This window comes from Streptomyces sp. TP-A0356, assembly GCF_001417775.1.
Lineage (GTDB): Bacteria > Actinomycetota > Actinomycetes > Streptomycetales > Streptomycetaceae > Streptomyces.
This window is the reverse complement of sequence record NZ_BBZJ01000012.1, coordinates 458660-574002: the sequence shown is the minus strand read 5'-3', so window position 1 is coordinate 574002 and position 115343 is coordinate 458660. Positions and strand designations below refer to the sequence as shown.

The 115343-nt window shown below is 71.5% G+C and carries 99 protein-coding genes, 1 tRNA gene and 3 pseudogenes (1 of these 103 cut by a window edge); 65 read left to right on the top strand and 38 right to left on the bottom strand.

The genetic code is table 11. The features are described 5' to 3' along the window. Positions 1–749, bottom strand: the 5' portion of a protein-coding gene (locus tag ASC56_RS02545; protein WP_055489443.1) for an MOSC domain-containing protein. The gene continues 79 nt to the left of window position 1, outside the view; the window shows 749 of its 828 coding nt (coding positions 1–749); the start codon lies at positions 747–749; the stop codon falls past the left edge of the window. A gap of 48 nt (positions 750–797) precedes the next feature. After that, positions 798–1259 carry a DUF6643 family protein gene (locus ASC56_RS02540; protein ID WP_055489442.1) on the bottom strand — a complete coding sequence of 154 codons (462 nt, stop codon included), beginning with the start codon at positions 1257–1259 and terminating at the stop codon, positions 798–800. Between the two features lie 291 nt (positions 1260–1550). Here ASC56_RS02540 and ASC56_RS02535 point away from each other — a divergent pair, with 291 nt between their 5' ends. Beyond that, positions 1551–2942, top strand: coding sequence for a TerD family protein (locus tag ASC56_RS02535; protein ID WP_055489652.1), 1392 nt, complete (start codon positions 1551–1553; stop codon positions 2940–2942). 28 nt (positions 2943–2970) lie between these two features. Here the strand turns inward: ASC56_RS02535 and ASC56_RS02530 are convergent, their stop codons facing one another. Next, a complete protein-coding gene (locus tag ASC56_RS02530; RefSeq protein ID WP_055489441.1) occupies positions 2971–4146 on the bottom strand; it encodes a glycosyltransferase in 1176 nt (391 codons plus the stop codon). Between the two features lie 58 nt (positions 4147–4204). On the opposite strand from ASC56_RS02530, the gene ASC56_RS02525 reads away from it, so the two are divergent. Next, entirely contained in the window at positions 4205–4990 is a 786-nt protein-coding gene (locus ASC56_RS02525) for a glutamate racemase (protein ID WP_055489440.1), read from the top strand. A gap of 373 nt (positions 4991–5363) precedes the next feature. Next, positions 5364–5912, top strand: coding sequence for a hypothetical protein (locus ASC56_RS02520; RefSeq protein WP_055489439.1), 549 nt, complete (start codon positions 5364–5366; stop codon positions 5910–5912). 99 nt (positions 5913–6011) lie between these two features. Here the strand turns inward: ASC56_RS02520 and ASC56_RS02515 are convergent, their stop codons facing one another. Continuing rightward, complete coding sequence (locus tag ASC56_RS02515; RefSeq protein ID WP_055489438.1) at positions 6012–7136, bottom strand: O-antigen ligase; 1125 nt, start codon at positions 7134–7136, stop codon at positions 6012–6014. A gap of 197 nt (positions 7137–7333) precedes the next feature. Here ASC56_RS02515 and lnt point away from each other — a divergent pair, with 197 nt between their 5' ends. The 4 genes from lnt to ASC56_RS02495 all read left to right on the top strand — a co-directional run bounded on the left by lnt (position 7334) and on the right by ASC56_RS02495 (position 12336). Next, positions 7334–8995, top strand: a complete 1662-nt coding sequence (lnt, locus tag ASC56_RS02510) for an apolipoprotein N-acyltransferase (protein WP_055489437.1) — start codon at positions 7334–7336, stop codon at positions 8993–8995. A gap of 9 nt (positions 8996–9004) precedes the next feature. After that, positions 9005–9484, top strand: coding sequence for an NUDIX domain-containing protein (locus ASC56_RS02505; protein WP_055489436.1), 480 nt, complete (start codon positions 9005–9007; stop codon positions 9482–9484). A 54-nt stretch (positions 9485–9538) separates the two neighbouring features. After that, positions 9539–10342 carry a 3-hydroxybutyrate dehydrogenase gene (locus ASC56_RS02500; protein WP_055489435.1) on the top strand — a complete coding sequence of 268 codons (804 nt, stop codon included), beginning with the start codon at positions 9539–9541 and terminating at the stop codon, positions 10340–10342. Between the two features lie 68 nt (positions 10343–10410). Next, positions 10411–12336: a GAF domain-containing protein gene (locus ASC56_RS02495; protein WP_055489434.1), complete on the top strand. Its 1926-nt coding sequence runs from the start codon at positions 10411–10413 to the stop codon at positions 12334–12336. A gap of 116 nt (positions 12337–12452) precedes the next feature. Here the strand turns inward: ASC56_RS02495 and ASC56_RS02490 are convergent, their stop codons facing one another. Continuing rightward, complete coding sequence (locus ASC56_RS02490; RefSeq protein WP_055489433.1) at positions 12453–13841, bottom strand: MFS transporter; 1389 nt, start codon at positions 13839–13841, stop codon at positions 12453–12455. A gap of 365 nt (positions 13842–14206) precedes the next feature. Here ASC56_RS02490 and ASC56_RS02485 point away from each other — a divergent pair, with 365 nt between their 5' ends. Further along, positions 14207–14902: a hypothetical protein gene (locus tag ASC56_RS02485; RefSeq protein WP_267887601.1), complete on the top strand. Its 696-nt coding sequence runs from the start codon at positions 14207–14209 to the stop codon at positions 14900–14902. 86 nt (positions 14903–14988) lie between these two features. Here the strand turns inward: ASC56_RS02485 and ASC56_RS02480 are convergent, their stop codons facing one another. The 6 genes from ASC56_RS02480 to acs all read right to left on the bottom strand — a co-directional run bounded on the left by ASC56_RS02480 (position 14989) and on the right by acs (position 20722). Further along, positions 14989–15255 carry a hypothetical protein gene (locus ASC56_RS02480; RefSeq protein ID WP_055489431.1) on the bottom strand — a complete coding sequence of 89 codons (267 nt, stop codon included), beginning with the start codon at positions 15253–15255 and terminating at the stop codon, positions 14989–14991. Positions 15256–15328: 73 nt separating this feature from the next. Continuing rightward, a complete protein-coding gene (fabG, locus tag ASC56_RS02475; RefSeq protein ID WP_055489430.1) occupies positions 15329–16159 on the bottom strand; it encodes a 3-oxoacyl-ACP reductase FabG in 831 nt (276 codons plus the stop codon). Next, positions 16156–17220 (bottom strand): alpha/beta fold hydrolase, encoded by a 1065-nt coding sequence (locus ASC56_RS02470; RefSeq protein WP_055489429.1) that lies wholly within the window; start codon positions 17218–17220, stop codon positions 16156–16158. Before ASC56_RS02470 ends, fabG begins: the two co-directional genes overlap by 4 nt. Then, positions 17217–17564 carry a hypothetical protein gene (locus ASC56_RS02465; RefSeq protein WP_055489428.1) on the bottom strand — a complete coding sequence of 116 codons (348 nt, stop codon included), beginning with the start codon at positions 17562–17564 and terminating at the stop codon, positions 17217–17219. Before ASC56_RS02465 ends, ASC56_RS02470 begins: the two co-directional genes overlap by 4 nt. Further along, positions 17564–18769, bottom strand: a complete 1206-nt coding sequence (gene bktB / locus ASC56_RS02460; protein ID WP_055489427.1) for a beta-ketothiolase BktB — start codon at positions 18767–18769, stop codon at positions 17564–17566. Before bktB ends, ASC56_RS02465 begins: the two co-directional genes overlap by 1 nt. 27 nt (positions 18770–18796) lie before the next feature. Next, complete coding sequence (acs, locus tag ASC56_RS02455) at positions 18797–20722, bottom strand: acetate--CoA ligase (RefSeq protein WP_371330028.1); 1926 nt, start codon at positions 20720–20722, stop codon at positions 18797–18799. 287 nt (positions 20723–21009) lie between these two features. Between acs and ASC56_RS02450 the strand changes: the two genes are divergently transcribed. The 5 genes from ASC56_RS02450 (at position 21010) to ASC56_RS02430 (ending at position 25739) form a co-directional block, all read left to right on the top strand. Next, positions 21010–22083 (top strand): sensor histidine kinase, encoded by a 1074-nt coding sequence (locus ASC56_RS02450; protein ID WP_063784906.1) that lies wholly within the window; start codon positions 21010–21012, stop codon positions 22081–22083. Further along, on the top strand, positions 22080–22856 hold the full coding sequence (locus tag ASC56_RS02445; protein WP_055489425.1) for a LytTR family DNA-binding domain-containing protein: 777 nt from the start codon (positions 22080–22082) through the stop codon (positions 22854–22856). The genes ASC56_RS02450 and ASC56_RS02445 overlap by 4 nt, the downstream gene beginning before the upstream one ends. Further along, a complete protein-coding gene (locus ASC56_RS02440; protein ID WP_055489424.1) occupies positions 22853–23200 on the top strand; it encodes a hypothetical protein in 348 nt (115 codons plus the stop codon). Before ASC56_RS02445 ends, ASC56_RS02440 begins: the two co-directional genes overlap by 4 nt. Next, positions 23197–24879 (top strand): cation acetate symporter, encoded by a 1683-nt coding sequence (locus ASC56_RS02435; RefSeq protein ID WP_055489423.1) that lies wholly within the window; start codon positions 23197–23199, stop codon positions 24877–24879. The genes ASC56_RS02440 and ASC56_RS02435 overlap by 4 nt, the downstream gene beginning before the upstream one ends. A gap of 191 nt (positions 24880–25070) precedes the next feature. Further along, on the top strand, positions 25071–25739 hold the full coding sequence (locus tag ASC56_RS02430) for an adenylate kinase (protein WP_055489422.1): 669 nt from the start codon (positions 25071–25073) through the stop codon (positions 25737–25739). 106 nt (positions 25740–25845) lie between these two features. On the opposite strand, the gene ASC56_RS43030 is transcribed toward ASC56_RS02430, so the two are convergent. Further along, positions 25846–26790 (bottom strand): LysR family transcriptional regulator, encoded by a 945-nt coding sequence (locus ASC56_RS43030; RefSeq protein ID WP_079102229.1) that lies wholly within the window; start codon positions 26788–26790, stop codon positions 25846–25848. Between the two features lie 139 nt (positions 26791–26929). Here ASC56_RS43030 and ASC56_RS02425 point away from each other — a divergent pair, with 139 nt between their 5' ends. The 8 genes from ASC56_RS02425 to ASC56_RS02390 all read left to right on the top strand — a co-directional run bounded on the left by ASC56_RS02425 (position 26930) and on the right by ASC56_RS02390 (position 36482). Continuing rightward, on the top strand, positions 26930–28078 hold the full coding sequence (locus ASC56_RS02425) for an FAD-binding oxidoreductase (protein ID WP_055489421.1): 1149 nt from the start codon (positions 26930–26932) through the stop codon (positions 28076–28078). Between the two features lie 28 nt (positions 28079–28106). Beyond that, on the top strand, positions 28107–28421 hold the full coding sequence (locus ASC56_RS02420; RefSeq protein ID WP_055489420.1) for a (2Fe-2S)-binding protein: 315 nt from the start codon (positions 28107–28109) through the stop codon (positions 28419–28421). After that, positions 28402–29844, top strand: a complete 1443-nt coding sequence (locus tag ASC56_RS02415; RefSeq protein WP_055489419.1) for an NAD(P)/FAD-dependent oxidoreductase — start codon at positions 28402–28404, stop codon at positions 29842–29844. The genes ASC56_RS02420 and ASC56_RS02415 overlap by 20 nt, the downstream gene beginning before the upstream one ends. Before the next feature lie 71 nt (positions 29845–29915). Next, complete coding sequence (locus ASC56_RS02410; RefSeq protein ID WP_055489418.1) at positions 29916–30824, top strand: dihydrodipicolinate synthase family protein; 909 nt, start codon at positions 29916–29918, stop codon at positions 30822–30824. Between the two features lie 32 nt (positions 30825–30856). After that, positions 30857–31861: a proline racemase family protein gene (locus ASC56_RS02405; protein ID WP_055489417.1), complete on the top strand. Its 1005-nt coding sequence runs from the start codon at positions 30857–30859 to the stop codon at positions 31859–31861. Positions 31862–31981: 120 nt separating this feature from the next. Further along, the gene (locus ASC56_RS02400; protein ID WP_055489416.1) at positions 31982–32677 is read left to right on the top strand and encodes a GntR family transcriptional regulator; all 696 of its coding nucleotides are present in this window, start codon (positions 31982–31984) and stop codon (positions 32675–32677) included. A gap of 115 nt (positions 32678–32792) precedes the next feature. After that, a complete protein-coding gene (locus tag ASC56_RS02395) occupies positions 32793–34019 on the top strand; it encodes a glycoside hydrolase family 88 protein (protein ID WP_107309169.1) in 1227 nt (408 codons plus the stop codon). Positions 34020–34526: 507 nt separating this feature from the next. Further along, complete coding sequence (locus ASC56_RS02390) at positions 34527–36482, top strand: bifunctional UDP-sugar hydrolase/5'-nucleotidase (protein WP_055489414.1); 1956 nt, start codon at positions 34527–34529, stop codon at positions 36480–36482. A gap of 209 nt (positions 36483–36691) precedes the next feature. Here the strand turns inward: ASC56_RS02390 and ASC56_RS02385 are convergent, their stop codons facing one another. Then, positions 36692–39232 (bottom strand): discoidin domain-containing protein, encoded by a 2541-nt coding sequence (locus ASC56_RS02385; protein WP_055489413.1) that lies wholly within the window; start codon positions 39230–39232, stop codon positions 36692–36694. Between the two features lie 439 nt (positions 39233–39671). On the opposite strand from ASC56_RS02385, the gene ASC56_RS02380 reads away from it, so the two are divergent. The 7 genes and pseudogenes from ASC56_RS02380 (at position 39672) to ASC56_RS02350 (ending at position 48543) form a co-directional block, all read left to right on the top strand. Beyond that, the gene (locus ASC56_RS02380) at positions 39672–40784 is read left to right on the top strand and encodes a DUF1996 domain-containing protein (RefSeq protein ID WP_055489412.1); all 1113 of its coding nucleotides are present in this window, start codon (positions 39672–39674) and stop codon (positions 40782–40784) included. A 77-nt stretch (positions 40785–40861) separates the two neighbouring features. After that, on the top strand, positions 40862–42613 hold the full coding sequence (locus ASC56_RS02375; RefSeq protein WP_055489411.1) for a discoidin domain-containing protein: 1752 nt from the start codon (positions 40862–40864) through the stop codon (positions 42611–42613). Positions 42614–42792: 179 nt separating this feature from the next. After that, a complete protein-coding gene (locus tag ASC56_RS02370) occupies positions 42793–43833 on the top strand; it encodes a LacI family DNA-binding transcriptional regulator (protein WP_055489410.1) in 1041 nt (346 codons plus the stop codon). 203 nt (positions 43834–44036) lie between these two features. Beyond that, entirely contained in the window at positions 44037–44996 is a 960-nt protein-coding gene (locus ASC56_RS02365) for a LysR family transcriptional regulator (protein WP_055489409.1), read from the top strand. A 281-nt stretch (positions 44997–45277) separates the two neighbouring features. Continuing rightward, on the top strand, positions 45278–47137 hold the full coding sequence (locus ASC56_RS02360; RefSeq protein WP_234376817.1) for a collagenase: 1860 nt from the start codon (positions 45278–45280) through the stop codon (positions 47135–47137). Positions 47138–47469: 332 nt separating this feature from the next. Beyond that, positions 47470–47820, top strand: a pseudogene (locus tag ASC56_RS02355) (cupin domain-containing protein); the annotation flags it as partial. A 237-nt stretch (positions 47821–48057) separates the two neighbouring features. Continuing rightward, positions 48058–48543, top strand: a complete 486-nt coding sequence (locus ASC56_RS02350) for a MarR family winged helix-turn-helix transcriptional regulator (protein WP_055489407.1) — start codon at positions 48058–48060, stop codon at positions 48541–48543. 151 nt (positions 48544–48694) lie between these two features. Here ASC56_RS02350 and ASC56_RS02345 read toward each other — a convergent pair whose 3' ends face one another. Then, positions 48695–49345 carry an FMN-dependent NADH-azoreductase gene (locus ASC56_RS02345; RefSeq protein WP_055489406.1) on the bottom strand — a complete coding sequence of 217 codons (651 nt, stop codon included), beginning with the start codon at positions 49343–49345 and terminating at the stop codon, positions 48695–48697. 150 nt (positions 49346–49495) lie between these two features. On the opposite strand from ASC56_RS02345, the gene ASC56_RS02340 reads away from it, so the two are divergent. From ASC56_RS02340 to ASC56_RS02325, 4 genes are all read left to right on the top strand, one after another. After that, positions 49496–50164 carry a nitroreductase gene (locus ASC56_RS02340; protein ID WP_055489405.1) on the top strand — a complete coding sequence of 223 codons (669 nt, stop codon included), beginning with the start codon at positions 49496–49498 and terminating at the stop codon, positions 50162–50164. 97 nt (positions 50165–50261) lie between these two features. Beyond that, the gene (locus ASC56_RS02335; protein ID WP_055489404.1) at positions 50262–50990 is read left to right on the top strand and encodes an SDR family oxidoreductase; all 729 of its coding nucleotides are present in this window, start codon (positions 50262–50264) and stop codon (positions 50988–50990) included. Between the two features lie 162 nt (positions 50991–51152). After that, positions 51153–51818, top strand: a complete 666-nt coding sequence (locus ASC56_RS02330; protein ID WP_055489649.1) for a nitroreductase — start codon at positions 51153–51155, stop codon at positions 51816–51818. 1098 nt (positions 51819–52916) lie between these two features. Next, positions 52917–54107 (top strand): acyltransferase, encoded by a 1191-nt coding sequence (locus ASC56_RS02325; RefSeq protein ID WP_079102227.1) that lies wholly within the window; start codon positions 52917–52919, stop codon positions 54105–54107. 206 nt (positions 54108–54313) lie between these two features. Here the strand turns inward: ASC56_RS02325 and ASC56_RS02320 are convergent, their stop codons facing one another. After that, a complete protein-coding gene (locus ASC56_RS02320) occupies positions 54314–55111 on the bottom strand; it encodes an alpha/beta fold hydrolase (RefSeq protein WP_055489648.1) in 798 nt (265 codons plus the stop codon). Positions 55112–55433: 322 nt separating this feature from the next. Between ASC56_RS02320 and ASC56_RS02315 the strand changes: the two genes are divergently transcribed. Continuing rightward, positions 55434–56579: an aromatic acid exporter family protein gene (locus ASC56_RS02315; protein WP_371330022.1), complete on the top strand. Its 1146-nt coding sequence runs from the start codon at positions 55434–55436 to the stop codon at positions 56577–56579. A 187-nt stretch (positions 56580–56766) separates the two neighbouring features. On the opposite strand, the gene ASC56_RS02310 is transcribed toward ASC56_RS02315, so the two are convergent. The 3 genes from ASC56_RS02310 to ASC56_RS02300 form a co-directional block, all read right to left on the bottom strand. Continuing rightward, the gene (locus ASC56_RS02310; RefSeq protein WP_055489402.1) at positions 56767–57972 is read right to left on the bottom strand and encodes a cysteine desulfurase-like protein; all 1206 of its coding nucleotides are present in this window, start codon (positions 57970–57972) and stop codon (positions 56767–56769) included. Positions 57973–58182: 210 nt separating this feature from the next. Next, complete coding sequence (locus tag ASC56_RS02305) at positions 58183–60477, bottom strand: FUSC family protein (protein ID WP_107309156.1); 2295 nt, start codon at positions 60475–60477, stop codon at positions 58183–58185. 618 nt (positions 60478–61095) lie between these two features. Continuing rightward, positions 61096–62544, bottom strand: a complete 1449-nt coding sequence (locus ASC56_RS02300; RefSeq protein WP_055489401.1) for a glyceraldehyde-3-phosphate dehydrogenase — start codon at positions 62542–62544, stop codon at positions 61096–61098. Positions 62545–62823: 279 nt separating this feature from the next. Here ASC56_RS02300 and ASC56_RS02295 point away from each other — a divergent pair, with 279 nt between their 5' ends. Together ASC56_RS02295 and ASC56_RS02290 are read left to right on the top strand one after the other, a co-directional pair. Then, complete coding sequence (locus tag ASC56_RS02295; protein ID WP_055489400.1) at positions 62824–63702, top strand: polysaccharide deacetylase family protein; 879 nt, start codon at positions 62824–62826, stop codon at positions 63700–63702. Between the two features lie 504 nt (positions 63703–64206). Then, entirely contained in the window at positions 64207–64656 is a 450-nt protein-coding gene (locus ASC56_RS02290) for a DUF6098 family protein (RefSeq protein WP_055489399.1), read from the top strand. A gap of 54 nt (positions 64657–64710) precedes the next feature. On the opposite strand, the gene ASC56_RS02285 is transcribed toward ASC56_RS02290, so the two are convergent. Next, positions 64711–65385, bottom strand: a complete 675-nt coding sequence (locus ASC56_RS02285) for a dienelactone hydrolase family protein (RefSeq protein ID WP_055489646.1) — start codon at positions 65383–65385, stop codon at positions 64711–64713. Between the two features lie 234 nt (positions 65386–65619). Here ASC56_RS02285 and selA point away from each other — a divergent pair, with 234 nt between their 5' ends. Together selA and ASC56_RS02275 are read left to right on the top strand one after the other, a co-directional pair. Further along, complete coding sequence (gene selA / locus ASC56_RS02280; RefSeq protein WP_055489398.1) at positions 65620–67002, top strand: L-seryl-tRNA(Sec) selenium transferase; 1383 nt, start codon at positions 65620–65622, stop codon at positions 67000–67002. Positions 67003–67005: 3 nt separating this feature from the next. Further along, a pseudogene (locus tag ASC56_RS02275) lies at positions 67006–68754 on the top strand (SelB C-terminal domain-containing protein); the annotation flags it as partial. 35 nt (positions 68755–68789) lie between these two features. Here the strand turns inward: ASC56_RS02275 and ASC56_RS40465 are convergent. Further along, positions 68790–68882, bottom strand: a tRNA-Sec gene (locus ASC56_RS40465). Positions 68883–68989: 107 nt separating this feature from the next. Between ASC56_RS40465 and selD the strand changes: the two genes are divergently transcribed. After that, the gene (gene selD / locus ASC56_RS02270) at positions 68990–70015 is read left to right on the top strand and encodes a selenide, water dikinase SelD (protein WP_055489396.1); all 1026 of its coding nucleotides are present in this window, start codon (positions 68990–68992) and stop codon (positions 70013–70015) included. A 93-nt stretch (positions 70016–70108) separates the two neighbouring features. Here selD and ASC56_RS02265 read toward each other — a convergent pair whose 3' ends face one another. The 4 genes from ASC56_RS02265 to ASC56_RS02255 all read right to left on the bottom strand — a co-directional run bounded on the left by ASC56_RS02265 (position 70109) and on the right by ASC56_RS02255 (position 72738). Continuing rightward, complete coding sequence (locus ASC56_RS02265) at positions 70109–70963, bottom strand: phosphate/phosphite/phosphonate ABC transporter substrate-binding protein (RefSeq protein WP_055489395.1); 855 nt, start codon at positions 70961–70963, stop codon at positions 70109–70111. Continuing rightward, on the bottom strand, positions 70960–71118 hold the full coding sequence (locus ASC56_RS40460; RefSeq protein WP_159039584.1) for a hypothetical protein: 159 nt from the start codon (positions 71116–71118) through the stop codon (positions 70960–70962). The genes ASC56_RS02265 and ASC56_RS40460 overlap by 4 nt, the downstream gene beginning before the upstream one ends. A 205-nt stretch (positions 71119–71323) precedes the next feature. After that, positions 71324–71689, bottom strand: coding sequence for an ANTAR domain-containing protein (locus ASC56_RS02260; protein ID WP_055489394.1), 366 nt, complete (start codon positions 71687–71689; stop codon positions 71324–71326). 110 nt (positions 71690–71799) lie between these two features. Beyond that, the gene (locus ASC56_RS02255; protein ID WP_055489393.1) at positions 71800–72738 is read right to left on the bottom strand and encodes a Ku protein; all 939 of its coding nucleotides are present in this window, start codon (positions 72736–72738) and stop codon (positions 71800–71802) included. A gap of 299 nt (positions 72739–73037) precedes the next feature. On the opposite strand from ASC56_RS02255, the gene ASC56_RS02250 reads away from it, so the two are divergent. From ASC56_RS02250 to pqqB, 6 genes are all read left to right on the top strand, one after another. Next, positions 73038–74240 carry an EfeM/EfeO family lipoprotein gene (locus ASC56_RS02250; protein ID WP_055489392.1) on the top strand — a complete coding sequence of 401 codons (1203 nt, stop codon included), beginning with the start codon at positions 73038–73040 and terminating at the stop codon, positions 74238–74240. After that, positions 74237–75475: an iron uptake transporter deferrochelatase/peroxidase subunit gene (gene efeB, locus ASC56_RS02245; RefSeq protein WP_055489391.1), complete on the top strand. Its 1239-nt coding sequence runs from the start codon at positions 74237–74239 to the stop codon at positions 75473–75475. The genes ASC56_RS02250 and efeB overlap by 4 nt, the downstream gene beginning before the upstream one ends. Before the next feature lie 169 nt (positions 75476–75644). After that, positions 75645–77489 (top strand): phospholipase C, encoded by a 1845-nt coding sequence (locus ASC56_RS02240; RefSeq protein ID WP_055489390.1) that lies wholly within the window; start codon positions 75645–75647, stop codon positions 77487–77489. A 232-nt stretch (positions 77490–77721) separates the two neighbouring features. Next, complete coding sequence (locus ASC56_RS02235) at positions 77722–78129, top strand: SseB family protein (RefSeq protein ID WP_055489389.1); 408 nt, start codon at positions 77722–77724, stop codon at positions 78127–78129. 102 nt (positions 78130–78231) lie between these two features. Beyond that, entirely contained in the window at positions 78232–79344 is a 1113-nt protein-coding gene (locus ASC56_RS02230) for a hypothetical protein (protein WP_055489388.1), read from the top strand. Between the two features lie 64 nt (positions 79345–79408). Beyond that, positions 79409–80293, top strand: coding sequence for a pyrroloquinoline quinone biosynthesis protein PqqB (gene pqqB, locus ASC56_RS02225; RefSeq protein ID WP_055489387.1), 885 nt, complete (start codon positions 79409–79411; stop codon positions 80291–80293). A gap of 4 nt (positions 80294–80297) precedes the next feature. Here pqqB and ASC56_RS02220 read toward each other — a convergent pair whose 3' ends face one another. Both ASC56_RS02220 and ASC56_RS02215 read right to left on the bottom strand, forming a co-directional pair. Further along, entirely contained in the window at positions 80298–80702 is a 405-nt protein-coding gene (locus ASC56_RS02220) for a MarR family winged helix-turn-helix transcriptional regulator (protein WP_055489386.1), read from the bottom strand. Positions 80703–80763: 61 nt separating this feature from the next. Beyond that, positions 80764–81108, bottom strand: a complete 345-nt coding sequence (locus ASC56_RS02215; protein ID WP_055489385.1) for a VOC family protein — start codon at positions 81106–81108, stop codon at positions 80764–80766. A gap of 378 nt (positions 81109–81486) precedes the next feature. Here ASC56_RS02215 and ASC56_RS02210 point away from each other — a divergent pair, with 378 nt between their 5' ends. From ASC56_RS02210 to ASC56_RS41545, 13 genes and pseudogenes are all read left to right on the top strand, one after another. After that, positions 81487–81774, top strand: coding sequence for an ArsR family transcriptional regulator (locus ASC56_RS02210; protein WP_055489384.1), 288 nt, complete (start codon positions 81487–81489; stop codon positions 81772–81774). A 66-nt stretch (positions 81775–81840) separates the two neighbouring features. Beyond that, the gene (locus tag ASC56_RS02205) at positions 81841–82809 is read left to right on the top strand and encodes an SMP-30/gluconolactonase/LRE family protein (RefSeq protein WP_055489383.1); all 969 of its coding nucleotides are present in this window, start codon (positions 81841–81843) and stop codon (positions 82807–82809) included. Between the two features lie 177 nt (positions 82810–82986). Continuing rightward, positions 82987–83463 carry a fluoride efflux transporter CrcB gene (gene crcB / locus ASC56_RS02200; protein WP_055489382.1) on the top strand — a complete coding sequence of 159 codons (477 nt, stop codon included), beginning with the start codon at positions 82987–82989 and terminating at the stop codon, positions 83461–83463. A 35-nt stretch (positions 83464–83498) separates the two neighbouring features. Next, positions 83499–83867, top strand: coding sequence for a DUF190 domain-containing protein (locus ASC56_RS02195; protein WP_055489645.1), 369 nt, complete (start codon positions 83499–83501; stop codon positions 83865–83867). A 9-nt stretch (positions 83868–83876) separates the two neighbouring features. Further along, positions 83877–84254: a fluoride efflux transporter CrcB gene (gene crcB / locus ASC56_RS02190; protein WP_055489381.1), complete on the top strand. Its 378-nt coding sequence runs from the start codon at positions 83877–83879 to the stop codon at positions 84252–84254. An 84-nt stretch (positions 84255–84338) separates the two neighbouring features. After that, complete coding sequence (locus ASC56_RS02185) at positions 84339–85172, top strand: undecaprenyl-diphosphate phosphatase (protein ID WP_055489380.1); 834 nt, start codon at positions 84339–84341, stop codon at positions 85170–85172. A 201-nt stretch (positions 85173–85373) separates the two neighbouring features. Then, entirely contained in the window at positions 85374–86051 is a 678-nt protein-coding gene (locus ASC56_RS02180; protein WP_055489379.1) for a FadR/GntR family transcriptional regulator, read from the top strand. Then, complete coding sequence (locus tag ASC56_RS02175) at positions 86048–87505, top strand: amino acid permease (protein WP_055489378.1); 1458 nt, start codon at positions 86048–86050, stop codon at positions 87503–87505. Before ASC56_RS02180 ends, ASC56_RS02175 begins: the two co-directional genes overlap by 4 nt. A gap of 11 nt (positions 87506–87516) precedes the next feature. Then, positions 87517–88530, top strand: a complete 1014-nt coding sequence (locus ASC56_RS02170; RefSeq protein WP_079102269.1) for an asparaginase — start codon at positions 87517–87519, stop codon at positions 88528–88530. Between the two features lie 37 nt (positions 88531–88567). Next, positions 88568–89980 carry an aspartate ammonia-lyase gene (gene aspA, locus ASC56_RS02165; protein ID WP_055489376.1) on the top strand — a complete coding sequence of 471 codons (1413 nt, stop codon included), beginning with the start codon at positions 88568–88570 and terminating at the stop codon, positions 89978–89980. Between the two features lie 144 nt (positions 89981–90124). After that, on the top strand, positions 90125–91057 hold the full coding sequence (locus ASC56_RS02160; protein ID WP_055489375.1) for a glutaminase: 933 nt from the start codon (positions 90125–90127) through the stop codon (positions 91055–91057). 208 nt (positions 91058–91265) lie between these two features. Further along, the gene (gene mptB / locus ASC56_RS02155) at positions 91266–92654 is read left to right on the top strand and encodes a polyprenol phosphomannose-dependent alpha 1,6 mannosyltransferase MptB (protein ID WP_055489374.1); all 1389 of its coding nucleotides are present in this window, start codon (positions 91266–91268) and stop codon (positions 92652–92654) included. A 137-nt stretch (positions 92655–92791) separates the two neighbouring features. Beyond that, positions 92792–93487 (top strand): annotated as a pseudogene (locus ASC56_RS41545) (glycosyltransferase family 87 protein); the annotation flags it as partial. 272 nt (positions 93488–93759) lie between these two features. On the opposite strand, the gene ASC56_RS37475 reads toward ASC56_RS41545, so the two are convergent. Beyond that, positions 93760–94926 carry a D-alanyl-D-alanine carboxypeptidase family protein gene (locus tag ASC56_RS37475; RefSeq protein ID WP_107309153.1) on the bottom strand — a complete coding sequence of 389 codons (1167 nt, stop codon included), beginning with the start codon at positions 94924–94926 and terminating at the stop codon, positions 93760–93762. A 105-nt stretch (positions 94927–95031) separates the two neighbouring features. Continuing rightward, positions 95032–96171 carry a transcription termination factor Rho gene (gene rho / locus ASC56_RS02145; protein WP_055489372.1) on the bottom strand — a complete coding sequence of 380 codons (1140 nt, stop codon included), beginning with the start codon at positions 96169–96171 and terminating at the stop codon, positions 95032–95034. A 372-nt stretch (positions 96172–96543) separates the two neighbouring features. Between rho and ASC56_RS02140 the strand changes: the two genes are divergently transcribed. After that, positions 96544–97788 (top strand): cytochrome P450, encoded by a 1245-nt coding sequence (locus ASC56_RS02140; protein WP_055489371.1) that lies wholly within the window; start codon positions 96544–96546, stop codon positions 97786–97788. A 160-nt stretch (positions 97789–97948) separates the two neighbouring features. Here the strand turns inward: ASC56_RS02140 and ASC56_RS02135 are convergent, their stop codons facing one another. Beyond that, positions 97949–99091: a chitinase gene (locus tag ASC56_RS02135; protein WP_107309152.1), complete on the bottom strand. Its 1143-nt coding sequence runs from the start codon at positions 99089–99091 to the stop codon at positions 97949–97951. A 355-nt stretch (positions 99092–99446) separates the two neighbouring features. Between ASC56_RS02135 and ASC56_RS02130 the strand changes: the two genes are divergently transcribed. After that, positions 99447–100199 carry a class I SAM-dependent methyltransferase gene (locus ASC56_RS02130; protein WP_055489370.1) on the top strand — a complete coding sequence of 251 codons (753 nt, stop codon included), beginning with the start codon at positions 99447–99449 and terminating at the stop codon, positions 100197–100199. Positions 100200–100250: 51 nt separating this feature from the next. Here ASC56_RS02130 and ASC56_RS02125 read toward each other — a convergent pair whose 3' ends face one another. The 7 genes from ASC56_RS02125 to ASC56_RS02095 all read right to left on the bottom strand — a co-directional run bounded on the left by ASC56_RS02125 (position 100251) and on the right by ASC56_RS02095 (position 106483). Beyond that, positions 100251–101105 carry an alpha/beta fold hydrolase gene (locus ASC56_RS02125; RefSeq protein WP_055489369.1) on the bottom strand — a complete coding sequence of 285 codons (855 nt, stop codon included), beginning with the start codon at positions 101103–101105 and terminating at the stop codon, positions 100251–100253. Between the two features lie 149 nt (positions 101106–101254). Further along, on the bottom strand, positions 101255–102421 hold the full coding sequence (locus ASC56_RS02120; RefSeq protein WP_055489368.1) for a serine hydrolase domain-containing protein: 1167 nt from the start codon (positions 102419–102421) through the stop codon (positions 101255–101257). Positions 102422–102547: 126 nt separating this feature from the next. Beyond that, a complete protein-coding gene (locus ASC56_RS02115; RefSeq protein ID WP_055489367.1) occupies positions 102548–102952 on the bottom strand; it encodes a nuclear transport factor 2 family protein in 405 nt (134 codons plus the stop codon). 8 nt (positions 102953–102960) lie between these two features. Then, positions 102961–103926, bottom strand: coding sequence for an acetylxylan esterase (locus ASC56_RS02110; RefSeq protein WP_055489366.1), 966 nt, complete (start codon positions 103924–103926; stop codon positions 102961–102963). A gap of 100 nt (positions 103927–104026) precedes the next feature. After that, positions 104027–104611, bottom strand: coding sequence for a hypothetical protein (locus tag ASC56_RS02105; protein WP_055489365.1), 585 nt, complete (start codon positions 104609–104611; stop codon positions 104027–104029). Between the two features lie 392 nt (positions 104612–105003). Further along, positions 105004–105693, bottom strand: coding sequence for a ferredoxin reductase (locus ASC56_RS02100; RefSeq protein WP_234376832.1), 690 nt, complete (start codon positions 105691–105693; stop codon positions 105004–105006). A gap of 184 nt (positions 105694–105877) precedes the next feature. After that, a complete protein-coding gene (locus ASC56_RS02095; RefSeq protein WP_055489364.1) occupies positions 105878–106483 on the bottom strand; it encodes a sulfite oxidase-like oxidoreductase in 606 nt (201 codons plus the stop codon). Positions 106484–106732: 249 nt separating this feature from the next. On the opposite strand from ASC56_RS02095, the gene ASC56_RS02090 reads away from it, so the two are divergent. Both ASC56_RS02090 and ASC56_RS02085 read left to right on the top strand, forming a co-directional pair. Beyond that, positions 106733–107659 carry an NADP-dependent oxidoreductase gene (locus ASC56_RS02090; RefSeq protein ID WP_055489363.1) on the top strand — a complete coding sequence of 309 codons (927 nt, stop codon included), beginning with the start codon at positions 106733–106735 and terminating at the stop codon, positions 107657–107659. After that, a complete protein-coding gene (locus tag ASC56_RS02085; RefSeq protein WP_055489362.1) occupies positions 107656–108372 on the top strand; it encodes a GNAT family N-acetyltransferase in 717 nt (238 codons plus the stop codon). Before ASC56_RS02090 ends, ASC56_RS02085 begins: the two co-directional genes overlap by 4 nt. Before the next feature lie 114 nt (positions 108373–108486). Here the strand turns inward: ASC56_RS02085 and ASC56_RS02080 are convergent, their stop codons facing one another. Beyond that, complete coding sequence (locus tag ASC56_RS02080) at positions 108487–109002, bottom strand: MarR family winged helix-turn-helix transcriptional regulator (protein WP_055489361.1); 516 nt, start codon at positions 109000–109002, stop codon at positions 108487–108489. A gap of 155 nt (positions 109003–109157) precedes the next feature. Here ASC56_RS02080 and ASC56_RS02075 point away from each other — a divergent pair, with 155 nt between their 5' ends. The 4 genes from ASC56_RS02075 (at position 109158) to ASC56_RS02060 (ending at position 114129) form a co-directional block, all read left to right on the top strand. Beyond that, positions 109158–110195 carry a hypothetical protein gene (locus tag ASC56_RS02075; RefSeq protein ID WP_055489642.1) on the top strand — a complete coding sequence of 346 codons (1038 nt, stop codon included), beginning with the start codon at positions 109158–109160 and terminating at the stop codon, positions 110193–110195. A 177-nt stretch (positions 110196–110372) separates the two neighbouring features. Continuing rightward, entirely contained in the window at positions 110373–111218 is an 846-nt protein-coding gene (locus ASC56_RS02070) for a putative protein N(5)-glutamine methyltransferase (RefSeq protein ID WP_055489360.1), read from the top strand. A gap of 315 nt (positions 111219–111533) precedes the next feature. After that, the gene (locus ASC56_RS02065) at positions 111534–113549 is read left to right on the top strand and encodes an FAD-dependent oxidoreductase (RefSeq protein ID WP_055489359.1); all 2016 of its coding nucleotides are present in this window, start codon (positions 111534–111536) and stop codon (positions 113547–113549) included. Between the two features lie 31 nt (positions 113550–113580). Beyond that, entirely contained in the window at positions 113581–114129 is a 549-nt protein-coding gene (locus ASC56_RS02060) for a PadR family transcriptional regulator (protein ID WP_055489358.1), read from the top strand. Here ASC56_RS02060 and ASC56_RS02055 read toward each other — a convergent pair. Beyond that, a complete protein-coding gene (locus ASC56_RS02055; RefSeq protein ID WP_234376814.1) occupies positions 114126–115097 on the bottom strand; it encodes a fibronectin type III domain-containing protein in 972 nt (323 codons plus the stop codon). The two genes, ASC56_RS02060 and ASC56_RS02055, sit on opposite strands and share 4 nt — an antisense overlap. Positions 115098–115343 lie beyond the last annotated feature (246 nt).

The window sequence follows — 115343 nt, the reverse complement described above, 5'->3', positions numbered from 1 at the left end:
CTGTCGCCGAAGCGCCGGTGGCGGCCGAGGGTGCGCAGCGGTTCCCTGCCGCGCTCGGCGGTGGCCTGGTCCGTGGTGGTCACGACGCAGCGGCCGCACGGCTTGGCGACCCGGAACACGACCTCGCCGATGGCGATCCGCTTCCAGCTGTCCTCGGCCCAGGACGCCGTGCCAGCCACGACGACGTTCGGCCGGAAGCGGTTCATGGGCAGCGGGCCCTCGCCGGGGTGGTCACCCTGGGCGATCAGGAAGTTGAGGGCATCGAGGGAGGCGAGCGTGGTGAGGAGCAGCGGATAGCCGTCGGCCAGGCTGACCGTCTCGCCCGGGCGACCGTACGGCGGGTCGTCGATGGGGCGGCGGGTGGCGGGGTCGTCGAGGTGGACCAGGGTCACGCCCTCACCGAGATAGGTGCTGAACCATGCGCTCGCCTCGGGACCGGCGGGGACGGTCTCGATCTTCTCTCCCGCCCACTTCGCGGTCCTCGTGCCGGGCCCTTCGGGCACGGCGACGTCCAGCGGGTCGAGGCCGGATGCCGACACGCGGATGCCGCCGCCGGGCAGGAGCTCGGCGGCGGCCAGTGCCAAGCGCGGCTGCTCGCGTTGGGTGACGACCTTGCCCGCATCGTCGATCAGTGCCCAGCGCCGGTCCCCGGCCATCCCCCATGGCTCCACCACGGCCACCTGGGGCGCCTGGCCCCGTAGTGCCTTGACCGGGTGGACGTGAATCGAGTGCAGCGCTGGTGTCGGCATGAGGCCATCGTGCCATCGGACACCGATGGCCTCACACCGTGATGCGGATCAGTATCCGCGGTACTGCTGCCCGTTGTTGTACGGGTCCTGGTACGGCGCCTGGGGCGGCCGGGGCGCCGCGGGGCGCATCGCCTCGTAGCCCGTGCCCGTGGCCATCGGGCGCGGCTGCTGCATGTGCTGCGTGTGCTGCATCTGCTGGGGTCCGGGGTAGCCGCGCGGACCCGCCTGCTGCGGGATGTACGCGGTCGGAGCCTGCTGCAGCGGCGCGGGCTGCGGGGTATGCGGGTAGCCGTAGGCCGGAGCCTGGTGGGAGGGGCCGGCCGGCAGCGCGGGAAGCGCCGACGGCAGTGCCGGCAGGTTGCTGCCCGGCGTCTCGTAAGCGGAGGGGACCCGGATCGGGGCGATCTGAGGGGTACCCCGCTCGGCGACGAGCGAGTCGTAGATCGGGGTGTCCGGGAAGGGCGACGCGGAGTAGTAACCGCCGCCATAGGTGGAGCGGGGGGAGGTCATGGCACATAAGTTAAGCCCACGATGTGCTGGTTGGGGAGACCGATAAGAGGGTTGTTTTCCGTGTCCGGGGTGACGGGGGATCCCCAATGCGAGCGAACTTGGCAAAAAGGGGCAGCGGACCGGGTTTGGATCGTGTAAAGGCCGAGTTCCCAGGGGGTTACCGGGAGTTGAGCAGGAGTCTTCCGGCGCGGGTCATGGGAGTTCACACTCCCTGGGATTAGGTTGGCGGGAACGGATGCAACGGACTGCCAGGCCTCGGTCCTGGCGCGGCGACACGTGATGGGGGCGGGCATGTCTATGCCGAAAGGATCGAATCTTCAGGTGCCGGCGACGGCGCTGCGCGTCGAATTGGGCTGGCGTTCCGGGCCCGGCGCACCCGACGCGGACGCCTCGGCGCTGCTCCTGGTCTCCGGCAGGGTCCGTAACGACGGCGACTTCGTCTTCTACAACCAGCCCACCCACTCCTCCGGCGCGGTGCGTCACGAGGGCAAGCGGGACATGGGCGGCCAGGTGACCGACACGCTCTTCGTGGACCTCGCGCGCGTGGAGGCCGCGATCGAGACGGTGGTGCTCGCCGCCTCCGCCGACGGCGGAACGTTTGGGCAGGTGCCCGGGTTGTACATCCGTGTACTCGACGCTCAGCAGGGCACGGAGGTGGCACGTTTCGACCCCGCCGCGACCGTCGAGACCGCGTTCGTGCTCGGGGAGTTCTACCGCCGCCAGGGCGGCTGGAAGTTCCGCGCCGTGGGACAGGGCTACAGCAGCGGACTCGAGGGGCTGGCGACGGACTACGGCATCACGGTGGACGAGCCGCAGCACATCACGCCGCCTCCTTCGCCCACCGCCCGCATCGACTGGCCGCACGCCCCGGCCGGCCCGCCGGTCACCGCCTCCGCGCCGCCCGCGCCTCCGGTCACGATGCCCCCGCCGCCCGCGCCGCCCGTCACCCTGCCCCCGTCGCCGGTGACCGCAGCGCCTCCCACCGGCCCGTACGGCGCGCCGCCGTCCCCGCTCCCCGCTGCACCGACGGCGCCCCCCGCCCCGGTCCGGCTCAGCAAGGTCACGCTCACCAAGCAGGCGCCCTCGGTCTCGTTGGCCAAGCAGGGCGGTACCTCCGGTGTCATGCGCGTGAACCTCAACTGGCAGGTGCGCAAACAATTCTCCGGTTGGGGCGGCAAGCGCGGCCGGGCGGTGGCCATGCACGCCGACCTCGACCTGGACCTGTGCGCCCTGTACGAGCTGTCGGACGGGAGCAAAGGGGTGGTCCAGGCGCTCGGCAACGCCTTCGGCTCACTCTTCCAGCCCCCGTTCATCCACCTCGACGGCGACGACCGCACCGGTGCCGTGGAGACCGGTGAGAACCTCACCGTCAACCTCGACCACAAGCAGAGCTTCCGGCGCATCCTCATCTTCGTGACCATCTACGAAGGCGCCCGATCCTTCGCCGACCTGCACGCCACCGTCACGCTTCAGCCGCAGCACGGCGCGCCCGTGGAGTTCTTCCTGGACGAGTGCACCGTTCCCTCGACCGTGTGCGCGCTCGCCCTCATCACCAACACCGGCGGCGACCTGGTCGTTCAGCGCGAGGCCCGCTATCTGGTCCCGGAGCGAGGCATCAGCCCGCAGCGCACGATCGACTACGCGTACGGATGGGGCATGAACTGGACCCCCGGCAGGAAGTGACCGCCCCATCGCCGTGCGACCGGCCCGCTCACTGCTCGTCCAGCGCCGTGTCGGGGCGCGCGTAGGTGCGGCCCTTCCAGGCCGCACCGCGCCCCCGGTAGTGCTGCACCGCCGAATCGACCGTCATGAGGAGATACAGGATCGCGGTGACCGGCAGCAGCGGCGCGAGCCACGGCGGCTGCCGGTAGTAGCGCAGCATCGGGACGTACGTGGCCGTCATCACCAGCTTCGCGAGCCCGCCGCACACCAGCGCCAGGGTGTCGCCGGTGACAAGCCCGGCGACCAGCGCCACGCTCGGCACGAGGTACACGAGGGTGAGTCCGAGCACCGTACCGACGAGCAGCAGCGGACTGTGACGGAGCTGGGCGTACGCACTGCGCGAGACCATCCGCCACAGATCGTGCAGCCGCGGATACGGGCGCACGCTGTCCACGCGGTCGGCGAGCCCCAGCCAGATGGCGCCGCCGCAGTTCTTGACGGCACGCGCGAGCGCCACATCGTCGATGACGGCCTGCCTGATGGCGTCGGGGACCCGGGCGCGCTCGGCGGCGTCGGCGCGCAGCAGCACGCAGCCACCCGCGGCGGCCGCTGTCCGCGATGTCCTCGTCGAGACCCACCGGAAGGGATACAGCTGCGAGAAGAAGTACACGAAGGCGGGTACGACCAGCCGCTCCCAGGCGCTCTCCACGCGCAGCCGGGCCATCTGCGAGACGAGGGCGAAGCCGCCGGTCTCCGCCGCCGCGACCAACTCCCGCAGGCTGTCGCGCGCGTGGGCGATGTCGGCGTCCGTCAGGAGCAGATACTCCGGTGCACGCGCGTGTGCCAGAGCCATCCCGTGCCGTACGGCCCACAGTTTGCCGGTCCAGCCGGCGGGGGGCTCGCCGGGGGAGTCGACGGTGAGTGGCAGCCCGCCGTGCCGCTGGGCCAGCTCATGGGCGAGCTGCCCGGTGCCGTCCGTACTCCCGTCGTCGATCAGGAAGATCTCGGCGTGTCCGGGGTAGTCCTGCGCGAGCAACGACGGAAGGCTGTGCGCGAGTACCGCGGCCTCGTCCCGCGCCGGCACGACCACACAGACGGAGGGCCAGGCGTCGGGCTCCCCGCGCGGTGGCAGCCGCAGATCCGTACGCCAGAAGAAGCCCTGGCCGAGCAACAACCACAACCAGGCGGCCAGTGACGCGACGGCGATCCACGCAAGGGCACTCACCCGTCGCAGTCTGCCCCACCGAGGAGGTCGGTTGGGGCCCATCGTCTATGGTTGCCGGGTGAAGATCGCGCTCATGGACTCCGGAATCGGACTGCTGCCCGCCGCCGCCGCGGTACGGCGTCTGCGGCCTGACGCAGATCTCGTACTCTCCCTGGACCCGGACGGGATGCCCTGGGGCCCACGCACCACCGAGGACCTCACCCGGCGTGCCCTGGCCGTCGCCGAGGCCGCCGCCGCCCAGGGACCCGAGGCGCTGATCGTCGGCTGCAACACGGCCTCCGTGCACGCCCTGCCCGCCCTGCGTGCGCTCCTCGAACCCGGTGTGCCGGTCATCGGCACGGTTCCGGCGATCAAGCCGGCCGCGGCGGGCGGCGGTCCGGTCGCGATCTGGGCGACCCCCGCCACCACCGGCAGCCCCTATCAGCGGGGCCTGATCCGGGAGTTCGCGGACGGGGTGGAGGTCACCGAGGTGCCGTGCCCCGGCCTCGCCGACGCCGTGGAGAAGGCGGACGAGACGGCGATCGACGCCGCCATCGCGGCCGCCGCGGCGCGCACTCCGGCCGAAGTGACGACCCTCGTCCTGGGCTGCACCCACTACGAGCTCGTCGCCGAGCGCATCCGCGCCGCCGTCCAGCAGCCCGGCCGGGCGCCGCTCGTCCTGCACGGTTCCGCCGGCGCGGTGGCCGCGCAGGCGCTGCGCCGGATCGGAGCGAGCCCGGCGCCGGAGGCTCCCGCCACCGCCGGGGTGACGGTCCTGCTCAGCGGACGCGAGGCGGCGCTGCCGACCGCGGCGCTGGCGTACGCGGAGGGCAGGCTGCTGCAGGCGGTCGGTCAGACGCGGTAGGGGAGGCGGGGGGCGGCGAGTCGGCGGGCTGAAGGGGTCAACGGTTGTTGGTCAACGCGTGTTGGCCAACGGGTGTCGGTCAACGGGTGTCGGTCAACGGTTGTTGGTCAACGGGTGTCGATCAATGGTTGTAGGTGACGAGCATTGGTCTACAGGTGTTGGTCAACGGTTGTCGGTCAACCAGCGTTGGTCAACCGGCGTTGGCCAACAAGTGTTGGTCAACGACGGTGGTCAACAGCTGTTGGCCCACGCTCACCCGCCCCGCGCCCCCAGCGTCACACCCCCGATGCCGCACCCTCCACCCTCTTCGCCTCCACCCGTCGACTCCCCGCATCTCCGTACCCGTGCTGCGGAACATGGGTACTCTCAAGGCATGAGGGACCACCTCCACGGCGACAAGACGGCGCCGCACCCCGAGGTCTGGACGGGGCGCGCGACGAACCGGGCCCAGTGGCTGGCCGCGCTCATAGGCGCCGCCTGCATGGCGCTGGGGATCGAACTGGCCGTGGACTCCGCATGGACGTCCGGCATCGTCCCCCTGGTGATGTCCGTCGTGGGCTGCATCGCGGCGGGCCTGCTGGTCCTCTTCGGCACACTCGCGTTCGTGCATGTCGCCGTGAAGGTCGACAAGGACTGCCTCGAGGTACGCTGCGGCCACATCGGTCTGCCGCGCCGCCGTATCCCTCTCACACACGTCGCCGGCGCCGAATTCGTCCCCCGGGTCACCCCGCGACAGTGGGGCGGCTGGGGTTACCGCTGGCGGCCCGAGAAGGGCACCGCCGTCGTCGTACGACGTGGCGAGGGCGTCGCCCTGCGCCTCTGGGACGGTCACACCTTCACGTTCACCGTGGACAACGCGGAGACGGCGGTACGGGTCATCCGTAACCGGTTGCACCCCAGCCTTCCCGGCGCCACGCACTGACCGCTCGGGATCACACCTCCCGCTTCTTCCTCTGCTCGCTGTACAGAGCTCCCTATACATACAGCCTTATACATGCAGCCTTCTCCCTGTACATAGCGCTCACGGTTGCGGCGGCCCGCCCCACTCGGACTCCCGCCCGGGCCTCCCTTCGCCGTTCAGGGGATGCGCGGTCGCGATTCCGGCCAGTAGCCCCGCTCCCGCCGTCACGGTCGTGAAGCTCAGGGCGTTGCCGACCGACGCGATCACCGCGAGCACCGTCAACGCGGCGCCCGCCGTGAGCGCGATCGGCGTGGCGCGCCATGTGCGCCACAGTGCGTACAGGAGCCAGCAGAAGACCGCCGCGAGCAGAGCCACGCCGATCAGCCCCTGCTCGGAGGCCTGCTGCAGTGGTGCGGAGTGGGGCTTGCCGTCGGGCAGGAGCGACTGGGTTGCCGTTGGGCTCAGCTCGCCGAAACGCCCGGGGCCCGCGCCGAGTGCCGGTTCCTGGCGGGCCAGCGCGAGCGCGTCGTGCCAGAGCAGGGCCCGGTGCCGGCCCAGTTGGCCCTCCAGAAAGGTGTCGAGGCCGCCCGGCAGTACGTTCGCCGAGATCGCCCAGGTCGCTCCCGTCACCACGGTCGCCACGAGCGCGAGCGCGGCCAGCGCGGGGGCGCGGCGTCTGGTGCGGCCGACGGCGAGGGAGCACAGCAGTACGCCGGTGGATGCCACGAGACCTGTCGTCGAGCCGAGCGCCGCCGCGACCACCGCGATGCCCGCGGCCAAGACCCGCAGCGCGAGGCGTGGCGCGGAAGCGCGGGCCGCCCATGCGCCGCAGCATGCCGCCCCCGAGGACAGCGTCAGCAGTGCGGCGACGGCGCCGGTGTGCCCCAGCGGCGCGAGAGACTGCGAGCCCGCCGTGGCGTGCGGGGCAGCGACCGCGAGCCCGAGGCAGGTGACGGCGCCCGCGGCAGGTGCGGCGACCGGCAGGAGCGCCCCGAAGATGCGCCCCGACGCGAAGCCGGCCGTGACCGCGAGCACCGCGAGAAGGACGCCCTCGGGTCTGCCGCCCCGTGCGGCGGCCGTGATCAGCGCCCAGGCCGCGCACGCCCCGAGCAACAGGGCGCCGGTCGCATCCGAAACGTTTCGTCTCTCGTCTTCCGTGTCCGCGGCCCCGGCCGCGGACCGCGTCCCCGTGGACCCCACCCCGTCGCCCCCCTGTGACGGGCCCCCGCCCGTCGCGGGCCGCATCCGGCCGCACGTCGGAGGCTCGGGCACACGGTAACGGGTGATGCGCCGGTTTGTGGACGAGTTGCGCAGGAACGACACGACAGAAGGAACGACACGACAGAAGGGTGGAACAAGGCGGTGGAAGAGCGGGCACAACGCCTCAGGTGCGAAGCGGCCCGAGCTGTCCGCGGTTTCGTCACGCGCCGTAGACTCCCCGGGTGACCGTCACCGCAACTTCCGTGGGCGAGCCGGAACAGCTCGAACCCCTGGCCGCACCCGCGCCTCGTGGTGCCCACCGGGTGCGGCGCCTCGTTCCGGCCGCCGCCGCGTCGCTCTCCGGAGTGCTGCTCTACGTCAGTTTCCCGCCCCGGACCCTGTGGTGGCTGGCCCTGCCGGCCTTCGCCGTCCTCGGCTGGACCCTGCGCGGCCGCAGCTGGAAGGGCGGACTGGGCCTCGGCTATCTGTTCGGGCTCGGCTTCCTGCTGCCGCTGCTCGTGTGGACCGGTGTGGAGGTCGGCTCCGGCCCGTGGCTCGCGCTCGTCGCGGTGGAGGCGATCTTCGTCGCGCTCGTCGGCGCGGGGATCGCACTGGTCTCCCGGCTGCCCGGCTGGCCGGTGTGGGCGGCGGCCCTGTGGATCGCGGGAGAGGCGGCACGCGCACGTGCGCCCTTCGACGGCTTCCCCTGGGGGAAGATCGCCTTCGGACAGGCGGACGGTGTCTTCCTGCCGCTGGCCGCGGTGGGCGGTACCCCGGTGCTCGGCTTCGCTGTGGTGCTGTGCGGCTTCGGGCTGTACGAGATCATGCGCCTCGCCGTCGAGGGGCGCCGCACCGGGGGCGTGCTCCGGCGCGGAGCGGCCGTCGTGGCGGCGCTGAGCGTCGTCGTTCCGGTGCTGGGCGCCGTCGCCGCGCGCTCCCTGGTCAGCGACAAGGCCGAGAACGGCACCGCGACCGTCGCCCTCGTCCAGGGCAACGTGCCGCGCTCCGGACTCGCGTTCAACGCCCAGCGGCGTGCCGTTCTCGACTACCACGCGCGCGAGACCGAACGCCTGGCCGCGAAGGTCAAGGCGGGCAAGGTCCCGCGGCCCGACCTCGTGCTGTGGCCCGAGAACTCCTCCGACATCGACCCCTTCGCCAACGCCGACGCGGCCACCGTGATCCAGCGAGCCGCCAAGGCGATCGGCGTGCCCGTCTCGGTCGGCGGTGTCGTGGAGCGCGGCGGCAAGCTCTACAACGAGCAGATCCTGTGGGACCCGAACAAGGGCCCCGTCGACACGTACGACAAGCGGCAGGTGCAGCCGTTCGGCGAGTACCTCCCGCTGCGCTCGCTGCTCGGTGCCATCAACGCGAACTGGACGTCGATGGTGCGCCAGGACTTCAGCCGGGGACAGAAGCCGGGCGTGTTCACCATGGCGGACGCCAAGGTCGGGCTCGTCACGTGCTACGAGGCCGCCTTCGACTGGACGGTGCGCACCACCGTCACCGACGGAGCCCAGCTGATCTCGGTGCCCAGCAACAACGCCACGTTCGACCGCAGCGAGATGACCTACCAGCAGCTGGCCATGTCCCGCATCCGCGCGGTGGAACACAGCCGCACCGTCACCGTGCCGGTGACCAGCGGCGTCAGCGCCATCATCATGCCGGACGGGAAGATCACCCAGCGGACCGGGATGTTCGTGGCCGACTCACTGGTCCAGAAGGTTCCACTGCGCTCCTCCGAGACCCCCGCCACACGGCTCGGCACCCTGCCCGAGACGGTCCTCGTGCTCGTCGCGATCGGCGGACTGGGCTGGGCGCTGGCATCGGCGGCGCGCGGTCGCCGCGACCGGGGTGCCGGTGACGTCGCCCTCGAAGAGCCAGAGGTGACGGAACCGGCCCGTTAGGGTCGCTCCATGGCTATTCCCGAATTCATCCGGACCCTCAGGGCCTCGGCCGGTCATCAGATGCTCTGGCTCCCCGGGGTCACCGCCATCGTCTTCGACGACGACGGCAGAGTGCTGTTGGGGCGCCGTACCGACACACGCAAGTGGTCGGTGATCGGCGGGATACCGGAACCTGGTGAGCAGCCTGCGGCCTGTGCCGTGCGCGAGGTGTACGAGGAGACGGCCGTGCGGTGCGTGCCCGAGCGGGTCGTCCTCGTGCAGGCCCTGGACCCCGTGACATACGCGAACGGCGACAACTGCCAGTTCATGGACATCACCTTCCGCTGCCGCGCCGTCGGCGGAGAGGCGCGGGTCAACGACGACGAGTCGTTGGAGGTCGGCTGGTTCACGGTGGACGCGCTGCCGGAGCTGAACGAGTTCGGGGTGCTTCGGATCAAGCAGGCGCTCTCGGATGCACCCACATGGTTCGACCCCACCTATCCGCTGTGAAGTATGGGCGGTGAACACATGGGGTGGTGCCTGGGGACTGCCTAGAGTCGAGATATGACCGCGCCCCACCACCCCCTTCCGGCCCCCCACGCCCTCTCCCTCGACCTGGGCGGACGCACCGCCCTCGTCACCGGTGCCGCCGGCGGTATCGGCCGCGCGTGCGCGCTGCGGCTGGCCGCCGCCGGGGCCAAGGTGAGAGCGGTCGACCGGGACGCCGCCGGACTCGATGCCCTGGCCGGCGCGGCTCACGGCCTCGCGGGCAGCGTCGAGCCGCACGTCCTCGATCTCACCGACCTGGACGCGGCCGAACTCGCCGCCGTCGGAACCGACGTCCTCGTCAACAACGCCGGGCTCCAACTCGTGCGTCCGCTGGAGGAGTTCCCGCCCGATGTCTTCCACACCGTGCTGACGGTCATGCTGGAGGCGCCGTTCCGGCTCATCCGCGGGGCGCTGCCGCACATGTACGGACAGGGCTGGGGGCGCATCGTCAACGTGTCGTCGGTCCACGGCCTGCGCGCATCCGCGTACAAGTCGGCATATGTCGCTGCCAAGCACGGTCTGGAAGGGCTCTCGAAGACCGCCGCCCTGGAAGGCGCGCCGCACGGGGTCACGTCGAACTGTGTGAACCCGGCGTACGTGCGTACGCCCCTCGTCGAGAAGCAAATCGCGGACCAGGCAAGGGCGCACGGCATCCCCGAGGAGCGCGTGCTGTCCGAAGTACTGCTGCAGGACAGCGCCGTCAAGCGACTGATCGAACCGGAGGAGGTCGCCGAGGCGGTGGCCTATCTGTGCAGCCCGGGGGCATCGTTCATCACCGGTACGTCGCTGGTCCTCGACGGCGGCTGGACGGCGCACTGAGCGGGGCCATGCCACAAGTTGTCCACAGGGCCGACGGCCCCGGCCCGGCGGTGGGCCATCCTGGGGGCATGTCTCGCGATCACGTACAGTCCGCGGAGCGCCTCGGCACCGGTGCCGAGGCGCCGTTCCTGGAGCTCCTGGCCCGGGGCGCGTCGGCCGACGCGTACGAGCAGCCGGTGCTGCTCGCCCGCGCCGAGGGCCTGCCGCCGGAGCGCGTCGCAGCGCTTGAGCAGGCCAAGCGGCTCGCGCTGCGCGTGCGCGCGGAGATGGAGGGCAGACGCCGCCGTGAGGCGGAGCTGTCCGCGCTCTTCGAGACCGCCCACGACCTCGCCGGGCTGCGCGACCTCGACGCCCTCCTGCAGGCGATCGTCCAGCGCGCCCGGTCGCTGCTGAGCACCGACGTCGCGTATCTGACGCTCAACGACGAGGCCGCGGGCGACACCTACATGAGGGTCACCGAGGGCTCGGTCGCCGCCCGCTTCCAGCAGCTGCGGCTCGGCATGGGCGAGGGGCTCGGCGGACTCGTCGCCCAGACCGCCCGCCCCTACGTGACGCCCGACTACTTCGGGGACGACCGCTTCCAGCACACGCGGACGATCGACTCGGGCGTGCTGGACGAGGGGCTCGTGGCGATCCTCGGTGTCCCCCTGATGATCGGCGCGCAGGTCATCGGGGTGCTGTTCGCCGCAGACCGCCGTTCCCGGGTCTTCGAGCGCGAGGAGATCGCGCTCCTCGGCTCCTTCGCCGCGCTGGCCGCCGCGGCCATCGACACCGCGAACCTGCTCACCGAGACGCGTTCGGCCCTGGACCGGCTCGCCCGGGCCAATGAGATCATCCGCGACCGCAGCGCGGTCATCGAGCGCGCGTCGGACGTCCATGACCGGCTCGCCGAACTCGTCCTGCGCGGTGGCGGCGTTCACGACGTGGCCGCTGCGGTCTCCCAGGTTCTGCACGGCACGGTCGAGTTCAGGGAGGCGGACACGGCTCCGGCCGCGGCCCTGGAGGCGTCCCGCGCCGAGGGCCACGCCGTACGGCACGGGGACGACTGGATCGCGGCGGTGGCGGCCGGCGGTGAACTGCTCGGTGCGCTGGTGCTGCGCGGCCATCCGGGGCTCGACCCCGTCGACCAGCGCACGCTGGAGCGCGCCGCGATGGTCACCTCCCTGCTGCTGCTCGCCCGCCGCTCGGCCGCGGAAGCCGAACAGCGCGTCCGTGGAGAGCTGTTGGACGATCTCCTCGACGCCCGGGACCGCGACCCACGGGTGCTGCGCGAGCGCGCCGCCCGGCTGCGGGCCGACCTCGACGCCACCCATGTGGTGCTCGCCGCCCGCCTCGACGTCGAGGCGGCCGACGCCGACGAGGAAGCGGCCGCACGCCGCCGGCTGTGGTCCGCCGCGTCCCATCTCGCGGCCACCCGGCACGCACTCGCCGCCGCCCGCGACGGCGGTACGGTCCTGTTGTTGCCCCTCGCCCCGGGCGACACCGCGACCGACCTCGCCCGCCGTACTGCCCGGCAGCTGGGCACCGCCGTGCACGAGAGGGTGACCGTCGGCGCCTCCGCGCCCGTCGAGCGCCTCGCCGACCGCCCGGAGGTGGTGGCGGCCGCCTACGCGGAGGCACAGCGCTGCCTCGACGCCCTGCGCCTGTTGGGCCGCGCCGGGGACGGGGCCGCCGCCGAGGACTTCGGTTTCCTGGGGCTGCTGCTCGCCGGGGACCGGGACATCGCCGGCTATGTCGAGCGCACGATCGGCCAGGTCGTCGCCTACGACGACCGGCGCGGCACCGACCTCGTACGCACCCTCGACGCGTACTTCACCTGCGGGATGAGCCCGGCACGCACCAAGGACGAACTGCACGTCCATGTGAACACCGTGGCGCAGCGCCTGGAGCGAGTGGGCCGACTCCTCGGCGACGACTGGCAGAGCCCGGCCCGCGCCCTGGAGATCCAACTGGCGCTGCGTCTGCACCGGTTGTCGTCGATACCCAGAGGCTGACCGTCCGTACGGCGCGGGCCGCGGCAGGCGCACCGGCACAAGGGTGCCCGACCACGACGACAGACGTGCGTCGGCCCCGCACGCAGAGTCGCGGGGCCGATTCGGGGGACCGGGGCTCAGGCGGTACGCGCGTCGGCCGCCCGTGTCCCCGCGGGCTCCGTGTCGGCCGAGGCGTCGACCTGGGCCAGGTCGCGGTCGCGGGTCTCCTTCGCGACGCCCACCGCGATCAGGGTCAGGACGGCCGCTGCGATCACGTACAGGGCGATCGGCGTGGAGCTGCCATAGTCGGACAGCAGGGCGGTCGCGATCAGCGGCGCGGGCGCGCCGGCCGCCACGGAGGCGAACTGGGCGCCGATGGACGCCCCCGAGTAGCGCATGCGGGTCGCGAACATCTCGGAGAAGAAGGCGGCCTGGGGTGCGTACATCGCCCCGTGCAGCACCAGACCGATGGTCACCGCGAGGACGAGATCGCCGAAGCCGCCCGTGTCGATGAGCCAGAAGAACGGGAACATCCACAGGCCGACTCCGGCCGCGCCCAGCAGATAGACGGGTCGGCGGCCGATCCGGTCGGAGAGCGCGCCCCAGGCCGGGATGACGGCGAAGTGCACGGCTGAGGCGATGAGGACGGCGTTGAGGGCCGTCTGCTTGGAGACACCGGCCGACGTGGTGGCGTAGACGAGGATGAAGGCGGTGATCACGTAGTAGCTGATGTTCTCCGCCATGCGCGCGCCCATGGCGATCAGCACGTCCCGCCAGTGGTGACGCAGGACGGACACCAGCGGCAGCTTCTCCGCGTCACCGCCCTTGGTGGCCCTACGGGCCTCGGCCTGCGCCAACGCCTGCTGGAACACAGGCGATTCATCGACAGACAGACGAATCCACAAGCCGACGATCACCAGTACTCCGGACAGGAGGAAGGGAATGCGCCACCCCCAGGAGCCGAACGCGGCGTCCGAGAGCACGGCGGTCAGCAGCGACAGCACACCCGTGGCGAGGAGTTGCCCGGCCGGTGCGCCGGTCTGCGGCCAGGAGGCCCAGAAGCCGCGCCGCCGCGCATCCCCGTGCTCCGACACGAGCAGCACGGCGCCGCCCCACTCGCCGCCGAGCGCGAAGCCCTGCACCAGACGCAGCGTGGTGAGCAGGACCGGTGCGGCGGTACCGACCGTCGTGTGCGTGGGCAGCAGCCCGATCGCGAAGGTCGCCCCGCCCATCAGCAGCAGACTCAGCACCAGCAGCTTCTTGCGCCCGAGCCGGTCGCCGTAGTGCCCGAAGACCAGGGCACCGAGCGGACGGGCGGCGAACCCGACCGCGTAGGTGAGGAACGACAGGAGCGTGCCGACCAGCGGGTCGGAGCCCGGGAAGAACAGCTTGTTGAAGACGAGCGCGGCGGCGGATCCGTAGAGGAAGAAGTCGTACCACTCGATGGTGGTGCCGATGAGGCTGGCGGCGACGATGCGCTTGAGGTTGCCGGGTGTTGGGGGAGCGGATGCTGCTGCGGAGGCCATGTGCGCCACTTCCTCGGGTGCGGTGGGGACGGGTGGGTGTCGGCACACCGTAGGAACATGCAGGTCAGGCGCACATGTGGCGGGGCAACATAGTTCGGGGGTCGGCTATGCGCGCGGCCACCATGCCGACTCACGGAAGGGCGGTTCAGGGCCTCGCAGGTGGTCGAAACGACTGGCATCCGGGACCCGTAGTTCGGGGTGAATTGACGGTGCGGTGCTGGATCACGTGCTGGTTTTGTGCTGACCAAATAGCCCACGTCATCACCCGTCTTCACCTCTCCCGTGCTGACTTGGTGCTGACTACGCTCCGTTGAACTCCGACATCTGGGGTTGAACGACCCGGAGGGGTGACCGGGCCGAGAGGCATGGCTTCGCCACTCAGCCTCTGTGGACACGGGCAAGGGCGCTGCGGCCATGCGCCGACCGCCGTCCATCGCGCGATGGCCGCGGCGATGGACACGGCCGTCGAGCGCATCGCCGCCTTCCAGCGCGCCGCCCGTGAGAACGGCGCCACCGACCGGCCGTGCTGGCCGGTGATCGTGCTGCGCACCCCCAAGGGCTGGACCGGCCCGGCGAAGGTCCACTGTGCCCGCGGTGCCGGTATCTGGGAGTGGGCCGGCACCGAGGACGGCACGCGTGAACCGGACGTGGTGCTCGGCTGCGCGGGCGACGTTCCCATGACCAGCGAGGAACACCCGCACGGCATGAGCGACTTCGAGTTCGACGGACTGTTCACCGCCGACAAGCCGGTGATCTTCGCCTACCACGGGTACCCGTGGCTGATCCACCGCCTCGCCTACCGGCGCACCGGCCACCGCAACCTGCACGTACGCGGCTACAAGGAGATCGGCACCACGACCACGCCGTTCGACATGGTGGTGCGCAACGACCTGGACCGCTACCGGCTGGTCATGGACGTCATCGACCGCGTTCCTGGACTGGCGGTACGTGCGGCTGCCGTACGCCAGCGCATGGAGGACACCCGGCAGCGCCACCATCTGTCGATCCGCGAGCACGGGATGGACCTGCCGGAAGTGGCGGACTGGACCTGGGACGGCTGAACGCCGTACGAAGGGCGGAGGCCTTCGGCACAAGCGGAAGCCGGTGGCCTGCACGGCGGCGGCCACCGGCTGGGGAGTGCCCCGGCTCAGCCCAGGAGCTGACGGAGCACGCCGAGTGCGACGGCGTTGAGCTCCTTCGTGAGGCCGGTCTGAGTGCGCACGGTGTCTGCGGCCCACTCGGCACCGGCCTGCGAGGTCTGCTCCTGGGCGCGGACCGCGGCGACCACCGACTTCTCACAGGCGTCGACGACGGCGATGCCGGTCTGCTTGACGGCGTGACGGCACCTGTCCTGGATGTCTGCCAGGTCGCGTACGGCCGCGTCGAAGCCGGCGCCGTACTCTTCTGCTCTCATGCCTTGCATGAATACCTCCTGTGGGTGGTGGATGGCCCTTCTCTCGCGGGGGCGCGGGAAGGGAGTCGACAGTTCACATGTCGAGGCCTCCGTTGACGCCCCAGACCTGCCCGGTGATGTAGGCGGAGGCGTCGTCGGTCAGGAAGCGCACGAGCCGGGCCACTTCCTCGGGGCGGCCGAGCCGGCCCAGCGGGACCTGGCCGACGATGCGGTCGAGCACCTTGGCCGGGATGTGCTCCAGCATGTCGGTGGCGATGAAGCCGGGGGTGACGGCGTTGACGGTGATGCCGGGCCCGTAGGGGTCCTGGTGGCCGGACTTGGCCAGCTGGAAGGCGGCCTCGCGGGCGAGGGTCTTGGTGAGGCCGAAGAGGCCGGACTTGGTGGCCGCGTAGTTGGCCTGGCCGATGTTGCCGGTCTCGCCGATCACCGAGGAGATCATCACGATCCGGCCCGACCCCTGCTCGACCATGCGGCCGAGCGCCGCCTGCGCGAGATAGAAGGGACCGGAGAGGTTGACGTCCAGCACCTGCTGCCAGTCGTCGTCGGTCATGCGGGCCACCGTGCGGTCGATGGTGATGCCGGCGTTGTTCACCAGGATGTCGATACGGCCGTGGCGTTCGACGACGTCGGCGACCAGGCGGCGGCATTCGTCCGCGGAGCTGACGTCCGACTGATGGGCGGTGACCCGCTCGTTCTCCGTTCCGAACTCGGTGCGGCACTCGTCGAGGAAGTCGCTCGCGCGGCGGGCGTTGCCGGCGTAGGCGGCGGCGACCGTGGCGCCGGCGCCGGCCAGGCTGCGGCTGATGGCGGCACCGATGCCGCGGGTGCCGCCGGTGACGAGTGCGACCCGGCCCTGAACGCTTTGGCCGGCGGTGGTGGTGGCGAAGGGGGCGGTGATGGTCACGAGGTGCTCCTTGCGGGGGTGGGGGTCGAGCGGACGGTGAGCCAGTCGGCGATGTCGGGCCAGATCCGGTCCCGGGCCTTGGAGCCGGCCATGAGGCCGATATGTCCGCCCGGGCGGTCGAAGTGGGTGACGTCGGTGGAGCCGACGCGGTCGAGGAAGGGCACGGTGCCCGCGCGCGGGGCGATGTGGTCGTCGGCCGCGGTCACCACGAGGACGGCGGCGTCGATTCTCGCGGGGTCGACCCGGCGGCCGCGCAGCCGGAGTGTGCCTGCGGCGAAGCGGTTGTCCTGGTACAGCCAGGTGATCCACTCCCGGTAGGCGCGTGCCGGGAACGGCGGATTGTCGGCCACCCAGCGTGCCATCGACTGGAACGCCTCCCGGTCGACGGTGCCCTGCTCCACCTGGTCCCACAGCCTGCGGTAGGTGGTCACGTAGTTGCCCACCGGCTTGAGCATCTTGTTCGCCCAGTCGATGGCGTGGCCGGGGATGACCCGCAGGTCCGCGAGTGTGGTCACGTCGTAGGTGTCGGCCGTGACCCAACACCGATACACGCTGCCCTCGGTGTCGTAGGGCATGGTGAGCAGGACGGTGTTGACGACCGGGCCGCCCGGGTGCAGTGCCGCGTACATCGCGGTGAACGCCGCGCCCATGCACCAGCCGACCAGGGACACCCCGTCGCTGCCGGAGCTGCGCAGCACCCGGCGTACGGCCCAGTGCAACTGGTCGCAGACGTAGTGCTCCAGGCCCCGGTCGGCGTCCTCCTCGTCCGGGACGCCCCAGTCGAGCAGGTAGACGTCGAACCCCTCGGCGAGCAGGAACTCCACGAAGGAGTTCCCCGGCCTGAGGTCGAACACGTCCGGCCGGTTGATCAGCGCGAACACCAGCAGTACCGGGACGGGGTGGCGGCGCCGGTCGCTGCGGTAGCGGTAGAGCGTGGTCGTGCGGTGGGTCCACACGACGTCGCGGGGGGTGGCCGCGACGTTCGCCTGGTCCGCGGTGAGGATCAGGTTGACTGCCTCGGCCAGCATCCTGGCCGGACGCAGGGGGTGAACGGTGGTCATGGTCCCGCCTCCTCATCGGCCGACCGGTCCGGGAGCTGGTCGCGCAGGTCCTCGACCTCTTGGAGTACGCGTTCCAGCTTGTCCTCGGTGCGGGCGAGTTGGTGGCCCAGCCGGGTCATGTCCGCCCGGCCCGCCAGGCGCATGTTGCGTAGCATCAGGTCGCAGGTCTCGCCGCTGATGCGGGTGAGGGCGGCGAAGTTGCCCGCGGTCAGGCCCAGCAGTTCGGCGAAGGCGCTGCCCGAGACGAGCTGCTCGGTGGCCTCGGCGGCCTGCTGCTCCATGGCCTCGTACCAGTCGCGGAACGGCTTCCGGGTCCAGTCGCCGAACGGGCTGTGGGCGGCCATCACTGGTCTCCTCCTTCACGTTCGAACAGGGCGGCGATGCCCTGGCCGCCGCCGATGCACATGGACACCACGGCGTAGTGGCCGCCGATGCGGCGCAGTTCGTGCAGGGCCTTGACGGTGAGGACGGCACCGGTGGCGCCGACCGGATGGCCGAGGCCGATGCCGCTGCCGTTGGGGTTGGTGCGCTCGGGCGGCAGGCCGAGTTCGCGGGTCACGGCCAGGGCCTGGGCGGCGAACGCCTCGTTGACCTCGTAGACGTCGATGTCGTCGACCTTCAGGCCGGTGTCCTCCAGCAGGCGGCTGATCGCGGGGGACGGTCCGATGCCCATGTAGGCCGGCTCGACTCCGACATGGCGGTAGGCCACGAGGCGGGCCAGCGGCTCCAGGCCGTGCTCGGCGGCGACGCCCGCGTCGGCGAGGACGACGGCCGCGGCCGCGTCGTTGATGCCGGAGGAGTTGCCGGCGGTGACGGTGCCGTCGGGCTTGAAGGCGGGGCGCAGCTCGGCGAGGTCGGCCTCGGTGATGCCGGGGCGGGTGTGCTCGTCGGTGGTGACCCGGACCTTGCCCTTGCGGGTGGGGACCTCGACCGGGACGATCTGGTCGGCGAAGCGGCCCTCGGCCGTCGCGGCGGCGGCCCGGTGGTGGCTGGTGAGCGCCAGCTGGTCCTGGTCCTCGCGGGAGACCTCCCAGCGCTCGGCGACGTTCTCGGCGGTGATGCCCATGTGGACGCCGTCGAAGGGGTCGGTGAGCGCCGCGACCATGGCGTCGAGCATCCGGCCGTCCCCCATCCTGGCGCCCCAGCGGGCCTGTGGGAGCCAGTAGGGGCCGCGGCTCATCGCCTCGGCGCCGCCGCCCACCGCGACCTGGCAGTCGCCCAGTGCGATGCCCTGGGCGGCCGAGACGAGAGCCTGCAGGCCGCTGCCGCACAGCCGGTTGACGTTCATCGCCGGGACCGACACCGGCAGTCCGGCCTGTACGGCGGCCACCCGCGCCAGGTACAGGTCGCGCGGTTCGGTGGGTATGACGTGGCCGAAGACCACCTGTCCGGTGTCCTCGGGGGTGAGGCCGCTGCGCTGCAGCGCCTCGCGGGTGACCAGGGCGGCCAGGTCGGCCGGGGGGACGTCGGCGAGCGCGCCGCCGAACCTTCCGACGGGGGTGCGGACCCCGCTCAGGGCGACGATGCCGCGCTTGCTGTGCTTCTGCATGGGGATGCCAGTTCTCGAGTAGGGCGGTCAGTGGATGGGGTGGGTCACGGCGGCGGTGAGGGCGGCCATCACGTCCGGTTCGCCGAGCGTCGTCACATCGCCGGTCTCCTGGCCGGTGAGGAGATCGCGCAGCAGGCGGCGCATGATCTTCCCGGAGCGCGTCTTGGGCAGGTCGGCGGCCCAGACGATCCTCTTGGGGCGGGCCAGCTTGCCGATGCGGACCGCGATGTGCCGGCGCAGCTCGGTCTCCAGTGCCGCGTCGCCCGGGCGGCCGCCGGCCGGCGTCACGAAAGCCACCACGGCCTGGCCGGTCAGCTCGTCCGGGATCGCGACCACGGCCACGTCGGCGACGGCGGGATGGGCGGCGACGGCCGACTCCACCTCGGCGGTGGAGAGCCGGTGGCCGGAGACGTTGATCACGTCGTCGGTGCGGCCGAGGATCCAGAAGCAGCCGTCCTCGTCCAGCCGGGCGGCGTCGCCCACCAGATAGGTGTCCTTGCCGAAGCGGGAGAAGTAGGTGACGAGATACCGCTCGTCGTCCCCGTACAGGGTGCGGAGCATGCTGGGCCACGGCTCGGTGAGGGCCAGGAGCCCGGTCCCGCCGGTGACCGGGGTGCCATCGGCGTCGAGGAGTTCGGCGGACACGCCTGGAAGCGGCCGCGTAGCCGATCCCGGTTTGGTGCCGGTGGCCCCCGGCAGCGGGGCGATCATGATGCTGCCGGTCTCGGTCTGCCACCAGGTGTCCACGACCGGGCAGCGGCCGCCGCCGATCACCCGGTGGTACCAGTGCCAGGCCGTCGGATCGATGGGCTCGCCGCAGCTGCCCAGCAGCCGTAGCGACGATAGGTCGTAGCGGCCCGGCAGCTCCTCGCCCCAGCTCATGGCGGCCCGGATGGCGGTGGGAGCCGTGTACAGCTGGGTGACGCCGTAGCGCTCCACCAGCTCCCACCAGACGCCTTTGTGGGGGTGGTCGGGCGCGCCCTCGAAGAGCACCGAGGTGACGCCGTTGAGCAGCGGGCCGTAGACCAGGTAGCTGTGGCCGGTGATCCAGCCGATGTCGGCGGTGCAGAACCAGACGTCCCGTTCCGGGGCCAGGTCGAAGACGACCCGGTGGGTGTAGGAGACACCGGTCAGGTAGCCGCCGGTGGTGTGGACGACGCCCTTGGGCGCGGCGGTGGATCCCGACGAGTAGAGGATGAACAGCGGGTGCTCGGCTGGCAGCGGCACGGCGGGGCACTCCGGATCGGCCGCGGCACACAGGCCGGCGTACCAGCTGTCACGGCCGGGCCGCATGGGGCACGGCGCCTCGGCGGCGCCGACCACCACGACATGTTCCAGGTCCGGCAGGGTCTCCAGGACCTCCTCCAGGGCCTGCTTCACCGCGGTAACACGGCCCTTGCGGCGGGCGCCGTCGACGGTGACCAGGGCCTTGGCTCCGCAGGCCGCCATCCGTTCGCCGACCGCCTGCGGGGCGAAGCCGCCGAAGACGACGTTGTGGAGGGCGCCGATCCGGGCGCAGGCGAGCATCGCCACGATGGCCTCGGGGATCATCGGCAGGTGGATGCCGACCACATCGCCGGCGGTCACGCCGAGTCCCTTGAGCGCGTTCGCGAACCGCTGCACCTCCTCGAGCAGCGCCGCGTACGTGATCGTCCGGGTCTCGCCCTCCTCGCCGTGCCAGTGGTAGGCGACACGGTCGCCGCGCCCGGCGGCCACATGGCGGTCGAGGCAATTGGCGGAGGCATTGAGCGTGCCGTCGGTGAACCAGCGGTAGAAGGGTGACTCGGTGTCGTCCAGCACGGTGGTGAACGGCTTGTCCCAGGACAGGCGGCGGCCCTGTTCCGCCCAGAAGCCGAGCCGGTCGGCGGCGGCCTGGGCGTAGAGGGCCTCGGTGTCCATCTGAGGACGTGGTGGGAAGGTGGCCGGCGCGGGGAGGGTTCCGGCTGTCGTCAGCCGGTCGCTCTGCGGAAGCGGGTACGGATGCGGAGTGCGGTCCGTCACGGTGTTGCTCCTCTTTCCGTGGGGGTGGTCGCGGCTCCGCCGGTTCGGTCCTCTGCGGTCCTCGGTCCTCTGCGGTCCCGGGCGGAATGCCTGGTTCCGACCCTGCGCCTGCCGTCGCCACGCTGGAAGGGCCCTACGACGGGCCGCGCTCCGGACGCGACGAGCGGTCCCCGCGGCGCGACGAACGGCCGCCCGGCCGGTGCACGGCACGGCGGACCCCGGGGTCGTACGGTGAGTACGTGATCGGTGTCCACTCGCCTGGGATCAGGCATCGGCGTCATCCGCTCAGAGCTGGCGGCGCCGACGTGGCCGCGGTGCTGCGGTCGGCCTGTGAGATGGTCTCCGAGCTCGCCGAGGGTCTGACGCCTCAGGCCGCCGACCGCGTCGCACGCCGGGCCCGCAAGCTGCTAAACGCCGACGGGGTCGTCCTGTGCGACCTGTCCGGCCCGCTCGGTACCGCCGGGAAGGTGCACGAGGACGTGCGCGAGCTCGCGGAGTGGGCTCTCGCCGGAGGCCGCCCGGTGCGGGGCGGCAGCGCCGTCGCCGCGCCGCTGCTCACCGGTGCGGAGCCCATGGGGGCGCTGGTGGTGGCCGGTGACGAGGTCGTGGCCGAGCAGGTGGAGGCGCTCGCGGACTGGCTCGGCGAGGCCTTGGAGCGGGCCGTCCTGGGCCTGGCCCGAGAAGAACTCGCCCTGGCCGAGCTCCGCCGGCTGCGCGCCCAGATCTCGCCGCACTTCCTGTACAACGCGCTCTCCGCCATCACGTCCTTGGTGCGTTCCGACCCGGAGCGAGCCCGGGACCTGCTCGTGCAGTTTTCCGAATTGGCCCGCTACGCCTTCTCCGGGCGTGGGCAGTTCACCACCGTCGCCGAGGAGTTCCGCGCAATCGAGGTGTACCTGCAGCTCGAACGGGCCCGCTTCGGCTCCCGGCTGTCCACCTCGGTACGGGTCGCGCCCGAAGTCCTCCCGGTGACGCTGCCATTCCTCACCCTTCAGCCGCTGGTGGAGAACGCGATCCGGCACGGCATCGAGCCGCGGCCGGGGGGCGGGACGGTGACCGTCGCCGGCGCCGCCGTAGGCCCCGACTGCACCATCACCGTCGAGGACGACGGCGCGGGCATGGATCCGGAGCTGGCGGAAGCGGTGCTGTCCGGTCGAGGCGAGCGCTCCGGAATCGGCCTCGCCAACGTCGACCAGCGGCTTCGTACCCTGTACGGCCCGGAATACGGGCTGGTCGTGGAGACCGCGCCCGGCGCCGGCACTCGCGTTGCTTTCCGGGTGCCGCTGTCCTCTCCGGGGATGGCGACGAGATGACGCGGGACCTGTCCGTACTGGTCGTGGAAGACGAGCCACTCAGCCTCGACGAACTGGTGCACCTGCTGCGCGGCGCCCCCGGTGTGGGAGAGGTGGCCGCGGCCCCCGACGCGATGGCCGCGCTCAAGCTGCTGCGGCACCGGGAGTTCGACGCGGCCTTCCTCGATATCGGCATGCCCGGCCTGGACGGCATGGAACTGGCCGCGGTGCTTTCCCGGCTGGCGCGGCCACCGGCCGTCGTCTTCGTCACCGCCTCACAGCAGCACGCGGTCGACGCCTTCGGGATCGGAGCCGCGGACTACCTCCTCAAGCCCGCCTCCGCCGGACGGGTACGGCAGGCGCTCGACCGGGTCCGGCAGGCTCGCGCCGCCCCCGTCCTCCCTGCCACAGAACCACCCGAACCGACCGGCGAGCTGGCCGTGCTCGAAGTGGAGTCGCAGGGGCGCACCCGCTACGTGCGACGGGAGCAGGTCCGTTTCGTGGAGGCGCACGGAGACCATGTGCGACTGGACACCCGGGACGGGCGGTTCCTGGTCCGCATGCCACTGTCCACACTCGAACACAGCTGGGCCCCGGCCGGCTTCCTGCGGGTGCACCGGGGCTACCTGCTTGCCTTGCGTGCCGTCGAGGACCTGCGGACCGATGCCGTGGGCCAGCTGGTCGCGCACACGGCCGGCGGTGACGTCCCGGTCAGCCGCCGCCACGCGCGACAGCTGAAGGAACAGCTGTTCGCCGCGGCCCGGGAAGGCCGGATCGGCGGGGTGCGGCGATGAGCCGACCGCGCCGCGTGGCGGTGGTGAGCCCCCAGACCCGGCTGGCCCTGGCCAGACGCTCGGCGGCTGGCCGGCACCTGGTCCTGCCGCCCGATTTCGACGCACACGCCGCCCGACGCGCATATCTGCGGCAGCGCCGACTCGCCGCTCTCACAGTGCTGGCACTGGCCATCCTGTTGCTGGCCCTGCCGCTCCTGATCGCCACTGTGCCGCAGCTGGGCATGGTCCGGCTCGCCGGCATCCCGCTGTCCTGGCTGCTGGTTGGCGTGTTCCTCTATCCGCTGCTGCTGCTCGCCGCGCTGATCCTGCTACGCCGTGCCGAGCGTGCGGAGCGGACGCGATGACCATCGCCCTGATCTCCCTGGTGGCGCTGGCCGCGTTGGGGATCGGGATGTTCAGCGTGCGGGTGGTACGCAGCACGGGCGACTTCCTGGTCGCGGCCCGCAGTGTGTCCCCGGCGCTGAACGGAGCCGCCATCGCGGGCGAGTACCTCTCCCTTGCCTCGTTCCTGGGCGTCGCAGGCCTGGTGCTGGAGAGCGGTGTCGGCGTGCTCTGGTTTCCGGTGGGCTTCACCGCCGGTTTCCTGGTGCTGCTCGTCGCGGTCGCGGCGCCGCTGCGGCGCTCCGGTGCCTACACCGTGCCCGACTTCGTGGAGAACCGGCTCGCATCGCCGCTCGCCCGGCGCTTGGCGGGGATGGCCGTGTTGCTCATCGGCTGGACCTATCTGGTGCCGCAGTTCCAGGGCGCGGGCCGCATCCTGGCCCGCTTCGGCGGTGTCCCGTACCCGCTGGCCGTAGTCCTCGCTGGGACCGTCGTGGCCGTGACCGTGGCGCTCGGCGGCATGCGCTCGGCGACCTACGTCCAGGCCTTCCAGTACGCCGTGAAGCTGTTGTTCCTGGCGGTACCCGCACTGGCACTGATCATCGCGGTCGGGTCCGCGGGGCGGTCCGCGGCCGTCCACCCGGAGCGGGGCACCCACTTCGCGCAGGCCACCACCGTCGAGTTCCATGCGCCTGCGGTCCTTGAGGTACGTGCCCCGGTCAGGGTCACCGTCGACGGCCGGCCGTCGACCTGGGCACCGGGACGCCACGCCGTCGCGGACGCCACACGTGTGCGCTTCCCCCGAGGGGCCACGGTTCCCGAGGTGCGCGGCGGCGCTGAACTGGGTGGCGCGGACTGGCGCACGCCCCTCCTCCACCTGCCCGGTGGCGCACATGCCCTGTTCCAGACATGGTCGCTGCTGGTGGCCACGGTCCTGGGGACGGCGGGCCTGCCGCACATCCTCGTACGACTGCACACCAGCCCGGACGGCGCGGCTGCCCGCCGTGCGGTGGTGGTCACCCTGGCCCTGCTCGGCCTCTTCTACCTTGCTCCGGCTGCGTACGGGCTGCTGGGCCGGACGGTGGTCCCGCAGCTGTACCTCACCGGGCCTACCGACACCGTGGCCCTGGTCCTGCCCGCGGCGGTGCTGGGGCCGCCGTGGGGCGCCGCGTTGTCGGGGGTCGTAGCGGCCGGCGCCTACGCGGCATTCCTGGCCACCTCGTCCGGGCTGCTGCTGGTGGTCGCCGGGGGCATCGGCCATGACCTGCTCACGGGCTCACTGCGCGATCTACGGGTGACAGTCGGGGTGGGGGCCGCAGTGGGGGTGCTGTTGGCGCTGCCCGCCCGCTCGCTGGAGATCAGTGTCGTGGTCGGCTGGGCTTTCGCCATCTCCGCGTCCACGCTCTGCCCCCTGTTGCTCCTCGGTATCTGGTGGCGCGGGCTGACGGCAGCCGGTGCCGGTGCCGGAATGGTGGCCGGCGGGGTATCGGCCACGGGCGCTGCGGTGGCCTCCGCGCTGGGCGCGGCCCCTGCGGGCTGGCCCGAGGCCCTCCTGCTGCAACCTGCTGCCTGGTCGGTGCCGCTGGCCTTCGCGGCCATGGTGATCGTCTCCCGGCTCGGGCGGCCGCCCGCCGGTGCGGAGGACCTCATGCTGGCGATGCACGTGCCCGAATCCGCGGAGCCGGTCCGGCGTGGGCCATGACGTCTGCCTGACATCCGCCGTCCTCCGTCCAAAGGCGATCCGGCGGCCGTTGCCGTCTGCCGCGGCCGACCGCTGGCCGCGCGCGAGCGACCGTTCGTCGTACCCGGACCACCACCGGCCGACGGTACTTGCCCGCGCAGCGCGCCGCCGAGCACGGTGGGTGCACCGGCACGCACGACGGAAGGCACTTCATGGACCTCCTCCTCATCGGCCCGCCCGGCGTGGGAAAGGGCACACAGGCCGCCCGGCTGCGGCAGGCTCTGGGCATCCCCCACCTGTCCACTGGGGACCTCCTGCGCCGCCATGCCGCGGAAGGCACCCGGTTCGGCACCGCCGCAGCCGCGCACATGCGGCGCGGAGACCTAGTCCCGGACGAGCTGGTGACCGAGATGGCGCTGCAGCAGATCCGCGACCGGTCCTGCGCGGCGGGCGTCGTGCTGGACGGCTTTCCGCGCACCCTCACGCAGGCCGAAGCCCTCGACACCGCACTGGCTGCCGCTGGGCGACGGCTTGCCGCGGCCCTCCACCTGACCGCCCCCGATCAGACGCTGCTGCGCCGCCTGACCGGGCGTCGAACCTGTGGCGGCTGCGGGAACAGCTACCACCTCGACATCAGGAAACCGCGCACCCCTGGGCAGTGCGACAACTGCGGGCACCGCCTCGTCCAGCGAGGCGACGACACGGCGGAGACCGCCCGGGTGCGCCTGGCGGCCCACACACGGCAGACGCAACCGCTGCTCGCGCGCTACCGGCGGGCCGGCATCCTCCACGAGATCGACGGCTGCGGAGACGTTGGTGACATCACCCGACGCCTCCTGGCCGTACTCGCTCCACACGCTACGGAGTCCGCGACCCTATGAATGAGTCCAGATCGGGCTCACTTCGTGCCTCGAGTTTCGACTGAGCCATCGGCGTCGGGGCTGATGTCCTCGCCCGCGTCCGTGGTAGCCGAATGAGCGGCCGCCGTCAGGGGATGGGCTGCCAGATTCGGGTTCCGTCAGGCAGCTGCTGGGGCGCAGCGGCCGATGCAGCAGACAAGAGAGTCGACCTCAGCTGTGTGTGACGGAGAGTGAAGTCGCTCGGTCCTGCAGAACCGGTGCCCGGGGCATCAGGTTGACGGCTTCGAGCCTCGTCGGTCAGCAGGTTCGGTGCCGGTGCTGGTTCGGTGCTGACTTTGAGGCCACTGATGAGGGAAAGCCGCCGTCCCGACCGCGATCGCAGCGCCAGCGCACAGCGCCGCTGCGGGCGCCGACTGAGCCCTTCCCGGCAGGACCGGCTGGACGGACGAGGGTCACGCCACCGACTACACCCAGTTCCAGCGGCCCCTCGGTACCAAGCACGTGCTGATGCTGTTCGTCGAGTTCCCCGACGCCCAGGCCTCCGGCTCCACGTCCGACTACTATCGGCAACTCGCCCCGGCAGTACGACTCCCTCGCGCGGCGAGAGCTCATGGCCGGGGTTGTCGCCGAGGATCGCCGCCTCCAGACGCCCCGCCACGAGGTCGTCCAGGAGCGGCGACGGGGAGTACTGACATCGGGCCGTGACCTCCGACCCGGGGATCAACTCCCTTGCCGCCACGATGAGATCGGCCAGCAGTGGCGCGCCTACCGATCCGAGTCGGCCCCGGCCTGGGGCGGTTTGGCAGCGGGCGGCGCGGGCGGTGTCGGAGAGCAGGCCGTCGATGCCGGGCAGGATCGCCCGCGCCCGGGGCAGTACCAGCTCGCCCAAGGCGGTGGGCGCGGCACCGGCCTGCCCGCGGTCGAAGATCGGCCCGCCCAGCATGACCTCGATGCGCCGCAGTTGGGCACTGAGCCCCGGCTGGGTCATACCCAGCGATGCGGCCGCACGGGTCAGACTTCCGGCCTCCGCGATCGCACAGATCACTCGCAAATGCCGTACCTCCAGGTCCATGTGGCGGATGGTAAGAAGCGGCAAGAGCCTCCGACAGGCTCGCGCCGGCACGGTCCCATGTGAAATGTCACACGTGAACTGACATCGACGGGCGAGAGAACCCCTTGGCCGCAACAGTGCAATGTGAAATATTACTGAGGTGTCCACGAGATACGACTCGGACGTCATCGTCGTCGGGGCGGGGGTGGTCGGTGCGGCCTGCGCCTATTACGCCTCCCGCGCCGGTCTTTCGGTCACCGTGGTCGACCGCGGGGCTGTCGCCGGTGGAAGCACCGGAGCAGGAGAGGGGAACCTCCTGGTCTCCGACAAGGAACCCGGTCCCGAGCTCGAACTCGCACTGCTGTCCATGCGACTGTGGCGGGAGCTGACGGAACATCTCCCCCCGGAGATCGAGTACGAGGCCAAGGGGGGCCTGGTCGTCGCCTCCGACACGGCGGGGATGGACGCCCTGCGGGATTTCGCGGCCGGACAGGAGAGAGCCGGGGTCGAGGCGAAGGAGATCCCCGCCGACCGGCTCACCGACCTGGAGCCGCACCTCGCCCCCGGCCTGGCGGGCGCCTTCCACTACCCCCAGGATGCCCAGGTCCAACCCGCCCTCGCCGCAGCCCACCTGCTGCGCGCCTCGCGTGCGCGGATCCGCCTCGGCGAGGAGGTCACGAGTCTGGTCACCGGGTCGAACGGCGAAGTGGCAGGTGTACGGACGGCGACCGGCGCCCTCCACGCCCCGCACGTGGTGAACGCGGCCGGTGCCTGGGGTGGCGAACTGGCCCGGCGCGCGGGTATGGACCTGCCCGTCCTGCCCCGCCGCGGCTTCGTCCTCGTCACCGAACCGTTGCCGCGCCTGGTGCGGCACAAGGTGTACGCGGCGGACTACGTCGCCGACGTGGCGAGCGGATCAGCCGCGCTCCAGACCTCGGCCGTGGTCGAGGGAACCCCGGCGGGCCCGGTACTGATCGGCGCCAGCCGGGAGCGGGTGGGCTTCGACCGCGCGCTGTCGGTCGAGGTGCTGCGCCGCCTCGCCGCCCAGGCCACCGCCCTGTTCCCGGTACTGGCCGGAGTGCGGGCGATGCGGACCTACGCGGGATTCCGCCCCTACCTTCCCGACCACCTGCCGGCCATCGGCCTCGATCCCCGTGTGCCGGGTCTGCTGCACGCCTGCGGCCATGAAGGCGCGGGGATCGGGCTGGCCCCGGCCACCGGTCTGCTCATCGCCCAGCTCCTGACGGGAGGGCAACCTCCTGTGGACATCCTCCCGTTCAGCCCCGGTCGCTTCACATCCGTCTCCTGACCTGCCCGCTCTTCGAGAGGAGGCCGCAATGGCCCGTACCCCCGGTGAACTGGTCGGGGCACGGCCCGATCCGGCGTTCGAGATCACCGTCGACGGCCGTACCGTCACCGCGCTGCCCGGGCAGTCGATCGCCGCCGCCCTGTGGGGGGCCGGCATCCTCGCCTGGCGCACCACGCGGGGCGACGGCCGTCCACGCGGCGCCTTCTGCGGCATCGGGCAGTGCTACGACTGCCTCGCCACCGTCAACGGCGAACCCAACAGAAGGGCCTGTCTGCTTCCCGCGCGTCCCGGTGACGCGATCACCACCCAGGAGGGACACGGCCATGCCGGGCTCGGCGTCTGAACCGTACGACCTCGCGGTCATCGGCGCCGGCTGCGCCGGACTCGCCGGTGCCGTCGCCGCATCGGAACTGGGCTTGTCCGTCGTCCTGTTGGACGCGTCGGGACAGATCGGCGGTCAGTTCTACCGGCATCCGGCCCCGACCCTGGGCGCCGTGCGGCCGCAGGCCCTGCACCACGACTGGGCCGCTTTCGACCACCTGCGCCGGCGTCTGGAGGCGAGTGACATCACACCGCTCCTCGGGCATCACGTGTGGAGCGTGGCCCGGGAGAGCGGGAAGCTGTGGGCGGTGCACGCCGTCACCGGCGCCGATGGCGAAGGGGAACGCACGGTTCGAGTGCGTGCCCGCGCGATCCTGCTCACGACCGGCGCGTACGAGCGGCAACTGCCCTTTCCCGGCTGGACGGTGCCCGGGGTGGTGGGAGCCGGGGGAGCCCAGGCGATGCTCAAGTCCGGGCTCGTACTGCCGGGGAATCGGATCGTCGTCGCGGGCAGCGGGCCGCTGCTGCTCGCCGTCGCCTCCTCACTGGCGGCGGCCGGGGCGCGCGTCCCCGCCGTCGTGGAGGCGTCCGGCTATCTCGGGTATGCCCGCCATCCGCGGGCACTCGCCGCCAACCCCCGCAAGCTCGCCGAGGCCGTGGTACACGGATCGGCCTTGCTGCGCCACCGCGTGCGGCTGCGTACCCGCAGTGCGGTCACCGAGGTGCACGGCACCGACCGGGTGGAAGCCGTGACCGTCTCCCGCATCGACCCGCGGTGGCGGCCGGTACCGGGAACGGGACAACGCATCGCCTGCGACGCACTGGCCGTGGGACACGGACTGGTCCCGCAGATCGACCTGGCCACGAGCCTCGGCTGTGCGACCAGGCGAACGCCCGACGAGACCTGCGCCCTGGTCCTGGACGACCTCCAGGAGACCTCGGTCCCCGGTATCTGGGCGGCCGGCGAGACCGGCGGCATCGGCGGCGCTCAACTCGCTGTGATGGAAGGAGAGTTGGCGGGCATCGCGGTCACTGCCAGGCTGCTCGGCAAGCCGTTCCTCACCGGGAGCGGGCGGGCCCGGGAGCTGCGCCGTCGCCGAATCAGGATGCGCGCCTTCGCCGACGCCATGGCGGTCGCGCACACCCCCCGCCCCGGCTGGACCGAGTGGCTCACGGACGACACCTACGTGTGCCGCTGTGAGGAGGTGACCGCCGGTCGCGTCCGGGAGGCGGTCGCCGACTTCGGTGCCCGCGACGCCCGAACGGTGAAGCTCCTCACGCGAGCGGGCATGGGCTGGTGTCAGGGTCGTCTGTGCGGGGCGGCCGTTGCCTGTCTCGCGGCATGCGGCGGCGACGGGACGGTGCCGCCGTCCGCCGAGCGTCGGCCACTCGCCGTGCCGGTGCCCCTCGGGGCGCTCGCCTCGCTCGACGAGCCGGACGACTGACTCCGCAGGGCACCTCATGGACGCTACGGAGGACAAGTGAAATGTCACACGCCATAGAAGGGTCAACCTGCATGACCTCCACTTCCTGGAACCCCGACCGTCCCTGGCGCGGGATCATGGTCGCCACCGCGCTCCCGCTGCGCGACGACCTCTCCGTCGACCACGACGCCTACGCCGAGCATGTCCGTTGGCTGATCGACAACGGTTGTGACGGCGTAGTCCCGAACGGCTCGCTCGGTGAGTACCAGACCCTCACTGTCGAGGAGCGCGCCCGCGTTGTCCGAACCGCTGTCGAAGCCGCGGGCGACGGCGCCCGGGTGATGCCCGGAGTCGCCGCCTACGGCAGTGCCGAGGCCCGCCGCTGGGCCGAGCAGGCGGCCGAAGCGGGCTGCGGCTCCGTGCTGCTGCTGCCGCCGAACGCCTACCGCGCCGACGAACGCGCCGTACGCGCCCACTACGCGTACGTCGCCGAGGCAGGGGTGCCGGTCGTCGCGTACAACAACCCGATCGACACCAAGGTGGATCTGACTCCGGCTCTGCTCGCCCGGCTCCACGGCGACGGCAGTGTGGTCGCGGTCAAGGAATTCACCGGCGATGTGCGCAGGGCGTACGAGATCGCCGAACTGGCCCCCGGGCTCGATCCGCTGATCGGGGCGGACGACGTCCTGCTGGAGCTCGCGATCGCCGGCGCCGTCGGCTGGATCGCCGGGTACCCGAACGCCTTCCCCGCCACCTGCGCCCAGCTCTACCACGCCGCCGTCGCGGGGGACCTGGAGACGGCAGGGCCCCTCTACCGGTCGCTGCACCCGCTGCTGCGCTGGGACTCCAGGACCGAGTTCGTGCAGTCGATCAAGCTCTCCATGGACATCACCGGCCGCCACGGCGGCCCCACCCGGCCGCCGCGCTGCCCGCTCACCGGCGAGACCGAGGCCGGAGTGCGTGCTGCCACCGAGAAGGCCATCGCCCAGGGGCACCGCTGACCGGGCCCGCACCGATCCGCGAAAGGACGTCCGTGCGCACTCGTCACGTCTTCCATGCAGTCGACTCGCACACCGAGGGCATGCCCACACGTGTCATCACCGGCGGCGTCGGGGTGATCCCCGGCGCCACCATGGCCGAGCGCAGGCTCCACTTCATCGAGCGCCTCGACCACATCCGTACGCTCCTGATGTACGAGCCGCGCGGCCACGCAGCCATGAGCGGCGCGATCCTGCAACCCCCCACCCGCCCCGACGCCGACTACGGGGTGCTGTTCATCGAGGTCTCCGGCCTGCTGCCGATGTGCGGGCACGGCACCATCGGGGTGGCCACCGTGCTGGTCGAGACCGGGATGGTGCCGGTCAGCGACCCGGTCACCACGGTACGGCTGGACACCCCGGCCGGCCTGGTCTGCGTCGACGTGCACGTCGAGGACGGCATGGCGAAGGCGGTCACGCTCACCAACGTGCCCGCGTTCTGCCTCGGCCTGGAACGCAAGGCCGAGGTTCCGGGGTACGGCACGGTTACGTACGACCTCGCCTTCGGCGGCAACTTCTACGCCTTCGTCGAACTCGAAGCACTGGGGCTGCCTTTCGAGAGGGCTCGCAAGGACGACCTCCTCGCCGCCGGTCTGGCCATCATGGGCGCGATCAACGCCTCGCCGGACCGGCCCGTGCACCCCGAACGCCCGGAGATCACCGGCGTCAAGCACGTCTACCTCGCCGCGCCGGGATCCGACGCACACCGCTCACGGCACGCCATGGCCATCCACCCCGGCTGGTTCGACCGTTCGCCGTGCGGCACCGGCACCTCCGCCCGCATGGCCCAGCTCCATGCCCGCGGCGAACTCCCGCTCCACCGCGACTTCGTCAACGAGTCCTTCATCGGTACCCGGTTCACCGGCCGCCTGGTTGACGAGACCCGGGTCGGCGGGGTTCCGGCCGTCGTCCCCGCCGTCACCGGCCGCGCGTGGATCACCGGCACCGCCCAGTACTTCCTCGATCCGGACGACCCCTTCCCCGGAGGCTTCCTCCTGTGACCGACTCCTCTTCCGTCATCCGCCCTGGACTTCTACACCCCGAGCCGCACATACACCCTGGCACCGTGAGAACAACGTGACATTGTACGCTGGTGCCCCGGTCGGGCACGGAGGGACACCATGGGGCATCTGAAGGCGCGCAACCTCGTCACCGCCCGGGAGCGGCTGCGCGACCAGGTCGCCCACGCCCTGCGCGCTGCTCTCATCTCCGGTGAGCTGCGCCCCGGCGAGGTGTACTCGGCCCCGGTGCTCGCCGAGGACTTCGGCATCTCCGCCACACCTGTCCGCGAGGCGATGCTCGACCTGGCCCGCGAGGGCCTGGTCGAGCCCCTCCGTAACAAGGGCTTCCGGGTCACCGAGGTCAACGAGCGCGATCTCGACCAGTACACCGAGATCCGTAGCCTGATCGAGGTCCCCCTGGTCGGCCGCATCACGAAGACCGCTTCCCGCGACGACCTCGAAGCGCTGCGCCCGATAGCCGAGGAGATCGTGCGCGCCGCCCGCGAGCACGACCTCATCGGGTACCTGGAGGCCGACCGCCGGTTCCACCTCTCGCTGCTGGCGCTCGCCGGCAACGACCGCCTCGTCGAAACCGTCGGTGATCTGCGCAAGCGCTCCCGCCTGTACGGCCTGACCGCCCTGGACCAGCGTGGCGAACTGATCCCATCGGCCGAGGAACACGTGGAGCTGCTGGAGCTCATGCTGTCGGGTGACGCCGAAGCCGCAGAGAAGTGCATGACCCGACACCTGGGCCACGTGCGCTCACTGTGGGCCAAGGGCGGAGGGGGCGGGCCGACCCATCGCTCCGGGGACTGAAGAGGCCCTGTTCAGCTATGTAAACCTCACACACATGGGTGTACGTGGTCGCTGGTGCCGTGTAAGACTCCTTCAACCTCTGGGGAAACTCGTCTAGTTGGAGGGACGCACGCCCGTGACTGTCTCCCGGCGAACCGTTCTGACCACAGCGGCCGGTGCTACGGCTGCGTACGTCTCTTCCGTGCAGGCCGCTGAGGCGTCTCCTGGGCGGACACCGACACAGGCCGTCCGCGCGCTGCGTGCGGCCGCCGACGACGCGGTGGAGAAGATCGGCGCTGTCGCCCCGGGCGTGACCGGCTTTCCGGTCGGGACGAAGTTCGAGAAGTGGGTCTATTCCCAAAGCGGTGACTGGGTGGGCGGGTTCTGGCCCGGGACGCTGTGGATGGCATGGCTCTACAGCGGAAGAGATGAATTCCGCACGCTGGCGCTGGACTCGGCGAAACGGCTTGCACCGCGTCAGTACGACACGAGCACGCACGATCTCGGTTTCCTGTTCTATCCGTCATGGGTCACCGCATGGCGCCTCACGGGCGACGACACGTGGCGGGCGGGTGCCGTACGGGCCGCCGAATCGCTGATCCAGCGCTACAACCCGCGCGGGCGCTTCATCCGGGCATGGGGGGCACTCAACGATCCGAACAACGCGGGCCGGGTCATCATGGACACGATGATGAATCTCGATCTGCTGGCCTTCGCCAGCAGGCAGACCGGCGACGAGAAATACCTCGATATCGCCGTGCAACACGCGAAGACCGCGCAGCGGGTCTTCCCGCGTCCGGACGGATCGACCCCGCATGTCTTCGACTTCGACCCGACCACCGGCGCACCGATCGGTCAGGGCACCGTGCAGGGCTACAGCGCCACCTCGTGCTGGTCGCGGGGGCAGGCGTGGGGCGTATACGGGTTCACCACGATCTACCGTCGAACCGGGGATCGGCAGTTCCTGGCCACGGCGCGGAAACTCGCCGACTTCGCGGTGGGTGCGCTGAGCGCGGACTACGTCCCCGTCTGGGACTATCGCGCGCCGCAGCAGCCGTACGACATCAAGGACGCATCGGCGGGAGCGATCATGGCCTGCGGTCTGCTCGACCTGTCAGCGGCAACGGCGAGGCACGACTACCGTGAGGTGGCGCTGCGGCTGCTCACCGCCCTGTCGCAGACCTGCCTGACGCGGAAGTCGTCCCGCGCCGAGGCGGTCGTGGCCCGCTGCACGCGTAACCGGCCGGCCGAGGACGGCATCGAGATCTCGCTTCCGTATGCCGACTACTACCTGCTGGAAGGCATCTTGCGCGTGCTGCAGCCGCGGGACGTCGACCGGGCGATCGACCTGTCCGCGGTCTGACCGGTCTTCGCGGGAGCGGCCTGCGTGCCACGGATCGCCGCCGGCGTACGCCGCACTGAACTGGGCGCATCGTGCGGCCGCCCGGCCGGGGTGGCTCTGGGGTTCCTGACGTCGGTGTGCTCGGGCGGGTGCGGCTGCTGAGCGAGGGTGCTGTTGACGACGCTCTTCTGCCTCGCGGTGGCATTGCAGGCCCTTGTCGGTGAGGCGCAGTAGGAACGCCCGGCGGTCGTGCGGGTGGCGTACGCGCTCCACCAGGGCCGGACGCCCGGGGGCGGTGGTGGCCGAACCCAGCGTGCGTGCTCCGCGTGCGGGCCACGCCCTGTCCGCCCGACCAAGGCCGCGGCTTCGCCGACCTCCGCCCACGCAGGCTCGCCATGGTTTGACGGCCTTCGTACCGAGCCCGGTGCGGCGTCCCTCGACTGTTCACGTCTGGTCCGTCTCGCGGTGGCCGCGGTGCCCCGAACGCCGACTTGACTGCCGGGTCGTTCCCACGACCAGGAGGGCGAGATGGCGCGAGAGATCGGACGACGTACCTTCCTCACCGCGGCCGGGGCCGCCGTCACCGCTGCCGCGGTCGGCACGCCCGCCCACGCCACCGACGACGCGCGGGACGCGGGCACCGCGCACGACCTGGTGGACGTGCAACTGCTCAACATCACCGATCTGCACGGCTACTTGCAGGCGGCCCCGGGCAGCAGCGCCGTCATCACCGGAGCCGGGGGCAGAACATACACCGTGGGCGGGGTCGGCTACCTGGCGGCACACCTGGAACGGCTGCGGGACGGCCGCCGCAACTCGATCTTCTTCGCGCCCGGAGACCTCTTCTCCGGCTGGGAGTTCGACGCCGAAAGCCTCGCCGACGAGCCGACGATCGAGGCGCTCAACCGGCTCGGCCTGGATTTCGCGACCGCGGGCAACCACGAGTTCGACAAGTCCCCGGCCTTTCTGACCGCGCACATGGAAGCCGGCGTCCCCTTCCCGCACGTGGGACAGGACGACGCCTTCCCCGACTCCACCGGCCGGCGCTTCCGGGGCGCCGACTTCCGCTACTACAGCGCCAACATGGTGTGGTCTCGCAACGGCCACACCGTGCTGCCGCCGTACAACATCGAGTGGGTGGACGCCGGGAACGGACGCAGACTGCCGATCGGCTTCATCCATCTGACCGCCGTAGGAACCGACACCGGGTCCACCTCCTACCAGCCCGCGCTCTCCTCGCTGGACGAGATCGCCACCGCCAACCGCCGCGCCGCCGAGCTCAAGGCACGCGGGGTCAACGCCATCGTGCTGAGCATGCACGACGGGGCGGTCGCCGGCAGCGACTTCACCACCGGCAGCAACCCCTCCGGCCCCGCCTACGACCTGGCGCGCAAGGTCTCCCCGGACATCGACGCCATCGTCACCGGCCACTGGCACTGCCGCTTCAACATGATGGTCCCGGACCCGGACGGGGTGCCCCGGCCGTTCGTCGAAGCGGGGTGCCACGGCCAGTTGATCAACGAGATCAACCTGCGGCTCGACCCGCGTACCGGCAAGGTCGTCCGCGCCCTGACCACCACGACCAACCATCCGAACACCCGTGACATCGCCCCGAACCGCGAGCTGCAGCAGGTGGCCGACTACTGGGCGGGATACGCCGCCCGGCGCGCCCGCACCCCCGTCGGAAGGCAGACCGCGTCCTTCACGCGCGTGCGTGACAGCAGCGGCGAGAGCACCATGGGCAACCTGGCCGCGGACTGGGCCCTGTGGGCCGGGCAGCAGCCGCTCGGCCCGATGAACGACGGCAACGACCACCCCAACACCCCGGCCGAGCTCGCTCTGATCGTCGCGGCGCCGCGGGTCGGCCAGAGCGTCATCAACCGGGACCTGGCCTATGACGCCGCGTCAGGCGGGACCATCACCTTCGGTCAGGCATGGAGCGCCATCGGCTACGGCGACCCCGTCCTGACGGTGACGGTCAGCGGGCAGCAGCTTCACGACGCACTGGAGCAGCAGTGGTCCAAGGCGGCCGACGGCAGCGTGCGGTATGCGCCGCTGGCCGTGTCGCGCAATGTCCGCTACTCCTTCGACGCCACCGGCGCGGTCGGCGACCGCGTCGACCCGGCCGACGTCCTCATCGATGGCCACCGCCTGGACGTGTCCCGCCGCTACCGGCTGGCGGCGACCGCGTACACGCTGCTCGGCGCCGACGGGTTCGCCGCCTTCGCCGGATTCACGGCCCCGGTCCGCCACGTGCGCGACTTCGAGAGCTTCGTGGCGTTCGTCCGGGCACACAAGGTCCTCAGCCCTGCCGCCCGGAACCGGGTGACGGCCAGGAACATGTCCGCCCCCTCGGCAGGCGTCGGCGAGACCGCCATGGCGTCCCACGCCCTCAGCCGGGACGGTGCCACCGCCTCCCGCACGGAGGCTGCCCAGCTCGGCCGGGCGGACAACGCGGAGCGGGTGTTCCGTATCCCTTGCTGAGGGGGCGCGTCCGGCCGGGGACCGTCCGCGCCCCGGCCACCGCCGGCGCGGCACGCGAGCTCATGGTCGACAGAGGTCCCGCAAGGTTGATGTCGTGCTCGCCGGGGAAGGCGGAGTTGCCACTGGTCGGGAAGCCGTGCGTGGCCGAGGTGGCGTGCTCATGTGGTGGGCGGCGGTGAGCACATCACCGCCGCCCGGGGTGACCTGCCTCAGGGGAATTGGGTGACCTTGGAGGGGGTGGTGCTCGTTCCCGAGGTGGGGGCGCCGGTGTCGTTGACGACGTGGGCGTACTGGCCCTTGCCGCCCAGGGAGACGACCAGGAGATCGTGCATCCTGATTCCCGGTCTGACGGGCACCTGGAAGCCGTGGGCCTGGACGATCGTCGGGTCGGCCGTGTAGTTGCAGTAGCTGCCGAGGCCCCATGCCTCATGGTCGTTCACCGTGTCGGCGACCTTGTAGGCCGCGTAGCCGACGATGCCGTCGTGGGTGACGGCGGCGGCGCTCGGGGCGTCGTAGGCCTTCTCGTTCTGGAAGAAGATCGTACGGCCGCGTTCGCCGCTCCACAGCACGTCGTACTTGTTGAAGTGCTCGACGAACAGGCCGGTGGCCAGGACGTCGTCCCCGTTCACCCGCAGCCCGTAGTCGGCTCGGTTGGTGTCCCAGCCGACGCCGTCGCCGTGGTCGGCGCGCCAGATCCAGGTGTGGTCGATGACGACGTCGTTGCTGTTGACGACGGCGGAGTTGGTGGCCAGGCCGGGGCCCGCGCCGCCGATGCGGATGAACACGTCCTGCATGGTGGTGGGGTTGGCGGAGTGGTCGGCCGTCGAACCGGGCGGGCCGATCTGCAGGAGCGTGTCGGAGTTGGCGGGGCCGGCGTCGATGAGGAAGCCCGCGAGCCTGACGCCGTCGACGTCCGCCACGTGCATCGCGTCGATGCCGTTGTCCGGGACGAGGGTGGCCAGGCCGAGGCCGAGCACGACGGTGTTGGCCCGCGTGACGTCGAGGGTCTGGTCCAGGTGGTAGATGCCCGGGGTGAACAGCAGGTTGAGGCCCTGGGCCAGAGCGGCGTTGATCGTCGCGGCGGTCGCGCCGGGCTTGACGACGTAGAACTGGTCCAGCGGGATCGAGGTGCCCGCATTGGCCGGCCAGGACACGCCACGCGCATTCGTGCGCCTGGCGGGTACGAAGACCTTGTAGGAGCTGCCGTCCAGGTAGAGGAACGGCTTCTCCCGGGAGATCGGGGTGGTGTCCAGCGTGGTGTACGGACCGGTGTCGAAGTTGGTCGCCGGGGCACCCTGGACACCCGTGAACGTCATGTTCCACACCCCGTTGGTCCAGCCGCCGACCGAGCTGTCACGGGTGTACCACTGCTGCTGGGAGTACGGGCCCACCGTGCCGTCGATCTTCGAGTCGGCGATGTAGCCGCCGGAGGCCCAACCGTAGCCGTTCGGGGCGAGGTTGAGACCGCCCTGGACGTGGATGCGGCGGAACGGAGCGGCCTGCGCGACGGCCCAGCGGTCGGTGCCGTTGGACGGCCTGACGGCGAGGTTCTCCGCCGAGCGCCAGAAGTTCTGGGTGGCGTTGCCGTTGAACCAGCCCGCGTCGACGGTGATGTCACCGTTGATCTGGGTGTCGTCGGGGTTGAGGCCGAGTCCGGAGATCGAGGTGTAGAAGCCGATCTGGGCGTTGATGCCGTTGTACGTGCCCGGTTTCAGCAGGAACTGGTAGCGGCCGGTGCCGAATTGGCTGGATTCCTGCTGGGCGAAGACCTGGTCGAACTTCTGCTGGAGGTTGGGCGTCGTGGGGTCGACGACGATGACGTTCGATCCGAGGTCGCCGCCCCCCTGAACGGGTGGGGTGCCGGAGGACCCGGTGTGGACGGCGACTTCCCACAGGGAGTAGCCCCAGCCGGTCGCGCGGACCGTTCCCAGGACGCGGACGTAGCGGCCCGAGCCGTTGATGTCGTAGGAGGCGGTACCGCCGGTCGCTCCGGTGACGCTCTTCAGGGTGGTCCAGCTCTGGCCGTCGGTGGACGCCTGGATCTGGAACTCCTTGGCGTAGGCGGTCTCCCAGCTGAGGTCGACCCTGCACAGGTTCTGGACCGATCCCAGGTCGACCTGCAGCCACTGCGGGTCCGATGCCTGACTGGACCAGCGGGTGCCGGTGTCGCCGTCGAAGGCGGCGGACGCCGGGGTGCCCGCGTTCTCCGTGGAGGAGGCCGAGGCCGGCTTGCCCCGGGCGGCGTTCGCCGTGTCGCAGGAGGGCGTGGTGCCACCGGTGGTCCCGAACACCTGGAACTCCCAGAGCGAATAGCCCCATGGGGTGGCACGGTGGACGCCGTACATCCTGACGTAGCGGCCCTGGCCCGACACGGCGAGGGAGTCGACGCCGCCGTCACCACCGGTCACGGATGCGAGGTCGGTCCAGGTGCTGCCGTCCTGGGACGCCTGGATCTTGTAGTCCTTGCCGTAGGCGGTCTCCCAGTCGAGGACGACCTTGCTGATCGAGGCCGTGGCGCCGAGGTCGACCTGGAGCCATTGCGTGTCGCCGGCGGCGGACGACCAGCGCGTGCCGGTGTCGCCGTCCACGGCGTTGGCGGCCGGGGTCGCGGCGTTCTCGTCGGACGACGACGTGGCTGTCTTGCCCTGGGACAGAGGAGTCTCGGCCGCGGCGGCCGCCGCGTGGGTGGTGGGCAGGGTGATCAGCGCTGCCATGGCGGCCAGCGCGACACCCAAGGTTCTGAGTCTCATATGGGTTCCCTGCGGGAGCGGTGGATGGGAGGCACGACGAGCGGAGCCGTGAGGTACGGCGGTGCCATGTCCGCAGGCGGCTCCGGAGACATGCCACTTGTGGTGCCTGACGGGCCCCGGAAAATGAACAGGCCCGAGAGACCGCTTAGTTCATGACTTGATTTAACGGATGAGTCGAGACGTCGGGCAAGCCCCCGGACACGGGAATCTTTCAACTCCTGGCCACAGGGGCGTTCGCCCTGGTGGGCCCCGCGTTCAAGAATTGACGCGGCGGCAGGTGCGTCGATCCTTGCGTCGCATCCCTTGACACCCTCCCGCCAGGGCCTCAACACTCCCTGGCGGGAGAGCGCTCTCCCGTGGCCCTCGGCAGACCTGATGCTCCGTCAGTGCGGTGGGCCGCTCGACCTCCACCACCCCTCCTCGTGTTCGGGAGGTCTCCATGCCACGGAGATCGAAGACCCCATCAGGACTGCTGATCGCAGGCGCGCTGCTGCTGACCTCGCTCGGCCTCGGCGGCATCGCAACCGGCGCGGGCGCGCCCGCACCGGGCGGGGGCGCGGCAGCGGTGTTCACGGCCGGCCACTTTGGCCATCCCATGGCGGTGTCGACCGCCACCTCGCCCGAGGACCCCGACGGCGACGGCTACATTCCCGCCAACCCACCGGTCACCGGCGTGACACCGTCCACGCAGACTCCACCACACCGCTACTTCCACGAATTCCAGGCCAACTGCTCGGTGAGTCACACCAGGCCCGACGACCCCATCGTCTACCCCCAGCAGCCGGGCAAGTCCCACGACCACACCTTCCTGGGCAACACCACGACCAGCGCGAACAGCACGACCGCCACACTGGAGGCGGGAGGAACCACCTGCCGGGCGCCGGGTGACAGGTCCGGGTACTGGATGCCCACCCTCTACAACGGCGACAGCGCCGTCCTGCCGGTCGGCCCTCAAGTGATCTACTACAAGGCGGGCGTCACCGACTACACCAGCGTGCGCCCCTTCCCCAAGGGGCTGCGCTTCGTCGTGGGAAGCCCGATGCAGACCCCCGACGAGTTCCGCCACCACCCCGGCTTCGTCGAGGGCTGGGAATGCGGCGACAGCTACTTCAACGTCGACTTCCCCGCCAACTGCCCCAGCAGGGCCGACGTTCAGCTCAACATCCGCTTCCAGGCGCCCAGTTGCTGGGACGGGAAGTACCTCGACACGCCGGACCACAAGGGCCACATGGCCTACCCCGTCGTCAAGCCCGGCACGAACGACAACGTCTGCCCCGCCGACCATCCGGTGGCGGTGCCGATGATCGAGTTCAAGATGGCCTTCCCGGTCAACGGGGACCTCTCCCACCTGAAGCTGGCCAGTGGGCCGAGCCACTCCTTCCACTACGACTTCTTCAACGCCTGGGACACGGCCACGCTCAAGGCGCTGGTCGGCCACTGCATCGTCGGCGGTCTTCAGTGCGACGCGCGCGGCTACGACCAGACCCACCCCGAGGCCGGAGCGGCGCTCGACGAGAACTACCAGCTCCCTCCGACCACACCTCGGACCTGAACCGGGCCGGCCCGGCCGTGCACTTCCCCGCCACGGCCGGGCCGCCCGCCCATCCCCCCCACGACGGAGAGACCACCATGTCCCCAGCCCGCAACCGCACACGCCGTCTGTCCGCGCCCCTCACCGCCGGCATCCTGACCGTCGGCGCCCTCGTCGTGCAGCCTCACCCGCAGGCCCAGGCAGCCGGCAGCGTCGTCAAGGTGACCGGCACCCAGGGCAACTGGCAGCTGACCGTGGGCGGACGGCCTTACGAGATCAAGGGCCTGACCTGGGGCCCGGCTATCGCCGACGCCGAGAAGTACATGCCGGACCTCGCGTCCCTGGGCGTCAACACCATCCGCACCTGGGGCACGGACGCCGGCAGCAAGCCCCTGTTCGACTCGGCGGCCGCGCACGGCATCAAGGTCATCGCCGGCTTCTGGCTCCAGCCCGGCGGCGGACCGGGCAGTGGCGGCTGCGTCAACTACCTCACCGACACGGCGTACCGGAACGGCGTGCTCGACGAGTTCCCCAAGTGGGTCCAGACGTACAAGGACAACCCGGGCGTGCTCATGTGGGACGTCGGCAACGAATCGGTGCTCGGGCTGCAGAACTGCTACAGCGGGGCCGAGTTGGAGAGACAGCGCGACGCCTACACCACGCTCGTCGACGACATCACCAAGAAGATCCACGCCATCGACCCGAACCACCCGGTCACCTCGACCGACGCATGGGTCGGTGCCTGGCCGTACTTCAAGAGGAACGCGCCCGACCTCGACCTGTACGCCGTCAACTCCTACAACGCCGTATGCGACGTCAAGTCGGCGTGGAACCAGGGTGGTTACACCAAGCCGTACGTCGTCACCGAGACCGGGCCCGCCGGGGAGTGGGAGGTGCCCGACGACGCCAACGGCGTTCCGGGGGAGCCCAGCGACAAGGCCAAGGCCGACGCGTACACCAGGGCGTGGGGCTGTGTCACCGGGCACCGGGGCGTCGCCCTCGGCGCGACGATGTTCCACTACGGCACCGAGTACGACTTCGGCGGCATCTGGTTCAACCTCCTGCCCGCAGGGCAGAAGCGGCTGTCGTACTACGCGGTGAAGAAGGCCTACGGCGCAGACACCTCCCACGACGACACCCCGCCCGTCATCTCGGACCTGACCGTCGAGGGCGGCGCGGGCGCCGTGCAGGCGGGGCGCGGCCTCACGCTCGCGGTCAAGGCGGACGACCCCGACGGCGACCCGATCTCGTACGAGGTCCTCGACAACAGCATGTACATCGACCGGAGCAAGGAACTGACCTCGCTGCCGTTCACCGATCTCGGCGGAGGCCGGCTGAGGATGACCGCACCGGACCGCCCCGGCGTGTGGAAGATCTACGTCAAGGCCACGGACGGCAGGGGGAACGTCGGGATCGAGGCGCGGTCGATCAAGGTCGTGCCACCCACCGTGAACGGGACCAATGTGGCGCTCGGCAGGACGGCGACCGCCTCGTCGTTCCAGACGGGCGGCGGCGACTGCCCCTGCACCGCCGCGAACGCCGTCGACGGCAAGCTGGAGACCCGGTGGGCGAGCGACTGGAGCGATCCGCAGTGGATCCAGGTCGACCTCGGCACCCCCACCACGTTCAAGCACGTACAACTGGTCTGGGAGGCCGCCTACGCGAAGGCGTACACCCTGCAGACCTCCGACGACGGGCAGCATTGGCAGACCGTGCGTCAGGTGACCAACGGCGACGGGGGCGTGGACGACCTCGATGTCACGGGGACCGGCCGGTACGTCCGCGTCGCCGGAACGGCTCGTGCGACGGGTTGGGGCTATTCGCTCTACGAGTTCGGTGTCTACAAGTGACGGGAGACGGGCAGAGAACCGATCCGCCCGCGTGAACCGCCACGAGGCACGCCCCGGCGACGGGCGAGCGGCACTGGGAGAGCGGCACTGGGCGAGCGGCACTGGGCGAGCGGCACTGGGCGAGCGGCACCGGGAGAGCGCTCTATCCGTCCGCTGTACCGTCCCGCTAGGGTGCGGGCATGAGCAGACAGGGGCCGACGCTCGAAGACGTGGCCCGGGACGCCGGTGTGTCCCGGGCCACCGTCTCCCGCGTCGTCAACGGCGTCCGCAACGTCGACCCGGCCATCCAGGAAGCGGTACGCCAGGCGATCGAACGGACCGGCTACACGCCCAATCGCGCCGCCCGCTCACTGGTGACCCGTCGCACCGAAACCGTCGCACTGGTGGTCTCGGGGGCAGGCGACACCTCCGAGGAGACCCAGAGCGCGTTCGCGGCGAGCGTGTTCGCCGATCCCTTCTTCGGCCGGGTGGTCGGCGGTGTCGTCAGCTATCTGCGGCCGCGCTCCATGCATCCGGTGCTCATGTTCGCCGAGTCGCCGGAGGCCAGACACGAAGTCCTCACCTATCTGCGGCAGGGCCGGGCAGACGGAGCGCTCGTGGTGTCCACGCACGCCGACGACCCGCTGCCCGCGCTGCTGGCCGACGCACGGCTGCCGGCGGTGCTGTTCGCCCGGCCCTCACGCCCGGTGCCCTTCAGCTATGTGGACCTGGACCACCGGGACGGGGGACGCCTCGCCGCCGAACGCCTCCTGGCGCGCGGCTGCCGAGGACCGGCCACCGTATGCGGGCCGCTGGCCGTGTCCGCGAGCCGGGAGCGGCTGGCCGGGTTCCGCGACGTCATGGCGCGGCACGGCCACCCGCACGTGCCCGCCGTGGAGGGCGGCTTCACTCTCGACAGCGGCATCGACGCCATGACACGGCTGCTTGCCGAGTACCCGGATGTGGACGGCGTGTTCGCGGCCAACGACCTCATGGCCCAGGGCATCTGCCAAGTGCTCCGGGAGCGGGGGCGCCGAGTGCCCGACGATGTCGCGGTCGTCGGCTTCGACGACTCCGGCGTGGCCGTCGCCTGCCGTCCCCCACTGACCACCGTCCGCCAGCCCGTGGAGCGGATGGCGGCCGAGATGGCCCGCCTCCTAGACGAGCACATCCGGGGCGAGCGCGACAAGCCGACGTCCGTCATCTTCGATCCGGAGCTGGTGGCCCGGGCGTCGGCGTAGTCGGCGCGGCCACGACCGCGGGCCCGCCTCTGGTCGCGCCGATCGCGGGGCGACCCACGGCACGTCGGCGCAACCGCGTCTTGTGAGCGGAACTCCGCGGATGGAACGCTTCCCTTCCGCTGGTGCAGGCGCAACCGGAGGGCGGCGCCGTTACCGGGTCGTGCGGCCGGGCCGCGCGGACGACGGGGATGGGGAGCGGGCGGATGGACTTGGAGCTTCGGCATCTGCGCGTGCTGTGTGCGATCGCCGACGCGGGGAGCGTGGGCCGGGCCGCATCGGATCTGAGGTACTCACAACCAGCCTTGAGCACCCAGCTGCGGCGCATTGAACGCTTCTTCGGCGAGGCCCTGTTCGAGCGCGGTGCCTCGGGCGTCCGGCTGACGCCGTACGGTCTGGAAGTCGTCACCCAGGCACGGGACGTCCTGGCACGTGCTGAGGCGATCGGACGCCGGCCCGCCGCAGGCGCTGCGGGAACGCGGCGGATCCTGCGAATAGCCGCGACCAACTCGCCCATCCTGTCGGGCATGGTGGTCCGGGTCCGCGGCAGACTGCCGGACATGTCGCTCACGGTGAGCAGCGTGTACGCGTCCTCGGAGATCGTCGAACTCCTGGAGAAGGGGGAGGTGGACGCGGCCATCGCCGCGGACTATCCGGGAATGGAGTTGCGGCACTCGGCGACGGTGGCGCATCGCGGGATCGTCACCGAGCCCACGTTCGTGGCACTCTCGGCCCGCCACCGGCTCAGGCATCGCCCTCAGATCGCACTCGCCGATCTGGCCGAGGACGCGTGGTTCGTGACACCTGACGACGGGGCCGGCTGGCCCGGAGTCTTCTACGGGGCCTGTGAGGCGGCAGGCTTCCGTCCGTCGGCGGTGCACGAATTCCTCGGCGATCAACTGCAGTTGCAGAACATGATCGCCGATGGACTCGGTGTGTCACCGGTGCAGGCGACACTGCGGCCGATCCCGGACGTGTTGATCAGACCGCTGCTCGGCACACCACTGTGGTGCCGCTACCTACTGGCCTGGCGGCCCGACAGGGTTCCCGACGAGGTGGTGGAGGTGCTGTTCGCGTCCGCCGCCGTCGCGTACCGCGACCTCGTCGTGCAGTCGCCCCATCTGCGGGCGTGGGCGTCTCGGACGTGGAGCGTGGCCGAGCGGTAGCGCGGGCCGGGTCCGGGTCCCGTGGGGTGGGTGCCACTGCCCGTGGTCCCGGGCGGCCCCCGTCGGAGGCGGTGCCGCACGTTATGGGGCGGCGGTGCAATGTGCTATGTCACACCCCATTGTTGACGGGCCGACGGATTGAGACGGTGCCTCTCACGCCTCATCGCCGCTTCCGAGGCGCATCTATCCGAGAAGGAGCCCGGATCCGCTACCGTTTCGCCCTGTCCAGACGTCTGGCCGGCGCTCTCGCCGCAGCTGTCACCCTCGCCTGCCTCCTGTCGATGCCCGCGCATGCCGCGCCCCCGTCGCCGGCCCGCACGGGCGCCCCCGCCGACACACGTGGCACCGCGCCGCTCGTGCCTCCGACCGGCTCGACGTTCGGCACCTCCGATCGGGCCGTACGGGGCAGGCGGTTGACGCCCGCCCAGCTCCCTCCCCTTCGGACCGCCACGCTCCGGCATGATGCGGCCGCCGCATCGGGGCCGAAGGGCGGGGCGAAGGCCTCCTGCGCCCCGGCCGACTTCGGTCGCAGGACCGGTTCCGCCCTCGTCTCGTTCGTCAAGGCCTCGACGATCGACTGCATCGACAGCCTGTTCGCCGTCACCGGTACCGACGCGGACGGAGTCTTCCGCGAGTCCCAGATGGTCACCGTCGCGAACGCCTTCACCAGCGCGGCGCGAAGGTACGACGGCGACAACTCCGCTCACGTGTGGCAGCTCGTCCTCTTCCTGCGAGCCGGCTACTACGTGCAGTTCAACGACCCGTCCGACACCGGTCCCTACGGCGCGGCCCTGGGCACGGCAACGGCGCGCGGTCTGGACGCCTTCTTCGCCCGTCGCCACGCGACGGACGTCACTTCCGCGAACGGCGACGTCCTGGGTGACGTCGTCATCCTCACCGACAGCGCCGATCTGCAAGCCCGTTACCTGGACGTCTACCGGCGACTCCTCAACGGATACAACAGCTCCTACGACGCCGTCGACAGCATGGTGGCGGCTGTGAACGACGTCTACACGCCCTTGTGGCGCGGGAACTGGAACGCCACCTATGTCACGGCGGTCACGGCGGACCCGCGCATCATCGGCACCCTGAAGACCTTCGCGCTCCACCACATGAACCTGCTGCGGACCGACCGTGCCTACCTGGACTCCAACGCGGGAATGAACCTCACCCGCTATGTGGAGCACCCCGCCCTCCAGGCCCGGATCCGGCCGCTGGCCAAGGGTCTGCTGGCCGCCTCGAAGATCACCGGACCCACGGCGCAGCTGTGGGTGGCGGTGGCGACCCAGGCGGATTACTACGACAGAGCCAGGTGCTCCTACTACGGCGTCTGCGACCTGGCCGGGCAGTTGACCAGAGCGGCGCTTCCCCTCACCCATGCCTGCGACGCGACGCACACCATTCGGGCGCAGTCACTGACTGCCGCCGACCTCGACGCGGCCTGCGCGAGCGTATCGGGCCAGGACCCGTACGTCCACGCCCTCGTCAAGGACGAGGGCCCGATACCCGGCCAGTACGTGTCGACCATCCAACTCGTCGTGTTCGCGAGCCGGACCGACTACCGGACCTATGCCGGGGCGATCTTCGGCGTGAGTACGGACAATGGCGGCATAACCCTGGTAGGGGATCCGGCCGACCCCCACAACCAGCCCCTCTCGATCATGTACCAGAAGGAGTACGAGGACGGTTTCGTGGCCCGGATCTGGAATCTCAACCACGAGTACACGCACTATCTGGACGCGCGCGACGACATGAGGGGCGATTTCGCCCAGCAGACGACGGTCCCGGACGTCTGGTGGATCGAGGGGCTTGCCGAGTACGTCTCCTACGGCTACCGGCGCGTGACCGACGACCAGGCGGTCACGGAGGCGGGCAAGCACACCTACACCCTGAGCACGCTGTTCCAGAACACCTATGCCAACAGCGATGTGACCCGCACCTACCCCTGGGGCTATCTCGCGGTCCGCTACATGTTCGAGAAGCACCCCGCGGACATCCAGCGCATGCTGGCCCACTTCCGGGTCGGTGACTACCCGGGCGGCTACGCCGTCTACAGCTCCGACATCGGCACCCGCTACGACGCGGACTTCGACACCTGGCTCACCACGTGCGCCACGGGCGCCTGCGCCAACCGAGGGTGAGAGATCGTCTCAATTGGCATGGTGCGATGCGGTCTCGGTGCCGCCGGCTCCCGGATTGTGGCGGTTGCCGATGGAAGGCAGGGTGGTCTCGAGACCGTTCAGGCCAGGCAGAAGACACACCGCCTGTCACGGATACGGGCTGTGGCTTGTCCTCATTGCGAAGCGAGTGTGTGAGCCGGAAACCGGCGCACCTGGTCACCGCCGAACGAGTGGGTCGGCACACCCGCGGAATGCGGTGGCCGACGCAAGATCGTCCGTTCCGGGCGGGCTTACGGAGGTGTGGTGCATGTCAGAGAAGAACCCAGAGCACCCTGCAGGAAGTCACTCCGCCCTTCTTTCCCGAAGGTGGTTCGGGAATGACCATTCTGGTCGAGTGGCCTCCCGGTCACCCCGGGCTCCCTCCGCATCGCCACTCGGGCCCGTCGTTCGGCTATGTCATGGAGGGCGCGCTCCGGTTCGAGCTCGAGGGTGAGCCGGAGCGTGTCGTCGAGGCCGGTGGGACGTTCTGGGAGCCAGGCGGTGACGTGATCCACTACCAGGACGGCAACGCCCTGTCCGACGCATCGACCAAGTTCGTGGTGACCATGCTGTGCGCGCCGGATCAGCCGATGCTCACGGTCGTCGACGAGGAGGAGCTGAAGGAACGGGCGCACCTGCGCGCCCCGCGTCCCACCGAAGGCTGACCGGCGAGATCGACACGCGTCACTTCACAACGGGGCAAACGTTGCCTGATACGGCCCCAGGTCCGCCCCGGGCGCGGTCGTCGGCGAGAGCTTCGGGATCGTCTGCCCGGTGGCGGGCAAGGGGTTGCAGCAGCAGCGCCACCTGCCCGTCTGCACTGGCATGCTGCGTAGCGGACGAGCCATATGTAGTTTCAAGCGATACCGTATCGAATGAGTGGATAGCGTAGTGTTGGCCTCATGGCCGCCGACGTCTCTCCCAGAACCACCCCCTCGCGCGTGACCGACCGCCCCGGGGACACCTCGCCCTTCGCCCTCGGCTTGCTGCTTCGCCGGGCGCACTGGCGCGCGGCCGCCGTGATGGAGGAGGCGCTTCGACCGCTCGGCATCGAGTTGCGGCACTTTGCCGTGCTGATCGTGCTTGTCGACCGTGGGCCGACGGTGCAGCGGGACCTGGCGGCGGCGACGGGGTCTGACAAGGCGGGGATCATGAGGATCGTGGACGATCTGGAGCGCAGGGGGCTGGCCGTACGCAAGAGCGTTCCAGGGGACCGGCGGGCGCGGGCGGTGGAAATCACACCTCAGGGCGTGGAACTCTTCGATGCGGCCCATGTGGCGGCGGAGCCGCTGGCTGAGCGTCTGGTTGCCGACCTGAGTCCCGGCGAGCCCGAGAAGCTGACGGATCTGCTGACCCGGATTGCCTATCCCGCAGGTGGCGAGGCGTAAGCGCGCCCGCGCACTGGTTGCCTGCCACAGGGGCACACTCTGCCCCGGGGGCACACTTCGCCTCTGTTCACCCCTGCACGCATAGCAGCCGACGAAGACGCCGTGTTGCGCTTCGACCCAGGACGTCACACGGCGTCTAACGGCCAGGGGGTTACGCCGTGAGGCGCTGTGCGAGCTCCTTGGCCTTGGTGGTCGCGTCCTCGAAGGCGCGCTTGCGGGAGGCCTCGTAGAGGGGGACCAGTTCGGACATGGCCGGATTGCGGGGGGCCATGGTGAGTTCCGGGACGATGAAGTCGAGGTCCAGGCCGAGCGTGCCCTTGAGGACCGCCTCGAGGTAGTTCTGTACGAACTCGTAGCCCTCGCGGGGGGTGCCCGGCGCGTAGGAGCCGCCGCGGCTGGCGACGACGACCACCGGGGTTCCCTGGGCGGAGGGGGCTTCGCCGGCGGTGCGGCCGAGCAGGAGGACGCTGTCCAGCCACGCCTTGAGGGTCGACGAGATCGAGAAGTTGTACATGGGGGCGCCGATCAGGACGGCGTCCGCCTGCTCCAGTTCCTCGATGAGTTTCACGCGCGCTGCGAACGCGGTGGACTGCTCCGGGGTGCGCTCGGCGGGCGCGGCGTATCCGGCGGACCAAGCGTCGGCAGTGATGTGCGGGACAGGGTCGGCGGCGAGGTCGCGGTAGATCACCGTGCCCTCCGGGTGCTGTTCCTCCCAGGTTCCGCGGAAGGTGGCCGTGACAGAACGGGACGAGGACGCCTCGCCGGGAAACACGGACGAGTCGATGTGCAGCAGCGTGGCCATGGACCTTCTCCAAAGTGCAGTGCCCGGGGCGGGGGAACCAAGGGCTGGGGATTCGTGCTCGACGATAGTTAAACACGAGATGGTATTGAGTGATACCGTCTTGCTTGTGACGGAAGTAGGAGCGTCGAGCAGACGAGGAGTCGGACGATCATGGACGTCTACGAGGCGGTCACGAGCCGACGGGCGGTGCGCGCATTCACCGACCGGGATGTCCCGAGGGAGGTGCTGGAGCGCGTGCTCTCCGCCGCGGCCTGGGCGCCGTCCGCGTCGAACCTCCAGCCGTGGCACACCTACGCGGTGGCCGGCGCGCCTCTGGCCGAGATCAAGAAGCGCGCCGGCGAGCGCCTCGCCGCAGGCGACCCCTGGGACGAGCCGGAGTATGAGCAGTACCCGCCGGAACTGAAGTCCCCTTACCGTGAGCGCCGGTCCGCCTTCGGTGAGCAACGCTACGGCGCACTCGGTATCGCTCGCGAGGACATGGAGGCGCGCCAGCGGGCCGCTTCGGCGAACTGGGACTGTTTCGGCGCGCCCGCTGCCCTCTTCTGCTACGTCGATCGCGACCTGGGCCGGCCGCAATGGTCCGACGTCGGCATGTATCTGCAGACCGTCATGCTGCTGCTGCGCGCCGAAGGGCTCCACAGTTGCCCGCAGATGGCTTGGGCGAAGTTTCACAAGACCGTCGCGGAGGTCCTGTCACCCCCGGACGAGCTCATCCTCTTCTGTGGCATGTCGATCGGGTTCGAAGACGCCACGGCACGTGACGCCCGTACAGGCCGGGCCCCGCTCGACGAGACGGCCACCTTCGTCGACGGTCTCTGACGCCGCCCCGCCTCAGTCGGTTGAGGCGCATGTTTCAGCCCCACACAGTGACCCATATGTCATATTTGCGCACATAACCCCCGACGAAAGGCATCCCATGAAGATCGCAGTCATCGGCGGTACCGGACTGATCGGATCGCAGGTCGTCACAGACCTGAACGCCGCCGGGCACGAGGCGGTACCGCACTCGAAGTCCACCGGGGTCGACGTCGTCAGCGGCCAGGGACTGGACGAGGCGGTGGCGGGAGCCGACGTCGTCGTCAACCTGACGAACTCCCCGACCTTCGACGAAGCCTCCCTCGCCTTCTTCCAGACCTCGATGGACAACCTCCTGGCCGCGGCCCACAAGGGCGGCGTCGGCCACTTCGTCATCCTCTCGATCGTCGGCACGGACCAGGTGCCGGAGCTGGACTACTACCGCGCCAAGGCGCTCCAGGAGAAGCTCCTCGCGGACGGGCCGATCCCCTACTCGATCGTCCGGGCGACACAGTTCATGGAGTTCATGGACGCCGTCCTGTCCTGGACCGCCGACGCCGACACCGTCCGGCTGCCCGCCACGCCGATCCAGCCGATCGCCTCCAGGGACGTGGCCGCCGCGGTGGCGGAGGTCGCCGCCGGCGCCCCGCTGAACGGCATCCGCAACATCGCCGGCCCCGAGATCTTCACCCTGGACGAGCTGGGCCGGATCACCCTGTCCCACAAGGGCGACAACCGCACCGTCGTGACCGACCCCACCGCCGGCATGTTCGCCGCCGTCAAGGGTGACGTCCTCACCGACAAGGACGCCCACCTCGCCCCCACCCGCTACACCGACTGGCTCTCCTGACCCGCTCACCCTCTGAGGTGCGCAGACCGCAAAGAGCCACCCCGTCGCATCATTCTACCGCAGGCGCACAGCGGTGAACGCGCCGGTACCGGTGGGCGGACTGGGCTTTCCGTTCTCTGTCCACGAATGGTCACAGGGAGCAGATGAGGGAGGTAGATGATCCTGGACGTCTATGAGGCGGTCACGAGCCGACGAGCGGTTCGCGGATTCACCAGCCGGCAAGTGCCGAGGCAGGTGCTGGAGCGCGTGCTCTCCGCCGCGGCCTGGGCGCCGTCCGGGTCGAACCTCCAGCCGTGGCGTACCTACGTGGTGACCGGTGGGCCGCTGGCCGAGCTCAAGAGGCGCGCCGGCGAGCGCGTGGCCGCAGCCGACCCCTGGGACGAGCGGGAGTACGAGATGTACCCGGCCGCACTGAAGTCCCCGTACCACGAGCGCCGATCCGCCTTCGGCCATGAGCGCTACAGCGCACTCGGCATTGCGCGTGAGGACTGGGAGGCGCGCCAGCGGGCCGCTGCCGCGAACTGGGACTGTTTCGGCGCGCCCGCCGCCCTGTTCTGCTACATCGACCGCGACATGGGCCGGCCTCAATGGTCCGACGTCGGCATGTATCTACAGACCGTCATGCTGCTACTGCGCGCCGAAGGACTGCACAGTTGCCCGCAGATGGCGTGGTCGGTGTATCGCAAGACCGTCGCGGAGATCCTGTCACCTCCGGACGAGCTCATCCTCTTCTGTGGCATGTCGATCGGGTTCGAGGACGTCACTGTGGGCTACAGGCGTACGGGCCGGGCGCCGCTCGACGAGACCGTCACGTTCGTCGAAGGTTAGGAGCAGCACGCTCCGGCCTGTTCGCTTGTGCCGCTCGGCTCGGACGGCATGCGACGCGGCGTCGGCGAGTCTACGGATCGCATGCGTCGGGCAGTCGTTCATCACCGCGCTACCTGGAGACGCCAGTTGAAGCGGTCTCCGGCTCGGGTCCGGTGGGGCCCGGAACGTGACCTGCACCTGCAGCCGCTTCCTCACCGCTCGCGGCGTCCGGACCGCTCGGCGGCAACAGCCCGGCGGGCGCGCGGGCGCTGCGGCGGCGATTCAGGGCGCGTCCAGTGAAATTCCTGTGACGTGGTGGAGTGGGCCTGGTGGGCGGCACCACCCTGTGCGGCGGGGATTCACCGGCGCCTGCTACGGTCCATGCGGTAGGCGTCGGTAACGGATCGATAACGGGGGCGAAGGGTCTGATTTCATGCACCAGCCGAATGCGAGTCGCCGCTGTGCCGGCTGAGGCCCGGGCAGCGGAGGTCGGAGAGCGCATCGGTGAGACGGACGCAACCGTGCGCGGCGACCACGCCGACGGGGTGGTGCGCCCGGCCGTCACTGCCACTGAACGGGACCCGGTGGCCGAGGAGCGCGCCGGCCCGGCAGCTCGCCGACCCGGAGACGCTGCCTGACCGGCTCGTCAAGGACCCCCCGCCCGGGCGGAGGCGCGCGGTGCACGGAGGCGGCTCGCCGACGTGACCGTTGCCGGACGGAGCTCGGTGGCCGTGGGGCCGTACGTCCCGCCTCTGGCTGCGCCGACATCGTCTTCGACGCCCCCGGTTCCCACTCCCTGGGTGGGCGCACCTCGGGATTCGACCGCCCCGACCGGGTCCGGTTCACCCCGCGCCGACCAGCCCGCCGACCCGGCCGACCGTCGGTCAACTGCCTTCCCGAGGTGTTCCCCGCCGTGGCCCGCCTGCCCGCCGCGGTGGACGGCCCGACCCGGGGCAACGCCCCCGCGGCTGGATGGCCACCCCTTCGGCGCCGACGGAAAACCCAACTCTCGATGAACAGCTCTCACTTCTCTATGCGCCACATGCTGACAACAGTCGCCCATTCGCCACTCGTCCGTGCCGGGCTCATGCCCCTTCGCCGCGTCGGGCAGGTGGCCGTATGACGGTGCTGGCCGAGAAGAACAGCCCGTCCCTCGCGGTTCCCGCCGCCGGTGGGCAATTGCCGTCCCTGACCGGGATGAGATGGACGGCCGCACTCCTGGTCTTCGTGTATCACGTCCGGAACTTCGGCTACTTCGGCGGCGAAGGCGCACGACTGGTCGACTGGGCGTTCGGGGCAGGTGCCACCGGAGTGTCCTTCTTCTTCATCCTCTCCGGCTTCGTACTGTCCTGGACGGCCCGCGAGGGCGACAGCGCACGTGTCTTCTGGCGCCGCCGCCTGGCCCGTATCTACCCCGTCCACCTGGTCACCGCCTCTCTCGCGCTTGTGCTGTCCCTGACCCTGGTCCCCGCGCTCACGCCCAGCGGCGTCGGGGAGACGGCGGCCAATCTGTTGCTCGTCAGTTCCTGGAAGCGCGAGTGGTGGCAGGCCCTCAATCCGGTCAGCTGGTCCCTCACCTGCGAGGCGTTCTTCTACGCCGCCTTCCCCGCCCTGTACGCGGCCCTGCGCAGGCTCGGCCCCCGCTCCCTCACCGCCGTGGCGATCGCCAGCGGGATCCTGGTGATCCTGCTGCCGTGGGCCAACGTTCACTACGCGCCGGACTGGACCCTGGCCAGCTTCCCCGCCGCCCGTCTGCCCGAGTTCGTCCTCGGCGCCGCCATCGGCCGCCTGGTACGCCGGGGAGAATGGCGCGGGCCGGGACTCGACGTCTCGCTCGCCCTCACCCTCGTCGGCTACTTCCTGACCCGCGAGCTCCCCAACGTGTACGGCCCGGCCGCCTGCACCATCGTCGGTCTGGGCCTGCTCATCCCCGCCGCGGCGGTCGCCGACCTGCGGGGGTTGCCCTCCTTCTGGCGTCGACGACCCCTGGTCGTCCTCGGCGAGTGGTCGTTCGCCTTCTACATGATCCACATCCTGGTCATGCGCGCCGGGGAGCGGCTCTTCGTCCCCCATCCCCATCTGCCCGTGGAACAGGCCCTGCCCTCCGCCACGGCTGCCTTCCTCGTCTCCCTCGGCCTGGCCTGGGCCCTGTACGCGGCGGTCGAACTGCCCGGACGCCGAGCACTCCTGGGCCGCCGACGACGGACGGAGGTCCGCGTCGGAGCGGGACGGGAGGCCGAAACCGGTGCGCCCGACAGCGCCGGCGACGTTCCGCTCAAGGGCAGTCAAAGGGTTGGCTCTGACGCGTAGGGATTCGGCAAGAGACAAGGCGGCCTGAGCCGGGCCGCGGCTGCCGCTGCCGCTGCTCACCGCTTACGCGGACGCGATCATCTGGAGGGTGTGCACACGTGTGGAGCGGGAACGCGTCTCCTCCGCCCTCAAGGTCACCAATCCAGGCCCGGCGCAGGCGACGGTCAAGTCAGGCCTCTGCCGGCACTCGCCCCCGTGATCGTCGGTCAATGGCGGGTCACGTGGCCGCCGCCGGAGGCCGGGGCGGAACCAGCGGCCGTCGCGGCCTGGACCACGAGGTCGGTGACCGCGTCGGGATGGGAGAGCATGGCCACGTGGGAGGAGTCGATCTCCACGGTGTGGGAGCCGGCGCGCTTCGCCTCGAAGCGTTCCTGGTCCGGGTTGATGGCCTTGTCCTGCTTCGCGACCAGGGACCAGGACGGGATGTTCCGCCAGGCGGCCACCTTGGCCATCTCGGAGAACGCCGCCGTGCCGGCCGGCCGTTGGGTCGCTGCCAGCAGCTTCGCGGTGCTCTCCGGCAGGTCGGCGGCGAAGACCTGGTGGAGCTTGTCCGCCCGGAGGTACAGATCCGTCCCACCCGCGCCGCCTGCGACCCGGTACGGGACGGACTTGGTGACGTTGCCGAGCGTAGTGGGGAAGCGAGCGGCCAGCGACGCGGTGCTCTCGCCCTTGTCGGGCACGACGGCTGCCACGTACACCAGTGATCTCACCCGGGGGTTGCCCGCTGCGGCCGAGCTGATCACTGCGCCGCCGTAGGAGTGGCCCACCAGCACGATCGGACCTTTGATGCCGGCCAGCACGGAGGCGATGTAGGTGGAGTCGCTGTCCAGACCGCGCAGCGGGTTGGCGGGGGCCATGACCGGGTAGCCACGACGTTCGAGTCGTTCGACGACGCTGTTCCAACTGGACGCGTCCGCGTACGCCCCGTGCACCAGGACCACGGTGGGTCTGGCGCCGGACGGGTCGCCGCCCGCGGTGGCCGGTGCCGCCACCGTCGCGCACATGGCCAAGGCGCAGCCGGCCGCCGTGGTGTGCAGGCGGCCTGTCCACCACCTGGCACGCAGAACCGAGGATGCCCGCATACTGGTCTCGCTTTCCTACGAGGTCCCCGGCTCCCAACGTCTCCGCATCCGCACACCCGGGCCCGACGGCAGGGCCCGACCGGGTGAGAGCGCCGGGCATCGGAGTGGCGGACGGCGTCCGAGGGTTTGGGGCTGCCGCCCGTCAGCTCCAAGCGAGGCCGATCGACAGGCTGCTCCCAGGAAGTGATGTGAATCCCGGCATCACCAGTGCATTCATCCCGCTCCGGGTGGCAACCCGGCGGGTATGCAATCGATGCGAGGAGCGGTGCGGTCGGCACGGCGCCACCTCGGCGCCGGCGCCCAGGCGGTGCGGCGGGCGTGTGTGGAGCCGGGCCGGGAGCGGGATCTGGCCGTCCAGGCCGTGAAGGCGGCGCTGGCCGCCTGGGTGACCTGGTCGGTGGCCGGCTGGTGGTTCGAGGCGCCGGCGGCGTTCGTGGCGCCGTGGGTGGCGATCGTCCTGGTCGAGTCCACGGTGTACCGATCGCTCGCGCACGGGCTGCAGCAGCTGGCGGCGATCGCCACCGGCACCGTCGTGGCCACCTCGGTCGCCCTCCTGCTGCACAGCACGATGACCGCGATGGTGCTGGTCCTGCCGACCGTGGTACTGCTGGGCAACTGGCAGCGCCTGGGAAGTCAGGGCATCTACGCCGCCACCGGCGCGCTGTTCGTCCTCACCGGTGGAACGGTCAGTGTGGCCACCTCGGCGGCCCGGATCGCCGAGGCGGTCTTCGGGGCCGCGGTCGGGATCGCCGTCAACGCGCTGGTCCGGCCTCCCGTGTACCTGCGCGACACCCGCGCCGCCCTGCAGGACGCCACCGGCGAGGCGTACGACATCCTGCGGACCGTGGCCGATGGGCTGGACAAGGGCCGGTGGGACGTCCACGAGGCCGGAACCTGGCACGAGCGGGCGCTCCGCCTGCAGCGCCTCGTCGACCAGGCCCGCTCCGCGGTCGGCTGGAGCCGGGAGAGCCTGCGCATCAACCTCCGCCGCCGCTCTTCCGCGATGTCCACGCCGGGCAAGGACTACGACGACGCGATCGTGGTCCTCGACTATGCCGCCGTGCACACGGCCGGCGTGACGCGGACCGTCCTGGAGGCCGCCTCCGAGGACTGTCCGGAGATCCGGCCGCAGGGGCCCATCGCCCGCCACTACGCGGACTTCCTGCGCCAGAGCGCCGAGGCCATCCACCTCTACAGCCAGTGCCGGTTCGGCCACCGTCGCGACCACGAACTGCACCAGGCCGTCATCGAGCTTCGCCGGACACTGGATGAACTACGGCGTCACGCGCTCAGCTCGGTGCCCGACGATCCCGACCAAATGGCGACCTACGGCACCCTGTTGACCCAGGCCCGTCGGCTGGCCGATCAACTCGCCCTCTCCGGCCCATGACCAGGGGAAGCGCCCCCGCTCCGGGTGCCCGCCTCAGAGGCTTCGTGGAAAGCCCGTCAGGCCCACCGTCGATGCCGCACGGGTCCGGTCCTCCGGCCGATGCTGCCCTGCCGGGGCCGTCCGGCAGGCGAGCGCGGCCGGCCCCGTCGGCGCCCACCGCGCCCGGGCGGCCGCCCCCCATGACGGCTCAGGCGCGCAGGAAGTCCGCCAGACCCTCCAAGAGGCGGTCGACGTCTGCGGAGTCGTTGTACGGCGCGAGGCCGACGCGGAGGCCTCCGGTGTCGCCCAGGCCGAGTCGGCGGGAGGCTTCGAGGGCGTAGAAGGAGCCGGCGGTCGCGTGGACGTCGCGCTCGGCCAGGAAACGGTAGGCATCCGTGGTGCCGCGGTCCTCGAACGTCAGGAGCAGGGTCGGGGTCCGGTCGGCGGCCCGGGAGTGCACCGTGATCCGGGCGAGCTCCGACAGCCCCTTGTCGAGCTGCGCCCTCAGGGTCTCCTCGTGCGCGTGGAGTGCTGCGAAGGCGGAGGCGAGCCGCTCCCGGCGGGTGCCTGTGGCGCCGGTGTCCAGGTCGGCGAGGAAGTCGACCGCCGCGCGCGTGCCGGCGAGGAACTCGTAGGGCAGCGTGCCGAGTTCGAAGCGCTCCGGGACCGCGTCGGCGGAGGGGAGCAGCTTGTCGGGGCGCACGGTCTCCAGCAGTTCGGGCCGGGCGGCGAGGACGCCGTGGTGGGGACCGAGGAACTTGTACGGGGAGCAGGTGAAGAAGTCCGCGCCGAGCTGTTCCACGTCGACCAGGGAGTGGGCGGTGTAGTGGACGCCGTCGACGTACAGCAGGGCCCCGGCCTCATGCACCGCGCGGGAGATCTCCGCGATCGGGGGACGGGTGCCGATCAGGTTGGAGGCAGCGGTGACGGCGACCAGCCGGGTGCGCTCCGAGAGGACGGCACGGATGTCCTCGACGGCGAGTTCGCCCGTGGCGGGGTCGAAGTCGGCCCACCGGACGGTGGCACCGACCTGCTCGGCGGCCTGGATCCAGGGGCGGATGTTGGAGTCGTGGTCCAGGCGTGTGACGACCACCTCGTCCCCGGGCTCCCACGTCTTGGCGAGGGCACGGGAGAAGTCGTACGCGAACTGGGTGGCGCTGCGGCCGAAGACGATTCCGGACGGGTCCGCGCCCAGCAGGTCCGCCATGGCCCGCCGGGTCTCGATGACGATGGTGTCGGCGTTGCGCTCCCCGGCCACTTCCCGGCCCCGGTTCGACAGGGGGTGGGCGAGCGCGTCGGTGATGGCCTGGATGACGGGCTCGGGCGTCTGCGTACCGCCGGGCCCGTCGAAGTGGGCGATGCCTGCGGTCAGGGCGGGGAACTGCGCACGGACGCCGATGATGTCGTAACTCACGAGGGCTCCTGTCCCAGGGCTGGAGGTCGGGGTGATCGGTGGGCGGTTGCGGCGGATGAATGACGGTAGCCGAGACCGTGGGAAACCGCTGTACACGGGCTGACCAGCGGCGAGTTCCATGACGGAGGGATCTGCCGGAGCATGGTCCGGCCGTCCGGCCGTCGTCCGGGCCCTTAGGGATCCTTGCCGTTCCGGCCGTCGTCCGGCCCGTTACCGTTGCGGCGCGCCGACGGGGACATGGAGCGGACGGGCCAGTCCGGCCACCGCCTCGTCCAGGCGCTGCAGGTGCCGCAGCACCCGGTCGGTGACGCGGTCGTAGCGTGGTGCGCCGAGGGTCCCCGGCTTCAGCATGGACGCGATGCTGGGGCCGGTCAGGATCGGGGTGGTGCTGCGTTCGTCGGTGACATGGGCGGCTATCGCCTCGATATTGCCGACGATGCGCCGGCCGGCCCGGCGCAGCCGGGGATCCGCCGCGATGGACGGGTGCTCAGGCAGCAGTTCGGCGGTCGCCGCCAGTGAGCGCGCATGGTAGGCGCAGGTCTCCAGCGTCGCGACGACATAGCGAGCCGTGTCCCGGCGGGCCCGCAGGGGCATGATCGGGTGGGTGAGCGGCTGTGTCGAGTCATGCAGATCGGCCAGTGCCTGGTCGAGGTCGCGTGCCTTGTCCAGGAGGTCGGCCGCGGGCCCGCCGCTGAGCTGGTCGACCGCCGCGTCGGTGACGTCGGCGAGCCGGGCCAGCACGGTGCCGAGCAGTTCGTTCGTACGGCGATCGGTGTTGACCGGCAGGACCAGCGCCGCCGCGACGATGCCGCAGACCGCGCCCAGCGCCGTCTCCTCGATGCGCAGTACGAGCACGGCGGGGCTGTAGCGGTTGAGCAGGGTGTAGAGGAGGCCCAGCATCGCGGTGACGAAGAACGACATCAGCGTGTGGGACAGGGGCGCCGTGTAGAACATCGCGAAGATGCACACGAGCACCAGGGCGAACGCCGTCCATGTGTGATGCCCGACCAGCCCTGCCAGCCCGAGGCCCACCACGCCGAGGACGGTCCCCAGCAGCCGGCGGTACCCCTTGACCAGGATCTCGCCGGTGGACGCGGTGTTGATGAACACGATCCAGCAGGTCAGCACCGCCCAGTACCACCGCTGACCGGAGAGGAGCTCACCGCCGACGATGGCGAGCGCCGATCCCACCGCCACCTGCACGGCCGCACGCGTGGTGGGGCGCTCCAGCCCGGTGCGTTCCCCTTCCTCCCGCGCCGCCTCCTCGCTTCCGCCGATCGCGGCGTCCTCCGCGTCCAGTTCCTCGCGCGAGCGGGTCGTCGCGGGAGTGTCGTCGGAGTCGTCCTGGGGCCCCTCGAGGGCGATCCGCAGCCCCAGGACCGCCCGCGCCGCCTCGCCGATCCCCCGGAAGACGTCCTGGACGGCGCTTGGCGCGGGTGGCAGGTTGTCCTCGTCCCGGTAGCCGAGCAGCCGGTTGCGCACATGGGAGAGCGCGGTCCCGGTCTCCTGCCCGACGGGCCGCAGGACGAGCAGACGCAGCGCCTCCAGGTCGCGGCGCAGCGTGGCGGTCGTCTCGTCCCCCTCGGGCAGCGGGCCGCCCGAGGGCACGGGAGCTCCCGGCAGGTGCAGGGTGAGTGAGTCGGCCCGCTCGGCGCTGCGCGCGGTGAGCAGCAGGAGTCCCAGGCGTTCGGCGGCGATCTCGGCATCGGCGATACGGCGCTGCACCAGCCGGGCCACCGTCTCGTCGGAGGTCCCCCGCTCCAGCCGTCCCTGGATCATCATGGCCGTCTCGTGCAGGGCCGCGGTCCTGTGACGCACCTCGTCGAGGGCCTTCTCCATGTCCTCCGGGTCGGCGTCGAGCAGGGCGACCTGCGCGGCGAGCAGTTGCGCGAGGCGGGCCCTGAAGGCCCGGCGCAACCGGTCGAGGACTCCCGAGGGCGTCTCGGGCACCAGCGCGAAGCGCACCACGGCGCTGCACACGAAGGCGAGAGTGATCGCGCCGTAGAGCCCCGGCAGCGCCGGGACGGTCGCACCGACGAACAGGGAGAGGAAGTAGACCTGGAATCCGATCAGCCCCAGTGCCGTACCGCGGTCGCCGAACCGCCGGCTGTAGACGGCGCAGAAGATGAGCGCGATGAAGAACAGGTCCCCGGCCACCAGGCGGGAGTTGAGAAGGGCGCCGAGCGAGACCGAGGCCAGCGCCACGGGGAGCCCCAGAGCGAGCGTGACGGCCTGCCGGGCCCGCTCCTTCTCGCGGATGGCGAAGGTCGCGACCATGGCTGACATGGCCCCCGCCACCAGATAGGGCACGCCGACCCGGAGAAGGGCCAGGACGGCCAGGGTGAGCGCGACGGCGGACACGGTTCTGAGGCCGGCTGTGAGACGCAGCAGCCCGGGATCCGATGCCGCGATGCGATCCCACAGCGTCACCCGAACCGACCGACCCGCCACCCTCACTCCGCCGTACTCTCTCTCCCACGTCCCGTCATGATCCCTTCTCAGCATCGCACGACGCGGCCCGACCGATGGTGCGTGGGTACCGCGGGTACCGCCCGGGCCGGTCGGCCTGAGCCGGGTCAGCGGCCGGGGTCGGTCGGCTCGACGCCGTGGACGGTGGTCGGGGTCGGTCGGCTCGACGCCGTGGACGGTGGTCGGGGTCGGTCGGCTCGACGCCGTGGACGGTGGTCGGGGTCGGTCGGCTCGACGCCGTGGACGGTGGTCGGGGTCGGTCGGCTCCACGCCGTGGACGGTGGTCGGGGTCGGTCGGCTCCACGCCGTGGACGGTGGTCGGGTCGGTGAGTCCGCTGATGGTCAGGACCGGGGCGAGGAGGGGGCGATGACTCGCCCTCACCCCGGCCGGCGGCGGCCATCCGCCGGCCTTGGTAGTGCCCGCCGAGAAGGCCGTCAACTCCCTGTAGGGCGAGCGCGGAAGCCCCAGCGGGAGACGGACGGTCCAAGATCGACTGCCGACTGCCGACTGCCGACTGCCGACTGCCGACTGCCGACTGCCGACTGCCGACTGCCGACTGCCGGCCCGTTGACGACTGCCGACGCCCTACGCTGCCCGGGGGGCGGCAGGGCAGTACCGCTCACCCCGGCAGCGGACCGGAGCGTCCGTCGGGATCAGACGGCCGGGACGGGGTAGGTCGGGTACTCCACGCCCGAGACGTACTGGACGACGCGGACGACCTGGCAGGAGTAGCCGAACTCGTTGTCGTACCACAGGTAGAGGATCGCGTTGTCGCCCTCGACCTTGGTGGCGCCGGCATCGACGATCGAGGCGTGACGCGAGCCGATGAAGTCGCTGGAGACCGCGTCGGGCGCGCTGATGAAGTCGATCTGGCGCTTGAGGGGCGAGGTCAGCGACACGTTGCGGAGGTAGTCGAGGACCTCCTCGCGGGTGGTCTCGCGGGTGAGCTGCAGGTTGAGGATCGCGATCGAGACGTCCGGCACCGGTACGCGGATGGAGCTGCCGGTGATCTTCGCCTTGAGGTCGGGCAGGGCCTTGGCGACGGCGGAGGCGGCACCGGTCTCGGTGATGACCATGTTGAGCGGTGCCGAGCGGCCGCGACGGTCGGAGTTGTGGTAATTGTCCAGCAGGTTCTGGTCGTTGGTGAACGAGTGGACGGTCTCCACGTGGCCGCGCACCACGCCGTACTCGTCGGCCATCGCCTTCAGCGGCGGGACGATCGCGTTGGTGGTGCAGGACGCGCAGGACAGGATCTGCTCGTCCGGCTTGACGGTGTCGTGGTTGACGCCGTGCACGATGTTGGGGACATCGCCCTTGCCCGGCGCGGTGAGCACCACCTTGTCGATGCCGGGGCGCAGGTGCTTCGACAGGCCCTCGCGGTCGCGCCACTTGCCGGTGTTGTCGATGAGGATGGCGTCCTTGATGCCGTACGCCGTGTAGTCCACCGACGTAGGGTCGTCGGAGTAGATCACCTTGATCTCGTTGCCATTGGCGATGATCTTGCTGTTCGCCTCGTCGACGGTGATCGTGCCCTGGAAGGGTCCGTGGATGGAGTCACGGCGCAGCAGCGAGGCCCGCTTGACGAGGTCCTCGGCGGCCCCGCCGCCGCGGACGACGATGGCGCGCAGCCGCAGGCCGTTGCCGGAGCCGGCCTTCTCGATGAGGAGGCGGGCGACGAGGCGGCCGATGCGGCCGAACCCGTAGAGGACGACGTCGCGTCCCTCGCGGCGCTCCATCTTGTTGGCACCCGTGGCCCCGGCGACGGCCCCCGCGGTGAAGTCCTCCACCGAGAGCCCCCGGTCGTCGCTCCTGTACGTCGCGGCGAGCATGCCGATGTCGATCTGGGAGGGGCCGAGGTCGAGCCTGGTCAGGGCCTGGAGGAAGGGCAGCGTCTCGGTGACCGAGAGTTCCTCACCGGCGATCTGCCGGGCGAACCGGTGGGTCTTGAGGATGCTGACCACCGACTTGTTCACCAAGGAGCGGCTGTGCAGCAGGACCGTGACGTCCCGCTCCCGGTGCAGCTTCCCGATGATCGGGATCATCGACTCCGCGATCTCCTCGCGGGTCTTCCAGTTGGTGAACGAGTCATCATTGACAGTCACAGGTGCATCTTTCGAGCTAGGCGGTGCTCATATGCTAACCCCACGCTCCCGTTGATCATTCAGGCGGTACCGCCTGGGGGCGCCATGCGCCGTCACAGCTCGGGCAGTTCCTGTAATGCCCTTCCACGCGGCCCGATGGCGCGGTGGCAAATGATCTACAAAGGATGTTTGGCGAACCCTTGTCCCCCGTCTTCCCGGACCCGGCCTCACCACCGCATACGGTTGCCGTGACGGGCGCCGGGTTGCCCGTCGTGGACCTTCGATCAGCTGGGGGAGTGGATGACACCCAGTCGCCGGGCGGTGCTGGCTGCCATGGCGGGAAGCGTGCTCGCCGGCTGTACGGCCCCGGGGAGCGAGACGAGCGGCGGCGCGTCCGCGTCCGGCGCACCCCCCACCTCCGCGGCGACCACCACGGAAGCCCCGACCTCCGCCCCCTCGGCCACGGCGCCCGCGGTCACCCGTGCCGAGATCGTGGCCCGCTACGGCCATGCCGTGCCGCACACCTGGGGCCTTCAGGCGCCGGGTACGGTGCACGCGCTGCCGACCACGAAGCGGGTGGTCGCGCTGACCTTCGACGCCTGCGGCGGCCCGGGCGGCAGCGGCTATGACCAGGCGCTGATCGACTTCCTCCGCAAACGGGAGGTACCGGCGACTCTCTTCCTCAACTCCCGCTGGATCGACGCCAATCCGGCGGTCTTCCGCCGACTGGCCGCCGAGCCCCTGTTCGAGATCGCCAACCACGGCACCCGGCATCGTCCGCTGTCGGTCACCGGACGCTCCGCCTACGGCATCCCCGGCACCCGCAGCGCCGGAGAGGTGTACGACGAGATCGCCGGCAACCAGGCCAAGCTCACCCGGCTGCTGGGCGCCCCGCCACGCTTCTTCCGGTCCGGTACCGCGTACTGCGACGACGTCGCCGCACGGATCGTCACCGACCTGGGGGAGCGCTTCGCCGCCTTCTCCGTCAACGGCGACGGCGGCGCCACCTTCACCCCCGAACAGGTCCGCTCCACCGTCGCGTCCGCCCACGGCGGATCCATCGTGCTGTGCCACATGAACCACCCCAGGGGCGGCACAGCCCGGGGCATCGCCGCCGCCGTCCCCCACCTGCTGGCCACCGGCCACAGCTTCGTGCGTCTCTCGGACGCGGTGCACTGACGCAAAGGCCCGAGCCGTCCTGGCGACCACGGCAACGGGCGGACGGTAGGCGTGGAAGTTGTCGCACCCCCCATCGAGCTGGACGACCGGGTCGGCCCCACCACCGGGCCGTGCCTGCGGCGCGTCCAGCGGCTGGCGGCCGACGGCGTCATCCGCGGCTGTAGGGCGGTCATCGACCCGGCGGCCGTGGGACGCTCCTTCGAGGTCCTGATCGACCTCACCCTGGAAGCGCCGGACGCGGAGACCTTCGAGCAGACCCGGCACAGGCCGAGGAGGCCGCAGCCGCCGGCGGAGGCAGGAGGCCGAGGCCCGGACGTTCGGGTTCACGGTGTCCCACTTCACGGATGTCCCACTTCTTCCTTAATGGATGTCCCACGTCACGGATGTCCCACGCGCATCGGGGTACCCGCCGGGGCGCCGGTGATCGCACCTGTGCGTGGTGGAGGGAGAACCGGAGCGGGAGGGACGACCAGGAGCGGGGCGACCGGGAGGAGGAACGAGCGCATGGATGTGCCGGAAGAGCTTCCCGTCCTGCGGTCCCTCGGCGAGCTGGGGGCACTGGTGGAGCGCCACCGCGACCTCTACGTCCGCTGGTCGCACGGCCCTGCCGCCGATCTGGCGGCCGTCGGCAGCAGGGACGACCTCACCGGCGTCCGGATGCCCGGGCTGTCCGCCAACCCCCTCGGTGTCGAGCCCTGGTGGGAGGACCGGCCCGTCGAACTGTGGGTGGCCAGGCGGCTGCACGACTATTCGCACCTGCCCCAGGAGAAGGGAGCGGGCGTGCGCCCCTGGGTTCTGCGAGGGCGGGTGCAGGGCCGGGGGCCCGACAACGAGCCGCTCGTGCGGGATGTCGAGCCCGTCGGCTGGATCGACGAGAGGGTCATCGCGGAGGCGCAGGCGGCGGTCGACCGCCAGACCGGCACCTGGGGACCCCTGCGCCGCGGCGACGGGTGACGCACCCGACGAGGGGACGCAGACGCCTGAGCCGGACGACGGCATACGCCCACCTCAACCGGAATGTGCCGCGCGGGCCCCCTTGCCCTTCAGATAAGCCAGGAACCACTGGCTGGCGGCCTCGGCCACCTGCTCCAGGGCGCCGGGTTCGGGGAAGAGGTGCGTGGCACCCGGCACGACCAGTATCTCGTGCGGCACCGACAGCTTCTCGGCGGCCTTCCGATTGAGGTCGAGGACGGTCTCGTCGCTGCCTCCGACGATGAGCAGGACCGGTGCCCTGACCCGCTCCAGGGCATCGCCCGCCAAGTCCGGCCGTCCGCCCCGGGAGACCACCGCATACACCCGCTCCGGCTCGTCGGCCGCCGCCACCAGCGCCGCGGCCGCCCCGGTGCTGGCCCCGAACAGGCCCACCGGAAGCCCCCTGGTGTTCGGCTCCTGTGCCAGCCAGTCGATGGCTGAGACAAGGCGCCGGCTCAGCAGACCGATGTCGAAGCGGTACTCGCCTGTCGCGGCGTCCTCGCGCTCCTCCCGCTCGGTCAGCAGGTCGAGCAGCAAGGTGCCCAGTCCCGCCTTGTGCAGTGCCGTCGCGACCGCCCGGTTGCGCGGGCTGAGCCGGGAACTGCCGCTGCCGTGCGCGAACAACACCATCGCCGGTGCCGGGCCCGGCACCACAAGGTCGCCCGAGAGCACCGCTCCCTGAGCGGGAACCACCACCAATTCGGAGATCATCTCGTCCACCTCCCCGCGGCCGTCCGATGTCGATGCACTGCCGGGTACCCGTGGAAGCGGACGGCACCCGCCGTACCCGCTCCGATCGCCTCGTGGGCTCCCCAGCGCAGCCGAACGGAGGCCGCCGGTGGGGCGGCCGCAGTGGCCGCGGCGTGTCGGGCGACCGGCCACGGGCGCTGGGAGACGATGGGTCTCCGGACAGCCGGAGGCCGGGACCGGAGAGGCAGGGGCCGCATGGAGCAGCGGGTCGCACCGGAGCGGACCGGCAAGACGGCCGGGGCAGCCGCGTCCGGAACCGACGGCTCGTCCGGGCGCCGCGACGACGCGGACACGCTACGGCGCATTCCCCGCACCGACACCGTGCTGAGTGATCCGCGCCTGTCCGAGGCGGCACGGCGACTGGGAGCCCGAGTGGTCAAGGCGGCGGTCCGGCAGGCGCAGGAGCAGGCACGCCGCGGCGACCTCCCGCCGGAGCGGGTGAGGGACGCGGCGGTCGCCCTGTTGCCGCGCACGGTCGGTGGGCTTCGGTCGGTGATCAACGCCACCGGAGTGGTGCTGCACACCAACCTCGGCCGGGCACCCCTGTCGGCGGCGGCCCTGCAGGCGGTGCTGGAGGCCGCCGGACCCACGGACGTCGAGCTGGACCTGTCGACCGGCGTACGGGCCCGCCGTGGGCGCACCGCTCTGAAGGCGCTGCGCGACCGGGTGCCGTCCGCTGCCGCCGCGCACGTCGTCAACAACGGTGCCGCCGCGCTGGCCCTGGTCGCCACCGCGCTCGCCGTCGGCAAGGACATCGTCATCAGCCGGGGCGAGATGGTGGAGATCGGCGACGGTTTCCGGCTGCCGGACCTCCTCGTCTCCACCGGCGCCAGGCTCCGCGAGGTCGGGACCACCAACCGCACCACCGCCGCCGACTACGCCGCCGCGATCGGCCCGGAGACGGGTTTCGTGCTGAAGGTGCACCCGTCCAACTTCCGCGTCACCGGGTTCACCCGTGCCGCCGGGATCGGTGAGCTGGCGGCGCTCGGCGTCCCGGTGGTCGTCGACATCGGTTCCGGACTGCTCGGCCCCCATCCGCTGCTGCCCGAGGAACCCGACGCCGAGAGCCAACTGCGGGCCGGTGCCGCACTCGTCACCGCGAGCGGCGACAAGCTGCTCGGCGGACCCCAGTGCGGACTGCTCCTCGGTGAGCGGGAACTGGTCCGCACCCTGGCGCGCCACCCGTTGGCCCGCGCCCTGCGTGTGGACAAGCTGACCCTGGCCGCGCTGGAGGCGACGCTCACCGGCCCGGGGACTCCGACCGCCGCCGCGCTGGCCGCCGACCCGGCCCGGCTCATGGCCCGTGCCGAGCGGCTCGCCTCGGTGCTCAGCGCCGACGGCGCGGACGTACGGGCCGTGGAGAGCATCGCGACGGTGGGAGGCGGCGGTGCGCCCGGAGTGGCACTGCCCAGCGCCGCACTGTCCCTGCCGGAGTCCTGTGCCCCCCTCTTGCGCACCGGTCCCGTCCCCGTGGTCGGGCGTCTGGAGGCGGGGCGCTGCCTGCTGGACCTGCGGGCGGTGCCGCCGGAGGACGACGAGCGGCTCGCCGGAGCCGTCAGGTCCGCCGTGGGGAGGTAGGCGATGCGGGTCCTGGCCACCGCGGGGCATGTCGACCACGGCAAGTCCGCCCTGGTGCGGGCGCTCACCGGGATGGAACCCGACCGCTTCGAGGAGGAGCGGCGCAGAGGACTGACCCTGGACCTCGGCTTCGTATGGACGCGGCCCGGCCCGGACCAGGAGCACATCGCCTTCGTCGACGTACCGGGCCACGAGAGGTTCGTCCCGACGATGCTGGCCGGGGTCGGTCCCGTGCCCGCCGTGCTGTTCGTGGTGGCCGCCGACCAGGGCTGGCAGCCGCAGTCGCAGGAACACCTCGCGATCCTCGACGCGCTGGGGGTACGGCATGCCGTGCTCGCGGTGACCCGCAGCGACCTGGCGGACCCCGAACCCGTTCGCGTGGACGCCGTCGAGCGCATGGCCGCGACCTCCCTCGGCACGGTGCCGTCCGTCGCGGTGAGCGCGGTGACCGGCGCCGGACTCGACGCGCTGCACGGGGAGTTGGGCCGACTCGCGGACACACTGCCGGTCCCGCCCGCCGAAGCGGACGTACGGCTGTGGCTGGATCGCGCCTTCACGGTGCGCGGCCACGGCACCGTGGTGACCGGCACGCTCGCCGCGGGCACCCTGCGGGTCGGTGACCGCCTGGTGACGGGGGACGGTTCGGCCGTGCTGAGGGTACGGGCGCTGCAATGCCTGCACCAGGCACGGTCCACCGTCACGGGCGTGGCGCGCGTGGCGGTCAACGTGCACGGCCCCTTGGACGGCGCCCTGCGACGGGGGCAGGTGCTGCTGGCACCGGACCGCTGGCTGCTCACCGACCTGATCGACGTCCGTATCACGGGCGAGCCGGGCGACGACCTGCCCCGGACGGTCGTCCTGCACATCGGTACGGCCGCCGTCCCGGCAACCGTCCGCCCGCTGGGCGAGGACACCGCCAGGCTGACCCTGAGTCGAGCGCTGCCCCTGCGTGTCGGAGACCGGGCGGTGTCGAGGGAGCCGGGGGGCCGGCGCATGCCGCGCGGCATCACCGTGCTGGACGTGCGCCCGCCGCGACTGACCCGGCGGGGCGCGGGCCGCGCGAGGGCGGCGGAACTGGCGGCCATGACCGGCCGCCCGGACGGCGCCGCGGAGCTACGGCGACGCGGACTCGTCCGCCGCTCGGAGCTCCTGGCGATGGGAGTGCCGCCGCCCACCGAGCCCGTCGCGGGGGACTGGCTGGTCGACGCAGCGCACTGGGCGGAGTTGCGTGAGCGTCTCGCCGCCGAGGTGGAGCGGTACGCACAGCAACACCCGCTGGATCCCGGACTGCCCACCGAGGCGGCCCGACGCCTGCTCGGGCTGCCCGACCGGTCCCTGGTGGACGCGCTCGCCGAGACACCGGGCGCGTTTCGACTGCTGCGTCGGCACGGCCGGTTGTGCGGTCCCGACAGCATCCGGCCGACGCTGCCACCGCCCGTCGAGGCGGCCGTCGACGCCCTGCGGCGCGAGCTGGCGCGGGCGCCCTTCCGCGCGCCGGAGGCCGATCGCCTCAGGGAACTCGGGCTCACCCGCAAGGCGGTGGGGGCCGCGGTCTCGGCGGGGGCGCTGCTGGCGGTGACCGAGGGCATCGTGCTGCTTCCCGGGGCCGACGCCCGGGCCGCAGCCGTGCTGCGGCGACTGCCCCAGCCGTTCACCCTCAGCGAGGCCCGACGAGCCCTGGACACCACACGCAGGGTGGCCGTGCCACTGCTGGAGTTCCTGGACGCCGAGGGATACACCCAACGGGTGGACGAGCGGCGCCGGCGCTGTCGCCCCGGCGCCGGGAACGGAGGCGGACGGGAATCGAACCCGCCTGCCCGAGATCCTCGGGCACCTCGGTTTTGAAGACCGGGAGGGCCACCAGGCACCCACACGCCTCCACCGCGCGTCACGCTACCGGACCACGCTCGACCAGGCCGTACACCGGCACCCGACGCGCCGCCCACGGACACGCAGCCGTGGCCTTCACCGACCCAGGAGACCTGGCATGACCTCGATCCGCGAAACCCCCGTACGGCTCACGCAGTTCGCCCACGGCGGCGGCTGCGCCTGCAAGATCCCGCCCGGAGAGCTGGAGGACGTGCTCGGCGGACTGCCGCAGACGCTGACGTTCACGAGCGACACCGCGCTCCTGGTCGGGCCGGCCACCGGGGACGACGCGGCCGTCGTCACGCTGCCCGCCCAGGGCGACACGGCCGCCCAGGCGTTGGTGTCCACCGCAGACTTCTTCACTCCCGTGGTCGACGACCCGTACGACTGGGGGCGCATCGCCGCGGCCAACGCCCTGTCCGACGTGTACGCGATGGGCGGCCGACCGGTCGTCGCCGTCAACCTCCTGGCCTGGCCCCGCGACGTGCTGCCCTTCGACCTGGCCCGGGAGGTGCTGCGCGGCGGGCTGGACGTCGTCGCCGAGGCGGGTTGCCACATGGGCGGCGGCCACAGCGTGGACGACCCGGAGCCCAAGTACGGCATGGCCGTCACGGGCCTCGCCGACCCTCGGCGGCTGCTGCGCAACGACACCGGCCGGCCGGGCCTGCCGCTGTCCCTCACCAAGCCGCTCGGTCTGGGCGTGCTCAACAACCGGCACAAGGCCACCGGCGAGCGGTTCGAGCAGGCGGTCGCCACCATGGTGGCCCTCAACCGGGACGCGGCCGCCGCGGCCCTCGACGCCGGTGCGGTCTGCGCCACCGACGTGACCGGGTTCGGCCTCCTCGGCCATCTGCACAAGCTGGCACGCGCGTCGGGCGTGACGGCCGTGCTCGACAAGTCCGCCGTGCCCTACCTCGACGGGGCCAGAGAGGCCGTACGGGACGGTTACGTCAGCGGCGGCACCCGGCGCAACCTCGAGTGGGTGTCGCCGTTCACCGACTTCGGGGACACGGACGCCCACACCCGACTGCTCCTCGCCGACGCCCAGACCTCGGGCGGACTGCTGGTGGTGGGGGAGGTGCCCGGTGCTCCGGTGGTGGGTGAACTCGTCCCGCGTGGACCGCATTCGATCGTGCTGAGGTGAAGCAGGTGCGCGCCCCGGTCGCAGCCGAGTCCGGGCAGGTCGAGCGGCAGGGTGTGTCGAGCGGCGGGGTGTGCGGTCGGGTGACGCCGGCCGTCACGGCCGGTAGCCGTAGGCCGTGACCCGGCCGACCGGGTCGTAGAACCCGGTCGCGTCGACCGCTGCGGACAGGTCGCCGAAGCCGCTCTCCCGTCCGGGGACCCACCGGGTGAGGCCTTCGAGGTCGAGCAGGTGGCGCACTTCGGGGTCGGCGTAGGACATCGACTGCAGCAGCGCCGCCAACCGCTCGCCCAGCTCAGGTTCGAGTGACGGGCCTGCCGCCAGCACACAGTGGTCGAACGGCGCGGTACGGGTCAGCAGACGTGTGCTCCCCGGCGGCAGGATGCCCTCCAGGCCGAAGGCGAGGTGATTGGCGTCGATCATGCAGGCCGCCGCGACGTCGCCCGCCATGAGGGCGCGCGCCGCGTCGCGCTCGCCGCCGATGTGGTCGCCGTGCAGCCCCACACCCGTGTCGTGGCGCATGATCCGGAAGTCGACGCCCGGGACCAGCCCCTGTCCCCTCAGATGGTGCAGGGGCAGCAGGGTCCCCTGGGGGGAGTCGACCGCGCCGACGGCGACGGTCTCGTCCTTCAGGTCGGCGACGGTGGTGAACGGCGCGTCGGTCCGCACGACGACCACCGAGGTCAGGTCGCGATCGGTGTCGCGCATGACGAGCGGCCACACCTGCGTGCCGGCCGCCCGTGCCAGACGGCGGGTGCGCAGCCAGGCCAGCGGGGAGTGCCAGGCCGCGTCGACGCGGCCACGGACGAGATCCTCGGCCTGCCGCTCGTAGTGGGCGTACAGGACGAAGTCGAACGGCAGGCCCTGCCGCCGCAGCCAGGACCGGAAGCCGGACCAGATGGTGACGACCTTGGGATCGTAGGCGACGGCCCCCAGCACCAGTTCGCTCATCGGGCGTCCTCGAAGAGCGGCAGACCCGGCTCGGCCCGTGCGCGGAGGTCGTACAGCGTCCGGCGGTCGTCGAGCGGCTGGACGGTGTCGCGCCGAGCGGGGTCGAACGCGTCCTGCGCGAGGCGGGTCGGTGACGCCTCGACGGCTCGCGGCATATGGTCCCCCGAGGGGTCAGGTCAGGAATGTCCGCTGTCGCCGCTTACCCAACCAGGCCCGTCGGCTCCCTGGCGGGAGCGCACGCCGCCGGGGAGAAAGAGTGATCATCGAGGTGGTGCAGACCGCTCCACACGCACTGCGCGCCCGGGCCGGGCGAGTCGCTCGTACCCGGGTCGCGCTCATCGGCCGGACGGGTGATCCCGGTCAGGGGCCGGGGAGGGGCTGACTGACCTCCGAGCAGATCCTGTACCGGTTGAGCGCCTTCTTCAGCTCTTGCAGCTCGGGTTCCGGCAACGCACCGCCCTGCGCGAACTTCAGGATGTGCTCCGCGACGACACGCAGCTTGGTGTTCGTGCGCTGGGAGACATCGCGCAGCACCCGCCAGGCCTCTTCCGGGGCGACCTGACCCAGCACGACCACCGCGCCCATGGCCTGGTCGATGGTGGCGTGGGAGGACACGGCGTGTCGGAGTTGTTCGTTCTCCTCGTAGAGACGGTCGAGTTCCATCGTCAGGTCGCTTGTGGACAGCAGATGCAGAGGGTGCTGCTTCGATATCGCAAAGAACGCCATGATCGTGCCCCTGGGTGTAGCGAGCGGTCACAGTTACAGCTTCCCCCAGGTCGGAGCTGTAGACGACCCGGGTCGCGTGGGGAGTGTCTCCCCGCCGGAGCCCTGCTCAGCTAGGCGCTGCGCGGCCTGCGGGTCGCCTTCTTCGCCGCGGTCTTCTTCGTGGTCTTCTTCGCCGCAGTCTCCTTCGCGGGTGCCTTCTTCGCCGTCTTCCTTGCGGCGGCCTTCTTCCGGGGCAGCTCGTGGACCTCGGCCTCCGCTCCCTCGCCGCGCGAGGCCCTCGCCTGGGCCACGGACGCCTGCAGCGCGGTCATCAGGTCCAGCACCTCGCCGGGCGCGGCCTCCGGCTCCGGCGCCTCGGGCGGGGCGTGCCCCTCACGCTTGGCCTCGATCACTTGCTGGAGCGCCTCCGTGTAGTGATCGACGAAGTCGGGGCCCTCCAGGTCGTCCCGGGTCATACGGTCGATCAGGTGCTCGGCCTCGGTGATCTCGTCCTCGGTGAGCCGGACGTCCGGTGGACCCAGCTCGCTCGGGTCCCGGATCTCGTCCGGCCAGCGCATCGCGTGCAGCACGATCGCCTCGTCCCGCACCCGCAGCAGGCCGAGTCTCTCCCGGCCGTGCCAGGCGAACTTCGCCACCGCCACCTTGGACGTCCTCTCCAGCGCCTTGCGCAGCAGCGCGTAAGGCTTCGCCGCCACCGTGCCCGAGGCCTGGAGGTAGTAGCCCTCGCCGATCCGGATGGGGTCGATCGACTCGGCCGGCACGAACGCGGCGATCTCGATGGCCCTCGCCGTCGGCAGGGGCAGCTGTCGCAGCTCCTCGTCGAGGACGGGCACGATCTGGTCCCTGGAGATCTCGTAGCCCTTGCCGATCTCGTCCGGCTGCACCTCGCGGTCCTCGACCTCGCAGAACTTCCGTACGCGGACCCGGCCCATGTCCCGCACGTGGTACTGGTGGAAGCGGATGCTGTGGTCCTCGGTCGCGGGCACCACATTGATCGGGATCGTGACCAGGCCGAAGCTGATCGCTCCCGACCAGATGCTCCGAGGCATCGCTGACCTCCGTGACGTGCCCGAGGGCACCAGCCTACGAAGGGCTCAGCCCGGCGGCACGGCGGAGCGGTCCGCGAGGAGGAGAGCGCTGTCCGTCGGCCGTACGTGCGCCGCGCGCTCCGGGCCGCGCGGATGACGGTCCCGCGATGGAGAGCGCTGGGTGAACCACCGGGGAACTCTTGGTGTCCGTCCCCCTCGTGGGGCGTTCGAGCGTGGCGCACTGCCTAGCATGAGGTCGGTCGCGCCCCGTGGACGGGCGCGTCGGTTCGTCCGTACGTCGTCCGGGGAGGCGCTGAGGGATGCCGGTGCCCGGCCTCAGGTCACGGCCGGCCCGACTCTGGGCCGCCGGCGGACTCCTTCTCGTCCTCGCCCTGGTGACGGCACTGCTGGGCATGACCCTCGGCGGAGCGCGCCGCGCCGGGGCCGCCGCCGACGGGCTGCCGCACACCACCGTCGAGGTGTCGCCGAGCGGCTGTGGCCGCGGCTGGAGCCGGCCCGTACCCGGTCTGCAGGTCTTCGAGCTGCACAACACCTCAAGCGGTGCCGCCGAGGTGTACCTGGAGGACCCCCGCAGCCGCGCCGTGTACGGCGAGGTGGAGGGCATCGGCCCCGGTACGACACGGCAGTTGACCGTCCGCCTCGGCAGGGGTTCGTACGCGTTCACCTGTCTGCCCGACGACGCCGGGGCGGTCAGGGGCCCCACGGTCCGCGTCGGCTCCGGGCAGGCAGGGCCCGCGGCGGCCCCGGTCACCGAGCACGACCTGGTCCCGCTCGCCATCGACTACCAGAAGTGGGTGGGCGGTGGTCTGGACGAGGTCGTACGGCTGACCGGGCAGCTGAGGGACGCCATCGACGGCGGCGACCTCGGCCGCGCCCGTGCGGACTGGCTCCCGGCGCACCTGGCGTACGAGCGGCTCGGCGCGGCGTACGGCGCCTTCGGCGAGGCGGACACGCGCATCAACGGAACGGACGCGGGCCTGCCCGGCGGTGTCCGCGACCCGTCCTTCACCGGCTTCCACCGCATCGAGTACGGGCTGTGGCACGGGCAGCCCGCGACCACCCTGCGCGCCCCGGCGGACGCCCTCCTCAAGGCCGTGACCACGCTGCGCGCCGACTGGGTCCAGGCCCGCATGGACCCGGCACAGCTGGGCCTGAGGGCGCACGAGATCCTGGAGAACACCGTGCAGTCCGAGCTGACCGGGCGCACCGACTACGGCAGCGGCAGCACCCTCGCCACCGCCCGCGCCCATCTCGACGGCACCCGCGCCGTCCTGTCCCGGCTGCACCCCCTGCTGCGGACACGCTACCCGGATCTGCCCGGCCTCGACCGTCAGCTGGACCGCGCGCAGCGCACCCTGGACGGCTTCCGCCGAGGCGACCGCTGGACCCCGCTCGACCGCCTGGGCCGCGCCCCGCGCGAACGGGCCGACGCGGTCCTCGGCGACCTGGTCGAGCGGCTGGCCTCGGTGGCGACGCTCTGCGACCCACGGAGGACGGTATGAGCACCTCGTCCCGCGCGAGCGGGGTCGGGCGGCGCGGCTTCCTGCGCGGCGCGGCCCTCGCGGGCGCCGGGCTCGCCTCCGGCGGCGCGGCGGCCCCGACCCCCGGCGACGGCACCGGTGCGCCGCCCGTCGCACCCTTCCACGGCCCCCACCAGCAGTCGGTGCTCGCCGCCCCGCGCCGGGTCACCGCGTTCACCGCCTTCGACGTGACGGCGGGCGACCGAGGGGAGCTCTCCGAACTGCTGCGCACCCTCACCGCGCGCGCCCGCTTCCTCACCTCGGGCGGCACGCCGTCGCCCGCCGGCATCACCGGCCCGCCCGCCGACTCCGGTGTCCTGGGCGGCCGGCTGCCCACCGGGGCGCTGGCGGTGACCGTCGGTGTCGGGGCCGGTCTCTTCGACGACCGTTTCGGACTGGCCGCCCATCGCCCCCGGGGGCTGACGACCATGCCCGCCTTCCCCGACGACGACCTCCGGTCCGAGTGGTGCCACGGCGACCTCAGCCTCCAACTGCACGCCGACGACCCGGACACCGTCCTGCACGCCCTGCGCGACATCGCCCGGCACACCCGCGGCGGCATGCAGGTCCGCTGGCGTCTCGACGGCTTCACCAGCCCGCCCCGCCCCTCGGGTACACCGCGCAATCTCATGGGCTTCAAGGACGGCACGGCCAACCCCGACCCGGCCGACACCCGGGCGATGAACCGTCTGGTATGGGTGGGCAGGGGCCTGGGCGAGCCGGACTGGGCGATCGGCGGCAGCTACCAGGTCGTACGGCTGATCCGCATGCTCGTGGAGTTCTGGGACCGGGTCTCCCTCACCGAACAGGAGCGGATGTTCGGCCGGGCCCGGGAGTCCGGCGCACCCCTGGACGGGAACGCCGAGCACGACGTCCCCGACTATGCGAACGACCCCAAGGGCGACATCATCCCGCTCGACGCCCACATACGTCTCGCCAACCCGCGAACGGCGGCCACGGCCGGCCAGCGGATCCTGCGCCGCGCCTACAACTACGACGCGGGCATGGACGGCAACGGCAACCTCGACATGGGCTTGCTGTTCTGCTGCTACCAGCAGGACCTCGCCCGCCAGTTCGAGACCGTGCAGCACCGCCTCGCGGGCGAGCCCCTCACCGACTACATCAAGCCATTCGGCGGCGGCTACTTCTTCGCGCTGCCGGGCGTGAGGGACGGGGCGGACTGGTACGGACGGGCACTGTTCGCCCGGACCTCGTGACGCGCGGCGCGCCTCCCCGTTCGGTCAAGGAGGGGTCAAGGTTTGCCCCGGGTTCCCTGACTCGGTGTTCATGTGCACGCCATCACCGCTCCGCCGTGCTGCCGTTCGTCCCACGCAGCATCCGTGACCGTATGGCGCACTGACGTTCATGTTCGGAAGGTGAACCTCCATGGCCAGCAGGGGAAAACGAGCAACGATGCGCAGCCTCGGCGCGCTCGTGGGCGCCGCGGCGCTCACGGTCCTGGGCGCGAGCGCGCCCGCCCGGGCCGCCGCGCCGGACGGGGGCCGCTCCCACCCGTCGACGGCGACGCCCATCAAGCACGTGGTGGTCCTCTTCGGTGAAAACGTCTCCTTCGACCACTACTTCGCGACGTACCCGAAGGCCGCCAACACAGACGGCACGAAGTTCACGGCGTCCAAGGCGACCCCGAAGGACGTCGACAACCTGCGCACCGCCGGGCTGCTGACGAAGAACCCCAACCAGTACGCGCCCAAGCGGCTCACCCCGTCCCAGGCCATGACCTGCGACCAGAACCATGCATACGGGCCCGAGCAGTACGCGTACAACGGCGGCAAGAACGATCAGTTCGTCCAGAACACGGACTCGGGCAAGTGCTCCGGCACCCTGTTCGGCGAGCCGGGCCTGGTGATGGACTACTACGACGGCAACACCGTCACGGCGCTGTGGAACTACGCCCAGCACTACTCCCTCGGCGACCGCTCGTTCAGCTCGGTCTACGGCCCGTCCACGCCCGGCGCACTCAACCTGATCTCCGGTCAGACGCACGGCGTGGTCTCCGTGGACCCCGCCTCCGGCACCGAGAACCCCAAGCAGACGTCGACGCCGGACTCGTACACCGTGCAGTCGCCCGACGCCAAGGGCGTCGGCACGGTCATCAACGACCCGGACCCGGCCTACGACGACTGCTCCGGCAAGGACCACACCAGCAAGAACGCGCTCGCCTCCATGCAGGGCCGCAACATCGGCGACGTGCTCAACTCCCGGAAGGTCAGCTGGGGCTGGTTCCAGGGCGGCTTCCGGCCGTCCACCGCGTGGGACGGCCAGCAGGGCCACTACGCCAAGTGCGACACCACGCACACCAACGTCGGCGGTGCCTCGGTCGTCGACTACAGCCCGCACCACTCGCCGTTCGAGTACTACAAGTCGACGTCCAACCCGCACCACCTCCCGCCCAAGAGCGTCGACGAGATCGGCCACAGCGGCCAGGCGAACCACAACTACGACCTGACCGACTTCGGCGCGGCCCTCAAGGCGGGCAAGCTGCCGGCCGTCAGCTTCGTCAAGGCGGCCGAGTACCAGGACGGCCACGCCGCCTACTCCGACCCGATCGACGAGCAGCACTTCCTGGTCCAGCAGATCAACGCCATCCAGAAGTCGCCGCAGTGGAAGGACACGGCGGTCGTGGTCGCGTACGACGACTCCGACGGCTGGTACGACCACGCCTACGCCAAGCCGCGCAACGGCTCCAAGGACACCAAGCCCGGCTCCAACGGCAAGGCCACCGACAGCCCGGCCTGCCAGGCGGGCCCGGCGGCGTCGGGCGGTTACGCCGACCGCTGCGGACCCGGCACCCGTCAGCCGCTGCTCGTGGTCTCCCCGTACAGCAAGGTCAACAAGGTCGACCACACCCAGACCGACCAGTCCTCGGTCATCCGTTTCATCGAGGACAACTGGCACACCGACCGGATGGGCGACCACTCCTTCGACGCCACGGCCGGCTCCCTGTCGGGCCTGTTCGACTTCCGGCACCCGAACAACAAGCAAGTGCTGCTGAACGCGGACGGCTCGGTGAAGTCGGTCGGCCCGATCCATCCCGTGAAGGCGGTCGCCACGAGCATCACGCCGGGTCCGGACATGCAGAACACGGCGGCGGCCACGGACACCTCGTCGTTCCCCGCCGTCCCGGTCGGCATCGCGGCGGGCGCACTCGTCGCGGCCGGTGCGACGGGCACCTTCCTCACCCTGCGCCGCAAGGAACGCGGTAACGCCTGACGCAGCGCACGGCAAGCGGGCGGTGGCCCCGGCGGCGCCGGAGCCACCGCCCCTTGTGAAGACGCCCAGCTCGGTGTCGGGGAACCAGGGCTGCAGCCCACCCGACGTGCCGCCGAGGCCGTCGAAGACCGGCCGCGGTGATGTGCATGGCCCGGTCCCGTATGGGTACGTGACGGGAGCCCGTCCGGAGCCGACGGTTCCGGGCCGTGCCGTCACTACCTGGGGATCTGCCATGGACACACCCGAGAACATCAACCGCCCGACCGCAGCTCAGGCGGCGCTCGACACTCTCGCGGTGGACGCCGCGGACTCGGAGGCGCTGGACACGCTGGCTTCCTGCGACGTGCTCGTCCCCGTGCCGGACGACGCCTCGGAGGAGGACGCCATCAACCCCAACGCCGTGGCCCTACCCGTGCTGGAGCAGCCGGACGGCGAGCAGACGGTGCCCGTGTTCACCACCGAGACGGAAATGGCCGACCTGCTGCCGTTCGTCTCGCGTTACCGGCTGGTACCGCTGGGCGCGCTGGCATCGCAGTGGCCCACCGACGACCTCACCCTCACCATCGACGCGGCCTCGCCGCACGGGCTGACGCTGAACTCCGACGGCATTCGCACACTGCTCGTGCGGCCGCACGGCTGACGAGACCCATGTGGTGGAGCGGGTGGCCTCAGCGGCGTCCCCCCGAGGTCGCACGGCCTGGGCCGCGCTGAGGCGGGCCCGTACCCGGTTCACAATGGCCGCATGAGATGGATCTCCGGCGTGGTCGGCACCGTCCTCCTGGTGGCCGTCATCGCCAGTGTCCTGCGCACCCTGGTGGTACCCCGCGGCCTCTACTCGGCGCTCGTGTACCGGCTGTGGTGGATCCTGCGCCGTCTGTTGAGGCTGGCTGCCCCGGGCGGGGACTACCAGGCCATCGACCGCGCCCAGACCTGGCTCGGCCCGCTGATCCTGATGGGCATGCTCGCCACCTGGCTGGGCGGTGCCTTCGCTGCCTTCGGCCTGCTGCTGCACGCCCTGTCCACCCTCACCTGGAGCGACTCGTTCCGCGAGGCCGGATCCAGCATGTTCACGCTCGGCTTCGCCAGCGGCACGCGGCCGCACCTGTCCGCGCTCGACTTCCTGGCGGCGGCCACCGGACCCGTCGTCATCGCCCTGCAGATCGCCTATCTGCCCACCCTGTACGCCTCCTACAACCGTCGTGAGGTGGAGGTGACCCTGCTGCAGTCCCGGGCCGGTGAACCCTCCTGGGGGCCGGAGATCCTGGCCCGCCAGTGGCTCGTCGGGACCGAGACCGCGTTGTCCGTGCTCTACCGCGCCTGGGAGCGGCTGGCCTCGGACATCGGAGAGAGCCACTCCACCTACCCGGTGCTGATCGCGTTCCGCTCGCCGCGCCCTTACCGGCACTGGCTCGTCGGGTTGATCGCCGTTCTGGACGCGGCGGCCATGCAGCTCTCGCTCGCGCCGCGCAGTGCCCCGCCGGAGGCCCGGCTGGTGATCCGGGCCGGCTTCACCGCTTTGCGGGACATCGCCCGCTCGCTGCGCCTCCCGTTCGACGTCGACCCGGAGCCGGACGCGCCGATCCAGCTCACCTTCGAGGAGTTCGCGGCGGCCGTGGAGATGGTGGAGGCGGCGGGCTTCCCGGCCGAGCGGACGGCACGGGAGGCCTGGCCGCACTTCCACGGCTGGCGGGTCAACTACGAGGCGATCGCGTTCGAGCTGTGCCGCCGCTCCGATGCCGTACCCGCGCTGTGGACCGGTCCGCGCGACTTCGCCTACTCCCCGTTCTCGCCGGAGCGCCCGGTGGACCGGCGGCCCGCCGAGGATCGGCCGGAATCGCCCCCCACGGTGGGGTAGACCGGCGGGGCCCGGCGGGAAGATCCCACGGGAGGGTCCGGCTCGGGCACGGAGGGGGTTGGTCGTGAGGGTCGTCCTGCTGGGTACCGCCGCCGGCGGCGGCTTCCCGCAGTGGAACTGCGCTTGCGCGCTGTGCACCGCCGCCCGCGACGGGAGACTTCCCTCGCGCACTCAGGAGTGCGTCGCGGTGACCGGTAACTCCCGCGACTGGTGGTTGCTCAACGCCTCACCCGACATCCGTACGCAGCTGGTGGCCACCGCCCCGCTCCGGCCGGGACCGGGCCCCCGGGACACCCCCCTCAGGGGCGTCCTCCTGACGGACGCGGAGGCGGACCACGTCAGCGGCCTCGCGGTGCTGCGCGGCGGCGCGGGCCTCAAGGTGTACGCCGCCCCGCCGGTCCTGGCCGCGCTGGCCCCGGTGCGTGCGACGCTCGACCGCTATGCCGTGTGGCAGTGGTCGGACGCCCTGACCGAGGGGGGTTTCGTCCTGTCCGGCGGCCTGGTCGTCACGGCGCACCCGGTGGGCGCCAAGGCCCCCAGGTACCTGGCGGCTGCCGCCGCGGACGACCGCTGGGTGATCGCGTACCGGGTCGAGGACCTGGCCACCGGGAGAGTCCTCGTGTACGCGCCGTGCGTGGGCGCCTGGTCGCCGGTCCTGGACGAGCTGCTGGCGACGGCGGACTGCGCACTGCTGGACGGCACGTTCTACGCCGCCGACGAGATGGGCACGGCGGTACGGGGTGAGTCCGGGCAGGCGGCCATGGGGCACCTGCCCGTCGCGGGCCCCAGGGGCAGCCTGATGGCCCTGGCCCGCCACCCCGGACCGCGCCGGATCTACACCCACCTCAACAACACGAACCCGCTGCTCGACCCGGCCTCGGCCGCCCGCCACCGGGTGACCGAGGCGGGGGCCGAAGTCCTCGCGGACGGGACCGAGTTCGTCGTCTGATCCCTCACTCCGGGGGCGCCGGGGCGTCCAGCATCCGGGACAGGGCGTCGCGTTGCAGCGGCAGCACCTCGGCATGCAGCTCACGGCCCTTGTCGGTGAGGGCGATCCACACCCCGCGCCGGTCCTCCTCGCACACGGAACGCCGCACCAGGCCGTCCTTCTCCAGCCGCCCGATCAGCCGGGACAGGGCGCTCTGGCTGAGGTGGACGCGCCCGGCGATGTTCTGCACCCGGCACTGGTCGCCGTGCGCGGCCGTCTCGGCGGCGAGGATGTCGAGTACCTCGAAGTCACTGGCCCCGAGTCCGTACGGGTGCAGCGCACGGTCGATCTCGCACACGGTGCGCGCGTGCACCGCCAGGATGTCCCGCCACTGTTCCTCAAGCCGCGCACCGGCCGCGTCCACTCCCATACACCGCATGTTAATGCGCGTGCATCAACATCGGACCCCCGCGGGCCGGGCCTGCTGTGGCTCACGCGTCCTGGACGAGTCCCACGAGGTTGCCGTCCGCGTCCTTCACCGAGGCGATCAGCCTGCCGCCGCCCACGTCCTGGACGTCCTGCAGCAGATCCGCGCCCGCCTCCAGCAGGGCCCCCAGCCGCGCCCGGATGTCGGAGACGTGCCAGTACGGCACCGGCCCGGTCATGCCCTTGGCGTGCCCGTTCGGGTCCAGGCCCACGTCCTGGCCGGCCGCCTTGAAGCCGACGTAGTACGGCTGGTCGGCGTACGGCTCGACCTCAAGCAGCGCGGTGAACAGGGCCTTCGCCCGGTCGAGGTCCTTGACGGGGTAGACGATCGTCTTGAGGCCGGCGGTCATGGCTTGCTCCTTGGTGACGTGTGGGCCGACGGGTTCCGTCGGATTCCGTCCGACGTTCTCCGTCGGTGTCCTCACGCTAGGCCCGGGGAGCGGGGTACGGCTTCTTCGATCCTGACCGGTTGCCGTCCCGGTCCTCGGACCCTACGTCGACGCGCGCCTCACCAGTTCCGTGGGAGGCCCGAACCAGGCCCTGTTCGGCGACGACGACAAGGCGTTGCCCGCCATGAACTGGTTCAACCGCTGAACCCCGAGGGGAAGGCCCGGCCGGGCCCGGCCCTTGACGGCATCCTTCGGCCCGGCACTTCGGCCCGTTCGGACCTCGGCCCGGCTCCACCTGTCCCGCCAGAGTGGGTCTGGAGGGCGGTACGGAGGGACGACATGCTGAAGAGACCGGTGAGCGACAGGCGGATGACGATCCTCGTGTGGCTGAAGGACCCTGTCGCGCACTTCCCGCCGCAGCGGCACGGGGACCTCGTCGAGGACGGGGTCACGGCGGCGGCCGTGGCGGAGAAGCTGGCCGTGCCACGGTCCGTCGCCGGCACAGACCTTCGCCTCCTCGTCGCTCTCGGCCTCCTGCGCACCAGGAGGATCGGGCGACGCACGTATTACCGCCGTGACGAGCTCCGCATCGCCGAGGTTGCGCACCTGTTCGAGAGAGGCTGGTAGACGGCGGGCCGCACGGGTACACACCTGTGAGGACGAGCCGCCTCCGACTGCGAAGGGCAGGCGTACATGGACCGTCGCACGCCACTCGTCCCGCGCCGCTACGTCGCCATCGGCGGCCGGGGCCCGGAGGACGTGGTCGCCGACGCGCGTGGCCGGGTGCTGACCGGCGTCGAGGACGGCCGCATCCTGCGCCTCGACGGACTCGCCGACCCGGCCCGTACGCGCGTCGAGGTACTCGCCGAGACGGGCGGCCGGCCCCTCGGCCTCGAACTCCTCCCGGACGGCGGCCTGCTGGTGTGCGACGCGCGCCGCGGACTGCTGCGGATCGCCCTCGACGACGGCACCGTACGCATCCTCACCGACTCGGTGGCGGGGGAGCCCCTGCGGTTCTGCAGCAATGTCGTCGCCCTGTCCGACGGCACGGTCTACTTCACCGTCTCCAGCCGCCGCCACCCCCTGGAACAGTGGATCGGCGACGTGGTCGAGCACACCGGCACCGGACGGCTGCTGCGGCTCGCCCCGGGAGCCGACAGCCCCGATGTGCTCCTGGAGGGGCTGCAGTTCGCCAACGGACTCGTCCCGGGCAAGGAGGAGTCCTTCCTGATCGTGGCCGAGACCGGCGCCCGTCGCCTCACCCGCTACTGGCTGGCCGGACCGCGGGCGGGCCTGAGCGAGCCCTTCGTCGAGGACTTGCCGGGCATGCCGGACAACCTCTGGCGCGCCGCCGGGGCCGACGGACCCATCTGGGTGGCCCTCGCCGCCCCCCGGGTTCCCGCTCTTGATCTGCTGCACCGCGCCGCCCCGGCCGTGCGCCGCGCCGCCGCACGCCTCGCGGTGCGCGCGCCCTACCGCCCCGCGGCCATGGCCGGCGCCCTCGCGGTCGACGACGACGGCCGCATCCGCCGGCACGTCCGGCGCCGGGGTTCGGACTTCCGGATGGTCACCAGCGTCTGCGCCGCCGACGGGCAGCTGGTCCTGGGAAGCCTGTGGGAGCGGGGCGTCGCCGTCTGCGAGCTGCCCGCGGACCCCGGCTGACCAGGGTGCGCGGCCGCCGCGCCCAGGGTTACGCTGTTCCCCGGTCGTGATCATGCCCCGCGGCGCGCTGGTGGGGCCCGCCGTAACCGAACCGCGGCAGCGCCCCCGCCCGCGGTCCCTACTCGCGATCGAGCGTGCCCGTTCGACATGGCCCCGGCGAGTAGGAGAAGTACGTCCATGTCAGTGCCGCACCCCAAGAGCGCCGACGCGACCGGTGCCACCGCCTCCGAGCCCGCGCGGCGGCCGTCGGCCTGGCAGGGGCAGGGACCGGTCGTGGCGGTTGTGGCCGTCGGCGGTGCCCTCGGCGCCACGGCCCGTTACGGGGCCTCGTCGCTGTGGCCCCAGCGGGCCGGTGGATTCCCGTGGACCACTTTCGGGGTCAACCTCGTCGGCTGCGCCGTGATCGGCGTCTTCATGGTCCTGATCACCGATGTGTGGGCTTCCCACCGGCTGGTGCGGCCCTTCTTCGGCACCGGTGTGCTCGGCGGCTTCACCACCTTCTCGACGTACGCCGTCGAGATCCGGCAACTGGTCGACGCGGGCCACCCGCACACCGCGCTCGCCTACCTGTTCGCGACCCTGTTCGGGGCCCTCGCGGCGGTCTGGCTCGCGATGACGGCGGCCCGGCGGCTCCTGACGTGGAGGCAACGATGAACGAGAGCCCGAAGCGTGGCCCCGCGGAGACGGCGATGACACGACTGACCGGCAGGGGCCTGCGGCTGACCGTCTACCTCGGCGAGCACGACATCTGGCACCACAGGCCCCTCTACAGCGAGATCGTGCACCGCGCGCACACCGCGGGCCTCGCGGGGGCCAGCGTCTTCCGTGGCATCGAGGGTTTCGGTGCCTCCTCGATCGTCCATACCTCGCGGCTGCTGTCGCTGAGCGAGGACCTACCGGTGGCCGTGGTCGTGGTCGACACCGAGGAGCGCGTCCGCGCCTTCCTGCCGCAGCTCGACGACCTCCTCACCGAGGGACTCGTGACGCTCGACGACTGCGAGGTCATCAGGTACGCCGGACGGAACGCCGCGCCACAGACGACGGACGGGGAAAGGTGAGAAGTCGTTGTGAATTGGCTGCTGGTGATCATCGGCGCCATGGTCGGCGCGCCCCTGCGCTACCTCACCGACCGTGCCGTACAGCTGCGGCACGACACGGTCTTCCCCTGGGGCACCTTCGTCGTCAACGTCGCGGGCTGTCTGGTCCTCGGACTGCTGACGGGTACGGTATCGGCCGGACATGCCTCCCCCCACCTGCAGCTCCTGATCGGCACCGGCCTGTGCGGGGCGCTGACCACCTACTCCACGTTCTCGTACGAGACGCTGCGGCTGATGGAGACCGGGGCGGGGCTCTACGCTGCCGCCAACGTCGTCGCGAGCCTGGTGGCGGGCCTCGGTGCGGCTTTCGCGGGGGTGTCGCTCGCCCCGTCCCTGTGGTCCTGGTAGGCGGACGTCACCAGCGCATAGTAGAAATCTCGTGCACAACCACCGTCTACAGCACTGTCGACCAACTCCTCAGAACTGGATCCCATGAGCGTCATCAACGTCGGTCAGGCCGTCGTCCTCGGAGTCGTCGAGGGCGTGACCGAATTCCTCCCCGTGTCCTCGACCGGCCATCTCAAGATCACTGAGGGTCTGATGGGGATCCCCGTCGACGACAAGTCCGTCGTCGGCTTCTCGGCCGTCATCCAGGTCGGCGCGATCGCGGCCGTGCTCCTGTACTTCTTCAAGGACATCGTGCGGATCGTCTCCGCCTGGTTCCGGGGCCTGACGAACCGGGAGGAGCGGCTGCACCACGACTACAAGTTCGCCTGGTGGGTGATCTACGCGACCATTCCGATCGTCGTCGTGGGCCTGGCCGCCAAGCCGCTCATCGACGGCGCGCTCGGCTCGCTCTGGGTGGTCGCGGCCTCGCTGATCGTGGGGTCCGGTGTGATGTGGGCGGCGGACCAGATGGGCCGGCACAAGCGCGGCGAGGACGACACCTCGTTCAAGGACGCGATGCTGGTCGGCTGCTCGCAGATCCTCGCCCTGCTCTTCCCGGGCTTCTCCCGCTCCGGCGCCACGATGTCCACCGCGCTCATCCTCGACCTCGACCGTGTCGCCGCCACCCGTCTGTCCTTCTTCCTCGGCATCCCGGCCCTCACCGGCGCCGGCATCTACGAGCTGAAGGACGCCCTGGGCGCCGGCGTGGGCGCGGCCCCGCTGGCCGCCGGCACCATCGTGTCGTTCGTGGTCGCGTACGCATCGATCGCCTGGCTGCTGAAGTACGTCGCCAAGCACTCCTTCAACGCCTTCGTGATCTACCGGATCGTCGTGGGCGTGGCTCTCCTCGGCCTGCTCACGACCGGCGTGCTCAGCTGATTCCCGGCTGCCCGCGAGGGCCGTGGCCAGCCGATCAGCGCTGATCACGCATGGGGCGTGAAGCCGATATTCCGGCCTCGCGCCCCATGAGAGTTCGCTTACCGCACCCCTTGACAGTCCCGTCCCGTTACCCGGAGGATCACCCCCGTGAACCTGTCAGACAGCCAGACAGGTGGTCCGGGGCCGCGGCGCGTCAGCGCCATGGAAGCGGTGCTCAGCCACCTCCGCAACGCCATCGAGCGCGGCGACTACGCGATCGGCGACAAACTCCCCTCCGAGGCCGAGCTGTGCCGCACCCTGGAGGTCAGCCGACCGGTGCTGCGCGAGGCCCTGCGGGCCCTGCAGACCATGGGGCTGACCGTCTCCAGGACCGGGAAGGGCACCTTCGTCGTCGCCCGCACCGTCGAGGACCCCACCTTCGGCGACTATGCGGCCAGCGACCTGCTGGAGGTGCGCCGCCACATCGAGATCCCCGTCGCCGGGTACGCGGCGACGCGCCGCACTCCGGAGAACCTCGACCACCTGGCCCACCTCCTGGACCGGATGGAACGGGAGACGGACACCACCGCGTGGGTCGCGATGGACACGCTCTTCCACCTCGCCGTGGCCGAAGCCGCGCAGAACCCGGTCTTCCGCCGGGTGATCGAGGAGATCCGGGACGCGCTGGCCCGCCAGTCCGCCTTCCTCAACGAGCTGGGCGGCCGGCGCGAGCAGTCCAACCGCGAGCACCGGGCGATCGTCGAGGCGCTGATCGACGGTTCCGAGCACGACGCGGTGGCGGCCATGGCCCACCACCTCGACCGCGTCGAGACGACCCTCACCGACATCGTGCGTCCCCGGCGCACGGACATCCCCACGGAAGGCGGACCCGAGGCGTGAGTGAGCAGTCCCTCCAGGAAGAGTCCTGCCAGGCGGAAATACGCACCTCGTCCGGTCACGTCGACGCCGGGGACGCGGGCTACAGCAAGTCCCTCAAGTCCCGGCACGTCAACATGATCGCCATCGGTGGCGCCATCGGCACCGGCCTCTTCCTCGGCGCCGGCGGCCGCCTCGCCGATGCCGGCCCCTCCCTCTTCGTCGCCTACGCGGTCTGCGGCGTCTTCGCCTTCCTCGTGGTACGAGCGCTGGGCGAACTCGTGCTCTACCGGCCCTCCTCCGGCGCCTTCGTCTCGTACGCCCGGGAGTTCCTCGGGGAGAAGGGTGCCTACACCGCGGGCTGGATGTACTTCCTCAACTGGGCGACCACCGGCATCGCCGACATCACCGCCGTGGCCACCTACACCCACTACTGGGGCATGTTCTCCGACATCCCGCAGTGGGTGATCGCCCTCATCGCCTTGGCCGTGGTCCTCACCGTGAACCTCATCTCGGTGAAGATCTTCGGCGAACTGGAGTTCTGGTTCGCCATCGTCAAGGTCAGCGCCCTCGTGATCTTCATGGCGATCGCCATCTTCCTGCTGGTCACCCGGCACACCGTCGACGGCAGCACCCCCGGCCCCGCTCTGATCAGCGACCACGGCGGCGTCTTCCCCAACGGTGTGCTGCCGATGCTCCTGATCATCCAGGGCGTCGTCTTCGCCTACGCCTCCGTCGAACTCGTCGGCGTCGCCGCGGGCGAGACCGAGAACCCCGAGAAGATCATGCCGAAGGCCATCAACTCGATCATGTGGCGCGTCGGCCTCTTCTACGTCGGCTCGGTCGTCCTGCTGTCGATGCTGCTGCCCTGGAACAAGTACTCCGCCGGTGAGAGCCCCTTCGTGACGGTCCTCTCCCGCATCGGCGTCCCGGCGGCCGGCGGCGTGATGAACCTCGTCGTCCTGACCGCGGCCATGTCCTCGCTCAACTCCGGCCTGTACTCCACCGGCCGCATTCTGCGCTCCATGGCGATGTCCGGCTCGGCTCCCAGGTTCACCCGGGTGATGAGCCGCAGCCAGGTCCCGTACGGCGGGATCCTGCTCACCAGCGGCATCTGCGTCCTCGGTGTCGCCCTCAACTTCGTGGTCCCCGCGGACGCGTTCGAGATCGTGCTCAACTTCGCGGCGATCGGCATCCTGTCCACCTGGGGCATGATCATGATCTGCCACCTGCTCTTCTGGCGGAAGACGCAGAGGGGCGAGCTGTCCCGCCCGAGCTACCGCCTGCCCGGCTCCCCGTGGACCGAGATCGTCACGCTCGGCTTCCTCGTCTCCGTGCTCGTCCTGATGTACGCCGACGGCGGCGCCGGCCGCACCACCGTGCTGTGCCTGCCGCTGATCGTGGCCGCCCTGGTGGCCGGCTGGTACGGCGTACGCGGCCGGGTCGCCCGTAGTGAGTCCCCCAAGGTGAATGTGTGAACCACGCAGTGTTGTACGGAAGTTCGTCGGCTGAGGCTCCTGTGATCCGGGAGCCCCTCCACACCCCGGTCGCCCATCTCATCCGCGGTGGCGTCGTCGAAGGAATCCACTACGGCTCGGTCGTCGTCCTCGGCGCCGACGGAGCCGTCCAGCTCCAACTCGGCGACATCGAGGCCGCCTTCTACCCGCGTTCGGCGCTCAAGCCGGTGCAGGCGGTGGCGATGGTGCGGGCCGGACTGCCGCTCGACGGGGAGCTGCTGTCGCTGACCGCGGCCAGCCACTCCGGCGAGGAGCGGCATCTGGTCGGCACCCGGCGCATCCTGGAGCTGGCCCAGGTCACCGAGGACGACCTGCGCAACGTCCCGGACCTGCCGTACGACCCGGTCGTCCGCGACGCCTGGGTGCGCGAGGGCCGACTGCCCTCCCGCCTCGCGCAGAACTGCTCCGGCAAGCACGCGGCCATGCTCTACACCTGCAAGCTCAACGACTGGCCGCTGGAGGACTACCTCGACCCCGGGCACCCCCTCCAGCAGGCCATCGCCGAGATCGTCGAGGACCTCACCGGGCAGCGCGTCGCCCGCGTCACCGTCGACGGCTGCGGAGCGCCCCTGTTCTCCATCTCGCTGCACGGGCTCGCGCGTGCCGTGGCCCGGATCGCCGCCGCGCCGGCCGGCACACCGGAGGCACGGGTGGCCGGCGCGATGCGCGAACACACCGAGATGGCCTCCGGCTCCGGGCGCGACGTCGCCGCGCTGATGCGCGCCGTGCCCGGGCTGCTCGCCAAGGACGGCTTCGAGGGCGTCCAGGTCGCCGCGCTCCCGGACGGCCGGGCCGTCGCAGTGAAGATCTCCGACGGGGCGAACCGGGCGCGGATCCCGGTCGCCGCCGCGGCCCTCGCCCGAGCCGGGGTCGACCCGGCCGCGCTCGCCGAGTTCGCGGGCGAGCCACTGCTCGGCGGCGGAGAGCCGGTCGGCAGCGTCCGGCCGGTCCGCGCGCTCGACCCCCACACCCACACGTACGCCTGATCGACTCACACACCTCAGGAAGAGGGCCCGCACAGCCATGACCGCCGCAGCCCACCGCAGCGAACACGACCTGCTCGGCCACCGCGACGTACCCGCCGAGGCGTACTGGGGCATCCACTCCCTGCGCGCCAAGGAGAACTTCCCCATCACGGGGACCCCGATCTCCGCGTACCCGCACCTGATCGACGCCCTCGCCGCCGTCAAGCAGGCCGCCGCCCTCGCCAACGAGGAACTCGGCCTGCTGGAGCCGGGGAAGGCCGCCGCCATCGTGGAGGCCTGCCGCGAGATCCGCGACGGCAAGCTGCACGACCAGTTCGTCGTCGACGTCATCCAGGGCGGCGCGGGCACCTCGACCAACATGAACGCCAACGAGGTCGTCGCCAACCGCGCGCTGGAGCTGCTGGGCCACGCCAAGGGTGAGTACCGGCACCTGCACCCGAACGAGGACGTCAACCTCGGCCAGTCCACCAACGACGTCTATCCGACCGCCGTCAAGATCGCCACGGTGTTCGCCGTGCGCGGCCTGCTCAAGGCGATGGCCGTGCTCCAGGACGCCTTCGCCCGCAAGGCCGTCGAGTTCCGCGACGTCCTGAAGATGGGCCGCACCCAGCTCCAGGACGCGGTGCCGATGACGCTCGGGCAGGAGTTCTCGGCGTACGCGGTCATGCTCGACGAGGACCGCAGCCGGCTCGCGGAGGCGGTCGAGCTGATCCAGGAGATCAACCTCGGCGCCACGGCGATCGGCACCGGTCTCAACGCTCCCGCGGGATACGCCGAGTCGGCCCGCCGCCACCTCGCCGAGATCACCGGGCTGCCGCTGGTGACCGCCGCCAACCTGGTCGAAGCCACCCAGGACTGCGGTGCGTTCGTCCAGATGTCCGGTGTCCTCAAGCGGATCGCCGTCAAGCTCTCCAAGAGCTGCAACGACCTCAGGCTGCTGTCCTCCGGGCCACGCGCGGGCCTGAACGAGATCAACCTGCCGCCGGTGCAGGCCGGTTCGAGCATCATGCCCGGCAAGGTCAACCCGGTGATCCCCGAGGTCGTGAACCAGGTGGCCTTCGAGGTGATAGGCAACGACGTCACCATCACCATGGCCGCCGAGGCCGGCCAGCTCCAGCTGAACGCCTTCGAGCCGATCATCCTGCACTCCCTGTCCGAGAGCATCACGCACCTGGAACGGGCCTGCCTCACCCTCGCCGAGCGGTGCGTCGCCGGGATCACGGCCAACGAGGCGGAGCTGCGGGCCGCCGTGGAGAACTCCATCGGCCTGGTCACCGCGCTCAACCCGTACATCGGGTACGAGGCGGCCACCGGCATCGCCAAGGAGGCCCTCGCCACCGGGCGCGGTGTCGCCGAACTCGTCCTGGAGAAGGGCCTGCTGCCCGCCGAGCGGCTGGAGGCGCTGCTGCGTCCCGAGGTGCTCGCGGGCAGCGGCTCACCGAAGGTCTGATCCGGACCCCGAGCAGGAACGGGTTCCTCGTGGCGGTGGCCGGCGGCTGCCGCCCGGCCTCCGGGGAGCGAGGGCGGAGTCGTAGGATCCATCGCATGATCATGAGGTACCTCAGGTGAGCGGTCTGTCCCGTGGGGCGGCACGATGGTGACCATGGCCCCGTCGCTGAGCTTCCAGCCCGTAATCGAACGCATCGCCGAAGAGCTGGAGCAGCGGCCCGGGCGCGGGCGGGCCGCCGACTACATCCCGGCCCTCGCCGCCCTCGACCCGCGCCGCTTCGGCATGGCGGTCGCCGAGCTGGACGGCACCGTGTACGGCGTGGGGGAGTGGCGTCAGCCGTTCTCCACGCAGTCCATCACCAAGGTCTTCACCCTCGCCCTCGACCTGGCCCGTGAGGGCGACGAACTGTGGGAGCACGTGGGCCGTGAGCCGTCCGGCAACCCGTTCAACTCACTGGTCCAGCTGGAGTACGAGAACGGCATCCCGCGCAACCCCTTCATCAACGCGGGCGCTCTCGTCGTCACCGACCGGCTGCACACCCGTACCGGCGACGCGGCCGGCACCCTGCTCGACTTCCTGCGGACCGAGAGCGGCAACCCCGGTCTCTCCTTCGACCAGGAGGTCGCCGCCTCCGAGGCCGCGCACGGCGACCGCAACGCCGCGCTCGGCCACTTCATGGCGTCCTACGGCAACATCGGCAATCCGGTGCCGGTCCTCCTGGATCAGTACTTCCGTCAGTGCTCCGTCGAGGCCTCCTGCGCGGACCTCGCCCTGGCCACCGGCGTCCTGGCCCGCCACGGCGTCCGAGCCGACGGCAGCAGGCTGCTGACCCGCAGCCAGGCCAAGCAGGTGAACGCGGTCATGCTGACCTGCGGCACCTACGACGCGGCCGGCGACTTCGCCTACCGAGTCGGTCTGCCCGGCAAGAGCGGCGTCGGCGGCGGCATCATCGCGGTCGTGCCCGGCCGTTGCACGCTGTGCGTCTGGAGCCCCGGCCTCGACGAGCGCGGCAACTCGGTGGCGGGAGTCGCGGCCCTGGACCGCTTCACCACGCTGACGGGGCTGTCCGTGTTCTGACGAAGTGTCCGTGCCCGTCACGGCTGCCCGGGTGCTGAGGGGGTGGTCTGTGCCGTGCCGGGGCCGTCCGCGTTCCGGGGCGCTGACCGGGACTTCCGCGCCCGGTGACGGCCATCGCTCACACGGCGGTCACTCGCAGGCCGCCCGCGCGAGGGAAAGGCGTCGCTTTCCGGCCACCCGGCGTTGACACGCTTCCCGAGTGTTGGCCATGGTTTTCCCCGTCGATCTCCGCCGCTGCCAGGCGCTCGGTCTGGCCGGTACCGCCTTCCTCGCGCTGGGCGGTGAGACCGCCGGGGCCCTGCCGGTCGCGGATCTGGTCTCCCCCGAGTCCGGGCGCGCCGCCCTCGGACTGGTGGGGGTGTACTTCGGTGTCGTCCTGCTGATCGTCGCGTGGGCGCTGCTCGGCAGGGTGATACGCGGCCCCGAGCCGCCGACCCCGCGCGCCCTGCTGCTCGTCCTGGCCGTCTGGGCGGCACCGCTGCTGCTCGGGCCGCCGCTGTTCAGCCGGGACGTGTACAGCTACCTCGCGCAGGGCGCCATGGTCGACGCGCACATAGACGTCTACGCCCACGGGCCCGTGGCGCTCGGCGGGCCGCTGGCGGACGAGGTCGCGCCGGTGTGGCGGGACACCGCGGCCCCCTACGGGCCGGTCTTCCTCGTCGTGGCCTCCGCCCTCTCCGGGCTGACCCGTGGTGAACTGCCGGCCGGGCTGCTCGGCATGAGGCTGGTCGCGCTCGTCGGCGTGGCGCTGATGGCGGCGGCACTGCCCCGGCTCGCCCGGCAGTGCGGCGCCGATCCGGTCGCCGCGCTGTGGCTCGGCGCCCTGAACCCGCTGGTGCTGCTGCACCTGGTGGCCGGCGCCCACAACGACGCCATCATGCTGGGGCTGCTCGGCGTCGGCCTGCTCGTCGCCCGGGGCCGTCTTCACGTCCTCGGCGTCGTGCTCGTCACGCTCGCCGCGCTGGTCAAGGCCCCGGCCGCGCTGGGACTGCTCGCGGTGATCGCGCTGCGCAGACATGTCGGCGTCGTACGGGCGGTGACGACGACGGCGGCGGTCGCGCTCCTCACCACGGTCGTGGCCACCGCCGTCGCGGGTACCGGATACGGGTGGGTCGCGGCCCTGAAGACGCCCGTCTCCCCGCACAACTGGTCGCCCACCAGCGTGCTCGGCCGGATCACCGGCCATGTGCTCGAAGGGCTCGGGAGCGACCTGGCGCCCCTGGCGATCCCGGTCTGGCACGTCGCCGGGCTTCTCGCCACGACGGCCGCGGTGGTCGTCATATGGCTGAGGCTGCGGCCCGCACCCGTCTACGCGCTCGGCCTGAGCCTCGCCGTCGTGGCCGTCCTCGGCCCGGCGATCCGGCCCTGGTACGCCCTGTGGGGCCTGTTCCTCATCGCCGCCGCCGCACCCAGCACCTCCGTACGCCATCGGGTGGCCGCCGCCACCGCCATCCTCGCGCTCGCCGTGCTGCCGAGCGGCGGCCCGCCGGACCTCGCGCAGGTGGTCCTCGCCGTCTCCGGCGGTGTCCTCGCCGTCATCGTGCTGTGGCAGGCACACCAGGCGGCGCAGGCACCCGTGCTGGGAGAGACCGCGTGAGACCGCCGCGCACCGAGCGCGGTCGGCTCCTCCTCGTCCTGTGTCTCACCGCCGCCGTGGCCGTCTTCACCGCCACGGTGCCGCTGCTGCGGGGCTGGTTCGACCTGCGCGTCTACTACGGGACCGTGGACGCCTGGATGCACCACGGCGGCCGCATCTACGACTACCGGGTGCCGGGGACGACGTACGGCTTCACCTATCCGCCGTTCGCCGCCCTGAGCATGGTGCCGATGGCGTTCGTCGGCCTGGGGGTGGCGATCGCCGTCACACTGGTGCTCAACCTCGCGGCCGTGGTCTTCGCGCTGTGGATCCTGGTGGGCCAGGAGCTGCGCCGCTACGGCTGGTTCGGCTGGGCGCTGGCGGGCTGCGCGCTGGCGATGCTGGAACCCGTTCGGGACACTTTCAGCTTCGGGCAGGTCAACCTGTTGCTGCTGGCCCTCGTGCTGAGCGACGCCTGGCTGCTGTCCAGCGGGCGCGAGCGCTGGGCCGGGGTCGGCATCGGACTCGCTGCGGCCGTCAAGCTCACTCCCGCGGTCTTCATCGGGCTGCTGCTGCTCGCCCGCAGATGGCGGGCCGCCGCCGTCGCGACCGCCGTGGCAACGGCCGCCACCGCGCTCGCGGCCTGGGCGGCACCGGACGCCTCCCGCTTCTACTGGACGCACGCCGTCTGGGACACCACGCGTGTGGGCCACCTCGAATACGTCTCCAACCAGTCCCTGCAAGGCGTGCTCGCCCGGCTCGCGGCCCCGGACGATCCGAGCCGCGCCGTCTGGGCGCTGGGGGTCGTCCTGGTCCTCGCGGTATGGGTGTGGCGCACACACCGCGCGCTGCGGGCAGGGGACTGGCGGGCCGCGTTCGCCCTCACCGGGCTCACCGCCTGTCTGGTCAGCCCGATCACCTGGGTGCACCACCTCGTGTGGCTGCTGCCGTCGTTCGCCGTGCTGGTGCACGGTCGCCGGCTGCGGCTCGCGGGTGCGATGTACGTGGTGCTGTGCAGCAGCGTGGTGTGGCTGTGGTTCGACGACGCCTCCGGCGTCGACGGCTTCCTCGGTAGCAACGCCTATGTGTGGATCACCCTCAGCCTGCTGCTTCGGCTGCCGGTCGGTCAGCCGCGCGTCGACCGGCCGCCCTTCAGCCGTAGAGCCAGTACCAGCGCGCCGGCGCCCACACCGACCGCGCCCGCCAGCGCCCCCGGATCCGGCCAGCCGGCTCCGTCGCCGTCCTCCTGAGCGGGCTTCGTCCTGGGCACTGTGGTGGGACCCGACCCTGCCACGGGCGGCCGGTCGGGCAGCAGTGAGCCGACCGGCGTGACCCGCTCGGCGGCGGAGAACCCCCAGTCGAGCAGTGAGCGGGCCTCCTCGTAGACCGCGAAACCGCCGCCCTCCTGAGGGTTCATCACCGTCACCACCAGCGTGCGCGCGCCATGGCGGGCGGCGGCCACGAGCGTGTTGCCCGCGCCGCTGGTGTAGCCGTTCTTGATGCCGATCAGCCCGGGGTAGGCCGCGACGCCGTCGGCACCGGTCAGCAGCCGGTTGGTGTTCGCGATCTCGTACGATCCGCCGTCACCGGGGAACGTCGACTCGGCGGTGGCGCAGTAGCGCGCGAAGTCCGGGTCGTGCAGCCCGGCCCGCCCGAACACCGCCAGGTCGTACGCGGACGACACCTGCCCCGGGGCGTCGTACCCGTCGGGCGTGACCACATGGGTGTCGAGGGCACCCAGTGCGCGGGCCTTGGCCTGCATCTTGCGGACAGTGGTGTCCACGCCTCCGTTGAGTGCGGCCAGCACGTGCACGGCGTCGTTGCCGGAGTTCAGGAAGACCCCCCTCCACAGGTCGGCGACCCGGTAGGTGTGTCCTTCGCGCACCCCGACGAGACTGCTGCCGGGGCCGATGCCCGCGAGTTCCTGTTCGGTGACGGTGTGCTGGGTGTCGCGCGGCAGCGTCGGCAGGACGGTGAGCGCGAACAGCGTCTTCAGCGTGCTCGCGGGCGGCAGCGGGCGGTGCGCGTCGTGCGCGGCGAGCACCTTTCCGCTGTCGGCGTCCGCCACCACCCATGACAGCGCCGACACGTTCGGGACCTCGGGAGCCCCCGCTCGGGGCCGCACCTGGGTGTCGCTCTCGTACAGGAGCGGCTGCTGCGAGGCCGCGGGCCCCGGGGCGGCGGAGCCGGTGCCCGTGCCGGCGACGGCGAAGTGGGCGAGGAAGGCGAGCGCACCGACCGTGCTGAGCGCACAGCAGAAGATGATGGCGCGGGGCGAAAATCCGATGGTCATATCAGCCACCGTAAGAACGCTGAGCGCGGACGCCCGGATACCTTGAGCCGAGTGGGGGATGGGGCACCCGGATGCCGCACGCCGGGGCCCGGACGCCCCGGCGGCTCAGCCGGCCGGCAGCGTGGGCTGGACCTGGCGCAGGAAGGCCGCGTTGTCCGGTGTGGCCCGCATCCGTTCCAGCAGGGTCTCCAGGTGCGCCTGGCCGTCGCGCGCCCGCAGGACGCGTCGCAGTCCTCGTACGGCGGCCAGCTCGCCCCCGGGCATGAGGAGTTCCTCGCGGCGGGTACCGGACGGGGTGATGTCCACGGCCGGGAAGACGCGGCGCGAGGCGAGGGCGCGGTCGAGGCGGAGCTCCATGTTGCCGGTGCTCTTGAGCTCCTCGAAGAAGAATTCGTCGGCGCGGGAACCGGTCTCGACCAGGGCGGTGGCCAGGATGGTGAGCGAGCCACCCTCCTCGGCCAGCCGCGCGGCGCCGAAGAGGCGCTTGGGGCCCTGCAGGGCGGCCGCGTCGACGCCGCCACTGAGGGTGCGGCCACCGGCGGCGGCCGCGTTGTTGTGCGCGCGGCACAGCCGGGTCAGCGAGTCGAGCAGGATGACGACGTCCTGCCCCTGCTCGACGAGCCGCTTGGCGCGCTCGACGACCAGTTCGGCGAGCGCGATGTGCTGCCTCGGGGTCCGGTCGAACGTCGAGGCATACACCTCGCCGCGTACCGAGCGGCGCATGTCGGTGACCTCCTCGGGCCGCTCGTCGAGCAGCATCACCATCAGATGGCATTCGGGGTGGTTGCCGGCGACGGCCGCCGCGATCTGCTGGAGCAGTACGGTCTTGCCGGTCTTGGGAGGCGCGACGATCAGCCCGCGCTGCCCCTTGCCGACGGGTGAGACGAGGTCCATCAGGCGCCCGGACAGGCCCGCCGCCGGGTGTTCGAGCCGGATCCGCTCGCGCGGGTGCAGCGGCGTGAGATCGCGGAAGTGCGGACGGCCGCGCAGTTCCTCGGGGGCCCGGCCGTTGATGCGCTCGATGTCGGTGAGGGAGTGCCCGCCACGGGTGCCGACGAGCGTGTCGCCCTTGCGCAGGCCGTGGCGGCGGATGAGGGCGGGGGAGACCTGGAGGTCGGCGGGCGAGGCCAGGCAGCTCCCGGCGCGCAGGTGTCCCTTGCCGTTCTGATCGACGTCGAGGACACCGGTGACGGTCTGGGGCGGGGCATCCTGCCGGACGGCAGGTCGTTCGAGTGTGGTGGTCATATGAGGTCCTTTCGCGGACGGAAGCCAGAGAAGCAGACAAGGGGGGGAGGTGCCGGGAGGCGGCATGATCACGCCTCGGTACGGCGGGGAGATCACCTCGGGCACGGCGGAAACGTGCTGTTCACGAGGTGGTGCCGGGAAACCGATGAGCCGCCTGGATACGACGGACGGGTCGGCGAACTGAGGAGGAAATGGCACCGGCGCCCGAAGCGGGGCGTACACAGGTGCTGACCGCACTGTAGCACTCATCATACAGGTACGGCTGCGATCACCTGTTCCAACGCGAGGGTCGCGCCGTCTATTCCCGTCTCCCGATCCTGGGCAGAATCGTCGTGGTACGCGTCCCCCGCCCCCGTGGACGAGGAGTCACCGGTGGACACCTCCGCCGCCGCACCGCACCGTATGGACCCCTCCGGCGGCTGCCCGCACGCCGACAACGCGCGGCTGCTCGCACGCGGCGCCGTCGCGCCGGTGGTGCTGCCAGGGGAGGTGGCGGGGATGGCCGTCCTCGGGCACGAGGCGCTCAGGGAGTTCCTCGCCCATCCCGACGTCGCGAAGAACGCGCGGCACTTCGCGGCCTTGCGGGAAGGGCGGATCGCCGAGGGCTGGCCCCTCATGACCTTCGCGACCGTGCAGGGGATGACCACCGCCGACGGGGATGACCACCGTCGGCTGCGGTCGCTGGTGAGCCGGGCGTTCACCGCCCGGAGAGTGGAACAACTGCGGCCCCGCATCGAGGAGTTGACGGCCTCACTGCTGGACGACCTGGCTCGTGCCGCCGCGGCGGGCGGGGGAGTCGCCGATCTGCGCCGGCACTTCGCGCTGCCCCTGCCGATGGGTGTCATCAGCGAACTGCTCGGTGTCGACGCCCAGTACCGCGACCGGCTCCACCACCTGTCCAACCAAGTGGTGGCGACCGACATCGGCCCGCAGGAGGCCGTCGTCGCCAACCGTGAACTCGTCGCCGTCCTCGGTGAGATCGCCGCCGCTCGGGCCGAGCACCCCGGAGACGACCTCACCAGCGCGCTCATCGCCGCCCGCGACGAGGACGGCGCCCGGCTCAGCCCGCGGGAGCTGATCGGCACCCTGGTACTGATGATCATCGCCGGGCACGAAACCACGCTCAACCTGATCACCAACGCCGTACGGGCGCTGTGCGGCCACCGCGACCAGCTCGAACTCGTCCGGCAGGGGAAGGCGAGCTGGGGCGACGTCGTCGAGGAGACGCTGCGCTGGGACGCCCCGGTCAGCTACTTCCCCTTCCGGTACCCGGTACGGGACCTGACCGTGGACGGGACGGTCATCCCTCAGGGCACGCCCGTGCTCGCCGGGTACTCCGCCGCCGGACGCGATCCGGCCGTCCACGGCCCGGACGTCGACCGGTTCGATGTCACCCGCCCCGCGCGGCCCGGCGCCGTTCGGAGCCTCTCGCTCGGGCATGGCGCCCACTACTGCCTCGGCGCGCCGCTGGCCCGGCTGGAGGCGGGGATCGCGCTGGAGCGGCTGTTCACCCGCTTCCCCGGGCTGGCGCTCGCCGTGCCCGAGGACGAACTCTCGCGCCACTCCAGCTTCGTGGGCAACAGCGTACGGACACTGCCCGTGAGCCTGGGGCGCTGAGCCGCAGCGGCCTCGGTGCCGCGCCCTTCCGAGCCGTGTGCGCGGGTTCGGTCAGGGGCCTCGGCCCGCAGAGGCCGCGGTGCGGACGGCGTCGACGTGGCGTCCCGCAGCGAGGGGCCGGGGTCGCCGACCCCGGCCCCCTGCCATGACAAGCCTTCGTTCAGCAGTACAGGTTGCCGCCGGGGCTGACGCCGAGGATCTGGGTGAAGCGCTGGTAGGCGTCGACGCGGCTCTGCACCTGGGCGGGGTTCCTGCCGTCGCACTCCAGGGAGCCGTTGATGCTGCGGATGGTCTGGCCGAACCCTGCCTGGTTCACCATGGCGTCGTGGGGAGTCATCGTGCCGGGGCCGGACTGGGTGTTCCAGTACCACAGGCCGGTCTTCCAGGCGACGGCAGCGTCGTTCTGCACCAGCCAGGGGTTGTCGAGCAGGTCGATGCCGAGCGAGTCGCCCGCGGCCTTGTAGTTGAAGTTCCAGCTGAGCTGGAGCGGCCCGCGCCCGTAGTAGGCCGCCTGGCCCGCCGGACAGCCGTACGGCCGGCTCCAGTCGCAGTAGTTCGGGTAGTTGGCGGTGTTCTGCTCGACCACGTACACCAGCCCGCCGGTCTCGTGGCTGACGTTGGCGAGGAAGGCCGCGGCCTCCTGCTTCTTCACCGTGTCGCTGCCGGTGTTCGCGAAGGCGGGGTGGGAGTTCAGGGCCTGGACCAGACCGCTGTACGTGTAGAAGCCGTTCCGGTTCGGGAACATCTGGTTGAACTGGGCTTCGCCGACGACGAATCCGGACGGGACGCCGCCACCGCCGGCGGGCGCGTTCCACTTCTGGTTCGCGGCGCCCGTGCAGCTCCAGATCTGCAGACGGGTGCCGTTGGCGCTGTTGTTGTCCCGGACGTCCAGGCACTTGTTCGCGGCCGGGTTGACGATGTCGTGGGCCCCGGTCACCACCCACTGCTGGTTGGCGCCGCCCGAGCAGTCCCACAGCTGGACCGCTGCTCCGTCGGCCGTGCTCCGGTCGACGACGTCCAGGCACTTGCCGAGCGCGCGCAGCGTGCCGTCGCCCGGGTTCGACCAGTTCTGGGCGCTGGTTCCGTTGCAGTCGTAGAGCTGGACCGCGGTGCCGTTGGCGCTGTTGGCTCCCGCCACATCGACGCACTTCCCGGCGAGTCCGGTGATCTGGCCGTCGGCGGCGTGCGCCGGTGCGGAAGCGAAGCCGGTGGCGAGCACGGCGAAGGCGGCGACGACCCCGGCCGTGCGGCCGAGCCCCACACGTCGGGGGGAGAAGGTTCTGGTGTGCTGCGGCGTGGACATCGCGGAGGTAACTCCTTGGTCGGGGCGCGCGGGTGAAAGAGGTGGTGGCGGTGGCACGGGATCCTGCGGCGTCGTCAGCCCAGTACCTGGGTGTCAGGTAACGCGATGGAGCGGGTGGGGGGTTCTGCGGCCACGGGTGGGATCGCAGCCTTTCGGGGCGGCTGTCACGGGAGACGGGAGCGAGCGCGGGCAGGTCGGTCGGCGGGGGCGCACTCATGAAACGGCAGGGATCCGAGAAATGAAAGGTCTGAACCAGACACGTCAACAGGTGAAGTGAGCGGGCGGCCCCGACGGGTGGCGGGACAGATCGGTTGAACGGTCGTCAGTCATCTCCCACTGCCCTAAGCTGAACGTGATGTTCTCCCCGCACGGTCCCACCCTCCGTGAGCTGGCCGTACAGGCGCTGTCCTCGGTCGAGCACGGCTACGACCTGCTCGCGCCCAAGTTCGACCACACCCCCTTCCGGACACCGGACGCCGTCCTGGACGCCGTGGCAGCGGCGCTGGCGGACATGGGCCCCTTCGACCACGGGCTAGATCTGTGCTGCGGTACGGGCGCGGGGACGGACGTGCTGCGCACGGTCTGCCGCGAGAGCGTCACCGGTGTCGACTTCAGCGCGGGGATGCTGGCCGTCGGACGGGAACAGGTACGGTCCGACGGCCCGCCGCGCGTCGCCTGGGTACGGGGGGACGCCCGCGCCCTGCCCTTCGGGCCCGTCTTCGACCTGGTGGTGAGCTTCGGCGCCTTCGGTCACTTCCTGCCGGGAGAACTGCCCGGTCTGTTCACGCAGATCCACTCCGTGCTGCGGCCGGGCGGACGGTTCGCGTTCCCGATCGGGGCTCCGTTGCGCCCGGCCTCGCCCTGGTACTGGGCGCTGCTCGGCTTCGACACCGCGATGCGCGTGCGCAACACCCTCTGGCGGCCTCCGTTCGTCATGTACTACCGGGCGTTCCGCTTCGGAGACGTACGGCGCGAACTGACGCGCGCCGGCTTCACGGTGGAGCACCGGGCCCTGCCGGACTTCGGCCGGGGGCCCGACGGCAGCCCGCGCTGCCGGCTGATGGTGGCCACCCGGGGGAGCGGCGCGCCCCAGGCCTCACCGGCCTGACCGCCGCGTCCCGGGCGTGCCGGGCGGGCTTCGGCCCCGGGCACGGCCACGTCATCGCGTGATGAACTCCAGCAGGTCCGCGTTGAACGCCTTCTCGTACGCGCCCGCCAGACCGTGCGGGGCGCCCGGATAGACCTTGAGCGTGGCGTCCTTGACGAGCTTCGCCGTCTTCAGGGCTGCCGCGCCGATCGGCACGATCTGGTCGTCGTCGCCGTGCGCGACCAGCGTCGGCACGTCGATGCGTGCGAGGTCCTCGTGGAAGTCCTGCTCCGAGAACTGCTTCACGCAGTCGTACGCCGCCTTGAGCCCGACCTGCATGCTCCACAGCCAGAACGCGCGCCGCATCCCCTCGGACGTGGGGGCGCCGGGCCGGTTGTAGCCGTAGAAGCTCTCGCTGAGGTCCCAGTACAACTGTGAGCGGTCCGCCTCCAGTCCGGCACGGATCTCGTCGAACACCTCGATCGGCGTGCCCTCCGGGTTCGTGCCCGTCTTCAGCATCAGCGGGGGCACCGCGCCGAGGAGCACCGCCTTGGCGACCCGCGCGGTGCCGTGGCGGCCGATGTAGCGGGCCACCTCACCTCCGCCGGTCGAGTGTCCCACCAGGATCACGTCTTCGAGGCCGAGCGTCTCCAGCAACTCGGCCAGGTCGTCGGCGTAGCGGTCCATGTGGTTGCCGCCCCACGGCTGCCCCGAACGGCCATGCCCGCGGCGGTCGTGCGCGACGCCCCGGAAGCCCTTCTCCGCGACCAGCCGCAACTGGCCGTCCCAGACGTCCGCGTTGAGCGGCCACCCGTGGCTGAAGACCACCGGCTGCCCGGTGCCCCAGTCCTTGTAGAAGATCTCGGTGCCGTCGGTCGTGGTGAACCTTGCCCATGAGGGGCCCTTTCGGGTGCGGGGGCGTGACATGGCGTGAACGCCGGGAATGAGCGGCGTTCACGCCATCCGTAGGGCGGCCTCCCCCGGACACGCAAGCCGCCACGCCCGGACCCGCCCTTCCCCCACCGGGTGGGTCACCCGGCCGCAGGCATGGTGGATCCCCGGAGGCCGGCCCGTTCCTACAGTGCGCTGTACAGGGCGTCGACGAGAGCCATCTTCCGTGGGTCATCGGCGATGTGGGTGCCCATACGGTTCATGACGTAGCCCAGCGAGACGCCCGCCTCGGGGTCGGCGAGACCGCACGAGCCCCCCAGTCCGTCGTGACCGAAGGCCCTGGGATTCGGTCCGTACGACCCCTCGGGGCCGCTCAGCCACAGTCCGAGACCGATCTCCGTGTCCCGGCCGAAGCCGACACCCAGCACCAGATCACGGCAGCCGCCCTGGCCCTCGCGCACCCGCTCGGCGGCCTCGGGGGACAGCACCCGCCGTTCGCCCCACGACCCCCGTCCGGCGAGGATTCCGTACAGCGCGGCCACCGCGCGGGCCGTCCCGTGCCCGTTGAGCGCCGGGAGCTCCGCGGCCCGCCACTCGGGAGTGTTGGCCTCGGCGGCACCGACGAGGGGATTGGCCAGCGCGGCCAGGGCCACGGGCGCCAACTGGGCGAAGATCGCGGCCTGTTCACTCGTGCTCGCCGCGGGGGGACGCACCAGTTCGGCCACCCGCCCGGCCTCCTTCTCGGGGAGCCCGATGGTGAAGTCGATGCCGAGCGGCCCGGTCACCTCCCGCTCCAGGAACGCACTCGGCAGCAGCCCCGTGACCCGCCGTACCACCTCGCCCACCAGGAAGCCGTAGGTCAGCGCGTGGTACCCGCTGCGCGTTCCCGGCTCCCACCAGGGCTCCGTCGCCGCGAGCCGCGCGACGGTGAGCTCCCAGTCGTAGAGCTGGTCCAGTGAGTGCGGCTCCCGCAAGCCCGCCAGACCGGCGCGGTGCGACAGCAGATGCCGTACGAGGACGGACTCCTTGCCCGCGGCCACGAACTCGGGCCAGTACGCCGCCACCGGCGCGTCGAGGTCGAGCAGGCCGCGGTCGGCAAGGATGTGCAGGCACAGCGCCGCCGGACCCTTGGTCGTGGACCAGACGTTGACCACGGTGTCGCGCTCCCAGGGCCGGGTGCGCGCCGCGTCGGACCAGCCGCCCCACAGGTCCACCACCGTCTGCCCGTCCAGCGTGACGGCGACCGCCGCGCCCAGCTCCTCCCGTCCGCGGAAGTTCTCCTCGAACGCCGCGCGCACCGCCGCGAAACGCGGGTCGCACCGGCCGTCAACCTGTGGCGCGTACTGGGACATGGGCCCTCCCTGGTCCATCGCGGGTGCGCCCGGCCGGGAGGGCCGGGCGGGATGAACGTACCGACTGGTCGGACTGGAGGGAAGCCGTCGGACACACCCGTCACGGCGGCCGGGACCGCCCTCGCCTCATGTGAGGAACAGCGAACCTCCCGGGTCCTGATGGCCGGTGACGGTGTGCCAGTAGTCCCGGGTCTCCACCGCGAGCCCTTCCTCGTCGAAGCGCACGAAGACGCACCCGGCGAGGGTCGAGGGCGTACCGTCCTCCTCGGCCAGCACCCGGAACTCCGCGACCGCCCGCCTCTCGGGGCCGACGATCGGTTGGGAGAAGCGGACGTCGAGTGTGTGCTCGCCCTCGAACGACCACCGCAGGTAGTCGGCGAGTTCGGCTCGCCCACGGTGCGGCGCGCGGAAGGGCATCGACCGGTGGACGCAGTCCTGTGCGTACAGCGCGAGGATCGCGTCCACGTCGTGCGCAGCCCAGGCCCACTCCCACACCCGTACGAACCTGCGTGCGGCTTCGGCCGTCTCCATGCGGCCGGTCAGAAACGGGCCGGAAGCCAGCGCAGTTTGACCGCCTCCTGGTAGGGGCCGCCGCCCTCGTGGTCGTTGAAGTCGTACACCTCGATCCTCTTGTCCTCGTGCGCCCACGCGTTGAACGCGGCGAAGACCGTCGACGGGGGACAGGTCTGGTCCTCCAGCGCCGCAGAGAAGAGCGCGGGTGCCCGGCCCCGCGCGGCGAAGTGCACGCCGTCGAAGTACGACAGCGTCCGCATCACCCGCTCGGTGCGGCCGCGGTGCGTCTTGAGGTAGTGGGCGATCTCCCGGTACGGGTCGCGGTCCGTGAGCGTCGTCGCGCGCGGGAAGTCGCACAGGAACGGCACGTCCGGCGCCACCGCCACCAGGTCCGGTACCAGACCGCCGACCGCGATCGTGATGCCGCCGCCCTGGCTGGCGCCGAGGGCCGCGGTGCGGGAGGCGTCGGTCAGCGGGTGCGCACGCGCCGCCTCGACGGCCCGCACCCCGTCCGTGAACAGCCGCCGGTAGTAGTAGGTTTCGGGGTCCTCGACACCGCGGGTCAGGTACCCGGGGTAGGCGGGCCCGCTTCCCACCGGGTCCGGCGTCTCGCCGCCGCCCCACGCGCTGCCCTGCCCGCGCGTGTCCATCACGAAGTGCGCGAAGCCCGCCGACGCCCACAGCAGATGCATGTGGGGAAGGGCGCGTCCGCCGCCATAGCCGATGAACTCCACGACCGTGGGCAGTGGCCCGTCCGCCGAGGCCGGCACGGTCAGCCAGCCCTTCACCGGATGGCCGCCGAACCCGGCGAACGTCACGTCGTACACCTGGACCGTCCTCAGCCCCGTCTCGACCGGCTCGAAGCGGGCCGCGAGGTCGTGCTCGCGGGTCTCCCGCAGCGTCTTCGTCCAGAACGCGTCGAAGTCCGCCGGCTCGACGGAGGCGCCGCGATACTCACGCAGTTGGTCGAGCGGCAGGTCGAACAGGGCCATGGCGGACCACCTTTGGCGTCAGGACTGCGGCTGATCACACCGTACGGTGGCAGTCCAGAGCCCGCCAGACCGCGTCCTGGGCCCCGTGCGGGCCCACTCCTCACGCGGTCCGCCGCCCCCACTCCGGCCCCGTGCGGGCCCACTCGGCCTCCCACTCCGCCATGCGGTGCCGCTCGGCGACCCGGCCGATCACGGCGCGGCCCAGAAGGACGGCCGCGACCACACCGCCAGCGGCCCACACACCGCTCGTCAGGGCGTGCTGCCACACCGCGGCGTCGCTCGGCGGCGGGGCGACACCGTGGCCCCGGGCGTCCAGCCACACCGTGACCCGGTCGCCGCGCCGTGAGCCGGCCGGCACCTGGGCCGGCGTGGTCCGTGTGCCCTTGCCCGGTTCGCTCAAGCGCACCTTCACCCGGTACAGGGGCTGCTTGCCGCTCTGCGTGGAGGGCACCGCCGCGGGCGCGTCCTCGACGAGCACTGCGGGCACCTGATGGCGCTGGGCGCGCTCGGTCACCTGAGTCGCGTGCGCGCCGTCGTACGCCGCCCAGCCCGCGGCCGTACCGGCGAGCGGCGCTCCAAGGAGCAGCAGAACGGCTATGAGCAGCGCCGTCCACGCCTCGACGACATCCGATCGGCGGCGCAGCGGATTGCGCCGCCAGCGCCAGCCGCGCACCCGGGTTCGCATCTCGACCTCCTTGCCGCCCCGCCCAGCCCGTGGAGGGGCGGACCGTCCCCGGTCTCGGGGGGAACCCGCGCACCATCCCCCGCCACGAGGAGGACCCCCTCGGCGAAGCACCGTGCGGCGGCGGTGGTCCGGATGCGACCCGCATCCGGGACCGGGTCATGCCCGAGGGACCGTGCTCGCCGACCACGGGCCGGCGGACGGCCGCTCAGGGACCTGTGCTGACCTGGCACGGCACGCATCCGACACCCAACGGCTCTCTGTGCCCATTCTCCTCTCGGGCGAAGTTCCCGGCCATATGGCCCCGAAACCTGGGCCTCGCCCCGGTGGGACGAGGACCGGCCATCCGTCGCCGGGCCGCCGGATCCGGGCGGCCGCGCTCGAGCGCGCTCCGGTCAGCCGAAGCGTTCGATCCGGATACGGTCCACCGGCTGCCCTGCCTCGACAAGCAGCCGCGAGGCGTGCTCCGCGAACCCGTTGGAGCCGCACACATAGGCTTCCCACCCACCGGGCGGCGCCTCGACCAGGAGTGGCGCCACATGATCCGCCGTCATACGGCCCACGGGCACGCCCTCGGGCGCGCTGCGGGTGAAGACGGTCGTGGTCTCGGCGCCGTACTCGTCCGCGTAGATCAGCTCCCGGGGCCCGCGCGCAGAGACCAGCAGCCGCAGTGGCACCTCCAGGTCCCGGGCCCGGTGGTGACGCACCATCGACATCAGCGGGACGACCCCCGAGCCCGCGCCGATCAGCAGCGCGGGCCGGTCGCCGGGCCAGGCGAAGAAGCCGCTCAGCGGGCCCCGCACCGCCACCTGGTCCCCCGGCTCGGCCACGGTGTGGAACCAGCCCGACACCTCGCCGCCCTCGACGTGGTCCAGGGTCAGCTCGATATGGCCGGTGTCGTCGGGGGGCGAGGCGATGGAGTAGTGCCGCTGCGCCACGTACCCGTCCCGCGCGGTCAGCCGCAGCATCAGGTGCTGCCCGGGCAGATGTCCCGCCCAGCCGGGCACCGCGAAGCGGAAGGTCGCGGCCCGTGGCGTCTCCCGGCGGATGCCGGTCAGTGTCGCGGTCTGCCACGCGGTGGCCATCCGGTTGCTCACCGCGATCCGCCCGGGCACGGCGAAGCGCGTGGGCGGCGCGAAGGTGCCGGGCGCCCCGGTCCTCTCCGTTCCCGCGGCCTGCGTCCCCGTGGCTTGCGTCCCCGTGGTCCGCGGCGTCGGTGTGGTCGTCATATCGGTCGCCGTATGGGTCCCCGTATCGGTCGCCGTCGTCTCAGTCACCGGAGTAGCGCTGCTCCTCCCACGGGTTGCCCCGCGCGTGATAGCCGTTCTGCTCCCAGAACCCCGGCTCGTCGTGGTCGAGGATCCTGAGTCCCGCGATCCACTTGGCGCTCTTCCAGAAGTACAGGTGCGGCACGAGCAGCCGCGCGGGACCGCCGTGCTCGGCGGGCAGCGGCCCCCCGTCGTACTCGAACGCGATCCAGGCGCGTCCGCCGGTGAGGTCCGCCAGCGGGAGGTTCGTGGTGTACCCCGTGTGGGAGTACGCGACCGCGTGCGTCGCCGTCGCCTCGGGCCGTACGAGGCCCAGGAGCGTGTCCAGGGACACGCCCCCGAACCGCACGCCGAACTTCGACCAGCTGGTCACGCAGTGGATGTCGCCCTCGTACGCGGAGGCCGGCAGCGCGTGCACGTCCGCCCAGCTCCAGGTGCGCGGCTCGGCCACCAGACCGTCGATCCGGAAGGTCCAGTCCGCGGCCGCCAGATCGGGGGTGACCTCGGCGGACAGGACGGGCCAGTCGTCTCCCGCGTCGTACTGTCCGGGCGGCAGCCCGGGGTCGGGGACGCGCGGGCGCCCGGTGAAGCCTCGGGTGACGTTCATGGCGGGTGGTGCCTCCAGGCCGTCCGGTCGGACCGCCGGTGTCGAGCGGGTTCAATGCGTGCGCATCCAACCGTACGCGTCCGCCGGCCGTGCCTCCGCCCGTCGGGGCCGCGATCATTGCGGGCGTATGAACTCTCCGGCGGCCCGGGAATAGCCGCCCGACGATCTCCCTTGCCGGTAGTGGCCGGTACCGGTGGCTCCTGCGACCGGTGGTCCGGCGCCCGCGAAGAAGGAGAGTGAGAACAGGACATGCCCAAGGCGTACGCATACACCCGCCACGGCGGCCCGGAGACCGAGGCGTTCGTCGAGGTGGAGCGGCCGAGCCCCGGCCCCGGACAGGTCCTCGTCGCGGTGCGCGCCGCGGGCGTGAACCCGGTCGACTGGAAGCTGCGCTCGGGCTACCGGCGCCCCGGCGACCCGGGCACGCCCGCCTTCCCCGTGGTGTTCGGCAGCGAGGCCGCGGGCCTCGTCGAGGAGGTCGGCGAGGGGGTGAGCGGCTTCGCCGTCGGGGACGCCGTCTTCGGCAACACCGTGGGCGGCGGCTACGCCGAGTACGCGCTGCTGCCGGCGACGGTGACCGCGCACGTGCCGGACGGGCTGTCCCTCACGGACGCCGCGGTGCTGCCGGTCGCTGCGGCCACCGCCTACGACGGGATCCGCGGTCTCGGCCTGCCCGCCGGCGCGACCCTGCTGGTCACGGGTGCCGGCGGAGGTGTCGGTGTGGCCGCGGTGCAGATCGCGCGCGCCTTCGGGCTGCGCGTCGTCGGAACGGCGAGCGAGGGCAAGAAGGACTTCGTCGAGCAGCTCGGCGCGGTGCACGTGCCGTCGGGCCCGGACCTCGCCGCCCGGGTGCGGGCGGCCACCCCGGACGGCGTCGACGGCGTCTACGACCTCGTCGGCGGTGACGCGCTGGAGGAGGCGGCGACCTTGCTGACCGATCGCACGCGGCTGATCACCGCGGGGGCACTGGCCCAGGAGGTCGAGCGGCTGGGCGGCGCGCGCGTCGTCCGGGCCCGCACCGCGGCCGTGCTCGACGAGGTTGCGCAACTGGTTCGGCGCGGCGACCTGAACCCGTACGTCACCCGGACCTTCCCGCTGGAGCGGGCCGATGAAGCCCTCCGCGCGGTCGAGGACGGCCACACCCGCGGCAAGATCGTGATCGAGGTCGGCGCATGAGCGGCACCCGGCACGTCCTCGACAACCCGGCGCTCGCCTCGCTGACCGGCCCCCACGCCCACTTCGCCGAGCGCCGGGGCCGTGTCCTGCGCTACCCCCTGGACGTCTCGCCGTGGGTCGGCCTGCCCGACGAGCCCGACGCCGGCGACTGGGCCGACCTCGCGGCGCTCGCGGGCCCGGGCGCCGAGGCCCCGCTGCCCGGCTTCCGCGGGGAGGTCCCGGACGGCTGGGAGATCACTTTCGCCCTCGACGGCGTGCAGCTCGTCGACGACGGGATCGCCGCGGCGCCCGATCCGGAAGCCGTACGGCTCACCCCGGCCGACGTGCCCGAGATGCTGGACCTGGTGGAACGCACCCAGCCCGGGCCGTTCCTGCCGCGCACCATCGAACTGGGCACCTACCTGGGCATCCGCCGGGGCGGCGCCCTGGTCGCCATGGCGGGCGAGCGGCTGCACCCGCCGGGCTGGACCGAGATCAGCGCCGTGTGCACCGACCCGGCCTTCCGGGGCCAGGGGCTGGCCACCCGGCTGATCCTGGCGGTCGCGCACGGTATCCGGGAGCGCGGCGAGACTCCGTTCCTGCACACCGGGGCGGGCAACACCAACGCCATCCGGCTCTATGAGTCCCTCGGCTTCCGGCTGCGCCGCACCACGAAGTTCCTCTCGGCGAGGATTCCGGAGCCGTTGGCGGACGAGCAGGCCGTGGGGATCTGAGGCACCACATCGAGGGGCGTCCGGCAAGGGGCGTGCCCTGGAGGGAGGAGGGTGTCGGCGCCCGCCCGCCGCCGGGACGAGCTGCCCCGGGAACCGCCGGGCGCCGAACACGCGTCAGTCGTCCGGCGCGTCCGACCGACCGGCCGGCGGGCCGGTCGCCGTCGCGTTGTACCGCAGCAGGTAGGCCGCGAACCGTTCCAGGTCCTGCTCCGGCCAGTCCGCGAGCCGCTCCCGGAACGCCTCCCGGCGGCTCTCGGTGACCTGGGCGAGGATGCGCGTGCCCGCCTCGGTCGGATGCAGTACCTGGACCCGGTGGTCGTCGGGGTCGAGCCGCCGCTCGATCAGCCCGGCCCGCTCCAGCGCGGCGACCTGCCGGCTGACCGTGGACTTGTCCAGCGCGTAGTGCGTGGCCAGGTCGGTCGCACGGCAGCCGCCGCTCTCCTCCAGATGGCTGAGCAGCGTGTACGAGACCAGGGACAGCTCCGGATGCATGCGTCCGGCCGAGGCCCGGGCGCGGCGGGCGAACGCCGTCATCTCGCGCTGAATGGTCTCCAGGGCCGCGTCGCCCACGGACGCGGCGGCATCGTGCTCTGTGACAACGGTCTCGTCGAACCCCTCGGCTGCCTTCACGGGACCTCCCTCGCCGCTCTGGTTGTATAGTACAACTTGAAGTGAGAGTTGTATTAGCCAACCATTTGGAGGTCCCCTCGATGTCAGCCAGTCGCCGGGCCGGTGGCCCCGAGATCCACCGGGCCGCCGGGAGCCCGGCCGGTGTGCTCGCCGTCCTGCGCTCGCCGGCACTGCGCCATGTGCTGACACACCTGGTCACCCCGCTGTTGATGTGCCTTGGTATGGGGCTCGCCTATATGGGCGCCTTCGTGACGCCCGAGCCGAACCATCTGCCCGTCGCCGTGGTCGGCGCCGGACCCGAGGTGAAGGTGTTCGCGCAGACGGTCAAGGACCGGGCGGGCGACAAGCTCGACGTCCGTACCGTCGCCACCCGCTCCGAGGCGGTCGGTCTGCTCAGGTCCCGGGACATCACGGGCGCGTACGTCCCGAGCGCCAGGACGCCCGAACTCGTCGTCGCCACGGCCGCGTCGGACACGGGAGCCACGGCCGTCGAGAAGGTCTTCACGCCCGTCGTATACCGGCAGGACGTGCCGCTGAAGGTCACCGACGTGGCCCCGCCGGTCGGCGACGACCCCACGGGCCAGGGGCTGTTCTTCCTGCGGATCGCGGTGAGTATCGGCTCGTACGCGTCCGTCGCCGCGCTCGGCGCCGCGGGCGGTGCGCTGCCCATGCGCGTACGGGCGCTGCTCGCCGTCGGGGTCTCCGGTGTCGTCGGCGTCATCGGCACCCTGCTCGCCGGGCCCGTCTTCCACCTCGCCCACCACGACCTGGCGACCCTGTGGGGGATGAGCTGGCTCTACTCGGCGGGCGTCCTCTTCGTCGGCGTCGGTCTGCACACCTTCCTCAAGCGCTGGACGACCCTCGCGATGATGGTGCTGTTCGTGATGCTCAACTTCACCAGCTCCGGCGGTCTGTTCCGGCCCGAGCTGCAGAACGGCTTCTTCGGCGCCCTGCACGCCTTCTGGAACGGCGCGGGATTCGTCGAGGGCATCCGGAGCCTGCTGTACTTCGGGAGCGACGGACTCGCGGGCGACGTCCGGACGCTGGCCGCCTGGCTGCTGGGAGGTCTCGCGGTCACCGCGGTGGCGGGAGCCGTGGAACGCGGGCGTGCCCGCGCGGCCGCAGCCGAGCCGCGGCCCCTCCAGGAGGCCGAAGCGGCCGAGGAAGAGGTGGAGGAGACGGTCGGTGTCTGACCGCTCCTGCTAAGGTGACCGTGCCGGCCGGGGATCGTCCCTGCCGGGTCGTGGCCGAGGAGGTGAGACCCATTCTCGCAGTGTCGGATCGGGTGCTCTCACCTCAGGACAGCGCGGTCGCCGCCGCCAGGTGACCGCGAGGGCGCCCTTCGGTCTACCGGAAGGCTCCTCGGCTCCATGCCACCACTCCAGCTCTCCAGTGTCGCCTCCACGCTTCGTGCCGCCGGCTGCGTCTTCGCCGAGGACGAGGCGGAGTTGATCCTCTCCACCGCCCGCACGCCGGAAGAGGCCGTCGGCATGGTCGACCGCCGCGTCGCCGGGCTGCCCCTCGAACAGGTCCTGGGCTGGGCCGAGTTCCACGGACTGCGCGTCACCGTGGCTCCCGGTGTCTTCGTGCCCCGCCGCCGCACCGAGTTCCTCGTCGAACAGGCCCTCGCCCTCGGCCGGAACGCCTCCCTCGTCGTGGACCTGTGCTGCGGCTCGGGCGCGGTCGGCGCCGCCCTGGCGGCCGGGCTCAGGGGCCCGGAAGTCCATGCCGCCGACATCGATCCGGCTGCCGTGCGCTGTGCCCGCCGCAATCTCGCCGCGTACGGCGGGCGGGTCCACGAGGGCGACCTGTTCGACGCCCTCCCGGAGGACCTGCGCGGCCGCGTCGACATCCTGGCCGCCAATGTCCCCTACGTCCCCACGGACCAGGTCGCGCTGCTGCCGTCCGAGGCCCGTGACCACGAGCCCCTCGTCGCCCTCGACGGGGGCCCCGACGGCCTGGACGTCCTGCGCCGGGTCACCGCCGAGGCGCCCCGATGGCTGGCCCCCGGCGGCCTGCTGCTCGTCGAGACGAGCGAACGCCAGGTCGCCCTCGCCGTGGAGGCGTTCGGACAGGGCGGACTCGACGTCCGGCTCGCGGTCTCGGCGGAGCTGTACGCCAACGTCCTGATAGGCACCCGGCGTCAGGGCTCCAGCCAGCCCAGGAAGTCCCGCACGATCGCGTCGAAGGCGCCGGGCAGCTCCCTGCCGGGGTAGTGCGCGGTTCCTTCGACGACCGTGGGCCGGCCGTGCACCACGGTGCCTGCCGGCCGTTCCGCCATGCCGATGTGACCGGCCGCGTCGATGCCGCCGTCGACGGCGAGGAGGGGGCCCCGACCGCGGCCGCCCGGGCCCAGGCGTCGGCGCCCAGGACGGACGAGTCCCGTTCGCCGCGGGTGTGCTCGGCGGCGTCCCCGGGACCGTCTCCCGTACCCGCCGGCCGCTCCGGCCCGCTTCCGATTGTGCAACTAGTTGCACAATCGAGGTGTCGTCGTCTACAACAGACGCACGACACGCCGTACGGAGGGCCCGATGAGCCGCTACCCGCATCTGCTGACCCCGCTCGACCTGGGCTTCACCACGCTGCCCAACCGCGTGCTCATGGGCTCGATGCACGTGGGCCTGGAGGAGGCGGAGCGCGGCTTCGAGCGCATGGCCGCCTTCTACGCGGCCCGGGCGCGCGGGGGAGTGGGCCTCATCGTCACCGGCGGCATCGCGCCCAACGAGGCCGGGCGCCCCTATGAGGGCGGCGCCAAGCTCACCACCGAGGCGGAGGCCGAACAGCACTCCGTCGTCACCGGGGCCGTGCACCGGGAGGGTGGCAGGATCGCGATGCAGATCCTCCACTTCGGCCGGTACGCCTACCACCAGGACCTTGTCGCGCCGAGCGCTCTCCAGGCCCCGATCAGCCCGTACGTGCCGCACGCGCTCACCGACGCCGAGGTCGAGCAGACGATCGACGACTACGCGCGCGCCGCCCGGCTGGCCCGCCGGGCCGGGTACGACGGCGTCGAGATCATGGGCTCCGAGGGCTACCTCGTCAACGAGTTCATCGCCACGCAGACCAACCGGCGCGAGGACCGCTGGGGCGGCTCGTACGAGAACCGGATGCGCTTCCCGGTCGAGACCGTGCGCCGTGTCCGCGAGGCGGTCGGCGAGGACTTCATCATCATCTACCGGCTCTCCATGCTCGACCTCGTCCCCGGCGGCTCGTCCCTCGACGAGGTCGTCACGCTCGCCCAGGCGGTCGAGGCCGCCGGAGCGACCATCATCAACACCGGCATCGGCTGGCACGAGGCCCGGATCCCCACCATCGCCACCTCCGTGCCCCGCGGCGCGTACACCTGGGTGACCAAGAAGCTCATGGGCGAGGTGTCGGTTCCGCTCGTGACGACCAACCGCATCAACACCCCGGAACTCGCCGAGCAGTTGCTCGCCGAGGGGCACGCCGACATGGTCTCCCTGGCCCGCCCGATGCTCGCCGACCCCGACTTCGTCGCAAAGGCCGCGGCGGACCGCCCGGAGACCATCAACACCTGCATCGGCTGCAACCAGGCCTGCCTCGACCACACCTTCAGCGGGAAGATCACTTCCTGCCTGGTCAACCCGCGCGCCTGCCATGAGACCGAGCTGGTCCTGTCGCCGACCCGCTTGCGCAAGAAGGTCGCCGTGGTCGGTGCCGGGCCCGCCGGACTCGCCTGTGCCGTCTCCGCCGCCGAGCGCGGGCACGACGTCACGCTCTACGACGCCGCGAGCGAGATCGGCGGCCAGCTCAACGTCGCGCGCAAGGTCCCCGGCAAGCAGGAGTTCGACGAGACGCTGCGCTACTTCCGCGCCCAGCTCCAACTGCACCGCGTGGACGTCCGGTTGGACACCCCCGTCGCGGCCGACGACCTCGCCGGATACGACGAGATCGTCGTCGCGACCGGTGTCACCCCGCGCACCCCCGAGATCCCCGGTGCCGACCACCCCAGCGTCCTCGGGTATCTCGACGTGCTGCGCGGGGGCGCGCCCGTCGGTGAACGCGTCGCCGTCCTCGGCGCCGGCGGCATCGGCTTCGATGTCGCCGCATACCTCACCGACGGCGGCGACAAGGCGAGCGAGGACCCGGCGACGTACTTCCGTCACTGGGGCGTCGACATGGACTACCGCGCCCCCGGCGGCCTCGCCGCGCCCGAGCGGCCCGCGCCGCCGCGCACCGTCCACCTCCTCCAGCGCAAGACGTCGAAGGTCGGCGCGGGGCTCGGCAAGACCACCGGCTGGATCCACCGCACGGAGCTGAAGCACCGCGGGGTCACCATGATCCCGGGCGTCCGCTACGACGGGATCGACGACGCGGGGCTCCACATCACCGTGGACGGCGAGAGCCGGGTCCTGGAGGTCGACACGATCGTCCTGTGCACCGGCCAGGAGCCGCGCCGCGACCTGTACGAGGAGCTGGTGGCCGCGGGCCGGGCGCCGCACCTCATCGGCGGCGCCGACGTGGCGGCCGAGCTGGACGCCAAGCGCGCGATCCAGCAGGGCACGGAGCTGGCCGCGGGGCTGTAGGAGCCGTACGCCGCCTCCCTAGGATGGCCTCATGTCACTCCCGCACGCGATCCTGACCGCCCTGCTGGAGAAGCCTTCGTCGGGGCTCGAACTGACCCGTCGGTTCGACAGGTCGATCGGCTACTTCTGGTCGGCGACCCACCAGCAGATCTACCGGGAGCTGGGACGGCTCGAGAGCGACGGCCTGATCCGTGCCCTGCCCACCGAGCACCCCGCCCGCGGGCAGAAGAAGTCGTACGAGGTCCTGCCGGCGGGCCGCGCCGAGCTGGCCCGCTGGACGGCCGCGTCCCAGGACCCCAAGCCCGCGCGGGACGCCCTGCTGCTGCGACTGCGTGCCGCGGCGGTCGTCGGCACCGACGGCATCGAGGCGGATCTGCGCCACCATCTCGCCCTGCACGAACGGCAGTTGGCCGAGTACCAGGAGATCGAGAGGCGCGACTTCGGACCCGGCAGGGACTCGGCGCAGGACCGCATCCAGCACCTCGTGCTGCGGGCCGGTATCGACTTGGAGACCTTCTGGATCGGGTGGCTGACCCACGCCCTGGGCGAGTTCGGGGAACTGCCCGCCGACCATGACTAACGGCCCGTGGTCACCGTCCGCTCCGCCGAGAATCCGCCCCATGTGCCGTCCGGCAGCCTTGCGCGGAGCCGTACCCGGTGCGTGATCCCGGCGTCCCGGCCGACGTAGAAGCTGTAGGTGGCCGTGCCGCGCGGGACCTCGCCGCCCCAGACGAGCGAGGTGGCCGGCTGTCCGTCCAGGTCGATCTGATACTCGGTGATGACTCCGTCGGCCTCCGGCGGCACCCACGACAGGTCCAGGTAGTACGCCCCGTCGGCGCGGTGTGCCGTCGCACGGAACCGGGTCGGCGCGGTTGCCCTCCCGTCGTCCGAGCCGGACGCGGTGGTCAGCCGCACCACATCGCTCGCGGCCGAGAGATTGCCCGCCGCGTCCCGGGCCCGGACGGTGAACGCGTATCGGGTTCCCGGCCGGAGCCCGGTGACCACGGCCGCCGTCTGCCCGCCGCCCACACTGTGGATCTTCGCGCCGCCCTGGTAGATGTCGTACGACGCCACGCCCCGGTCGTCCGTCGACCGCGCCCAGGCCAGCTGGACCGCACGGCTCCCGACGGGCCTCCCGCTCGGCCGCCCGGGTCGGGAGGGGGCCCGCTCGTCGGCGGGGGCGGCGGCCGGAGTGGTGGCGCGGATCTCCCCGCTCGCCGGACCGAGGGTGCCGTCGGCACCGCGGGCCCGGACCGTGAAGACGTAGGTCGTGGAGGGCTCCAGCCGGGTGACGTCCACCATGTGTTCGGCACCCGGCACCTCCCTGACCCTGGTGGTGCCGCGATATACCTCGTAGACGGTGACGTCCGGACCGCCGGAGGCGCGGTTCCACATCACGTGCACGCTTGTCGCGCTGCCCGCCACGGCGGTCAGTCCCGTGGGGGCGGGCGGCAGCCGTCCGCCTCCGCCGGCGTTCTGGCCGCCCCCGGCGCAGGCGGCCAGGAGCAGGACCGAACCGCAGATCACCGGCACGGGAACGCGTCGCACGGCCTGCCCCCCTCCACGGGATTGGTCTGTACCTGTATCCCATGGCTGGCGCGCTCACATCAAGAGGGGGGTGGTGTTCGACGGTGCGCGCCCCGGCTACGTATGCTGGTACCCGACGCGGCGTGAACTCGACTGTCCTCCAGGGTAGTTCGCGCCGACGGCGCGGTCCGCTGTCGTCGCTGATCCCGCGCCGGCGAATGTCGTCGAGGGGCCGGGGCCCGATGCGGCTCCGGCCCCCCGACCGCA

Bases quoted from the DNA above. Each gene is read 5' to 3' on its own strand.
- ASC56_RS02445 (WP_055489425.1), top strand. From the start codon at position 22,080: ATGACGCGGGACCTGTCCGTACTGGTCGTGGAAGACGAGCCACTCAGC.
- ASC56_RS02265 (WP_055489395.1), bottom strand. From the start codon at position 70,963: ATGAGCGAACTGGTGCTGGGGGCCGTCGCCTACGATCCCAAGGTCGTC.
- ASC56_RS02480 (WP_055489431.1), bottom strand. From the start codon at position 15,255: ATGAGAGCAGAAGAGTACGGCGCCGGCTTCGACGCGGCCGTACGCGAC.
- ASC56_RS02290 (WP_055489399.1), top strand. From the start codon at position 64,207: ATGGATGTGCCGGAAGAGCTTCCCGTCCTGCGGTCCCTCGGCGAGCTG.
- aspA (WP_055489376.1), top strand. From the start codon at position 88,568: ATGACCGCCGCAGCCCACCGCAGCGAACACGACCTGCTCGGCCACCGC.
- ASC56_RS02255 (WP_055489393.1), bottom strand. From the start codon at position 72,738: ATGCCTCGGAGCATCTGGTCGGGAGCGATCAGCTTCGGCCTGGTCACG.
- ASC56_RS02235 (WP_055489389.1), top strand. From the start codon at position 77,722: ATGGACACACCCGAGAACATCAACCGCCCGACCGCAGCTCAGGCGGCG.
- ASC56_RS02400 (WP_055489416.1), top strand. From the start codon at position 31,982: ATGGGGCATCTGAAGGCGCGCAACCTCGTCACCGCCCGGGAGCGGCTG.
- ASC56_RS02420 (WP_055489420.1), top strand. From the start codon at position 28,107: ATGGCCCGTACCCCCGGTGAACTGGTCGGGGCACGGCCCGATCCGGCG.
- ASC56_RS02430 (WP_055489422.1), top strand. From the start codon at position 25,071: ATGGACCTCCTCCTCATCGGCCCGCCCGGCGTGGGAAAGGGCACACAG.
- ASC56_RS02220 (WP_055489386.1), bottom strand. From the start codon at position 80,702: ATGGGAGTGGACGCGGCCGGTGCGCGGCTTGAGGAACAGTGGCGGGAC.
- ASC56_RS02320 (WP_055489648.1), bottom strand. From the start codon at position 55,111: ATGTGCGCGACGGTGGCGGCACCGGCCACCGCGGGCGGCGACCCGTCC.
- ASC56_RS02295 (WP_055489400.1), top strand. From the start codon at position 62,824: ATGACACCCAGTCGCCGGGCGGTGCTGGCTGCCATGGCGGGAAGCGTG.
- ASC56_RS43030 (WP_079102229.1), bottom strand. From the start codon at position 26,790: ATGGACCTGGAGGTACGGCATTTGCGAGTGATCTGTGCGATCGCGGAG.
- ASC56_RS02440 (WP_055489424.1), top strand. From the start codon at position 22,853: ATGAGCCGACCGCGCCGCGTGGCGGTGGTGAGCCCCCAGACCCGGCTG.
- ASC56_RS02390 (WP_055489414.1), top strand. From the start codon at position 34,527: ATGGCGCGAGAGATCGGACGACGTACCTTCCTCACCGCGGCCGGGGCC.
- ASC56_RS02340 (WP_055489405.1), top strand. From the start codon at position 49,496: ATGGACGTCTACGAGGCGGTCACGAGCCGACGGGCGGTGCGCGCATTC.
- ASC56_RS02250 (WP_055489392.1), top strand. From the start codon at position 73,038: ATGCCGGTGCCCGGCCTCAGGTCACGGCCGGCCCGACTCTGGGCCGCC.
- ASC56_RS02500 (WP_055489435.1), top strand. From the start codon at position 9,539: ATGACCGCGCCCCACCACCCCCTTCCGGCCCCCCACGCCCTCTCCCTC.
- ASC56_RS02490 (WP_055489433.1), bottom strand. From the start codon at position 13,841: ATGGCCTCCGCAGCAGCATCCGCTCCCCCAACACCCGGCAACCTCAAG.
- ASC56_RS02185 (WP_055489380.1), top strand. From the start codon at position 84,339: ATGAGCGTCATCAACGTCGGTCAGGCCGTCGTCCTCGGAGTCGTCGAG.
- ASC56_RS02435 (WP_055489423.1), top strand. From the start codon at position 23,197: ATGACCATCGCCCTGATCTCCCTGGTGGCGCTGGCCGCGTTGGGGATC.
- ASC56_RS02375 (WP_055489411.1), top strand. From the start codon at position 40,862: ATGTCCCCAGCCCGCAACCGCACACGCCGTCTGTCCGCGCCCCTCACC.
- ASC56_RS02120 (WP_055489368.1), bottom strand. From the start codon at position 102,421: ATGTCCCAGTACGCGCCACAGGTTGACGGCCGGTGCGACCCGCGTTTC.
- ASC56_RS02345 (WP_055489406.1), bottom strand. From the start codon at position 49,345: ATGGCCACGCTGCTGCACATCGACTCGTCCGTGTTTCCCGGCGAGGCG.
- ASC56_RS02215 (WP_055489385.1), bottom strand. From the start codon at position 81,108: ATGACCGCCGGCCTCAAGACGATCGTCTACCCCGTCAAGGACCTCGAC.
- efeB (WP_055489391.1), top strand. From the start codon at position 74,237: ATGAGCACCTCGTCCCGCGCGAGCGGGGTCGGGCGGCGCGGCTTCCTG.
- ASC56_RS02540 (WP_055489442.1), bottom strand. From the start codon at position 1,259: ATGACCTCCCCCCGCTCCACCTATGGCGGCGGTTACTACTCCGCGTCG.
- ASC56_RS02100 (WP_234376832.1), bottom strand. From the start codon at position 105,693: ATGGCCACCGCGTGGCAGACCGCGACACTGACCGGCATCCGCCGGGAG.
- ASC56_RS02060 (WP_055489358.1), top strand. From the start codon at position 113,581: ATGTCACTCCCGCACGCGATCCTGACCGCCCTGCTGGAGAAGCCTTCG.
- ASC56_RS02370 (WP_055489410.1), top strand. From the start codon at position 42,793: ATGAGCAGACAGGGGCCGACGCTCGAAGACGTGGCCCGGGACGCCGGT.
- ASC56_RS02520 (WP_055489439.1), top strand. From the start codon at position 5,364: ATGAGGGACCACCTCCACGGCGACAAGACGGCGCCGCACCCCGAGGTC.
- ASC56_RS02350 (WP_055489407.1), top strand. From the start codon at position 48,058: ATGGCCGCCGACGTCTCTCCCAGAACCACCCCCTCGCGCGTGACCGAC.
- ASC56_RS02065 (WP_055489359.1), top strand. From the start codon at position 111,534: ATGAGCCGCTACCCGCATCTGCTGACCCCGCTCGACCTGGGCTTCACC.
- ASC56_RS02210 (WP_055489384.1), top strand. From the start codon at position 81,487: ATGCTGAAGAGACCGGTGAGCGACAGGCGGATGACGATCCTCGTGTGG.
- ASC56_RS02130 (WP_055489370.1), top strand. From the start codon at position 99,447: ATGTTCTCCCCGCACGGTCCCACCCTCCGTGAGCTGGCCGTACAGGCG.
- ASC56_RS02070 (WP_055489360.1), top strand. From the start codon at position 110,373: ATGCCACCACTCCAGCTCTCCAGTGTCGCCTCCACGCTTCGTGCCGCC.
- bktB (WP_055489427.1), bottom strand. From the start codon at position 18,769: ATGCAGAAGCACAGCAAGCGCGGCATCGTCGCCCTGAGCGGGGTCCGC.
- ASC56_RS02360 (WP_234376817.1), top strand. From the start codon at position 45,278: ATGCCCGCGCATGCCGCGCCCCCGTCGCCGGCCCGCACGGGCGCCCCC.
- ASC56_RS02365 (WP_055489409.1), top strand. From the start codon at position 44,037: ATGGACTTGGAGCTTCGGCATCTGCGCGTGCTGTGTGCGATCGCCGAC.
- ASC56_RS02230 (WP_055489388.1), top strand. From the start codon at position 78,232: ATGAGATGGATCTCCGGCGTGGTCGGCACCGTCCTCCTGGTGGCCGTC.
- selA (WP_055489398.1), top strand. From the start codon at position 65,620: ATGGAGCAGCGGGTCGCACCGGAGCGGACCGGCAAGACGGCCGGGGCA.
- ASC56_RS02465 (WP_055489428.1), bottom strand. From the start codon at position 17,564: ATGGCCGCCCACAGCCCGTTCGGCGACTGGACCCGGAAGCCGTTCCGC.
- ASC56_RS02385 (WP_055489413.1), bottom strand. From the start codon at position 39,232: ATGAGACTCAGAACCTTGGGTGTCGCGCTGGCCGCCATGGCAGCGCTG.
- ASC56_RS02105 (WP_055489365.1), bottom strand. From the start codon at position 104,611: ATGCGAACCCGGGTGCGCGGCTGGCGCTGGCGGCGCAATCCGCTGCGC.
- ASC56_RS02485 (WP_267887601.1), top strand. From the start codon at position 14,207: ATGGCTTCGCCACTCAGCCTCTGTGGACACGGGCAAGGGCGCTGCGGC.
- ASC56_RS02260 (WP_055489394.1), bottom strand. From the start codon at position 71,689: ATGGCGTTCTTTGCGATATCGAAGCAGCACCCTCTGCATCTGCTGTCC.
- ASC56_RS02110 (WP_055489366.1), bottom strand. From the start codon at position 103,926: ATGGCCCTGTTCGACCTGCCGCTCGACCAACTGCGTGAGTATCGCGGC.
- ASC56_RS40460 (WP_159039584.1), bottom strand. From the start codon at position 71,118: ATGCCGCGAGCCGTCGAGGCGTCACCGACCCGCCTCGCGCAGGACGCG.
- ASC56_RS02125 (WP_055489369.1), bottom strand. From the start codon at position 101,105: ATGTCACGCCCCCGCACCCGAAAGGGCCCCTCATGGGCAAGGTTCACC.
- ASC56_RS02115 (WP_055489367.1), bottom strand. From the start codon at position 102,952: ATGGAGACGGCCGAAGCCGCACGCAGGTTCGTACGGGTGTGGGAGTGG.
- ASC56_RS02085 (WP_055489362.1), top strand. From the start codon at position 107,656: ATGAGCGGCACCCGGCACGTCCTCGACAACCCGGCGCTCGCCTCGCTG.
- ASC56_RS02180 (WP_055489379.1), top strand. From the start codon at position 85,374: ATGGAAGCGGTGCTCAGCCACCTCCGCAACGCCATCGAGCGCGGCGAC.
- ASC56_RS02470 (WP_055489429.1), bottom strand. From the start codon at position 17,220: ATGACCACCGTTCACCCCCTGCGTCCGGCCAGGATGCTGGCCGAGGCA.
- ASC56_RS02415 (WP_055489419.1), top strand. From the start codon at position 28,402: ATGCCGGGCTCGGCGTCTGAACCGTACGACCTCGCGGTCATCGGCGCC.
- ASC56_RS02325 (WP_079102227.1), top strand. From the start codon at position 52,917: ATGACGGTGCTGGCCGAGAAGAACAGCCCGTCCCTCGCGGTTCCCGCC.
- ASC56_RS02285 (WP_055489646.1), bottom strand. From the start codon at position 65,385: ATGATCTCCGAATTGGTGGTGGTTCCCGCTCAGGGAGCGGTGCTCTCG.
- ASC56_RS02315 (WP_371330022.1), top strand. From the start codon at position 55,434: ATGCAATCGATGCGAGGAGCGGTGCGGTCGGCACGGCGCCACCTCGGC.
- ASC56_RS02535 (WP_055489652.1), top strand. From the start codon at position 1,551: ATGTCTATGCCGAAAGGATCGAATCTTCAGGTGCCGGCGACGGCGCTG.
- ASC56_RS02240 (WP_055489390.1), top strand. From the start codon at position 75,645: ATGGCCAGCAGGGGAAAACGAGCAACGATGCGCAGCCTCGGCGCGCTC.
- selD (WP_055489396.1), top strand. From the start codon at position 68,990: ATGACCTCGATCCGCGAAACCCCCGTACGGCTCACGCAGTTCGCCCAC.
- ASC56_RS02160 (WP_055489375.1), top strand. From the start codon at position 90,125: ATGGTGACCATGGCCCCGTCGCTGAGCTTCCAGCCCGTAATCGAACGC.
- ASC56_RS02205 (WP_055489383.1), top strand. From the start codon at position 81,841: ATGGACCGTCGCACGCCACTCGTCCCGCGCCGCTACGTCGCCATCGGC.
- ASC56_RS02505 (WP_055489436.1), top strand. From the start codon at position 9,005: ATGGCTATTCCCGAATTCATCCGGACCCTCAGGGCCTCGGCCGGTCAT.
- crcB (WP_055489382.1), top strand. From the start codon at position 82,987: ATGTCAGTGCCGCACCCCAAGAGCGCCGACGCGACCGGTGCCACCGCC.
- ASC56_RS02095 (WP_055489364.1), bottom strand. From the start codon at position 106,483: ATGAACGTCACCCGAGGCTTCACCGGGCGCCCGCGCGTCCCCGACCCC.
- ASC56_RS02410 (WP_055489418.1), top strand. From the start codon at position 29,916: ATGACCTCCACTTCCTGGAACCCCGACCGTCCCTGGCGCGGGATCATG.
- ASC56_RS37475 (WP_107309153.1), bottom strand. From the start codon at position 94,926: ATGACCATCGGATTTTCGCCCCGCGCCATCATCTTCTGCTGTGCGCTC.
- ASC56_RS02380 (WP_055489412.1), top strand. From the start codon at position 39,672: ATGCCACGGAGATCGAAGACCCCATCAGGACTGCTGATCGCAGGCGCG.
- ASC56_RS02335 (WP_055489404.1), top strand. From the start codon at position 50,262: ATGAAGATCGCAGTCATCGGCGGTACCGGACTGATCGGATCGCAGGTC.
- ASC56_RS02090 (WP_055489363.1), top strand. From the start codon at position 106,733: ATGCCCAAGGCGTACGCATACACCCGCCACGGCGGCCCGGAGACCGAG.
- ASC56_RS02135 (WP_107309152.1), bottom strand. From the start codon at position 99,091: ATGTCCACGCCGCAGCACACCAGAACCTTCTCCCCCCGACGTGTGGGG.
- ASC56_RS02495 (WP_055489434.1), top strand. From the start codon at position 10,411: ATGTCTCGCGATCACGTACAGTCCGCGGAGCGCCTCGGCACCGGTGCC.
- ASC56_RS02515 (WP_055489438.1), bottom strand. From the start codon at position 7,136: ATGCGGCCCGCGACGGGCGGGGGCCCGTCACAGGGGGGCGACGGGGTG.
- ASC56_RS02195 (WP_055489645.1), top strand. From the start codon at position 83,499: ATGACACGACTGACCGGCAGGGGCCTGCGGCTGACCGTCTACCTCGGC.
- rho (WP_055489372.1), bottom strand. From the start codon at position 96,171: ATGACCACCACACTCGAACGACCTGCCGTCCGGCAGGATGCCCCGCCC.
- mptB (WP_055489374.1), top strand. From the start codon at position 91,266: ATGGTTTTCCCCGTCGATCTCCGCCGCTGCCAGGCGCTCGGTCTGGCC.
- ASC56_RS02305 (WP_107309156.1), bottom strand. From the start codon at position 60,477: ATGCTGAGAAGGGATCATGACGGGACGTGGGAGAGAGAGTACGGCGGA.